Source organism: Pseudomonas sp. GL_103, from assembly GCF_057835175.1.
This window is the reverse complement of sequence record NZ_CM174420.1, coordinates 4,914,266-5,027,856: the sequence shown is the minus strand read 5'-3', so window position 1 is coordinate 5,027,856 and position 113,591 is coordinate 4,914,266. Positions and strand designations below refer to the sequence as shown.

The 113,591-nt window shown below is 60.1% G+C and carries 108 protein-coding genes, 1 tRNA gene and 2 pseudogenes (1 of these 111 cut by a window edge); 65 read left to right on the top strand and 46 right to left on the bottom strand.

The genetic code is table 11. The features are described 5' to 3' along the window. Positions 1–27 precede the first annotated feature (27 nt). Together purU and AC3IP0_RS22575 are read left to right on the top strand one after the other, a co-directional pair. On the top strand, positions 28–876 hold the full coding sequence (gene purU / locus AC3IP0_RS22580) for a formyltetrahydrofolate deformylase (RefSeq protein ID WP_007993692.1): 849 nt from the start codon (positions 28–30) through the stop codon (positions 874–876). Positions 877–962: 86 nt separating this feature from the next. Then, positions 963–1,139, top strand: a complete 177-nt coding sequence (locus AC3IP0_RS22575; RefSeq protein ID WP_489317050.1) for a hypothetical protein — start codon at positions 963–965, stop codon at positions 1,137–1,139. On the opposite strand, the gene gpgF is transcribed toward AC3IP0_RS22575, so the two are convergent. The 5 genes and pseudogenes from gpgF to AC3IP0_RS22550 all read right to left on the bottom strand — a co-directional run. Further along, complete coding sequence (gpgF, locus tag AC3IP0_RS22570) at positions 1,126–2,121, bottom strand: glucosaminyl phosphatidylglycerol flippase (RefSeq protein WP_489325965.1); 996 nt, start codon at positions 2,119–2,121, stop codon at positions 1,126–1,128. The two genes, AC3IP0_RS22575 and gpgF, sit on opposite strands and share 14 nt — an antisense overlap. Continuing rightward, positions 2,118–2,894: an N-acetylglucosaminyl phosphatidylglycerol deacetylase gene (gene gpgD, locus AC3IP0_RS22565; RefSeq protein WP_489325963.1), complete on the bottom strand. Its 777-nt coding sequence runs from the start codon at positions 2,892–2,894 to the stop codon at positions 2,118–2,120. Before gpgD ends, gpgF begins: the two co-directional genes overlap by 4 nt. Further along, complete coding sequence (gpgS, locus tag AC3IP0_RS22560; RefSeq protein ID WP_489317047.1) at positions 2,887–3,999, bottom strand: N-acetylglucosaminyl phosphatidylglycerol synthase; 1,113 nt, start codon at positions 3,997–3,999, stop codon at positions 2,887–2,889. The genes gpgD and gpgS overlap by 8 nt, the downstream gene beginning before the upstream one ends. A 140-nt stretch (positions 4,000–4,139) precedes the next feature. Further along, the gene (locus AC3IP0_RS22555) at positions 4,140–4,904 is read right to left on the bottom strand and encodes a methyl-accepting chemotaxis protein (protein WP_489319817.1); all 765 of its coding nucleotides are present in this window, start codon (positions 4,902–4,904) and stop codon (positions 4,140–4,142) included. A 93-nt stretch (positions 4,905–4,997) separates the two neighbouring features. Further along, positions 4,998–6,029 (bottom strand): annotated as a pseudogene (locus tag AC3IP0_RS22550) (HAMP domain-containing protein); the annotation flags it as partial. A gap of 188 nt (positions 6,030–6,217) precedes the next feature. Here AC3IP0_RS22550 and AC3IP0_RS22545 point away from each other — a divergent pair. Further along, positions 6,218–7,696 (top strand): helicase HerA-like domain-containing protein, encoded by a 1,479-nt coding sequence (locus tag AC3IP0_RS22545; RefSeq protein ID WP_489317046.1) that lies wholly within the window; start codon positions 6,218–6,220, stop codon positions 7,694–7,696. 119 nt (positions 7,697–7,815) lie between these two features. On the opposite strand, the gene AC3IP0_RS22540 is transcribed toward AC3IP0_RS22545, so the two are convergent. Next, positions 7,816–8,271, bottom strand: coding sequence for a DUF721 domain-containing protein (locus tag AC3IP0_RS22540; RefSeq protein ID WP_008052476.1), 456 nt, complete (start codon positions 8,269–8,271; stop codon positions 7,816–7,818). A gap of 307 nt (positions 8,272–8,578) precedes the next feature. Between AC3IP0_RS22540 and secA the strand changes: the two genes are divergently transcribed. The 4 genes from secA (at position 8,579) to AC3IP0_RS22520 (ending at position 14,405) form a co-directional block, all read left to right on the top strand. Further along, positions 8,579–11,314, top strand: coding sequence for a preprotein translocase subunit SecA (gene secA / locus AC3IP0_RS22535; protein WP_489317045.1), 2,736 nt, complete (start codon positions 8,579–8,581; stop codon positions 11,312–11,314). Positions 11,315–11,434: 120 nt separating this feature from the next. Continuing rightward, a complete protein-coding gene (gene argJ, locus AC3IP0_RS22530; RefSeq protein ID WP_056726069.1) occupies positions 11,435–12,652 on the top strand; it encodes a bifunctional glutamate N-acetyltransferase/amino-acid acetyltransferase ArgJ in 1,218 nt (405 codons plus the stop codon). Between the two features lie 179 nt (positions 12,653–12,831). Further along, positions 12,832–13,464, top strand: a complete 633-nt coding sequence (locus AC3IP0_RS22525) for a glutathione S-transferase family protein (protein WP_489317044.1) — start codon at positions 12,832–12,834, stop codon at positions 13,462–13,464. Then, positions 13,461–14,405 (top strand): Nudix family hydrolase, encoded by a 945-nt coding sequence (locus AC3IP0_RS22520; protein ID WP_489317043.1) that lies wholly within the window; start codon positions 13,461–13,463, stop codon positions 14,403–14,405. The genes AC3IP0_RS22525 and AC3IP0_RS22520 overlap by 4 nt, the downstream gene beginning before the upstream one ends. Before the next feature lie 117 nt (positions 14,406–14,522). Here the strand turns inward: AC3IP0_RS22520 and AC3IP0_RS22515 are convergent, their stop codons facing one another. From AC3IP0_RS22515 to AC3IP0_RS22505, 3 genes are read right to left on the bottom strand one after another with little or no spacing between them, the layout of a single operon-like run. Further along, positions 14,523–15,104 (bottom strand): cob(I)yrinic acid a,c-diamide adenosyltransferase, encoded by a 582-nt coding sequence (locus tag AC3IP0_RS22515; protein ID WP_489317042.1) that lies wholly within the window; start codon positions 15,102–15,104, stop codon positions 14,523–14,525. 2 nt (positions 15,105–15,106) lie between these two features. Continuing rightward, a complete protein-coding gene (locus AC3IP0_RS22510; protein ID WP_489325960.1) occupies positions 15,107–17,143 on the bottom strand; it encodes a sensor histidine kinase in 2,037 nt (678 codons plus the stop codon). Positions 17,144–17,188: 45 nt separating this feature from the next. Next, positions 17,189–18,106 (bottom strand): putative 2-dehydropantoate 2-reductase, encoded by a 918-nt coding sequence (locus tag AC3IP0_RS22505; protein ID WP_489317041.1) that lies wholly within the window; start codon positions 18,104–18,106, stop codon positions 17,189–17,191. 135 nt (positions 18,107–18,241) lie between these two features. Between AC3IP0_RS22505 and AC3IP0_RS22500 the strand changes: the two genes are divergently transcribed. After that, positions 18,242–18,727, top strand: coding sequence for a YajQ family cyclic di-GMP-binding protein (locus AC3IP0_RS22500; RefSeq protein ID WP_007977344.1), 486 nt, complete (start codon positions 18,242–18,244; stop codon positions 18,725–18,727). Between the two features lie 137 nt (positions 18,728–18,864). Continuing rightward, complete coding sequence (locus tag AC3IP0_RS22495) at positions 18,865–19,704, top strand: mechanosensitive ion channel family protein (RefSeq protein ID WP_489317040.1); 840 nt, start codon at positions 18,865–18,867, stop codon at positions 19,702–19,704. Positions 19,705–19,848: 144 nt separating this feature from the next. Here the strand turns inward: AC3IP0_RS22495 and AC3IP0_RS22490 are convergent, their stop codons facing one another. Beyond that, the gene (locus tag AC3IP0_RS22490) at positions 19,849–21,177 is read right to left on the bottom strand and encodes an OprD family porin (protein ID WP_007977342.1); all 1,329 of its coding nucleotides are present in this window, start codon (positions 21,175–21,177) and stop codon (positions 19,849–19,851) included. 907 nt (positions 21,178–22,084) lie between these two features. Here AC3IP0_RS22490 and AC3IP0_RS22485 point away from each other — a divergent pair. After that, the gene (locus AC3IP0_RS22485; RefSeq protein ID WP_489317039.1) at positions 22,085–22,510 is read left to right on the top strand and encodes an HIT domain-containing protein; all 426 of its coding nucleotides are present in this window, start codon (positions 22,085–22,087) and stop codon (positions 22,508–22,510) included. 3 nt (positions 22,511–22,513) lie between these two features. Beyond that, positions 22,514–22,720 (top strand): SlyX family protein, encoded by a 207-nt coding sequence (locus tag AC3IP0_RS22480; RefSeq protein ID WP_008052459.1) that lies wholly within the window; start codon positions 22,514–22,516, stop codon positions 22,718–22,720. Between the two features lie 64 nt (positions 22,721–22,784). Here AC3IP0_RS22480 and AC3IP0_RS22475 read toward each other — a convergent pair whose 3' ends face one another. Then, on the bottom strand, positions 22,785–23,387 hold the full coding sequence (locus AC3IP0_RS22475; protein WP_008052457.1) for a cold-shock protein: 603 nt from the start codon (positions 23,385–23,387) through the stop codon (positions 22,785–22,787). Between the two features lie 415 nt (positions 23,388–23,802). On the opposite strand from AC3IP0_RS22475, the gene AC3IP0_RS22470 reads away from it, so the two are divergent. The 18 genes from AC3IP0_RS22470 to nadA all read left to right on the top strand — a co-directional run bounded on the left by AC3IP0_RS22470 (position 23,803) and on the right by nadA (position 38,238). Further along, positions 23,803–24,138: a ribbon-helix-helix domain-containing protein gene (locus AC3IP0_RS22470; protein WP_489319815.1), complete on the top strand. Its 336-nt coding sequence runs from the start codon at positions 23,803–23,805 to the stop codon at positions 24,136–24,138. 136 nt (positions 24,139–24,274) lie between these two features. Continuing rightward, the gene (locus AC3IP0_RS22465; RefSeq protein ID WP_032829812.1) at positions 24,275–24,496 is read left to right on the top strand and encodes an FmdB family zinc ribbon protein; all 222 of its coding nucleotides are present in this window, start codon (positions 24,275–24,277) and stop codon (positions 24,494–24,496) included. Positions 24,497–24,617: 121 nt separating this feature from the next. Then, a complete protein-coding gene (aspS, locus tag AC3IP0_RS22460; protein WP_007995642.1) occupies positions 24,618–26,393 on the top strand; it encodes an aspartate--tRNA ligase in 1,776 nt (591 codons plus the stop codon). 128 nt (positions 26,394–26,521) lie between these two features. Beyond that, complete coding sequence (locus AC3IP0_RS22455) at positions 26,522–27,268, top strand: YebC/PmpR family DNA-binding transcriptional regulator (RefSeq protein WP_007995641.1); 747 nt, start codon at positions 26,522–26,524, stop codon at positions 27,266–27,268. 158 nt (positions 27,269–27,426) lie between these two features. After that, positions 27,427–27,951 (top strand): crossover junction endodeoxyribonuclease RuvC, encoded by a 525-nt coding sequence (gene ruvC, locus AC3IP0_RS22450; protein WP_008015799.1) that lies wholly within the window; start codon positions 27,427–27,429, stop codon positions 27,949–27,951. Between the two features lie 114 nt (positions 27,952–28,065). After that, complete coding sequence (gene ruvA / locus AC3IP0_RS22445; protein WP_008052450.1) at positions 28,066–28,674, top strand: Holliday junction branch migration protein RuvA; 609 nt, start codon at positions 28,066–28,068, stop codon at positions 28,672–28,674. After that, positions 28,675–29,736 carry a Holliday junction branch migration DNA helicase RuvB gene (ruvB, locus tag AC3IP0_RS22440; RefSeq protein ID WP_008015800.1) on the top strand — a complete coding sequence of 354 codons (1,062 nt, stop codon included), beginning with the start codon at positions 28,675–28,677 and terminating at the stop codon, positions 29,734–29,736. Between the two features lie 127 nt (positions 29,737–29,863). Beyond that, positions 29,864–30,331, top strand: coding sequence for a tol-pal system-associated acyl-CoA thioesterase (gene ybgC, locus AC3IP0_RS22435; RefSeq protein ID WP_111279875.1), 468 nt, complete (start codon positions 29,864–29,866; stop codon positions 30,329–30,331). Beyond that, positions 30,321–31,016, top strand: coding sequence for a protein TolQ (gene tolQ / locus AC3IP0_RS22430; RefSeq protein ID WP_007897030.1), 696 nt, complete (start codon positions 30,321–30,323; stop codon positions 31,014–31,016). The genes ybgC and tolQ overlap by 11 nt, the downstream gene beginning before the upstream one ends. 23 nt (positions 31,017–31,039) lie before the next feature. Beyond that, on the top strand, positions 31,040–31,492 hold the full coding sequence (gene tolR / locus AC3IP0_RS22425; protein WP_162135951.1) for a protein TolR: 453 nt from the start codon (positions 31,040–31,042) through the stop codon (positions 31,490–31,492). After that, a complete protein-coding gene (gene tolA / locus AC3IP0_RS22420) occupies positions 31,492–32,571 on the top strand; it encodes a cell envelope integrity protein TolA (protein WP_150726711.1) in 1,080 nt (359 codons plus the stop codon). The genes tolR and tolA overlap by 1 nt, the downstream gene beginning before the upstream one ends. Positions 32,572–32,588: 17 nt before the next feature. Beyond that, the gene (gene tolB, locus AC3IP0_RS22415; RefSeq protein ID WP_167362903.1) at positions 32,589–33,869 is read left to right on the top strand and encodes a Tol-Pal system beta propeller repeat protein TolB; all 1,281 of its coding nucleotides are present in this window, start codon (positions 32,589–32,591) and stop codon (positions 33,867–33,869) included. Positions 33,870–33,921: 52 nt separating this feature from the next. Continuing rightward, positions 33,922–34,419 (top strand): peptidoglycan-associated lipoprotein Pal, encoded by a 498-nt coding sequence (gene pal / locus AC3IP0_RS22410; protein WP_003178634.1) that lies wholly within the window; start codon positions 33,922–33,924, stop codon positions 34,417–34,419. A 6-nt stretch (positions 34,420–34,425) separates the two neighbouring features. Continuing rightward, positions 34,426–35,262 (top strand): tol-pal system protein YbgF, encoded by an 837-nt coding sequence (gene ybgF / locus AC3IP0_RS22405; protein ID WP_489317037.1) that lies wholly within the window; start codon positions 34,426–34,428, stop codon positions 35,260–35,262. 166 nt (positions 35,263–35,428) lie between these two features. Beyond that, the gene (gene queE / locus AC3IP0_RS22400) at positions 35,429–36,076 is read left to right on the top strand and encodes a 7-carboxy-7-deazaguanine synthase QueE (RefSeq protein ID WP_007995628.1); all 648 of its coding nucleotides are present in this window, start codon (positions 35,429–35,431) and stop codon (positions 36,074–36,076) included. A gap of 1 nt (position 36,077) precedes the next feature. Further along, positions 36,078–36,770, top strand: a complete 693-nt coding sequence (gene queC, locus AC3IP0_RS22395; RefSeq protein ID WP_489317036.1) for a 7-cyano-7-deazaguanine synthase QueC — start codon at positions 36,078–36,080, stop codon at positions 36,768–36,770. A gap of 63 nt (positions 36,771–36,833) precedes the next feature. After that, positions 36,834–36,909, top strand: a tRNA-Lys gene (locus AC3IP0_RS22390). 270 nt (positions 36,910–37,179) lie between these two features. Next, positions 37,180–38,238, top strand: coding sequence for a quinolinate synthase NadA (nadA, locus tag AC3IP0_RS22385; protein WP_007995624.1), 1,059 nt, complete (start codon positions 37,180–37,182; stop codon positions 38,236–38,238). Positions 38,239–38,335: 97 nt separating this feature from the next. Here the strand turns inward: nadA and AC3IP0_RS22380 are convergent, their stop codons facing one another. From AC3IP0_RS22380 to arcD (AC3IP0_RS22325), 12 genes are all read right to left on the bottom strand, one after another. Beyond that, a complete protein-coding gene (locus tag AC3IP0_RS22380) occupies positions 38,336–38,824 on the bottom strand; it encodes an RDD family protein (RefSeq protein WP_489317035.1) in 489 nt (162 codons plus the stop codon). Positions 38,825–38,920: 96 nt separating this feature from the next. Beyond that, positions 38,921–39,133 (bottom strand): cold-shock protein, encoded by a 213-nt coding sequence (locus AC3IP0_RS22375; protein WP_007977299.1) that lies wholly within the window; start codon positions 39,131–39,133, stop codon positions 38,921–38,923. Between the two features lie 402 nt (positions 39,134–39,535). After that, a complete protein-coding gene (gene gcvT, locus AC3IP0_RS22370) occupies positions 39,536–40,660 on the bottom strand; it encodes a glycine cleavage system aminomethyltransferase GcvT (RefSeq protein WP_489317034.1) in 1,125 nt (374 codons plus the stop codon). A gap of 36 nt (positions 40,661–40,696) precedes the next feature. After that, positions 40,697–42,073 (bottom strand): L-serine ammonia-lyase, encoded by a 1,377-nt coding sequence (locus AC3IP0_RS22365; protein ID WP_489317033.1) that lies wholly within the window; start codon positions 42,071–42,073, stop codon positions 40,697–40,699. Positions 42,074–42,261: 188 nt separating this feature from the next. Then, positions 42,262–45,114: an aminomethyl-transferring glycine dehydrogenase gene (gcvP, locus tag AC3IP0_RS22360; RefSeq protein ID WP_489317032.1), complete on the bottom strand. Its 2,853-nt coding sequence runs from the start codon at positions 45,112–45,114 to the stop codon at positions 42,262–42,264. An 11-nt stretch (positions 45,115–45,125) separates the two neighbouring features. Next, entirely contained in the window at positions 45,126–45,509 is a 384-nt protein-coding gene (gene gcvH / locus AC3IP0_RS22355; RefSeq protein ID WP_008047373.1) for a glycine cleavage system protein GcvH, read from the bottom strand. A gap of 456 nt (positions 45,510–45,965) precedes the next feature. Further along, positions 45,966–47,474: a sigma-54-dependent transcriptional regulator gene (locus AC3IP0_RS22350; protein ID WP_489317031.1), complete on the bottom strand. Its 1,509-nt coding sequence runs from the start codon at positions 47,472–47,474 to the stop codon at positions 45,966–45,968. Positions 47,475–47,627: 153 nt separating this feature from the next. Next, positions 47,628–47,990: a DUF5064 family protein gene (locus tag AC3IP0_RS22345; protein WP_108215109.1), complete on the bottom strand. Its 363-nt coding sequence runs from the start codon at positions 47,988–47,990 to the stop codon at positions 47,628–47,630. A 12-nt stretch (positions 47,991–48,002) separates the two neighbouring features. After that, a complete protein-coding gene (arcC, locus tag AC3IP0_RS22340) occupies positions 48,003–48,932 on the bottom strand; it encodes a carbamate kinase (protein ID WP_489325958.1) in 930 nt (309 codons plus the stop codon). A 136-nt stretch (positions 48,933–49,068) separates the two neighbouring features. Next, on the bottom strand, positions 49,069–50,079 hold the full coding sequence (locus AC3IP0_RS22335) for an ornithine carbamoyltransferase (protein ID WP_489317030.1): 1,011 nt from the start codon (positions 50,077–50,079) through the stop codon (positions 49,069–49,071). A gap of 82 nt (positions 50,080–50,161) precedes the next feature. After that, the gene (arcA, locus tag AC3IP0_RS22330) at positions 50,162–51,418 is read right to left on the bottom strand and encodes an arginine deiminase (protein ID WP_150757911.1); all 1,257 of its coding nucleotides are present in this window, start codon (positions 51,416–51,418) and stop codon (positions 50,162–50,164) included. A gap of 51 nt (positions 51,419–51,469) precedes the next feature. Next, positions 51,470–52,897: an arginine-ornithine antiporter gene (gene arcD / locus AC3IP0_RS22325; RefSeq protein WP_489317029.1), complete on the bottom strand. Its 1,428-nt coding sequence runs from the start codon at positions 52,895–52,897 to the stop codon at positions 51,470–51,472. A gap of 441 nt (positions 52,898–53,338) precedes the next feature. On the opposite strand from arcD (AC3IP0_RS22325), the gene arcD (AC3IP0_RS22320) reads away from it, so the two are divergent. Together arcD (AC3IP0_RS22320) and AC3IP0_RS22315 are read left to right on the top strand one after the other, a co-directional pair. Continuing rightward, a complete protein-coding gene (gene arcD / locus AC3IP0_RS22320; protein ID WP_489325956.1) occupies positions 53,339–54,766 on the top strand; it encodes an arginine-ornithine antiporter in 1,428 nt (475 codons plus the stop codon). After that, positions 54,763–55,626, top strand: a complete 864-nt coding sequence (locus AC3IP0_RS22315) for a DNA-3-methyladenine glycosylase family protein (protein WP_489325954.1) — start codon at positions 54,763–54,765, stop codon at positions 55,624–55,626. The genes arcD (AC3IP0_RS22320) and AC3IP0_RS22315 overlap by 4 nt, the downstream gene beginning before the upstream one ends. Positions 55,627–55,755: 129 nt before the next feature. Here AC3IP0_RS22315 and AC3IP0_RS22310 read toward each other — a convergent pair whose 3' ends face one another. The 10 genes and pseudogenes from AC3IP0_RS22310 to gap form a co-directional block, all read right to left on the bottom strand. Further along, positions 55,756–57,105 carry a CoA transferase gene (locus AC3IP0_RS22310; RefSeq protein WP_489317026.1) on the bottom strand — a complete coding sequence of 450 codons (1,350 nt, stop codon included), beginning with the start codon at positions 57,103–57,105 and terminating at the stop codon, positions 55,756–55,758. Between the two features lie 178 nt (positions 57,106–57,283). Then, a complete protein-coding gene (locus AC3IP0_RS22305; protein ID WP_404942368.1) occupies positions 57,284–58,039 on the bottom strand; it encodes a methyl-accepting chemotaxis protein in 756 nt (251 codons plus the stop codon). Between the two features lie 102 nt (positions 58,040–58,141). Then, a pseudogene (locus AC3IP0_RS22300) lies at positions 58,142–59,281 on the bottom strand (methyl-accepting chemotaxis protein); the annotation flags it as partial. A gap of 341 nt (positions 59,282–59,622) precedes the next feature. After that, on the bottom strand, positions 59,623–60,012 hold the full coding sequence (locus AC3IP0_RS22295; protein WP_489317025.1) for a YbaN family protein: 390 nt from the start codon (positions 60,010–60,012) through the stop codon (positions 59,623–59,625). Positions 60,013–60,185: 173 nt separating this feature from the next. Then, positions 60,186–60,794: a biliverdin-producing heme oxygenase gene (locus AC3IP0_RS22290; RefSeq protein WP_489317024.1), complete on the bottom strand. Its 609-nt coding sequence runs from the start codon at positions 60,792–60,794 to the stop codon at positions 60,186–60,188. A 114-nt stretch (positions 60,795–60,908) separates the two neighbouring features. Beyond that, a complete protein-coding gene (locus tag AC3IP0_RS22285) occupies positions 60,909–63,476 on the bottom strand; it encodes a TonB-dependent receptor (protein ID WP_489325952.1) in 2,568 nt (855 codons plus the stop codon). Positions 63,477–63,597: 121 nt separating this feature from the next. Continuing rightward, entirely contained in the window at positions 63,598–64,563 is a 966-nt protein-coding gene (locus tag AC3IP0_RS22280) for a FecR family protein (protein ID WP_489317022.1), read from the bottom strand. A gap of 121 nt (positions 64,564–64,684) precedes the next feature. Beyond that, positions 64,685–65,203 carry an RNA polymerase sigma factor gene (locus AC3IP0_RS22275; RefSeq protein ID WP_489325950.1) on the bottom strand — a complete coding sequence of 173 codons (519 nt, stop codon included), beginning with the start codon at positions 65,201–65,203 and terminating at the stop codon, positions 64,685–64,687. A 77-nt stretch (positions 65,204–65,280) separates the two neighbouring features. Continuing rightward, positions 65,281–65,745: a methylglyoxal synthase gene (locus AC3IP0_RS22270; protein WP_489325948.1), complete on the bottom strand. Its 465-nt coding sequence runs from the start codon at positions 65,743–65,745 to the stop codon at positions 65,281–65,283. A gap of 128 nt (positions 65,746–65,873) precedes the next feature. Beyond that, positions 65,874–66,875 (bottom strand): type I glyceraldehyde-3-phosphate dehydrogenase, encoded by a 1,002-nt coding sequence (gene gap / locus AC3IP0_RS22265; RefSeq protein ID WP_046042246.1) that lies wholly within the window; start codon positions 66,873–66,875, stop codon positions 65,874–65,876. Between the two features lie 220 nt (positions 66,876–67,095). On the opposite strand from gap, the gene edd reads away from it, so the two are divergent. From edd to AC3IP0_RS22210, 11 genes are all read left to right on the top strand, one after another. Further along, positions 67,096–68,922, top strand: coding sequence for a phosphogluconate dehydratase (edd, locus tag AC3IP0_RS22260; protein ID WP_489325946.1), 1,827 nt, complete (start codon positions 67,096–67,098; stop codon positions 68,920–68,922). Further along, positions 68,919–69,878, top strand: a complete 960-nt coding sequence (locus AC3IP0_RS22255; protein WP_489325944.1) for a glucokinase — start codon at positions 68,919–68,921, stop codon at positions 69,876–69,878. Before edd ends, AC3IP0_RS22255 begins: the two co-directional genes overlap by 4 nt. A gap of 178 nt (positions 69,879–70,056) precedes the next feature. After that, a complete protein-coding gene (locus tag AC3IP0_RS22250; protein WP_008050538.1) occupies positions 70,057–70,788 on the top strand; it encodes a response regulator in 732 nt (243 codons plus the stop codon). A gap of 31 nt (positions 70,789–70,819) precedes the next feature. Continuing rightward, on the top strand, positions 70,820–72,247 hold the full coding sequence (locus tag AC3IP0_RS22245) for an ATP-binding protein (protein ID WP_489319814.1): 1,428 nt from the start codon (positions 70,820–70,822) through the stop codon (positions 72,245–72,247). 188 nt (positions 72,248–72,435) lie between these two features. Beyond that, positions 72,436–73,695 (top strand): D-mannose isomerase, encoded by a 1,260-nt coding sequence (locus tag AC3IP0_RS22240; protein ID WP_489325942.1) that lies wholly within the window; start codon positions 72,436–72,438, stop codon positions 73,693–73,695. Positions 73,696–73,812: 117 nt separating this feature from the next. Next, complete coding sequence (locus tag AC3IP0_RS22235; RefSeq protein WP_489317018.1) at positions 73,813–75,111, top strand: ABC transporter substrate-binding protein; 1,299 nt, start codon at positions 73,813–73,815, stop codon at positions 75,109–75,111. Between the two features lie 158 nt (positions 75,112–75,269). Beyond that, positions 75,270–76,178, top strand: coding sequence for a carbohydrate ABC transporter permease (locus tag AC3IP0_RS22230; RefSeq protein WP_008032969.1), 909 nt, complete (start codon positions 75,270–75,272; stop codon positions 76,176–76,178). Next, complete coding sequence (locus AC3IP0_RS22225) at positions 76,171–77,016, top strand: carbohydrate ABC transporter permease (protein WP_007974434.1); 846 nt, start codon at positions 76,171–76,173, stop codon at positions 77,014–77,016. The genes AC3IP0_RS22230 and AC3IP0_RS22225 overlap by 8 nt, the downstream gene beginning before the upstream one ends. A 4-nt stretch (positions 77,017–77,020) precedes the next feature. After that, a complete protein-coding gene (locus AC3IP0_RS22220; RefSeq protein ID WP_160389177.1) occupies positions 77,021–78,181 on the top strand; it encodes an ABC transporter ATP-binding protein in 1,161 nt (386 codons plus the stop codon). A 196-nt stretch (positions 78,182–78,377) separates the two neighbouring features. Beyond that, positions 78,378–79,724: a carbohydrate porin gene (locus AC3IP0_RS22215; RefSeq protein ID WP_489317017.1), complete on the top strand. Its 1,347-nt coding sequence runs from the start codon at positions 78,378–78,380 to the stop codon at positions 79,722–79,724. 113 nt (positions 79,725–79,837) lie between these two features. Further along, complete coding sequence (locus AC3IP0_RS22210) at positions 79,838–80,692, top strand: D-hexose-6-phosphate mutarotase (RefSeq protein ID WP_423502229.1); 855 nt, start codon at positions 79,838–79,840, stop codon at positions 80,690–80,692. 106 nt (positions 80,693–80,798) lie between these two features. Here AC3IP0_RS22210 and AC3IP0_RS22205 read toward each other — a convergent pair whose 3' ends face one another. After that, complete coding sequence (locus AC3IP0_RS22205) at positions 80,799–81,659, bottom strand: MurR/RpiR family transcriptional regulator (RefSeq protein WP_177336938.1); 861 nt, start codon at positions 81,657–81,659, stop codon at positions 80,799–80,801. Positions 81,660–81,885: 226 nt separating this feature from the next. Here AC3IP0_RS22205 and zwf point away from each other — a divergent pair, with 226 nt between their 5' ends. The 4 genes from zwf (at position 81,886) to AC3IP0_RS22185 (ending at position 85,659) form a co-directional block, all read left to right on the top strand. Beyond that, positions 81,886–83,355, top strand: coding sequence for a glucose-6-phosphate dehydrogenase (gene zwf / locus AC3IP0_RS22200; RefSeq protein ID WP_008050559.1), 1,470 nt, complete (start codon positions 81,886–81,888; stop codon positions 83,353–83,355). Next, the gene (pgl, locus tag AC3IP0_RS22195; protein WP_489325939.1) at positions 83,342–84,055 is read left to right on the top strand and encodes a 6-phosphogluconolactonase; all 714 of its coding nucleotides are present in this window, start codon (positions 83,342–83,344) and stop codon (positions 84,053–84,055) included. The genes zwf and pgl overlap by 14 nt, the downstream gene beginning before the upstream one ends. Positions 84,056–84,072: 17 nt before the next feature. Beyond that, positions 84,073–84,738: a bifunctional 4-hydroxy-2-oxoglutarate aldolase/2-dehydro-3-deoxy-phosphogluconate aldolase gene (locus AC3IP0_RS22190; RefSeq protein WP_477778325.1), complete on the top strand. Its 666-nt coding sequence runs from the start codon at positions 84,073–84,075 to the stop codon at positions 84,736–84,738. A gap of 195 nt (positions 84,739–84,933) precedes the next feature. Beyond that, on the top strand, positions 84,934–85,659 hold the full coding sequence (locus AC3IP0_RS22185; protein WP_489325937.1) for an intradiol ring-cleavage dioxygenase: 726 nt from the start codon (positions 84,934–84,936) through the stop codon (positions 85,657–85,659). Positions 85,660–85,661: 2 nt separating this feature from the next. Here the strand turns inward: AC3IP0_RS22185 and AC3IP0_RS22180 are convergent, their stop codons facing one another. Further along, entirely contained in the window at positions 85,662–86,843 is a 1,182-nt protein-coding gene (locus AC3IP0_RS22180) for an aminotransferase class V-fold PLP-dependent enzyme (RefSeq protein WP_489325935.1), read from the bottom strand. 19 nt (positions 86,844–86,862) lie between these two features. Beyond that, complete coding sequence (locus AC3IP0_RS22175; RefSeq protein WP_003227425.1) at positions 86,863–87,099, bottom strand: DUF3820 family protein; 237 nt, start codon at positions 87,097–87,099, stop codon at positions 86,863–86,865. Positions 87,100–87,302: 203 nt separating this feature from the next. Between AC3IP0_RS22175 and AC3IP0_RS22170 the strand changes: the two genes are divergently transcribed. After that, positions 87,303–87,770, top strand: coding sequence for a ferritin-like domain-containing protein (locus AC3IP0_RS22170; RefSeq protein ID WP_489325933.1), 468 nt, complete (start codon positions 87,303–87,305; stop codon positions 87,768–87,770). Positions 87,771–87,897: 127 nt separating this feature from the next. Here AC3IP0_RS22170 and AC3IP0_RS22165 read toward each other — a convergent pair whose 3' ends face one another. Together AC3IP0_RS22165 and AC3IP0_RS22160 are read right to left on the bottom strand one after the other, a co-directional pair. Then, positions 87,898–88,368: a MaoC family dehydratase gene (locus AC3IP0_RS22165; protein ID WP_007974451.1), complete on the bottom strand. Its 471-nt coding sequence runs from the start codon at positions 88,366–88,368 to the stop codon at positions 87,898–87,900. A gap of 42 nt (positions 88,369–88,410) precedes the next feature. After that, positions 88,411–89,355 (bottom strand): alpha/beta hydrolase, encoded by a 945-nt coding sequence (locus tag AC3IP0_RS22160; protein ID WP_489317011.1) that lies wholly within the window; start codon positions 89,353–89,355, stop codon positions 88,411–88,413. Positions 89,356–89,600: 245 nt separating this feature from the next. Here AC3IP0_RS22160 and fadD2 point away from each other — a divergent pair, with 245 nt between their 5' ends. Together fadD2 and fadD1 are read left to right on the top strand one after the other, a co-directional pair. Further along, positions 89,601–91,289: a long-chain-fatty-acid--CoA ligase FadD2 gene (fadD2, locus tag AC3IP0_RS22155; RefSeq protein ID WP_489325931.1), complete on the top strand. Its 1,689-nt coding sequence runs from the start codon at positions 89,601–89,603 to the stop codon at positions 91,287–91,289. A 356-nt stretch (positions 91,290–91,645) separates the two neighbouring features. Further along, positions 91,646–93,346: a long-chain-fatty-acid--CoA ligase FadD1 gene (gene fadD1 / locus AC3IP0_RS22150; protein ID WP_489325929.1), complete on the top strand. Its 1,701-nt coding sequence runs from the start codon at positions 91,646–91,648 to the stop codon at positions 93,344–93,346. Positions 93,347–93,512: 166 nt separating this feature from the next. On the opposite strand, the gene AC3IP0_RS22145 is transcribed toward fadD1, so the two are convergent. Next, complete coding sequence (locus tag AC3IP0_RS22145; protein ID WP_489317008.1) at positions 93,513–93,890, bottom strand: hypothetical protein; 378 nt, start codon at positions 93,888–93,890, stop codon at positions 93,513–93,515. A 354-nt stretch (positions 93,891–94,244) separates the two neighbouring features. Here AC3IP0_RS22145 and AC3IP0_RS22140 point away from each other — a divergent pair, with 354 nt between their 5' ends. Continuing rightward, positions 94,245–95,201, top strand: coding sequence for a YihY/virulence factor BrkB family protein (locus tag AC3IP0_RS22140; RefSeq protein WP_046042267.1), 957 nt, complete (start codon positions 94,245–94,247; stop codon positions 95,199–95,201). A 2-nt stretch (positions 95,202–95,203) separates the two neighbouring features. Next, positions 95,204–95,743: a peptide deformylase gene (gene def, locus AC3IP0_RS22135; RefSeq protein WP_489317007.1), complete on the top strand. Its 540-nt coding sequence runs from the start codon at positions 95,204–95,206 to the stop codon at positions 95,741–95,743. 132 nt (positions 95,744–95,875) lie between these two features. Here the strand turns inward: def and AC3IP0_RS22130 are convergent, their stop codons facing one another. After that, positions 95,876–96,292 carry a GNAT family N-acetyltransferase gene (locus AC3IP0_RS22130; protein WP_489317006.1) on the bottom strand — a complete coding sequence of 139 codons (417 nt, stop codon included), beginning with the start codon at positions 96,290–96,292 and terminating at the stop codon, positions 95,876–95,878. Positions 96,293–96,621: 329 nt separating this feature from the next. Here AC3IP0_RS22130 and AC3IP0_RS22125 point away from each other — a divergent pair, with 329 nt between their 5' ends. The 4 genes from AC3IP0_RS22125 (at position 96,622) to AC3IP0_RS22110 (ending at position 100,196) form a co-directional block, all read left to right on the top strand. Continuing rightward, positions 96,622–97,563 (top strand): fatty acid desaturase, encoded by a 942-nt coding sequence (locus tag AC3IP0_RS22125; protein ID WP_489317005.1) that lies wholly within the window; start codon positions 96,622–96,624, stop codon positions 97,561–97,563. 143 nt (positions 97,564–97,706) lie between these two features. Beyond that, positions 97,707–98,498, top strand: coding sequence for a phosphate/phosphite/phosphonate ABC transporter substrate-binding protein (locus AC3IP0_RS22120; RefSeq protein ID WP_489325926.1), 792 nt, complete (start codon positions 97,707–97,709; stop codon positions 98,496–98,498). Positions 98,499–98,637: 139 nt separating this feature from the next. Beyond that, entirely contained in the window at positions 98,638–99,186 is a 549-nt protein-coding gene (locus AC3IP0_RS22115) for a sigma-70 family RNA polymerase sigma factor (protein WP_489325924.1), read from the top strand. Then, complete coding sequence (locus tag AC3IP0_RS22110) at positions 99,183–100,196, top strand: ABC transporter substrate-binding protein (RefSeq protein ID WP_007974473.1); 1,014 nt, start codon at positions 99,183–99,185, stop codon at positions 100,194–100,196. The genes AC3IP0_RS22115 and AC3IP0_RS22110 overlap by 4 nt, the downstream gene beginning before the upstream one ends. A 142-nt stretch (positions 100,197–100,338) precedes the next feature. Here the strand turns inward: AC3IP0_RS22110 and gstA are convergent, their stop codons facing one another. Then, entirely contained in the window at positions 100,339–100,941 is a 603-nt protein-coding gene (gene gstA / locus AC3IP0_RS22105) for a glutathione transferase GstA (RefSeq protein ID WP_489317001.1), read from the bottom strand. A gap of 99 nt (positions 100,942–101,040) precedes the next feature. On the opposite strand from gstA, the gene AC3IP0_RS22100 reads away from it, so the two are divergent. Then, positions 101,041–101,913 carry a LysR family transcriptional regulator gene (locus AC3IP0_RS22100; RefSeq protein WP_489317000.1) on the top strand — a complete coding sequence of 291 codons (873 nt, stop codon included), beginning with the start codon at positions 101,041–101,043 and terminating at the stop codon, positions 101,911–101,913. 110 nt (positions 101,914–102,023) lie between these two features. Here AC3IP0_RS22100 and AC3IP0_RS22095 read toward each other — a convergent pair whose 3' ends face one another. After that, positions 102,024–102,659 (bottom strand): glutathione S-transferase family protein, encoded by a 636-nt coding sequence (locus AC3IP0_RS22095; RefSeq protein ID WP_151213944.1) that lies wholly within the window; start codon positions 102,657–102,659, stop codon positions 102,024–102,026. A 399-nt stretch (positions 102,660–103,058) separates the two neighbouring features. On the opposite strand from AC3IP0_RS22095, the gene AC3IP0_RS22090 reads away from it, so the two are divergent. Continuing rightward, on the top strand, positions 103,059–103,307 hold the full coding sequence (locus AC3IP0_RS22090) for a DUF6124 family protein (RefSeq protein WP_489325922.1): 249 nt from the start codon (positions 103,059–103,061) through the stop codon (positions 103,305–103,307). 190 nt (positions 103,308–103,497) lie between these two features. Here AC3IP0_RS22090 and gntR read toward each other — a convergent pair whose 3' ends face one another. Next, positions 103,498–104,529: an HTH-type transcriptional regulator GntR gene (gntR, locus tag AC3IP0_RS22085; protein ID WP_057713572.1), complete on the bottom strand. Its 1,032-nt coding sequence runs from the start codon at positions 104,527–104,529 to the stop codon at positions 103,498–103,500. Between the two features lie 215 nt (positions 104,530–104,744). Between gntR and AC3IP0_RS22080 the strand changes: the two genes are divergently transcribed. Further along, positions 104,745–105,278 carry a gluconokinase gene (locus AC3IP0_RS22080; protein ID WP_489325920.1) on the top strand — a complete coding sequence of 178 codons (534 nt, stop codon included), beginning with the start codon at positions 104,745–104,747 and terminating at the stop codon, positions 105,276–105,278. A gap of 81 nt (positions 105,279–105,359) precedes the next feature. Next, positions 105,360–106,712 carry a GntP family permease gene (locus AC3IP0_RS22075; RefSeq protein WP_489325918.1) on the top strand — a complete coding sequence of 451 codons (1,353 nt, stop codon included), beginning with the start codon at positions 105,360–105,362 and terminating at the stop codon, positions 106,710–106,712. A 158-nt stretch (positions 106,713–106,870) separates the two neighbouring features. On the opposite strand, the gene alaC is transcribed toward AC3IP0_RS22075, so the two are convergent. Continuing rightward, complete coding sequence (gene alaC / locus AC3IP0_RS22070; protein WP_056725916.1) at positions 106,871–108,079, bottom strand: alanine transaminase; 1,209 nt, start codon at positions 108,077–108,079, stop codon at positions 106,871–106,873. Between the two features lie 139 nt (positions 108,080–108,218). On the opposite strand from alaC, the gene AC3IP0_RS22065 reads away from it, so the two are divergent. The 3 genes from AC3IP0_RS22065 to AC3IP0_RS22055 all read left to right on the top strand — a co-directional run bounded on the left by AC3IP0_RS22065 (position 108,219) and on the right by AC3IP0_RS22055 (position 110,021). Continuing rightward, the gene (locus tag AC3IP0_RS22065) at positions 108,219–108,881 is read left to right on the top strand and encodes a LysE family translocator (protein ID WP_150726656.1); all 663 of its coding nucleotides are present in this window, start codon (positions 108,219–108,221) and stop codon (positions 108,879–108,881) included. 67 nt (positions 108,882–108,948) lie between these two features. Next, the gene (locus AC3IP0_RS22060) at positions 108,949–109,434 is read left to right on the top strand and encodes a GyrI-like domain-containing protein (protein ID WP_489316998.1); all 486 of its coding nucleotides are present in this window, start codon (positions 108,949–108,951) and stop codon (positions 109,432–109,434) included. 98 nt (positions 109,435–109,532) lie between these two features. Beyond that, a complete protein-coding gene (locus AC3IP0_RS22055; RefSeq protein WP_489316997.1) occupies positions 109,533–110,021 on the top strand; it encodes a GNAT family N-acetyltransferase in 489 nt (162 codons plus the stop codon). Positions 110,022–110,172: 151 nt separating this feature from the next. Here AC3IP0_RS22055 and AC3IP0_RS22050 read toward each other — a convergent pair whose 3' ends face one another. Then, positions 110,173–110,658, bottom strand: coding sequence for a GNAT family N-acetyltransferase (locus AC3IP0_RS22050; RefSeq protein ID WP_489316996.1), 486 nt, complete (start codon positions 110,656–110,658; stop codon positions 110,173–110,175). 141 nt (positions 110,659–110,799) lie between these two features. Between AC3IP0_RS22050 and AC3IP0_RS22045 the strand changes: the two genes are divergently transcribed. The 3 genes from AC3IP0_RS22045 (at position 110,800) to AC3IP0_RS22035 (ending at position 112,885) form a co-directional block, all read left to right on the top strand. Beyond that, positions 110,800–111,225 carry a YybH family protein gene (locus AC3IP0_RS22045; RefSeq protein WP_046042283.1) on the top strand — a complete coding sequence of 142 codons (426 nt, stop codon included), beginning with the start codon at positions 110,800–110,802 and terminating at the stop codon, positions 111,223–111,225. Positions 111,226–111,303: 78 nt separating this feature from the next. Beyond that, on the top strand, positions 111,304–111,648 hold the full coding sequence (locus AC3IP0_RS22040; protein ID WP_057713581.1) for a YciI family protein: 345 nt from the start codon (positions 111,304–111,306) through the stop codon (positions 111,646–111,648). 1 nt (position 111,649) lies between these two features. Further along, entirely contained in the window at positions 111,650–112,885 is a 1,236-nt protein-coding gene (locus tag AC3IP0_RS22035; RefSeq protein WP_489316995.1) for an RNA polymerase sigma factor, read from the top strand. 101 nt (positions 112,886–112,986) lie between these two features. Here the strand turns inward: AC3IP0_RS22035 and AC3IP0_RS22030 are convergent, their stop codons facing one another. Next, a protein-coding gene (locus AC3IP0_RS22030; protein WP_489316994.1) for a LysR family transcriptional regulator crosses the window boundary here: on the bottom strand, positions 112,987–113,591 show its 3' portion. The gene runs 250 nt beyond the window's last position; 605 of the gene's 855 nt are visible here — the last part of the coding sequence; the start codon falls outside the window, past its right edge; the stop codon is at positions 112,987–112,989.

The following is a 113,591-nucleotide window of genomic DNA, read 5'->3' as shown; positions in this document are numbered from 1 at the left end:
TTTGCGAAGTTCTGGAGTTTCCCCCTCATGCGCACTTTTCGTCTGGTGATTTCTTGCCCGGACCGTGTTGGCATCGTTGCCAAAGTCAGTAACTTTCTGGCATCACACAACGGCTGGATCACTGAAGCGAGCCATCACTCGGACAATCTCAGTGGCTGGTTCTTCATGCGTCACGAAATCCGTGCCGACTCCCTGCCATTTGGTATCGAAGCGTTTCGTGAAGCCTTTGCCCCAATCGCCGAAGAGTTCTCGATGGACTGGCGCATCACCGATACCGAGCAAAAGAAACGCGTGGTCCTGATGGCCAGCCGCGAGTCGCACTGCCTGGCCGACTTGCTGCACCGCTGGCACAGCGATGAACTGGACTGCGAAATTTCCTGTGTGATTTCCAACCATGATGACTTGCGCAGCATGGTGGAGTGGCACGGTATTCCGTACTACCACGTTCCGGTCAATCCGCAGGACAAGCAGCCAGCCTTCGCCGAGGTTTCGCGCCTGGTCAAACAGCACGACGCCGAAGTGGTGGTGCTTGCCCGCTACATGCAGATCCTGCCGCCCGAGTTGTGCAGCGAATACGCGCACAAGGTCATCAACATTCACCACAGCTTCCTGCCATCGTTCGTCGGTGCCAAGCCGTACCACCAGGCCTCCCTGCGCGGCGTGAAGCTGATCGGCGCGACTTGCCACTACGTGACCGAAGAGCTGGATGCCGGCCCGATCATCGAGCAGGACGTGGTGCGCGTCAGCCACAGCGACAGCATCGAAGACATGGTGCGTTTCGGCCGCGATGTCGAGAAAATGGTGCTGGCCCGTGGCTTGCGTTATCACCTGGAAGACCGCGTGCTGGTGCACGGCAACAAGACCGTCGTCTTCTGACAGACGTACGTCACAGTTGAAATTCGAAGGGCCTGGGCGTTCAATCGCTTCAGGCCCTTCGCCGTTTCTGCACCGAGGACATGACCATGGCCGATCCACTGGACAAAGCCACCTCCAAGGCTCCCGCCACGCTGGGCGAGGGTTGCCTGAGCCGCTACGACCCGGATGACATGGGGCCTGAAACCGGTACGGAGTTTCCTGACGCCGCGCAGTTGTGGGAACAGTTGCAGCAAGTGCCCCAGGACAAGCCTAAGCCTGCCTGAGTTTCATCAACTTCATCAGCAGCGGCCGACCCAGCATCAGCAAAAACACCGGCCCACCGACCAGTAAATAGAAGTAATAGGTCACCGCCCGCCAAATCAGAATCGCCGCGGCTGCCGTGGACTTCCCGACCATGGGCGCCAGCAGCGCAGCGGACGTCAGCTCGGCCGCCCCGGCTCCGCCCGGCAGCAGGCTGAATTGACCGGCGCTCAGGGCAAGCATCTGGATCAGAAAACTCCAGGCCCATTGCAAATCCGCGCCGAGCCCTCGTAGCGCCAGGTACAGCACGCTGTAGCGCAGGACCCAATGCACACAGGTCAAGGCGAATACCTTGATCAAGGTCTGCACGGGCAACTTCAGCGTGTCGGTAAACCCCGCCAGAAACTGCAGGAGCTTGCGCGCCCAGCGCATTCGAGTGGCCGCTTTGACATTGACTCGGGCGAGCCAGCGGCCGCTCAGGCGAATCAATAAACGGTGATAGCGGGCCACCATGACGCAACTGATCAGGCCGCCGAACAGCGAAACGGCGCTGACCATCAGCATCCATTCCATGCGCTGGCTGAGGTGCTGGAACAGGGCGTAAATCAGAATCCCGCTCAGGGCACAGAGGAAAAACAGCAAGTCGCTCAGTTGATCCATGGCAAACACCGCACTGCCCCTGGCCGGACGCACGCCGCGACGCGCCAGTAAGGCCATGATCGTCAGAGGCCCGCCGCTGCCGCCGGGCGTGGCGCAGTAGGCGAATTCGGCGGCCATCACCACGCCGAGGCTCCTGAACCGGCCGACCTTGTCGCATTGATCCCCCAGCAATAGGCGCAAACGCAGGGTGTTCACCCCCCAGCACAGCAGGATCATGCCGAACATGATCAGTAACCACGGCAGCGGAAAAGCGGTCAGCCGAGACCAGGTTTCGCTGCCGCCCAACAGTAATGGAATCAGCACTGCCGCGAGCAGGCCGACGAGCAACAGCAGTGCGCGACTCATGCGGCACGGTCCAGTCGGTCGTTTTGCAGCGCCAGCCAGTGGGCCTTGGTCATTGGCACCCGTCCGTTGTCGAGCAGGCGCTCAAGGGTTTTTAGCCAGTATCGGCGCGAGAACTCATGGCGCATGTCCACCGGGTGCAGGCCCAGGCGAATCACCGGAGCGTGCTGCCAGCGCTTTTCACACCGGTCGCTGACGAGCTTCGACACACCCCGGCGCAAGGCACTGCGCGCGCTCCAGACCAGCCCGGGCGCCTCGATCGCGGTGAAATCCGGTAGCCGGTATAAATGTTGCGAGTCGCTGGTGTAACTCAGCGGCAATTGGCGCAATGCCTGGCGAGTCCCTTGGCTCATCAGCCAGGCAGGGGCGACGAACCCCTCCAGTGGCCAATCATGCCGGTGGAACATCTCGATACCCGAACGCAGGCGGGCGAGGGCGGCTTCCTGCGACAAACAGTAAAACTCGCCTTCGTGGGTGTAGACCCGACGCATGAACCAGTCGCGGGGATTGATGGTCATCGGCCCGTCGTCGCAATGGAAATAGCCATGCAGTGCCAGTTCGTCGCCCCAGGCGACCCTGGCACTGAGTTGGCGGCAAAACTGCGGATGGGCGTCCAGATTGTTGTGTTTGTGGAAATCCGGGACCACCAGCCAGGTGATCGGCACGTCACCCAAGGCGTCGACGGTTTTGACGAACGGCTGGTAATCGGCCCAGGTGGGCGGTGCCACGTCGTGCAGTACCAGCAGTAAAGCAGGACTGTTCATGGGCTCAACCATTGGCTGTCAGCGGCCATTGGCTGCCGAGCACGGCGTGGTAGTGCCGCAGCAGGCTGTTGACCACCGTATCCCAGGCGTAATGCCGTTCGACATGTAATCGCGCTTGTCGGCCCAGGGCTTCGCTGCCCGATCCGAACAGATCTCGAACGGCGGTGGCCATCGCCGCGGGGTTGTTAGGCGCGCAGAGCCGGCCGCAGTCCTCGGTGACGATTTCTTCGAAAGCCCCGGCCGCCACGGCCACCACTGGAATACCGCTGGCCATGGCTTCGAGTATCACCAGACCGAAGGTTTCCTGATCGCCGGCGTGGAGCAAGGCGTCGGCGCTGGCCATCAGGCGGGCCACCTGCGCCGTCGGGCAGAACTTGTCGATCACCGTCACGTTGGAGGGCACGGCCGTGGGCATCGACGAGCCAACCAGCAGCAGATGATAGCGTCGGCCCAGGCGTTTCATGCAGTCGAGCAGCACTGGCAGGTTTTTTTCCTTGGAACCGCGCCCGGCGAAGATCAAGAGGCGGGTGTTTTCGTCCAGGCCCAGTTCGGCCCGCAGCCCGGGGTCTCTGGCATCGGGATTGAAGGTTTGCAGGTCGACGCCCAACGGCTGCACAAAGACATTCCTGACCCCAAGCCCGGTGAGTTTGTCGGCCATGACCCGGCTGGGCGCCAGGACCCGGTCGAAGTTGCCGTAGAGCTTGCTGACATAAGCCTCGACGTTGTTGGTCACCCAGTTGCCCATGCGGTTGCTGACCAGCAGGGGCAGGTCCGAGTGATAGAAACCGATGACCGGCACATCGAGTTGCCGTCGCGCATCCAGTGCCGCCCATGCGGTGAGATAGGGGTCGCCGACTTCGATCAGATCGGGTTGCAAGTCTTGCAGGACATTGCGCCAGGGTGCGAGACGCAGAGGGAAGCGATAGCCCTTGCCGAAGGGCAGGGCGGGGGCCGGAACGGTGAAGATGCCGTCCTGCTCGCTCAAGGACGATCCGGGGATCAGCAAACTGTGGCGAATGCCCGGCTTGATGCCCAGGCGACGGTGCTTTGCATCCAGATAAGTGCGCACGCCACCGCTGGCAGGGGCGTAGAACATGGTGATGTCCGCGATATGCACGATGAACGATCCTCCGGGCCTGTTACTCCTTTGGTTGACCTATATGAAGGATAGATGTTCGGTTGGGGTTTGTTGCGGGGCGCAGGATGGAGGCTGTTGTGGCGAGGGAGCAAGCTCCCTCGCCACATGGGATTACTGCATCAGATACGGAAACTGCCTACCAACTGCTTCAACCGCGAAGCCTGCTGCTCGAGGTCCGAGCACGCGCGCAATGTCGATTGCAGGTTTTCCACGCCTTCCTGGTTCAGCGTGTTGATCTCGGTGATGTCGACGTTGATCGACTCCACCACGGCGGTCTGTTCCTCGGTCGCGGTAGCCACCGACTGGTTCATGCCGTCGATTTCACCGATACGCAGCGTCACGCTGTTCAGGCGTTCGCCCGCGAGGTTGGCGATTTCCACGCTGTCCTGGCTGTGGCGCTGACTGTCGCTCATGGTGCTGACCGATTCCCGGGCGCCGACTTGCAGCTCCTCGATCATGGTTTGTACCTGTTGCGCCGATTCCTGCGTGCGATGTGCCAGGTTGCGCACTTCGTCCGCCACCACGGCAAATCCACGACCGGCTTCACCGGCGCGGGCGGCTTCAATGGCGGCGTTGAGTGCCAGCAAGTTGGTTTGTTGGGAAATGCTGGTGATCACTTCGAGAATCTGCCCGATGTTCACCGTTTTGCTGTTCAGCGATTCGATGTTGGAGCTCGATGCGCTGAGCATGCTCGACAGTTGATTCATCGCCGCGATGCTGCGGTCCACCACTTGCTGGCCGTCTTCGGCCAGGTTGCGGGCATCGCTGGCCTGGCTCGAAGCCTGAGCGGCGTTACGGGCAATTTCCTGGGCGGCGGCGCCGAGCTGGTTGATCGCGGCCGCGACGCTGCTGGTGCGCGAGGCTTGCTGGTCGGAGTTGAACATCGACGAGTTGGAGGCGGCCACTACGCGCAATGCCACTTCGTTGACTTGCCCGGTGGCCGAGGACACTTCGCGGATCGAGCCGTGAATGCGCTCGACGAAACGGTTGAACGCGGTGCCGAGGGTGCCGAATTCGTCATTGTTCTGGATGGTCAGGCGCTTGGTCAGGTCGCCTTCACCGTCAGCGATGTCGGCCATGGCACGGGTCATGACGTGCAACGGCTGGATCAGGATGCGAATCAGCATGCCGAGCAGGGCGATGATGATGGCCACGGCAATGATGGTCGCAACGACAGCCGAGGTGCGGAACTTGCTGAGCATCGAGTAGGCTTTTTCCTTGTCGACCGACACACCGATGTACCAGTTGACCGACGACAAGCCTTTGATCGGGGTGAAGGTCACGATGCGGGTTTTGCCGTCGACCTGGATTTCGCTCATTGCGCTGCTGATGGCCGGCGTGTCTTGCGGGTAGACATCCTTGAGCATCTTCATCGCCAGCGCTTTGTCGGGATGAACCAGGATCTTGCCGTCAGAGCTGACCAGGAAGGCATAACCCATGCCGTCGAAATCCAGCGTGCCAAGGCTGTCGGCGATCACCTGCAAGCTCAGGTCGCCACCGACCACGCCGATGTTCTGGCCGTCCTTGATAACGCTGTCGACAATGGAAATCACCAGTTGGCCGGAGGCCAGATCAATATACGGCTCGGTCAATGCCGAACCGCTGCTGCCTTGCGCACTCTTGTACCAAGGGCGTGCACGCGGGTCATAGCCATCGGGCATCTTGCTGTCCGGGCGAATGATGAACGAGCCATCCTTGTTGCCGAGGTAGGCGCCCATGAAGGTCGAGGCTACGGCTTTTTGTACAAGCAGGCTGGAAACATTGTCGGCATCGGAGTTGAGCGCGACAGTTTGTGACAGGTTTTCAATCAGCAGGCTGCGCCCGTTCAACCAGGTCTGGATATTGTTGGCGGTCACTGCGCCCATTTCCTGCAGATAATTTTCCAGGTTTTCGCGGATGGCGTTGCGCTGCAAATAGTCGTTGTACAGCGTGAATGAGGCGAAGGCGGCAATCACAATGAGGGCGGCGGCAAGCAGGATTTTATGGCTGAAACGCAGATTTTTGTTCATGACTTGGGGTTCCGCTAAGGTCTTAATGTCCAGCGCGTGCTTTTATAAAGGGACGCACGACGGGCAAGGTTGAAAGCAAGTGAATTTTCCGACTCTCCTTAGGGAAATTTCCGACCAGATCGTGTCTGACTGCTTTGTCGTAATTTCTATCGGCCGTGCAGGACCAAAGATTAATCATGGGTGACCAAATGCCTGACTCATTGCAACTCGTTATCGGCGCGGATTTAGAAGGGCAGCCGATTGCCCAGGCCATGCGCCTGGCGAACCGCCACGGTTTGATCGCGGGCGCGACCGGCACCGGCAAGACCGTCACTTTGCAACGAATGGCCGAAGCCTTCAGCGATGCGGGCGTGGCGGTGTTCGCCGCCGATATCAAGGGTGACCTGTGCGGCCTTGGCGCCGCCGGCAACCCCCAGGGCAAGATCGCCGAGCGGATTGCCGGGATGCCGTGGCTTAACCACAGGCCTCAGGCTTATCCGGTGACGTTGTGGGACATACACGGTCAGTCCGGTCATCCTTTACGCACAACCTTGAGTGAAATGGGGCCGCTGCTGCTGGGCAGCCTGCTGGAACTGACCGACAGTCAGCAGTCGGCGCTGTACGCCGCGTTCAAGGTGGCGGACCGCGAAGGCCTGTTGTTGCTCGATCTCAAGGACCTGAAGGCGTTGCTCAATCACCTGCGGGACAACCCCCAGTTGCTGGGCGACGATGCGGCATTGATGACCACCGGCTCCAGCCAGGCATTGCTGCGACGCCTGGCGACCCTGGAGCAACAGGGCGCCGAAGCGCTGTTTGGCGAGCCGGCGCTGCAACTCGAAGACATCCTCCAACCCACTGCGGATGGCCGTGGGCGCATTCATTTACTCGATGCCAGCCGCCTGGTGCATGAAGCGCCGAAAGTCTACGCGACGTTCCTGCTGTGGCTGCTGGCCGAGCTGTTCGAGCAACTGCCGGAGCGTGGCGATGCCGACAAACCGTTGCTGGCGCTGTTCTTCGACGAGGCTCACTTGTTGTTCAACGGTACGCCCCAGGCATTGCGTGATCGTCTGGAACAAGTCGTGAGGCTGATTCGTTCGAAAGGCGTGGGCGTGTATTTCGTCACCCAGTCGCCGGGTGACCTGCCGGATGATGTGCTGGCGCAGTTGGGCTTGCGCATCCAGCACGGTCTGCGGGCGTTCACCGCCAAGGAGCAGAAGTCCCTGCGCGCGGTGGCCGAAGGTTTCCGGCCGAATCCGGCGTTCGATGCGTTGTCGGTGTTGACCGAGCTCGGGATCGGTGAGGCGCTGGTCGGCACCCTGCAGGAAAAGGGCACGCCGGAAATGGTCCAGCGGGTGCTGGTGGCACCGCCGCAATCGCGGATCGGGCCCTTGAGCGAAACCGAGCGTACGGTGTTGATTGCAGGCTCGCCGTTCAAAGGGCGTTATGACCAACCGATCGATCGTGAATCAGCCTATGAAGTGCTGATGGGACGCAAGGGGCTGGCACCTGAGCCCGAAGCGGAGCAGGGCAAACAGGAACCGAGTTTCACCGAGCAGGCGGGAGAGTTCCTCGGTACAGCGGCAGGCAAGGCACTGAAATCGGCGATGCAACAGGCGGCGAACCAGATTGGCCGACAGTTGGTGCGCGGCTTGATGGGCTCGTTGCTGGGCAGCAAAAAACGCCGGTAGCGAGTGGACACAGTCTAACTGTGGGAGCGGGCTTGCTCGCGAAGAGGGCATGTCAGTCAACGTTATGTTGTTTGACACACCGCCTTCGCGAGCAAGCCCGCTCCCACAAGGTTTCTGTGTCAGGTTTTGGACTTGGCGTGCGCCGCCAACCGCTCCAGCGCGGCCCGCAAATTCGGGTCGCTGATCCCGTCGGCCGTGGCCTGAATGGTCGCTGCCGCGTCGTTGGACAAATCCATGGTATGCCCGGCCGCACCTTGCTGAACGGTCGGCGGCTGAACTTTGAACAGAATCCGGGTCAGATTGGCAAACTCATCGAACATTTGCAGTTGCCGTTGCAGGCGCTTCTGCTGGTAGCGCAGGCGGGTTGCCCAATGACCGTCGGTGACAATCAGCAACAAACTGCCTTCGCGCCAGGAAGCCACATGGCAATGCTCGCGAGCGGCGGGTTGCAATTGGCTTTCGAGCAAACGTTGCAGATGACCCAGGCGTTGAGCGTGGCCGAGAATGGCTTTCAGCGGCTTGGCTTCGCGTAGTAGAACGGCAGGTACTTTGGCCGTAAGTGGGCGAAATGCCATGATCAGACACCTGAAGTAACAGATGCGCCATGGTAGCAGAAAGCGCCGGATGCACCCGCCCATTGCTTTTGTGGGTGCTTTGCCCATTAAATCAACAACTAACTTCTGCCTTGAACGGCTTGAAGTTGAGCAAAACGCCCTTATTTTAAGTGAGCCCCGTCAAAGCGCTGTGCCAGCATCGTGGAATATCGCCACTTTCCTCTCCATCGTTTCCGGGTAGAATGCTCGTTCGCATGCGGCCATGAGGGCTGCACGGGCGACTCACGGGGCCGCCCTCCATCCCTTTAGTGTGGAAGATCCTGCCGATATGTTTGCGCCTTTGTTAAAGAAACTTTTTGGAAGCAAGAACGAGCGTGAAGTCAAACGCATGCTCAAGACGGTGCAACTCGTCAATGCCTTCGAAGAGCAAATGGTGGCCCTTTCGGACGATCAATTGCGTGCCAAGACCAGCGAGTTCAAGGCCCGCATCGCCAAAGGGGAATCCCTCGACAAACTGCTGCCAGAAGCCTTTGCGGTCGCCCGCGAAGCCGGCAAGCGTGTCATGGGCATGCGCCACTTCGATGTCCAGCTGATCGGCGGCATGACCTTGCATGAAGGCATGATCGCGGAAATGCGTACCGGTGAAGGCAAGACCCTGGTGGCAACACTGGGCGTTTACCTCAACGCGCTGTCCGGCAACGGTGTGCACGTTGTGACGGTGAACGACTACCTGGCCCGCCGTGACGCCAACTGGATGCGCCCGCTGTATGAATTCCTCGGCATGACGGTCGGCGTTGTCACGCCGTTCCAGCCGCCGGAAGAGAAGCGCGCTGCCTACGCCGCCGACATCACCTACGGCACCAACAACGAATTCGGTTTCGATTACCTGCGCGACAACATGGCGTTCAGCATGGAAGAAAAATTCCAGCGCGAACTCAATTTTGCCGTGATCGACGAAGTCGACTCCATCCTCATCGACGAAGCCCGTACGCCGCTGATCATCTCCGGTCAGGCCGAGGACAGCTCCAAGCTGTACATCGAGGTCAACAAGCTGATCCCGCAGCTCAAGCTGCACGTTGAAGAAGTCGAAGGCGAAGTGACCCAGGCCGGTCACTACACCGTCGACGAGAAGACCCGTCAGGTCGAACTCAACGAAGCCGGTCACCAGTATGTCGAAGAAACGCTGACCAGCATCGGCCTGCTGGCTGAGGGCGAGAGCCTGTATTCGGCGCACAACCTGAGCCTGCTGACTCACGTCTACGCCGGCCTGCGCGCGCACAAGCTGTTCCATCGCAACGTCGAATACATCGTGCAGGACGGTCAGGTCGTACTGGTCGACGAGCACACCGGCCGTACCATGCCGGGCCGCCGCTTGTCCGAAGGCCTGCACCAGGCCATCGAAGCCAAGGAAAACCTGAACATCCAGGCCGAAAGCCAGACGCTGGCGTCGACCACCTTCCAGAACTACTTCCGTCTGTACAACAAGCTGTCCGGCATGACCGGTACGGCCGACACCGAAGCGTTCGAGTTCCACCAGATCTATGGCCTGCAGGTCATGGTGATTCCACCGAACAAGCCGCTGGCCCGTAAGGACTACAACGACCTGGTGTTCCTGACCGCCGACGAGAAATACGCGGCAATCGTGGCCGACATCAAGGAAAGCATGGCCGCGGGGCGTCCGGTTCTGGTCGGTACCGCCACCATCGAAACCTCCGAGCACATGTCCAGCCTGCTCGTGAAGGAAGGCATCGAACACAAGGTCCTGAACGCCAAGTTCCACGAAAAGGAAGCCGAGATCATTGCCCAGGCCGGTCGCCCGGGCGCGCTGACCATCGCCACCAACATGGCCGGTCGCGGTACCGACATCCTGTTGGGCGGTAACTGGGAAGTGGAAGTGGCTTCCCTGGAAAACCCGACCCCTGAGCAGATTGCCCAGATCAAGGCCGACTGGCAGAAGCGTCACCAGCAAGTGCTCGAGTCGGGCGGTTTGCAGGTGATTGCCTCGGAGCGTCACGAATCGCGCCGTATCGACAACCAGCTGCGGGGTCGTGCCGGTCGTCAGGGCGACGCCGGTTCCAGCCGTTTCTACCTGTCGCTGGAAGACAGCCTGATGCGCATCTTCGCCTCTGACCGGGTGAAGAACTTCATGAAGGCCCTGGGCATGCAGCCTGGCGAAGCGATCGAGCACCGCATGGTGACCAACGCCATCGAAAAGGCCCAGCGCAAGGTTGAAGGCCGCAACTTTGACATTCGCAAGCAACTGCTCGAGTTCGACGACGTCAACAACGAACAGCGTAAAGTGATCTATCACATGCGTAACACGTTGCTGGCCGCCGACAACATCGGTGAGACCATCGCTGACTTCCGTCAGGATGTGCTCGACGCCACCGTCAGCGCGCACATTCCTCCACAATCGCTGCCTGAGCAGTGGGACGTGGCCGGTCTGGAAACCGCGTTGCAGAGCGATTTCGGCGTGACGCTGCCGATCCAGCAATGGCTCGACGAAGACGATCACCTGTACGAAGAAACCCTGCGCGAGAAACTGATGCAGGAGCTGATCGCGGCGTACAACGAGAAAGAAGACCAGGCGGGCGCCGAAGCGCTGCGCACCTTCGAGAAGCAAATCGTTCTGCGCGTGCTGGACGACCTGTGGAAAGACCACCTGTCGACCATGGACCACCTGCGCCACGGTATCCACTTGCGTGGCTATGCCCAGAAGAACCCGAAGCAGGAATACAAGCGCGAGTCGTTCACCCTGTTCTCCGAATTGCTGGATTCGATCAAGCGCGACTCGATCCGTGTGCTGTCCCACGTTCAGGTTCGCCGCGAAGATCCGATCGAAGAAGAGCAGCGCCTGCGTCAGGAAGCCGAGGCATTGGCCGCTCGCATGCAGTTCCTGCATGAAGAGGCGCCAGGCCTTGAGCAGCCGGAAGTGTTGGGCGAAGAGGTCGATGTTGCCCTCGCTGCCGCGCCGGTTCGCAACGAGCAGAAGCTGGGTCGCAATGAGCTGTGCTACTGCGGTTCGGGCAAGAAGTTCAAGCATTGCCACGGGCAGATTCAGTAAAACCCGTTTCAATCGCTGAAATACCCGCGCCGCGACCGGCTTCTGCCGTCGCGGCGTTTTACCATTCGAACCACCGTTCTGCTGAAACGGTGCTGACATCATTTATAAAGGAGCGCATTCATGGCTGTTGGTCTTGGTCCTTTGCCAACGTTGCACCCGGTTGCCGGTTTTGAACTCGGTATCGCCTCGGCCGGCATCAAGCGCCCTGGGCGCAAGGATGTTGTGGTCATGCGCTGTGTTGAAGGCTCCACGGTTGCCGGCGTGTTCACCCTGAACGCCTTTTGCGCCGCGCCGGTGATCCTGGCCAAGCAACGCGTGCAAGGCCCTGTGCGTTACCTGCTGACCAACACCGGCAATGCCAACGCCGGCACCGGCGAACCTGGCCTGGCCGCCGCCGAGCGCACTTGCGCGAAGCTGGCCGAGTTGACCGGTGTCGATGCCAGCCAGGTGCTGCCGTATTCCACCGGTGTGATCGGCGAGCCGCTGCCGGTCGAGAAAATCGAAGGCGCGCTGCAAGCGGCCCTTGACGACCTGTCGATCCACAACTGGGAAGCTGCCGCCACCGGCATCATGACCACCGACACCCTGCCAAAAGGTGCCAGCCGTCAGTTCCAGCACGACGGTGTGACCATCACCGTTACCGGCATCAGCAAAGGCGCCGGCATGATTCGCCCGAACATGGCGACCATGCTCGGCTACATCGCCACCGACGCCAAAGTCTCCCGCGACGTGCTGCAAAACCTGATGCTGGACGGCGCCAACAAGTCGTTCAACCGCATCACCATCGATGGCGATACGTCGACCAACGACTGCTGCATGCTGATCGCTACCGGTCAGGCCGCGTTGCCGGAAATCACCCGTGCCGAAGGCGAGTTGTTCGCCAAGTTGAAGCAAGCGGTGTTCGAAGTGTGCATGGACGTGGCCCAGGCCATCGTTCGCGACGGTGAAGGCGCGACCAAATTCGTCACCGTTGAAGTCAACGGCGGCGGCAATCACCAGGAATGCCTGGACGTCGGTTACACCGTGGCTCACTCGCCGCTGATCAAGACCGCGTTGTTCGCTTCCGATCCGAACTGGGGCCGTATCCTGGCGGCCGTTGGTCGTGCCGGTGTGCCGAACCTGGACGTAAGCAAGATCGACGTATTCCTCGGCGACGTGTGCATCGCCAGCCGTGGCGCGCGCGCGGCGACCTACACCGAAGCCCAGGGCGCAGCGGTGATGCAGCAGGAAGAAATCACCATCCGTATCGAGTTGGGTCGTGGCGATTGCAGCGAAACCATCTGGACCACCGACCTGTCCCACGAATACGTGAAGATCAACGCCGAGTACCGTACTTAATACACGGTTCAAGACCGAGTCGTCCCATTCGCGAGCAAGCCCGCTCCCACAGGAGATCTTCAGTGAACACAAGATGTGCGTACTGCCCGATCAACTGTGGGAGCGGGCTTGCTCGCGAAGGCTGACGACCAGACGCTAGATATTCTGGCTTGTTACCCTGACGAGAAGGCACCCCGAACATGAGCCTGCACCTGATCATCGGCGACAAACTGCATTCCTCCTGGTCCCTGCGTGGCGCTCTGGCCCTCGATCTGGCTGGCGCTTCCTACACCGAAGAACTGATCAAGCTGAACCAGCCGGACACCCGTGAGCGTCTGCTCAAGCATTCGCCGACCTGTAAAGTCCCGCTGCTGAAAACCGAACACGGCACCATCGCCGACTCCCTGGCGATTGCCGAATACCTGGCAGAACAGTTTCCCGACGCGAACCTGTGGCCCAAAGACACTGCCGCCCGTGCCCAGGCGCGTTCGGCGTGCGCGCAGATGCACAGTGGCTTTTTCGCCATGCGCGGCAACATGCCGTTCGACCTGAGCCATGACGCCGCGCTGTCGCCGGTCCCGGCCGATGTCCAGGCGGACATCGAGCGTATGTCAGCGTTGTGGGCCGAGTGTCGTGCCGCTGCAACCGAGAGCGGTCCGTACCTGTTTGGCCGCATCACGTTGGCCGACGCGTTCTTTGCACCCATCGCCGTGCGCCTGCGCACCTATCGGGTGAAACTGTCCGCGGCTGACGAGGCCTATGTTGAAACCCTCTACCAATGGCCAGCGTTCAAAGCCTGGCAGAAGGCTGGACTGGAGGAGTTGCAAAGGTGAAACGAGTCCATGTCGCCGCCGCCGTCATCCGCGATGGCAGTGGCCAAATCCTGATCGCTCGTCGTGCGGATTCACAGCACCAGGGCGGTCTGTGGGAATTTCCCGGGGGCAAGGTCGAGGCCGACGAGTCGGTCGAAACTGCACTGGCCCGCGAACTCCATGAGGAACTGGGAATCGTGGTCGGCGCGGCACGCCCGCTGATCAAGGTCCGGCACGATTACCCGGACAAGCAGGTGTTGCTGGATGTCTGGGAGGTCTCGGCGTTTACCGGCGAGCCCCACGGCGCCGAAGGCCAACCGCTGGCCTGGGTGTCGTCCCGGGATCTGTCGGGTTACGAGTTTCCGGCGGCCAATCAGCCGATCGTCGCGGCCGCGAAATTACCCGCTCAGTACCTGATTACCCCGGAAGATCTGGAAACCCCGGCGTTGCTGCGCGGCATCCAGAAGGCCATTGCCGGCGGCATCAAGCTGATCCAGCTGCGCGCACCGAACGGCTACGATCCGAAGTATCGCGACCTGGCCGTCGATGCGGTGGGTCTGTGTGCCGGCAAGGCGCAATTGATGATCAAGGGGCCGTTCGAATGGCTGGGCGACTTCCCGTCCGCCGGTTGGCACATTACCTCGGCGCAACTGCGCAAATACGCAGCGGCTGGCCGACCGCTACCGGCATCGCGCTGGCTGGCCGCATCGTGCCATAACGCTGAAGAGCTGGCGCTGGCCGAACAGATGGGGGTGGATTTCGTGACCCTGTCGCCGGTGCAGCCTACCCTTACTCACCCTGGTGCCGAGCCGTTGGGTTGGGAGCAGGCGTCGAGCTTGATCGAAGGGTTCAGCAAGCCGGTGTTCCTGCTGGGTGGGGTTGGCCCGGCTGAGGTCGAGAAAGCCTGGGCTGCGGGTGCGCAGGGTGTGGCGGGGATTCGGGCGTTTTGGCCTGAGAGTTGATTCTCTAGTGAGTCTACCGGCCCCTTCGCGGGCAAGCCCGCTCCCACAGGCTTTGTGTGCACCACAAATCCACTGTGGGAGCGGGCTTGCTCGCGAAGGGGCCCTGACAGGCGCCGGCTAAACCTCAGGTTTCGCCGCAGGCTGCCAAAGAATCTCCGCCACTCCCTGACGCTTGGCAATCAGCCGCGCCACCACAAACAGCAAGTCCGACAACCGATTGATGTACGCCAGGCCAACCCCGGCCAACGGCTCAATCGCGTTGAGTTGCTGACACCGTCGCTCTGCGCTGCGCGCCAGGCTGCGGCAGACATGGGCCTGGGCAATCAGCATCGAGCCGCCGGGCAAGATGAAATTTTCCAGCGGCCCCAGCTCTTCATTCCACACATCGATCGCCGCTTCCAGGCGTTCGACTTCCGCTGCATTCAGCGCCTGATACACCGGCATCGCCAGTTCGCCACCCAGATCAAATAACCGATGCTGGCAGGGGGCCAATACCTCGATCACTTCGTTCAAGCCTGGGAACTGGACAGTTTCCGCCGCCAACCCGGCCAGAAGCACCCCAACATGGCTGTTCAGCGTATCGACTTCGCCGATTGCTTCAACGCGCGGGTGATCTTTCGGTACGCGACGACCATCGCCCAGCCCGGTCTCGCCTTTGTCGCCAGTGCGGGTGTAAATCTTCGACAAACGAAAGCCCATGGTTACCTCGATAGCAGATTGAGTTGTTGCGAAACGGGCGGCGTGCTCGCCATGGGCAGACGCAAGGTGAAGCAGGTGCCTTGGCCAAGAGTCGATTGCACTTCCATCTGCCCCTTGTGGTTATTGGTGATGATGAAGTAAGACACCGACAGCCCAAGCCCGGTGCCCTGGCCGATTTCCTTGGTCGTGAAAAACGGCTCGAAGGTGCGTTTGCGCACGTTTTCGCTCATGCCGATGCCGTTGTCCTCGACCTGAATTTCCGCCCATGGCGGATTCAGCCTGGTGCGCAGAATGATCCGCCCTGGCTCGCTGTCGTCCTCGCGCTGATGGATGGCTTGCGCGGCGTTTTTCAACAGATTGAGCAGCACTTGCTCCAGTTCGTTGGCGGTGCCGGGGACCGGTCCCAGCGTGGGGTCGAATTGGCGAATGATGGCCTGGCCCTTGAAGTCGAAGCCGATCGCCAGGTCGAAGTCGTTTCCGGCGATCTCCACCGCCTGGTCGATCAGGGCGGGCAGGTCGCACGGGGCCATCTGGCGGGTGCTGCGACGGCTGAAGCTGAGCATGTGGGTGACGATTTTCGCCGCCCGGGCACCGGCCTGCTGGATGCCGTCGAGCAACTGCGGCACTTCGCGGATTTGCAGGTACTGGTTGACTGTCGCCAGTTCGATGCCGGCCTGTTCGGCCACTTCGAGGTTCTTCGGCAAATCGGGTGACAGGCGTCGGCGAATGTTTTGCACGTTGTGCAGGATCGCGCCCAGCGGGTTGTTGATCTCGTGGGCCATGCCGGCGGCCAGACCACCCACCGAAAGCATTTTCTCCGACTGCACCATCATCTCTTCCAGGGACAGGCGCTGGGTGATGTCGTCGATCCGGATCACCACGCCACGCCCGGCACCGCCCATCAACGGATAGAAAGTCAGGGCGTAGTGGCGGGGGTCGTCGTCCTTGAGCCAGGTGACACGTTCGATCTTGGCCACCGTATGCTGCTCGACCGTTTCCTTGAGTTGCGGCAAAAACGGCTTGAGCGGTTCGAAGGCAAGGAAGATGGGCTGGTTCAGGGCTTCATCGAGGCGCGTGCCGGACAGGGCGCTGGCTTCCTGGTTCCATTGCGTCACGTAGAGCTGTTCGTCGAGGGCGATCAGCGCCGATGGCATGGAGTCGATGATGCTGTTGAGGTAGTTCTGGAAACCGGTGAGCTTTTTCTCGATCTTGCTGCGCACCTGGACTTCGAGCTCCAGTTTGCGGTTGGTATGGCGGGTTTCTTCCGCCAGACCCTGGGCCTGGTCGTAGGCTGCCTGGGAGTCGTCCCGAGCCCGCTTGAGTTGCTGCTCCCTGGCCTCGATCCGCGAGAGCATGGTGTTGAACGCCTCGGCGAGACTACCGATTTCATCGTGGTTTCCACGCGAAGCACGCAGTGCGTAGTTTTCTTCGCGGGTGACCTGCCGGGATAACTCCTCGAGTTGGTGGATCGGCCGGGTAATCAGGCGCTTGATCTGGCGGGCAATGATCAGCCACAGCAATACGCTGAAGATCAGGATTCCCAGGCTGGCCGTCAGGGTCCCGGTGTAGAACGCCACTGGCAATTCACTCGAGGCCACCAACAGCAGGTGCCCTGGTGCCGCACCGGTGCGGGGCAGGGGGATGACTTGGTTGGTACGAAACTCGGTGGCCTGCCAGTCTTCGATATGCCGGAAACGCTTCGGCAGCTCCAGGTTGTCGCCATGCTGCAATTGCGCCAATCGCTCACCCTTTCCGTCATACAGGGCTGCCGCGCGCAACGGCGAATAGCTGTTGAGTTCATTCAGCAGGCGCTCGGCGCTTTGCGGTGACGCCAGGGCTTCGGAGGCCAGGCTCGGGTTGGATACCAGCCGGCCGATGGTCTGCAGGGCCTGGGGCGCCATGCTTTCCTGGGAGATGTAGTAGGCGGCGCTGATAAAGGTCAGGTTGGCAACCAGCAGGACGGTGACCATCAGTACCAGCAGGGCGGCCAGCAGTTTCTGGCCGACGGGCAGGTTTTCAAGGCGCTGGCGCAATGGCATCGGATTAATCGCAGGCAAGGAACAAGTGGCCAGCGTAGCCGCTGCTCAGTCGCTGGGCAATCCAAGGCTTTGCAGGCGAGCGATCAACCTTGCCTCAAGTTGATTGAGGTGAGGCAGGTTCAGTTGATGGCGCCCGGCCACTTTGCAGGCGTATCCCAGCAGGTAGCTGATTTCCGTGCGGCGCTGGCTCGTGACGTCCTGATGCATCGAGGAGTAGTTGGCTGCGGTGGCGTGAATCACCCGTTCGACTTCCTGCTGCAGGTTTTCGGCCGCTGCCGGCTGACCACAACGCTCGAGCAACTCCACCAGTTCACCGCACAAGGTGGCGACCTCACATTGATGTTGCTGCAAACCGCCGTTGCGGCAATCGTGCAGCACCGTCAGCGGATTGATCGCACAGTTGAGGGCGAGTTTTCGCCACAGCCGGGTCAGGATTTCGGTGCTCCACTCATGCGGGATGCCGGCAGCGCTCAGGTCATCGAGCCAGATCGGCGCCACCGGATGGCTCGCGTCCCCCAGCCAGGTGAAGCCATGCCCGGCAAACACCACGCGCCAATCGCCATCGCGAAAGGCGCCTTCGGTGCTCGAGGCATAGATGCAGCGTGCCTGAGGAACCTGTGCGGCCACCGCGTCCTGACTGCCCAGGCCATTTTGCAGCAGGATCAGTTCGGCGCCTGGGGCCAGGCGTGGCGCCAATTGGGCCACCGCACTTTCGGTATCGTAGGCTTTGCACGCTACCAGCAGGCGGTGGATCGGTTGGGGGCTGTCGGCTGTCTCGGCGGGCACGGCATAGTGTCGCGCCTCGCCGTGTTCCACCAGTGTCAATCCACCGGCCGCCTCATAGGCCTGCAGTCTCGCGGTGTCCCGCAGGACCAGCCTGACCGGCACGCCAGCCCGTGCCAGACGTGTCGCCCATAAAGTGCCGAGGCTGCCGGCGCCCAGTACATGCCAGGTGGTGGACATCAGCTTCTTGCTCTGTTTAAGGCGTGCATCGGCAGCTCACAGTGAATGATGGGAAAGACCCGTTATAATCAGCGCGGATTTTAACCGCAAGCCAGGCGTGCTCCATCAGTGCGCCTTTAAATTTGGAGAGATTACATGCCGTCGTTCGACGTGGTATCCGAACTGGACAAACACGAAGTCACCAACGCGGTCGAGAACGCCGTCAAGGAACTCGATCGTCGTTATGACCTGAAAGGCAAAGGCAGCTTCGAGTTCAAGGAAAAAGACCTCACCGTCAACCTGACCGCCGAAGCGGATTTCCAGCTCGAAGCGATGATTGAGATCCTCAAGCTGGCGCTGGTCAAGCGCAAAATCGACGTGCAGTGCCTTGAAGTCAAGGACGCGTTCGCGTCGGGCAAGCTGATGAAGCAGGAAGCCGTCCTCAAGGAAGGCATCGACAAGGAGCTGGCGAAGAAAATCGTCGCTCATGTCAAGGACGCCAAGCTCAAGGTCCAGGCGGCCATTCAGGGCGAGCAGGTTCGCATCACCGGCAAAAAGCGTGATGACCTGCAAGAAGCCATTGCAGTGCTGCGGGCGAAGGAATTCGGTATGCCGCTGCAGTTCAACAACTTCCGCGACTGAGTCTGAAAGCGGGAACCTCTTGGCGTTTGCGACGTCGCAGATCCAAGCAACGGCAGAAACGATTGAGCCCGTCGCGGTTCGATCTTTCTGCCGCTTTTTTTACGCATGCCGGGTAGCCGGAAAACAGGAGAGAGTAGATGGACTTAAATGCCGAGGTAGACAATCTGGTCAAGGTATCCCAAACCTGGATCCCGATGATCATGGAATACGGCAGCCGTGTACTGCTGGCGGTCATCACCCTGGCCATCGGCTGGTGGCTGATCAACAAGGTCACGAAAAAGCTCGGCGGCCTGATTGCATTGCGTAATGCCGACCTGGCGCTGCAAGGCTTTATCAGCAGCCTGGCGAACATCATCCTCAAGATCCTGCTGATCGTCAGCGTGGCCTCGATGATCGGCGTGGAAACCACTTCGTTTGTGGCGGCGATTGGTGCGGCAGGCCTGGCCATTGGCCTGGCCTTGCAGGGCAGCCTGGCGAACTTCGCCGGTGGCGTGCTGATTTTGCTGTTCCGTCCATTTCGCATCGGTGACTGGATCGAGGCTCAGGGGATCGCCGGTACTGTCGACAGCATCCAGATTTTCCATACTGTGCTGCGTACTGGTGACAACAAGACCATCATCGTGCCTAACGGCAATCTGTCGAACGGCATCATCACCAACACAAATCGTCAGCCGACCCGCAAGGTCGTGTTTGATGTCGGTGTGGATTACGAAGCGGATTTGCAGAAGGCCCGTGAAGTTTTACTGGAATTGGCCAAGGACCCGCGGGTATTGGCAGATCCGGAACCACAGGCAGTTGTTTCTACCCTGGGTGACAGTTCGATCACACTTTCGCTTCGTGTCTGGGTAAAGACTGCCGATTACTGGGACGTGATGTTCATGTTCAACGAACTGTCCCGTGATCGTCTGAGAGAGGCCGGCATCGATATTCCATTTCCACAGCGGGTTATTCGTGTGGTTCAGGAATCCGCGGTGTAGTGACGGGGCCTTTGAACAATGTCTGACTCTTTGGTCAGGCATGTTCTGTAAGGGCAGGTCGTTAAAGCAGTCAGGCGACAGCCAACAAAAAAGGCCCATCCGAAGATGGGCCTTTTTTTGTTACCGCAAACTAACTGGATGCGATTACAAAACCGACAGCGGGTAGTCGACGATGAAACGGAACTCTTTCACGTCGCCTTCACCTTCGTCAGCGTTAGCGAAGTGCCATGCTTGACGAATACGGAAGGAAAGATCTTTTGCCGGGCCAGTCTGAACAACGTACTTGGCTTCGAAGTTGGTTTCGTTGTGCTTGCCGTCTTCGCCATACAGGCCAGCGTAAGGGCTGCCTACAGGAGTTTTGGTGCCGTCGATGTCCCAACCTTTAACGTAACGGGTCATGAAGCTCAGACCTGGAACGCCGTACTCAGCCATTTTCAGGTCGTAACGAACCTGGGCCGACTTCTCGCCAGGGGCGTTGAAGTCAGAGTACTGGATGGAGTTGGCGAGGAAGATCGAGTCGCCGCCGCGGTTGTTTTTACCCACGCCGATGTAGTCGAACGGAGTGTCACCGTTAACCTTCTGGAAGGCGAGGGTGATGGTGTGTGCTTTCATGAACGAGAAAGCGGCTGCCAGGGAGTAAGCGGTGTTGCTGATCTCGCCCGCTTTGGCGTCACCGGTATCTTTGGTGTTGTAGATGTTACCGTCCAGGTTCAGCGACTCATCGCCACCCAGCGGAATGGTGTAGTTCAGGTTGGCGTAGTACTGGTTCCAGATGTCTTCCAGCTTGGCGCCATACAGCGATGCCGACAGGTTGTCGGTGATGCCGTATTTACCACCGAAGTAGTCGATGGAGTTGGCTTCTACGCCAGCGTAGGTTGCAAACAGGCCGCCGTCACGGGCGTTGCGGTCCTGGCTGGTCGCCGAGTAGAAGTGACCGGCTTCGAGGTCAAGGTCTTTGACTTCGCTGCTCTGCAGCTGGATGCCGCTGGCAGTTTGAGGAAGGATACGGGAGCCGCCAACTGCAAACACCGGAGCGGTGCTTGGCTGCATGTCGCCGACTTTCAGCTCGGTTTTGGATACGCGGAATTTAACAGCGCCACCGGCTTTGCCCTGGCTGTCGTTGACTTCGCCATCGGCGTCGCGGCTCATGTTGCCGGTGCCGCCGGTGCCATCACCGCCGTCCAGTTTGATTGCCAGGTAACCGAATGCATCAACACCAACACCGATCAGGCCTTGGGTGTAACCGGAGCTGAAATTGCCCCAGATGCCTTGGGTCCAGTCTTTCTGGTCGGTTGCGCCATCTTTCCGGTCACGGTTGAAGTAGTAGTTGCGAACCAGCAAGTTCAAGGAGCTGTCTTCAACAATACCTTTGGCTTCAGCCTGGTCACTTACGAAAGGGGCGGCCGTAGCCAATTGGGTACTGGCTGCTGCTGCAACTGCCAGTGCGATCATGCTCCACTTCATCACGCGCATCGTGATTTGCTCCTTTGGTTTTAGAAGAGTACTGCCGTCCCACCTGTTTTATTATCTGGGCGGCTCTTTCTTTTTGTGTCGGCGCAAACTTATATCACGCCGACAATGTTGGCGATACTTGCGTATCTAACCTTTCGCCTTCTTTACGACCCTGTCGCAAACAGCGTGGTAGATGTCGCAAATTTCCAGCTCCGACGCAACCGGGCGGACAACTTTAATGCTGTTTTTTGCGCCTTGTCGTCGGTAAAAAGAGTCCTGGTGAAACGTTTGAATCTCCATCGGGCTACCTTGCCACTGTTTTTTTTGCCTGAGGGTCTCCGCTTCCAGCGGGTGCCACTCGGGCGATGTTGGGTATGAATGCAACAAGCGTGCACAAAATCGTGTTTTGTTACGCTTTTTTTCTAATTGACTGCCAAGTGCTGTAAAAACCTCATAAAACCGGGGGTTCAAGCGCTTTTAGTTTGGACTTGACGCCTTGCCTGACATCATGTTGCTCCCTTCTCATCAACAGCCTGGCAACCAGAAATGTTACCGGTTCACCCCACCACTGAGTAAATGGCGGATGTCGAAGCACCCAGCGTAGACCCACTGTGCGGTTTTGGTGCAAAAAATTTAAGCCTTGTACTGAATTCATCTCTGTCGGTCGCTTGGCTGAAGCGAACTTTTCCTTGTTGATCAGTCATTTCGGCGTTTTTTGCTTGCCGTTCGGTTCTGTAATAGTGCGCGACAGCGAAAATTGTCCCATCCGGGGGCGGCTGTCAGCTTTTTGCTGGCGCTCGTGGCCTCGATGCAAGGTTCGCCGTGAAGCCTGCGCCGTTCGCAGGTATGCTGCCGTCCGGTCGCTTGGTGCGCTGTCCTTCTTGGTGGGCGCTAAGCTGAAAATGATGACCCGGCGGGAGTACGCGCAGTGTTCGCTTTAGATCCACGACTTCAACAAGACACGTTACCGATCGGGGACTTTCCGCTCTGCCGGTTGCTGCTGTCCAACGATTCGAACTATCCCTGGTTCATCCTGGTACCTCGTCGCGAGGCTATCAGCGAGATATTTCAGTTGGATGTCGCAGAGCAGCATCAGCTTTGGCAGGAAACCACTGCGCTGTCGCAAGTGCTCAAGGATGCGTTCGATGCGGACAAGTTGAATGTGGCGGCGCTGGGCAATGTCGTCAGTCAGTTGCACATGCATGTGATTGTGCGCAAGCGCGAAGATGCTGCCTGGCCAGCGCCGGTTTGGGGTAAGCATCCGGCAAAACCCTACAGTTCGGAGCAGATCGCCGCGATTCGCGAACGTTTGCGCTTGATTTTGACCGATGATTTTACGTTTCTGGAGGGCTGAACCATGAGCCTGGAAGAGCGCGTTACCGAGCTTGAAAGCCGTCTGGCGTTTCAGGATGACACCATCCAGGCGTTGAACGATGTGCTGGTGGCGCAGCAGCGGGTGGTCGAGCGCCTGCAGTTGCAAATGGCTGCGCTGCTCAAGCGGCAGGAGGAAATGGTCGGGCAGTTCGAGTCATTCGAAGAAGAAGCGCCGCCGCCGCACTATTAAGCACGTCGCAGGCATGAAAAAACCGCGGACAGCTCGGCTGTGCGCGGTTTTTTTTAGCCTTGAATCAGCGGCGCGGCAGTGCGGCGATCACATCTTCGGCTTGCAGGCCCTTGTCACGATTCATGACGGAGAACTCCACGCGCTGGCCTTCGACCAGGACACGGTGGCCTTCACCGCGAATGGCCCGGAAGTGGACGAAGATATCGTCGCCGGAGTCGCGGGAGATGAAGCCGAAGCCTTTGGATGTGTTGAACCACTTGACGGTGCCGGTATCGCGGTTGCTCATGTCATAGCTTGGCGAGGCGGCGGCTGGTGACGACTTGTAGAAGCTGATGCCCAGGTGCAGGGCAACGGCGATCAGGGCTGCGACCAGGCTGAACAATACGGCGGGTTGACCGGCGATGACGGGCATCGGTGCGATCAGCGTCAGGGTTTGCAGGACCACGCTCAGCACCAGCAGGGCGCTGACCAGGTTTTGCAGTTGGTGACGCGGGCCTTTGTTCCAGTAAGGGATGACTGGTGCAAGCGTAAGGTTGAGCAGGCCGAAAAAGGCCAGGTACAGTGCGTCGGGTTGTTGCAGGTAAGGTAAGGCTTCGGATTGCAGGCTAGGGATGAAGGACAGCAGCAAGGCCGCTGCGCCTATCAACAGATGGACGATTTTCAACATTTTGATTAACTCACGTTAAGACAGCTCACAAGGAAGAGCTGATGGCGCACGGTTCGCTTCAAGATAATAAAGAGGCGTTGGACACGTACCCGGTATCAGCCTATGCGCCGTGCCCGGAAAAAATGGGCACTGGCGACACGCTGTCTATTTAACAGCAAAGCCGCAGGCTACTCAAATCAGGGCGTCCGGCGGCTCTTTTGGGGGCGAATTGCCGCAGGTTCTGAAGGGAACATCGCTTCGCTGCGTGGGAAAATGTCCGGAGTAGGACGTTCTCCAGGGTCTGCCAAAAGTTGTTGGCTTATCCTACGTCGAGGGTCATAAAGTCGGCTGGAAATTACCTTTGCACCTGCGTTTTTATAAGGCGACAGAACAGTTGCGCTTAAAGAAACCAGGATGGCAAAGGAGTGTCAGCGTTATGGTTTATGAAAGGCAGGAAGAGCGGCGATACGGTTCGCACAAGGATGTAAGGGTTGATCCGTTTGTTCGCGAGTTCGATATGGGACTGGCCCAGCCCTTGTCCCGCTCCGTACGATTGAATGGCTTCGCCACCTGTTTGCGGCTTGAGCAGGTTTATTGGGATATTTTAGGGGAGATGGCCCGGGTCAACGGTTGCTCGGTCAATAACCTGTTATCTCATGTGGATCGCGAAGTTCACTTGCGCCATGGCGGGGTAAGGAACTTCAGCGGATTGGTGCGGGTTGTCTGTGTCGTGCACAGTCTCAAGGAAGGGGGTTGCATCGCCATGTCCTAGTCAGGACGGCGAAAACAGCAGAGTGTCGGTCTGTGCAGTCTTACGGCTGCACAGGCCGCATTTAATGGATATAATCCCGCTCTTTGCCGCAAAACCCTGCGTGTGCGGTAGCAATCTGATCGCCGAGACAACCTCCATGCCGATGTACGATTATCAATGTGCTTCCTGTGGTCATCAGTTGGAAGCCATTCAAAAGATCAGCGATGCACCGCTGGTCGACTGCCCTGCCTGTCAGGCGCCAGAGCTTAAAAAGTTGCTGTCCATGCCGGGCTTCCGCCTCAGCGGCACGGGTTGGTACGAAACCGATTTCAAGACCGGTTCCAAGAAGAACCTGGCCGGCGGCGACAAAGCTGACTAAGGCCCGGCCCCTGAGTTGTGACCTGAGTTGAACGACACGCGTGGGTTCTTGCATCATCCCGTAGCGGATGTGCCCAAGGCCTCCAACCGAATTTCGAATTACGAGAAGTGAAACCACGACCATGATGCGCAGCCATTATTGCGGCCAACTGAACGAAAGCCTGGACGGCCAGGAAATTACCCTTTGCGGATGGGTTCACCGTCGCCGTGACCACGGTGGGGTGATTTTCCTCGATATCCGTGATCGTGATGGTCTGGCCCAGGTCGTGTTCGATCCGGACCGCGCTGAAACCTTCGCCGCTGCCGATCGCGTGCGCAGCGAGTACGTTGTGAAGATCACCGGCAAGGTTCGCTTGCGTCCGGCCGGTGCGACCAACGCCAACATGGCGTCGGGCATGATCGAAGTCCTGGGTTACGAGCTGGAAGTGCTGAACGAATCGGAAACCCCGCCGTTCCCGTTGAACGAGTTCTCCGACGTCGGCGAAGAAACCCGCCTGCGCTATCGCTTCCTCGACCTGCGTCGCCCGGAAATGGCCGAGAAGCTGCGTCTGCGTTCGCGCATGACCACCAGCATCCGCCGCTTCCTGGACGAAAACGGCTTCCTCGACGTCGAGACGCCGATCCTGACCCGTGCTACCCCGGAAGGCGCGCGCGACTACCTGGTGCCGAGCCGTACTCACGCCGGTTCGTTCTTCGCCCTGCCGCAATCGCCGCAGCTGTTCAAGCAACTGCTGATGGTGGCCGGCTTCGACCGTTACTACCAGATCGCCAAGTGCTTCCGTGACGAAGACCTGCGCGCCGACCGCCAGCCGGAATTCACCCAGATCGACATCGAGACCAGCTTCCTCGATGAAAAAGAGATCATGGGTCTGACCGAGCAAATGATCCGCAACCTGTTCAAGGAAGTGCTGGGCCTGGAATTCGGCGAGTTCCCGCACATGACCTTCGAAGAAGCCATGCGCCGCTACGGTTCCGACAAGCCAGACCTGCGTAACCCGCTGGAACTGGTGGACGTGGCCGACCAGCTCAAGGAAGTCGACTTCAAGGTGTTCAGCGGCCCGGCCAACGACCCGAAATGCCGCATCGCCGCCCTGCGCGTGCCTGGCGGCGCGAGCATGCCGCGCAAGCAGATCGACGACTACACCAAGTTTGTCGGCATCTACGGTGCCAAGGGCCTGGCGTACATCAAGGTCAACGAACGCGCCAAGGGCGTTGAAGGCCTGCAGTCGCCAATCGTGAAGAACATCCCTGAAGACAACCTCAATGTGATCCTCGATCGCGTCGGTGCGGTCGACGGCGACATCGTGTTCTTCGGCGCCGACAAGGCGAAGATCGTCAGCGAAGCCCTGGGCGCGCTGCGGATCAAGCTCGGCCACGACCTGGACCTGCTGACCTGCAAGTGGGCGCCAATGTGGGTCGTCGACTTCCCGATGTTCGAAGAAAACGACGACGGCAGCTTCACCGCCTTGCACCACCCGTTCACCGCACCGAAGTGCACCCCGCAAGAGCTGGAAGCCAACCCGGCTGGCGCTCTGTCCCGTGCCTACGACATGGTGTTGAACGGTACCGAACTGGGTGGCGGTTCGATCCGTATCCACCGTAAAGAGATGCAGCAGTCGGTATTCCGTCTGTTGGGTATCAACGAAGCAGAACAGGAAGAGAAATTCGGCTTCCTGCTCGACGCCCTGAAATACGGTGCGCCGCCGCACGGTGGCTTGGCCTTCGGCCTGGACCGTCTGGTGATGCTGATGACCGGCGCCCAGTCGATCCGTGAAGTGATCGCCTTCCCGAAAACCCAGAGCGCGGCAGATGTCATGACTCAGGCACCGGGCCAGGTGGATGCCAAGGCATTGCGCGAGCTGCACATACGTCTGCGCGAAACGCCTAAGGCCGAGTAAGGCTGACCTGAAGGGCGCATCTGTGGATGCGCCCTTTCTTTATAGATAGAGCAGTTCAAGATTTTTGTTTGCCGGCCGGCGCAATACAGCGCAGCGGGCAATGTTTCAAAGAGAATTCGGAGCGAGTTATGGCAGGTCATTCCAAGTGGGCGAACATCAAGCACCGCAAAGAACGTCAGGATGCCAAGAGGGGCAAGATCTTCACCAAGTGGATTCGTGAGCTGACCGTCGCTGCCCGTCAGGGTGGGGGTGATCCAGGCTCCAATCCGCGTCTGCGCCTGGCCCTGGACAAGGCCCTGGGTGCGAACATGAGCCGCGATATCATCGATCGTGCTGTCGCCCGCGGTACCGGCGCTGCCGACACCGACGACGTGGTCGAGCTGACCTACGAAGGTTACGGCCCGGGCGGCGTGGCGGTGATGGTCGAATGCATGACCGACAACCGTAACCGTACCGCGGCCGCTGTTCGCCATGCGTTCAGCAAGTGCGGCGGCAACCTGGGGACTGACGGTTCGGTGGCCTATCTGTTCGAACGCAAGGGGCAGATCTCCTTTGCTGCCGGCGTTGACGAAGACGCGCTGATGGAAGCCGCCATGGAAGCCGACGCCGATGACGTGGTGACCAACGAAGACGGTTCGATCGACGTGTTCACCTCGTTTGCCGGGTTCTATTCCGTGCGTAACGCACTGGAAGCGGCGGGCTTCAAGGGTGACGACGCGGAAATCGTCATGTTGCCGACCACCAGCGCCGAGCTTGATCTGGAGGGCGCCGAGAAAGTCCTCAAGCTGATCGATATGCTCGAAGACCTGGATGACGTGCAGAACGTCTATTCCAATGCGGAAATCCCGGAGTCGGTGGCTGCACAGCTCGGCTAAAGGGCAACAATGTCCCATGTGGGAGCGGGCTTGCTCGCGAACGCGGATTTGCAGGCAACATTGTTGCTGAATATGAAACCGCTTTCGCGAGCAAGCCCGCTCCCACATTTGTTATTCATTGTATTGAATATCGTGCTTTTACTGAGCCTGCAGGCGTTATGACTTTAATTCTTGGTATCGACCCCGGTTCGCGCATCACCGGTTACGGTGTGGTTCGTGATACCGGCCGTGGCTGTGAGTACGTCGCCTCCGGTTGTATCCGCACCGGTGCCGGCGAACTGCATGAGCGACTGCAGATTGTCTATCGCGGGGTGCGGGAGATCATTCAGACGTACCATCCGGTGACCATGGGGATCGAAAAGGTGTTCATGGCCCGTAACGCCGATTCCGCCCTGAAACTGGGGCAGGCCCGTGGCGCTGCGATCGTGGCAGGGGCCGAGGAAAGCCTGGAAATTGCCGAATACACCGCAACCCAGGTCAAGCAGGCGGTCGTCGGCACCGGTGCGGCCAACAAGGAGCAGGTGCAAATGATGGTCATGCACATGCTCAAGCTCACCAGCAAACCGCAGATCGATGCCTCGGACGCCCTGGCCATTGCCATCTGCCATGCTCATACCCGTTCCAGCCTGCTGCCCCATGGGCTGGGAGCTGCACGCAGTCGTGGCGGGCGCCTGCGTCTCTGATAGCATCAGCAATCATTTTTATGGAGTGAGGGCGTTCCGCCTGTGTTGTCGGCGGTAATCCCTCGCTCTATCAGTCGCTGGCCAAGAGCTGGCCAACGCTCAAGGATTTGTAACGTGATTGGACGTTTGCGCGGCACCCTGGCTGAGAAGCAGCCTCCCCATCTGATTCTGGATGTAAATGGCCTGGGCTATGAACTTGAAGTGCCCATGACGACCCTTTACCGCTTGCCGTCGGTCGGTGAGCCGCTAACCTTGCATACCCATTTGGTCGTGCGCGAAGACGCACAGTTACTCTATGGTTTTGTCGGCAAGCGTGAGCGCGACTTTTTTCGTGAATTGATCCGCCTCAACGGCGTCGGGCCGAAACTGGCCCTGGCCTTGATGTCGAGCCTGGAAGTCGACGAACTGGTTCGCTGCGTACAGTCCCAGGACACTTCGGCGCTGACCAAGGTCCCGGGCGTCGGCAAGAAAACCGCCGAGCGCTTGCTGGTGGAACTCAAGGATCGCTTCAAGGCCTGGGAAACCGTACCGGCCATGTTCGCCCTGGTGCCGAACCAGCCGGATGGGCCGGCCCCGGTGAACACTGCCGAGACTGACGCCGTCAGCGCCTTGATTTCCCTGGGCTACAAGCCCCAGGAAGCGAGCAAGGCGGTGTCTGCGATCAAGGAGAAAGATTTGAGCAGTGAAGACATGATCCGCCGCGCCTTGAAGGGAATGATCTAAGTGATTGAAGCTGATCGTCTGATCGCTGCCACGCACAGCCCGCGTGAGCGCGAAGAAGTCCAGGACCGCGCGATTCGCCCGGTCAGCCTGGCTGAATACATTGGCCAGCCGACCGTTCGCGAGCAGATGGAGTTGTTCATTCAGGCCGCTCGCGGTCGTAACGAATCCCTGGATCACACGCTGATCTTCGGCCCCCCCGGCCTGGGCAAGACCACCCTCGCCAACATCATCGCCCAGGAGATGGGCGTGTCGATCAAGAGCACCTCGGGGCCGGTGCTGGAGCGCCCCGGTGACCTGGCGGCGCTGTTGACCAACCTTGAGCCTCACGATGTGCTGTTTATCGACGAAATCCATCGCCTGTCGCCCATCGTTGAAGAGGTGCTGTACCCGGCCATGGAGGATTTCCAGCTCGACATCATGATCGGCGAAGGCCCGGCCGCGCGTTCGATCAAGCTCGATCTGCCGCCGTTCACCCTGGTGGGCGCAACGACGCGGGCGGGGATGCTCACCAACCCGTTGCGTGACCGTTTCGGCATCGTTCAGCGTCTTGAGTTCTACAATAACGCCGACTTGTCGACGATTGTCAGTCGTTCGGCGAGCATCCTCGGTTTGCCGCTGGACCCGGAAGGCGCCTTCGAAATCGCCCGCCGTGCCCGTGGCACCCCACGAATCGCCAACCGTTTGCTGCGCCGGGTGCGCGACTTCGCCGAAGTTCGCGCCAAGGGGCATATCACCAAGCCGATTGCCGACCTGGCGCTGAACCTGCTGGACGTCGACGAGCGTGGCTTCGATCACCAGGACCGGCGTCTGTTGTTGACCATGATCGAGAAATTCGACGGCGGGCCAGTCGGGGTCGACAGCCTGGCCGCCGCCATCAGCGAAGAGCGTCACACCATTGAAGACGTGCTGGAGCCTTATCTGATCCAGCAGGGCTACATCATGCGCACGCCTCGGGGGCGGGTGGTGACGCGGCATGCCTACCTGCATTTCGGTTTAAACATTCCGTCACGATTGGGTGAAATGCCCGTGGTAGACGAGTTCCTCGATGCTGCTGACGATTAATTAACGTTGCGTTCTGATTTTTTCGGGCAATGTAGGGTCCCAGGACCGTACTTTCACGAGAAAGCCGCAGAACAATGAAAAACAGTTGCCATGCCGGATTGGCAACCTGAGGAGTAAGCACTAGAGTATGCGCGCGCAAAACGGGCTTGAGCCTTTCGCACATCGTTGTCGCGTTTATTACGAGGACACCGATGCGGGGGGCATCGTGTATTACGTTAATTACCTCAAGTTTATGGAACGGGCTCGAACCGAGCGGCTACGAGATCTGGGCTTTGCCCAATCCACGCTTGCCGGTGAGGACCTGTTGTTCGTCGTGCATTCCAGCGAAGCGCGCTACCACGCGCCGGCGCGACTGGATGACGAACTGCTGGTAAGCGCTGAAGTAATCGAATTGAACCGTGCCAGCCTTCGCTTCAAGCAGCAGGTCAGGCGGGCAACGGATAATGCACTGCTCTGCGAAGGGCAGTTTCTGGTGGCCTGTGTGCGCACCGACAGTTTGAAACCCCGGGCCATTCCCGAAGCTCTACGAGCGGCCTTTGCCGACGTGAGCGGCGCGGGTACACACTCAAAGCAGGAGATAAAGCGTGGAAGCTAACGTCGTCGACCATTCCTCCATGTGGAGCCTGGTCAGCAATGCCAGTATCGTGGTGCAACTGGTAATGCTGATCCTGGTAGCCGCATCGGTGACCTCGTGGATCATGATCTTTCAGCGCAGCAACCTGCTGCGCGCCGGTCGACGTGCCCTGGAGAGCTTCGAAGAGCGCTTCTGGTCGGGTATCGACCTGTCCAAGCTGTACCGTCAGGCCGGCAGCAATCCGGACCCTGATTCGGGTGTCGAGCAAATCTTCCGTGCCGGTTTCAAGGAGTTCTCCCGTCTGCGCCAGCAGTCAGGCGTTGACCCGGAAGCGGTCATGGAAGGCGTGGCCCGTGCCATGCGCGTCGCCATTTCCCGCGAAGAAGAAAAGCTCGAGCAGAGCCTGCCTTTCCTGGCCACCGTTGGTTCCGTCAGCCCGTACATCGGTCTGTTCGGTACGGTCTGGGGGATCATGAACTCCTTCCGCGGTCTGGCGACCGCCCAGCAAGCGACCCTGGCCACTGTGGCCCCGGGTATCGCCGAAGCACTGATTGCCACCGCGATCGGTCTGTTCGCTGCCATTCCAGCCGTTATCGCTTACAACCGTTTTGCTGCGCGCAGTGAAACCCTGCTGGGCCGCTACTACACCTTCGCCGACGAGTTCCAGGCGATCCTGCACCGCAAAGTGCACACCAGCGAAGAATAAGCAGGTAATTTCCAATGGCTTTAATCGCTCGAGCTCGCAAAAAGCGCAAGCCGGTCGCCGAGATGAACGTGGTGCCTTACATCGACGTGATGTTGGTGCTGCTGGTCATCTTCATGGTGACCGCGCCGATGCTCAATCAGGGCGTGAAAGTTGATCTGCCCAAGGTTTCCAGCGAAGCCTTGCCGCAGGACAACAACACCCAGGTCCTGACCATTTCCATCAAATCCGACAAGACCTACTACTGGAACCTTGGTAGCGAAGTCGACACCGAAAAGCAGCAGGATCGGGCCATGACCCTGCCGCAGATGACTGACGCGGTGACCAAGATCATTCGCGTCGGCAACGAAGGCGGCAAGCGTACCCAGGTCTTCATCCGCGGCGACAAGAGTGTCGATTACGGCTCCGTCATGGGCGCCATGGGCGGGTTGCAGAAAGCCGGGGTCGGTAATGTTGGCTTGATTACCGAGGCGCCCTGATGCAGCAACAGCGAGAGCCGTCCGCCTCGGAAAGCTACTTCTGGCCTAGTGTCTGGGCGATTGGCTTGCACGTGCTGGTGTTCGGCATGCTGTTCGTCAGTTTTGCCTTTACCCCGGAACTGCCGCCGGCCAAGCCGATTGTCCAGGCGACCTTGTACCAGCTGAAATCGAAAAGTCGGGCCACCACCCAGACCAATCAGAAGATTGCCGGTGAGGCGCAGAAATCTGCTGCGCGTCAGACCGAAGTCGAGCAGATGGAACAGAAAAAGGTCGAGCAGGAAGCGGTGAAGGCTGCGGAACAAAAGAAAGAAGAGGCGGCTCAAAAGGCCGAAGAAGCCAAGAAGGCCGACGAGGCGAAGAAAGCGGACGAGGCGAAAAAGGCTGATGAAGCCAAGAAAGCCGACGATGCGAAGAAAACCGCGGAAGCCAAGAAGGCAGAAGAGAAACAATTGGCTGATATAGCCAAGAAGAAAGCTGAAGAAGAAGCCAAGAAGGCTGCTGAAGAAGAGGCCAAGAAAGCGGCCGCTGAAGAAGCCAAGAAAAAGATCGTCGAAGACGCGAAGAAGAAAGCCGCGGAAGACGCCAAGAAGAAAGCTGAAGCTGAAGAGGCGAAGAAGAAAGTCGCCGAGGAAGCGAAGAAGAAAGCTGCTGCCGATGCTGCGAAGAAGAAATCGCAGGACGCGGCACGTAAATCCGCCGAAGACAAAAAGGCCCAGGCCTTGGCAGATTTGCTTTCCGACACGCCGCAGCGTCAGCAGGCGTTGGCCGATGAGCAGGGCGACGAAGTCGCCGGCAGTTTCGATGACCTGATTCGTGCGCGTGCAGCGGAAGGCTGGGCTCGTCCACCTTCGGCACGCAAAGGCATGACGGTCGTATTGCAAATCGGCATGTTGCCGGACGGTACGGTGACTTCGGTCAACGTGTCCAAGTCCAGTGGCGACGGTCCGTTTGACGCCTCGGCTGTTGCAGCGGTGAAGAATATTGGACGTTTGACAGAAATGCAGGGAATGAAGCCGAGTGATTTCGCTCCGTATCGTTCATTCAAGATGACATTCACACCTGAGGATCTAGCCTTGTGAGAAACCTTCTTCGAGGAATGCTGGTCGTTATCTGCTGCATGGCAGGGATGGCGATGGCAGATGAGAAAAACATTCTGGTTACCAGTGGCAGCGATCGGGCGACCCCGATCGCCGTAGTACCGTTCGGCTTCCAGGGCGGTAGCGTGCTGCCGGACGATATGGCGGAAATCATCGGTAACGACCTGCGCAACTCGGGTTACTACTCGCCGCTTCCAAAGCAGAACATGATCAGCCAGCCGAGCCAGGCCAGCGAAATCATCTTCCGCGACTTCAAGGCGCTGGGTGCCCAGTACGTCATGGTCGGCAGCATTGTGCCGGCGGGCGGTCGCCTGCAGGTGCAATACGCACTGTTCAACGTGGCCACCGAGCAGCAAGTGCTGACCGGCAGCGTATCCGGCGGCGTCGATCAGTTGCGCGACATGGCGCACTACATCTCCGACCAGTCGTTCGAAAAGCTCACGGGTATCAAGGGTGCCTTCTCGACTCGCCTGCTGTACGTAACGGCCGAGCGTTTCTCCGAGAACAACACTCGATACACCCTGCAACGTTCGGACTACGACGGTGCTCGCGCCGTGACCCTGCTGCAGTCGCGCGAGCCGATCCTGTCGCCGCGTTTCGCACCGGATGGCAAGCGCATCGCTTATGTCTCCTTCGAGCAGAAGCGTCCACGCATCTTCATGCAGAACATCGACACCGGTCGCCGTGAGCAGATCACCAACTTCGAAGGCCTGAACGGTGCGCCAGCCTGGTCACCGGATGGCAACCGCCTGGCATTCGTACTGTCGAAAGACGGCAACCCGGACATCTATGTGATGAACCTGGGTTCGCGTCAGATCAGCCGCGTTACCAACGGTCCTGGCATCAACACCGAACCGTTCTGGGGCAAGGACGGCTCGACCATCTACTTCACGTCCGACCGTGGCGGCAAACCGCAGATCTACAAGACCAGTGCCGGTGGTGGCGGTGCCGAACGCGTGACTTTCGTCGGTAACTACAACGCCAACCCTAAACTTTCGGCTGATGAAAAGACGCTTGTCATGATTCACCGTCAGGATGGCTTCACCAATTTCAAGGTGGCGGCCCAGGATTTGCAGCGCGGTAGCGTAAAAATCCTCACTGATAGCACTCTGGACGAGTCGCCTACTGTCGCGCCCAACGGCACCATGGTAATCTACGCCACCCGCCAGCAGGGCCGGGGAGTCTTGATGCTCGTGTCCATCAATGGACGCGTAAGGCTCCCGCTTCCTACCGCACAAGGCGAAGTCAGAGAACCTTCCTGGTCCCCTTACCTGAACTGACGCGGCGCTATACGTTGTACTTAACACACTGGGGTTCATTAGGAGTTTCACGATGGAAATGCTGAAGTTTGGTAAATTTGCTGCGCTGGCACTGGCCATGGCTGTAGCTGTAGGTTGCTCGTCCAAAGGCGGCGACAATGCCGGTGAAGGCGCGGTAGATCCAAACGCTGGTTACGGCGCAAACACTGGTGCAGTTGACGGCTCCCTGAGCGAAGAAGCTGCACTGCGCGCTATCACCACTTTCTACTTCGAATACGACAGTTCGGACCTGAAGCCAGAAGCCATGCGCGCTCTGGACGTTCACGCCAAAGACCTGAAAGCAAACGGCGCTCGCGTTGTTCTGGAAGGCAACACCGACGAACGTGGTACTCGTGAGTACAACATGGCACTGGGCGAGCGTCGTGCGAAAGCCGTTCAGCGCTACCTGGTACTGCAAGGTGTTTCCCCAGCTCAGCTGGAACTGGTTTCCTACGGCGAAGAGCGTCCAGTTGCTACCGGCAACGACGAGCAGTCCTGGGCTCAAAACCGTCGCGTCGAACTGCGTAAGTAATTCGTCATGCGAACGTGCCGTCGTGCTGTAACTGTTCTGGCTCTCAGCCTCGCGCCGCTTGCGGTGTGGGCTGCGGTTCCTGTGGTCGATAACGACTCCGGCTATAACAATAGCGGGAGCAGTTATCCGCCTGCAGGTTACGGTACGAACGGCGCCTATGCCGGGGGAGGGGTTTCGGCCCCTGTCTCGGCACAGGGCGAGCTGTTCAACCAACTGCAATCAATGCAGCAACAGATCGAGCGCCAGCAAGGTGCGATCGAAGTTCTGCAAAATGATGTAGCGCGCATGAAGCAGGAAAACCTGGAGCGATACCAGGATCTTGATCGGCGCATAGGAACCGGCGTTGCACCAGCCGCGACTCCTGAGAATTCTTCCACCGGTGGTGATTTGAATGCCGCTGGTGCAGCAGGTGCGGCAGCTGGCGCAGCCGCCGCTCAAGCACCTGCCGCGGGTAGCGAACCGGCGGATCCGGCGAAGGAAAAGCTCTATTACGATGCTGCCTTCGACCTGATCAAGGCCAAGGATTTCGACAAGGCCAGCCAGGCTTTTGCCGCTTTCCTGCGCAAATACCCGAACAGCCAGTACGCGGGCAACGCCCAATACTGGTTGGGCGAAGTGAACCTGGCCAAAGGCGATCTGCAAGGCGCAGGTCAGGCATTTGCCAAGGTTTCGCAGCTGTATCCCAAGCACGCCAAAGTGCCGGACTCGCTGTACAAGCTCGCTGATGTAGAGCGTCGCCTGGGTCATACCGACCGGGTCAAAGGCATTCTGCAGCAGGTGGTGTCCCAATATCCGGGCACTTCCGCCGCTCAGCTGGCCCAGCGCGATCTGCAAAAAATGTAAGCCTGCTTGACCCGTTTCAAAGAAACCCGCGCTTGTCGCGGGTTTTTTCGTTAGAATTCACGCCCTTTTTATGAAACACGCTTTTAGGGGCCTGCGCTTTGCCGGGGTTCCTTCAAGTGCCTGACGGAGGCGGACAGCCTGTTTAGCTGTTACGCCCGTGGCGACTATGCAAGACACATTGAGAATCACCGAAGTTTTCTACTCGTTGCAGGGTGAAACGCGGACTGCCGGCCTGCCCACTGTTTTTGTGCGCCTGACCGGTTGCCCTCTGCGTTGCCAATACTGCGACAGCGCCTACGCGTTCACCGGCGGAACCATTCGCACGCTCGACGACATCCTCGAGCAGGTCGCCGGTTTCCGTCCGCGATACGTCTGCGTCACGGGCGGCGAGCCCTTGGCGCAACCCAACGCCATTCCCTTGCTCAAGCGCTTGTGTGACGCCGGTTACGAAGTGTCACTGGAAACCAGTGGCTCCATCGATATCTCGGCAGTAGATTCCCGGGTCAGTCGCGTTGTCGACCTGAAAACCCCGGGTTCGAAGGAAGCACACCGCAATCGCTACGAAAACATCGAGCTGCTCACGCCCAACGATCAGGTGAAGTTTGTCATCTGCTCGCGAGAGGACTATGACTGGTCCGTTTCCAAACTGATCCAGTACGGTCTTGACCAGCGTGCCGGTGAAGTCCTGTTCTCGCCAAGTCACCATGATCTCAATGCCCGGGATCTGGCGGACTGGGTGGTGGCGGACAACCTGCCAGTGCGTTTGCAATTGCAGCTGCATAAATATCTATGGAATGACGAGCCGGGGCGCTGAAATGACTGAACAACTCAATACTGCTGAAAAACGTGCGGTCATCCTGCTGTCCGGTGGCCTGGACTCGGCGACCGTCGTGGCCATGGCGCGCGCCGAAGGCTACAGCTGCTACACCATGAGCTTCGACTACGGTCAGCGCTCTCACGCCGAACTGTACGCCGCCGAGCGTGTGGCGCGGGACCTGGGTGTGGTCGAGCACAAGGTGATCGGCCTGAACCTGAACGGCATGGGCGGCTCGGCCCTGACCGACAGCAGCATCGATATTCCAGAGGAGCTGGGTGAAGGCATTCCCGTGACGTACGTGCCTGCGCGTAACACGGTGTTCCTGTCCCTGGCCCTGGGCTGGGCAGAGGTACTTGGCGCACGGGACATCTTCATCGGCGTCAATGCGGTGGATTACTCCGGTTACCCGGACTGCCGTCCCGAGTTCATCGAGTCGTTCGAGCGCATGGCCAACCTGGCAACCAAGGCCGGCGTGGAAGGCAATGGTTTCCGCATCCAGGCACCGCTGCAAAACCTCAGCAAGGCGCAGATCGTCCAGGAGGGCGTGAAGCTTGGCGTGAACTACGGACTGACCGTTTCCTGCTATCAGGCCGACGATAACGGTCGTGCGTGCGGCAAGTGCGACAGCTGCCGACTGCGTGCGGAAGGCTTTGCGGCGGCCGGAATCAGCGATCCAACCCCTTATTTTTGATTTATTTCAAAATAGGTGTTGAATAGTCCTTAAAAATCAGTATTATACGCGCCACCACACAGCGGGTCGTTAGCTCAGTTGGTAGAGCAGTTGGCTTTTAACCAATTGGTCGTAGGTTCGAATCCCACACGACCCACCATTTTTGGCGGTTTAGAAAATCCGGAAGGCCCACGCAAGTGAGGATTTCCGGGTTTTTTTTTGCCCGCGATTCAAGTCCGCCGCGCTGCGGGCTGCTGCGTATGACGCAGGTCAGAATCACCTTTTGCATCCGTCGGATATTCTGTAGCCTTGCGCAGCTTCAACGCTGTCCGTGCCTGATCAATACTCACTTTCCCGGCGGTACCCCGAAGGGTCCGGAGCCGGGTGTATACTCGACTTTCGCGCGAATGCGCCTGCAGGTCTTGCGAACATGACGCAAATTTCCGAACGCCTTCTGGTTCAAGCCCACCTCGACGCCAAACAGCCCAAGCCGCTGACCGCCGATGAAGAGGCTTATTACCGTGCTGCCATCGCTGCCGAGCTCAAGGCTCAGGACGCGGTGCTGGTGGCCCACTTCTATTGTGACCCTGTGATTCAGGCGCTGGCCGAAGAGACGGGCGGCTGTGTTTCCGATTCGCTGGAAATGGCCCGTTTCGGCAACGCCCATCCGGCCAAGACCGTGGTCGTCGCCGGCGTGAAGTTCATGGGTGAGACCGCCAAGATCCTCAACCCGGAAAAACGCGTGCTGATGCCGACGCTCGAAGCGACGTGTTCGCTCGACCTGGGTTGCCCGGTGGACGAATTTTCCGCGTTCTGCGATCAACACCCGGAGCGCACGGTGGTGGTGTACGCCAACACTTCAGCTGCGGTAAAGGCCCGAGCGGATTGGGTGGTGACTTCAAGCTGTGCGCTGGAAATCGTCGAAAGCCTGATGGACAACGGCGAGACCATCATCTGGGGCCCGGACAAGCACCTGGGGACCTACATCCAGCGCCAGACCGGTGCCGACATGTTGCTGTGGGACGGTGCCTGCATTGTTCACGAAGAGTTCAAGTCCAAGCAGCTTGAAGACATGAAGGCGCTGTACCCGGATGCGGCGATCCTGGTGCACCCCGAGTCGCCGACGTCGGTGATCGAACTGGCGGACGCCGTGGGGTCCACCAGTCAGTTGATCGCGGCGGCACAGAGCCTGCCGAACAAGACGCTGATCGTTGCGACCGACCGCGGCATCTTCTACAAGATGCAGCAGTTGTGCCCGGACAAGGTCTTTATCGAAGCCCCAACGGCGGGTAACGGCGCGGCGTGCCGCAGTTGTGCGCATTGCCCGTGGATGGCCATGAACACCCTTGAGCGCACGCTCAAGGCGTTGAAGGAAGGGGCGAACGAGATCTTTGTCGACCCGGCACTGATTCCGCAGGCGATTCGCCCGTTGAAGCGGATGCTTGATTTCACTCAGGCTGCGCGGATGAAGCTGGCTGGTAACGCTTAAAGGCCAGAAAGCAAAAGATCGCAGCCTTCGGCAGCTCCTACAGGTGTAAACGAAACCCTGTAGGAGCTGCCGGAGGCTGCGATCTTTTTTGTGGGCGTTACTTGGTCTTCTTCGGAATCCGCACCAGTTCGGTATTGGAGTAGATGTCATGCCAGCTGCGCTTCTGCTTGTCGAACAGCGACCAGAAGAATCCCAGGCCAACGCAAAGCAGCGAGGCAATCGACACCACAAAGCGCAGCAGCGCCTGCCACAGGCTGATGGACGTGCCATCGGCATTCTGCACGCGGATGCACCAGACCTGCATGCCCAGCGTCTGACCGGACCAGGTCCAGAATTTGGCGAAGAAGCCGAACAGTACGAACAGCAGGACTGTGGAAAGCAGGGGATCGCCGTCCAGCGCACCGGCTTCGGTCAGGGTGCGCATCCTTTCTTCGCCGATGATCGCCATCTGGATCATCTTGTAGATGCCGCTGGTGACGATCAGCAGGGCGGTGCACAACAGGAAATCATAGAACATGGCTGCCAGGCGACGACCCAGGCCAGCGGCAGGAAAGTCGCCCTGGGGGGTAAGCAGGTGTTTCGACATGGCAGGCTCTCGGCGAAAAAAAGAAGCCATTTTACGGATTTACGCGCACAAAAAAGCCCCTGATGTCAGCATCAGGGGCTTTTTCGTTACAGAAGATTAGGCTTCTGCTTGTACTTCGTCAGCCTGCATGCCTTTCTGGCCCTGCACGGCGATGAAAGTCACTTTCTGGCCTTCTTTCAGGCTCTTGAAGCCGTTGCCCTGGATGGCGCGGAAATGCACGAACAGATCCGGACCGCTTTCAGGAGTGATAAAACCAAAACCTTTCTCGTCGTTAAACCACTTGACGGTACCGCTCTGACGTTGGGACATTTCTTATTTCCTTTGACGCAAAAATTAATGACAGTCTCCTTCTCATGAAAGAGTACTGGGGCTGGTTGCAGGAGAGTAAGAAGACGTCGAACGGGATGTAGCTAACTTGTAGGCTACTGCCCAGGTCACGATTCCAAGCGACCCATGCAAACACAGTGAACAAACTCTACGCCAACTACGGGAGAAAAAACAAGCCCTGTGAAGGCCCCGTATTTCCTCAGGTTGATGGCAAAGTCAGTCCACTAGCGGGGGCTTATTCCCTGGTCTTGTTCAGTTGTTTTCGATCGTTATAAGCAAAGTTCATAATCGAAGCTTATAGCCAAACGATGCACTGTTATATGGCGGTTGCGTTACACATTAGTGCACCGTTAACGCAACCGCGTTACTTATAGGAACATTCAATCAGCCGCGATAGTAGCGTTGTGGAACAAATGGCATTTTGCTTACAAGCAAAGGCACCTTTTTCCCACGAACAATCGCCCAAACCGGCGTGTCCAGTGCGATGTAAGCGCTGTCGACATAACCCATGGCCAGCGGACCGCCCAAGGTTGGCCCGAAACCGCCGCTGCAGACGCTACCGATGATGTCGCCGGCTTCGTTGACGATCTCGGCGCCTTCACGCACGGGTGTACGTTCCTGCGGTAGCAGACCTACACGTTTGCGGTTCACGCCTGCCTGTTGCTGGGCAAATACGGTTTCGGCGCCAGGGAAGCCGCCGGCCCGTGCGCCATCAGCGCGACGTGGCTTGGAGATCGCCCACAGCAGGCTTGCTTCGATCGGGGTGGTGTCGGTGTTCATGTCGTGGCCGTACAAGCACAGGCCGGCTTCCAGGCGCAAGGAATCGCGAGCGCCAAGGCCGATGGCGGCCACTTCGGCTTCAGCGAGCAGTGCGCGAGCCAAGGCTTCGGCGTTCGCGGCGGGTACGGAAATTTCGAAACCGTCTTCACCGGTGTAACCCGAACGGCTGGCAAAGCAGTCCACGCCCAGCAGTTTCACGCGGGCAAACTGCATGAAGGTCATCTTCGCCACTTCAGGGGCCAGGCGTGCCAGCACGGTCACCGCAGCCGGGCCTTGCAGAGCAAGCAGGGCGCGCTCTTCGAACAGCGGTTCGATCGTGCACTGGTCGCCAATGTGCTTGCGCAGGTGCGCCAGGTCCTGGTCCTTGCAGGCGGCGTTGACCACCAGGAACAGTTCGTCATTACCCAGGTTGGCGACCATCAGGTCATCAAGGATGCCGCCCGTCGCATTGGTGAACATCGCGTAGCGCTGCATGCCCACTGGCAGATCGATGATGTCCACCGGCACCAGGGTTTCCAGAGCCTTGGCGGCATTGGCGCCGGTCAGGCGGATCTGGCCCATGTGCGAGACATCGAACAACCCGGCCTGGTCGCGGGTGTGCTGGTGTTCTTTCATCACGCCCAGCGGGTACTGCACGGGCATGTCGTAGCCGGCGAACGGCACCATGCGCGCGCCGAGTTCGATGTGCAGTGCGTGCAACGGGGTTTGCAACAGTTGTTCGGTGGACATATTCAGCTCCTGAAGAAGGGTGCAGATGAGCGCGCATCAGCACTCGATAATGTTGACCGCCAAACCGCCACGGGCGGTTTCCTTGTATTTGCTTTTCATGTCGGCGCCGGTCTGGCGCATGGTGCGGATGACCTTGTCGAGGGAGACGAAGTGTTGCCCGTCGCCGCGCAGGGCCATGCGCACGGCATTGATGGCCTTGACCGAACCCATGGCGTTGCGCTCGATGCAAGGTACTTGCACCAGCCCGCCAATCGGGTCGCAGGTCAGTCCGAGGTTGTGTTCCATGCCGATTTCCGCGGCGTTCTCCACTTGTTGCACGCTGCCGCCCAGCACTTCGCACAGGGCACCGGCGGCCATCGAGCAGGCGACGCCGACTTCGCCCTGGCAGCCGACTTCGGCGCCGGAGATGGAGGCGTTTTCCTTGTACAGAATGCCGATGGCTGCGGCAGTGAGCAGAAAACGCACCACGCCGTCGTCATTGGAACCCGGGATAAAGCGCATGTAGTAATGCAGCACCGCTGGAATGATCCCGGCCGCGCCGTTGGTGGGGGCGGTGACCACGCGCCCGCCATTGGCGTTTTCTTCATTGACCGCCAGGGCGTACAGGTTGACCCAATCGAGCACCGACAGCGGGTCGCGCAACGACGATTCCGGGTTCTTGCACAACTGCCGATGCAGCGCGGCGGCCCGGCGCTTGACCTTCAGCCCGCCGGGCAGGATGCCTTCATTACGGCATCCGGCGGCGACGCAGTCCTGCATCACTTGCCAGATTTTCAGCAGGCCGGCGCGGGTTTCCGCTTCCGGGCGCCAGGCGCTTTCGTTGGTCAGCATCACCTGGCTGATCGACATCCCGTATTTGACGCAATGACCGAGAAGATCCTTGGCGCTTTTGAACGGAAAGGTCAGGGGCGTGGCGTCTTCGACGATGCGATCGGCGCCGGCGGCGTCCTCATCGACCACAAAACCGCCGCCGACCGAGTAGTACTCGCGGCTGCGGATCTGCAGGCCCGCTGCGTCGAAGGCGCGAAAAATCATGCCGTTGGGGTGATAGGGCAACGGTTTGCGAATCATCGCCAGGTGTTCTTTCTCGTTGAACGCAATGCTGTGTTCGCCGAGCAGGTTCAAGCGGCCGTTGCCGCGAATCTCTTGCAGGCGCGCGGCGACGGTTTCGGTGTCAACAGTGTCCGGGTGTTCACCTTCCAGGCCCAGCAATACAGCCTTGTCACTGCCGTGGCCTTTGCCGGTGGCGCCCAGCGAGCCGTACAGCTCGACCTTGACGCAGGTGGTGGCCGTCAGCAGCCCTTCACGGCGCAGGCCTTCGACGAAACGCGCAGCGGCGCGCATCGGGCCGACGGTGTGGGAGCTGGAGGGGCCGATGCCAATCTTGAACAGGTCGAACACGCTTAACGACATGGTGGTTCTCCGGTTTCTTGTTATAGGCGTATCACGGGAGATGCTTTGCGTAGGAGCTGCCGCAGGCTGCGATCTTTTGATCCTGTTTTTTCAAGATCAAGATCAAAAGATCGCAGCCTGCGGCAGCTCCTACAGGGTATTGCGGTGTTTCTGAAAGTGGGGGCGAGTAAACCCGCCCCCCCATTGGTTTAAGCGTAGCTTTCGATCGACGGGCAGGCGCAGACCAGATTGCGGTCGCCAAACACGTTGTCGACGCGACCGACCGGCGGCCAGTACTTGCCTTCGATCAGCGACGCAACCGGGTAAACCGCTTGCTCACGGCTGTACGGGTGAGGCCACTCGCCCACCAGCTCCTTGGCGGTGTGCGGCGCGTTTTTCAGCGGGTTGTCGTCCTTGTCCAGGGTGCCGTTTTCCACTGCGCGGATTTCTTCGCGGATGCGGATCATGGCGTCGCAGAAGCGGTCCAGTTCTTCCTTGGACTCGCTTTCGGTCGGTTCGATCATCAGCGTGCCGGCCACCGGGAACGACATGGTCGGCGCGTGGAAGCCGAAGTCGATCAGGCGCTTGGCGACGTCATCGACGCTGATGCCGCTGCTGTCTTTCAGCGGACGCAGATCAAGGATGCACTCGTGCGCCACCAGGCCGTTGCTGCCGGTGTACAGAACCGGGTAGTGCTCTTCGAGGCGACGGGAGATGTAGTTGGCATTGAGGATCGCCAGCTGCGAAGCACGCTTGAGGCCCGCGCCACCCATCATACGAATGTACATCCAGGTGATCGGCAGGATGCTCGCGCTGCCGAACGGTGCTGCGCAAACGGCACCTTCCTTGCGCTCCATCTGTGCGTGGCCCGGCAGGAATGGCGCCAGGTGCGATTTCACACCGATCGGGCCGACGCCCGGGCCGCCACCGCCGTGGGGGATGCAGAAGGTTTTGTGCAGGTTCAGGTGCGACACGTCGCCGCCGAACTTGCCCGGGGCGCAGAGGCCGACCATGGCGTTCATGTTGGCGCCGTCGATGTACACCTGGCCGCCGCTGTCATGAACGATGCCACAGATTTCGCGGATGCCTTCTTCGAACACGCCGTGGGTCGACGGGTAGGTGATCATCAGCGCGGCGAGGTGTTCGCGGTGCTCGATGGCCTTGGCGCGCAGGTCTTCGATATCAACGTTGCCACGGGCATCGCAGGCGGTGACGACCACGCGCATGCCGGCCATTTGTGCGGTGGCCGGGTTGGTGCCGTGGGCCGACGACGGGATCAGGCAGATGTCGCGACGGTCTTCGCCACGGCTCTGGTGGTAGGCACGGATCGCCAGCAGACCTGCGTATTCACCCTGGGAGCCGGCGTTCGGTTGCAGCGAAACCGAGTCGTAGCCGGTGGCAGCGCAAAGCATTGCTTCCAGTTCGTCGGTCAGTTGCTGGTAGCCGGCGCTTTGCTCGGCCGGGGCGAACGGGTGCAGGGCGCCGAACTCGGCCCAGGTCACCGGGATCATTTCGCTGGCGGCGTTGAGTTTCATGGTGCACGAACCCAGCGGGATCATGGTGCGGTCCAGCGCCAGGTCCTTGTCCGCCAGTTTGCGCAGGTAGCGCATCAGCTCGGTTTCCGAGTGATAGCGGTTGAACACCGGGTGGCTGAGGATCGGCGACTGACGCACCAGCGTGGCCGGGATGGCGCTGACGACCGAGGCGGCGAGGGCGGCGAAGTCCGGCAGGGCCTTGCCGTCGGACAGCAGGCTCCACAGGGTTTCAACGTCGGCCTGAGTGGTGGTTTCGTCCAGGGACAGGCCAAGGCGCTCGCCATCGACCATGCGCAGGTTGATGCGCTGGGCGTGCGCCTTGTCGTGCAGGGCGGTGGTTTGCGCGCCGGTCTTCACGGTCAGGGTGTCGAAGAAGCTCGCTTGCTCGACGCTCAGGCCCAATGCGCTCAAGCCTTTGGCCAGGATTGCGGTCAGGTGATGCACGCGATTGGCGATCTGCGTCAGGCCTTTCGGACCGTGGTACACGGCGTACATGCTGGCGATGTTGGCCAGCAGTACTTGCGCGGTGCAGATGTTGCTGGTCGCTTTCTCGCGACGGATGTGTTGCTCGCGGGTCTGCATGGCCAGGCGTAGGGCCGGGTTGCCGAAACGGTCTACGGAAACACCGACCAGGCGGCCCGGCATGTCACGCTTGAACGCGTCCTTGGTGGAGAAGTACGCCGCGTGCGGGCCACCGAAGCCCAGCGGCACGCCGAAGCGCTGTGCACTGCCGATGGCCACGTCGGCGCCGAATTCACCCGGCGCGGTCAGTACGGTCAGGGCCAGCAGGTCGGCAGCCACGGCAACAAGGGCGTTGGCGGCGTGGAAGCGCTCGGTCAGCTCGCGGTAATCGAACACGTCACCGTTGCTCGCCGGGTATTGCAGCAGCGCGCCGAAGAACGGCGTCACGTCAGTCAGCTCACGCTCGTCGCCAACCACCACGTCGATGCCCAGAGGCTCGGCACGGGTGCGCAGTACGTCGAGGGTCTGCGGGTGGCAATGCACGGAGGCGAAGAATTGGTGGCTGCCCTTGTTCTTGCTCAGGCGTTTGCAGAAGGTCATGGCTTCGGCGGCGGCGGTGGCTTCGTCCAGCAGCGAGGCGTTGGCGATCGGCAGGCCGGTGAGGTCGCTGATCAGGGTCTGGAAGTTCAGCAGCGCTTCGAGACGGCCCTGGGAAATTTCTGGCTGGTACGGGGTGTAGGCGGTGTACCAGGCCGGGTTTTCCAGCAGGTTGCGCAGGATCGGCGACGGCGTATGGGTGCCGTAGTAACCCTGACCGATGAAAGTCTTGAACAGCTGGTTTTTAGTCGCGATGGACTTGATCAAGGCCAGGGCATCGGCTTCGCTCAAGCCGTCTTCCAGGCCGAGGACGCTGGTGCCCTTGATGCTGTCGGGAATCACGCTGGCGCTCAGGGCTTCCAGGGAGTCGAAACCGAGGCTGTTGAGCATGGCTTGCTCGTCACCGGCGCGCGGGCCGATGTGACGGGCGATGAATTCGTTGGCGGTGGTCAAATTGATCTGGGTCATGTCAGTGCTCCTCAGGCTTCGGCTTGGGCTTTGATCAGACGGTCGTAGGCGTCCTGATCCAGCAGTTGGGCGACAGCGGAGGCGTCGCTTGGCTGGAAGCGGAAGAACCAGCCTTCGCCCAGCGGATCTTCGTTGACCAGTTCAGGGCTGCTGTCCAGCGCCGGGTTCACTTCCAGCACTTCGCCGTCCAGCGGCATGTACACGCCGCTGGCAGCCTTTACCGATTCCACGGTGGCGGCTTCGGCGCCTTTGTCGTAGGACTGCAGCTCAGGCAGTTGAACGAAAACCACGTCGCCCAGGGCGTTCTGTGCGAAAGCGGTGATGCCGACCGTGACGCTGCCGTCAGCTTCGGTGCGCAGCCATTCGTGATCTTCAGTAAAACGCAACTCGCTCATGGAAACTCCTAAGGGGCCAGACTCGTCTGGTGGACGCGATTGAATGCTTGGGCAATGCCCGGGTTATGGAGGAGTACATAGCAAGAACGCGGCCAACGTTGTTTTTATTGTTATTGATCAATGATTTAGGTGGTTTCGACAAACGCTGAAAATCAATCGTTGTAGCGAAATCGATACGGCATATGTCAATGATAAAAGCCGAGGTGGATCAAAGCCTTGCACAGCCGTGATCGGAGAGGGGTGTAGCGATATCGTTCCGCTGTAGCGCTTTCAGTACAGGTGGAGGTCGTTTTTAAACAGGTGAAGAAGTTTTCGAAGTGACAATCCGTTCCGTAGGAGCTGCCGCAGGCTGCGATCTTGTCGCAGGCACCATAAGATCAAAGTCAAAAGATCGCAGCCTGCGGCAGCTCCTACACAGGTTGGTGTACACAGCCCACCATCTGTCGACGCAAGGCTTCAAGTCTTGTTGGGAATCCCGTACTTGCGCAACCGATGGGCAATCGCCGTGTGGGAGGTTTGCAGGCGGGTCGCCAGTTGCCGGGTCGAGGGATAGCTGGCGTAGAGTTTTTCCAGCAGGGTTTTCTCGAACTCGTCCATGGCCTGTTCCAGGCTGTCGACGTCATGGTCGCTCTGGCGGGCTACCGAGGTGCCAGCGATGTCGAGGTCGCCGATGTCCACCAGGCTGCTTTCGCAAATCGCCGCGGCGCGGAAGATCACGTTCTGCAATTGCCGCACGTTGCCCGGCCAGCGGTTGCCCAGCAGCGCCGGGTAAGTGCCCGGCGCCAGGCGGCAGATCGGTCGCTGGATCTGCGCACAGGCCTGCTGCATGAAGTAGCGGGCCAGCAGCAGGATGTCCTGGCCGCGTTCGCGCAGGGGCGGCACTTCGACGTTGAGGACGTTGAGGCGATAGAACAGGTCTTCGCGGAACAGGCCTTCGCTGACCATTTTTTCCAGGTCGCGGTGGGTGGCGCTGAGGATCCGTACGTTGACCTTGACCTCACGGTCACCGCCGACCCGGCGAAAACTGCCGTCGTTGAGGAAACGCAGCAATTTGGCCTGCAAATACGGCGACATCTCGCCGATTTCATCGAGAAACACCGTGCCCTGGTTGGCCAGCTCCATCAGCCCCGGCTTACCACCTCGTTGCGCGCCGGTGAAAGCGCCGGGGGCGTAGCCGAACAGTTCACTTTCGGCGAGGTTCTCCGGCAATGCCGCGCAGTTCAACGCCAGAAAGGGGGAGCTGTGCCGGGCGCTGATGGCGTGGCAGGCGCGGGCCACCAGTTCCTTGCCGGTGCCGGTTTCGCCCTGGATCAGCAGCGGTGCATCGAGGGCCGCCACCCGCTGGGCGCGCGCCTTGAGGGTGCGGATCACCGGGGACTCGCCGAGCAATGCATCGAAACCTTCGGCGTGGTCATGGTGCAGCGCGGAAAGGCGTTCGCCGATGCGGTTCGGTTGGTACAGGGTCAGCAGGGCGCCGGCGTCGGTGATCGGTGTGGCGTCGAGCAACAGGGTCTGGCCGTTGACGGTGATTTCCCGCAACGGCAGGCGAAAGCCGTGTTCGAGCAGGGCGTCGAGCAGGGCCGGGTCGGAAAACAGGTCACCCACGCTTTCACCATCCGGTTCGCGGCCGTACAGGGCGATCAGGGCCGGGTTGGCCAGCAGCACCTTGCCGTCGCTGTCCAGTGCCAGCACCGGGTCGGTCATGGCTGCCAGCAAGGCGTCGAGCTGCAAGTGCCGGCGCTGGCCGGGCAGGATGTCGACCACCGTCACCGCTTGCACGCCACGCACGCTGAACAGGGCATCGCGCAGTTCTTCGAGGACTTGCGGGCTCAGGGTCGGGGCGTCGATATAGACATTGGGCGGGACCATTTCCACCGCATCCAGGTTCAGATTGCGCCCGCCGAGCAGGGCCAGGACTTCCTGGGTGATACCGACGCGGTCGATGAAGCTGACGTGGATACGCATGGGGCGGTCTTGGGGTCTGCAGTGCGGAGGGTGGCAAGTATGCCTTGGGGCGGGCTAATGGTGAAATTTTGCGCGGGATATGCGGGTAACGAAGATCCCTGTGGGAGCGAGCAGGCTCGCTCCCACAGGTACAGCTTCTACTTGGAGGCTGGGTTATTCGAAGTGTTCGGGGTTTACCGGGTCGCCTGATTTCATATTCAACTGCTGCCGGATGTCTTCAAACATCAAATCGTAATGTTTGTGGACCGATCCGATCTGGCTGTGCGTCTTCGGAATCCCGTACTTCTCGGCGATTTTCGTCACGTTGCTGGCGAAGTTGTAGGCCTCCTCCTTGGGCAGGAAGAAGGGCTCTGACATCTCCTTGCCCTGAATGCTGCCATGCATAGTGAACTGGATGCCTTTTTCCCCTTTGGCATTCTTGCTGACTTCATAGTCGAGGTGCACGTTGTAGCTGACATCATCCGGGGTCAGCGCATGTCGTTCGATGTGCAAGTGACCTGGCTCAAACTGTGCCATAGACGTCTCTCCTTACAAGTAGGTAATGCCAGCTGTTGCCGTACTGATGCGCGTGCCGGCCTTGCCCTGGACGATCGCTTCGATGTCCGCGAGCGAACCGATCACTGCGACTTTTCCAGTATGGCGCGCGAATTCGCAGGCTGCCTGCACCTTCGGTCCCATGGAGCCGGCGGCGAAGCCGAGTTTTTCCATTTCGTCGGGGTGGGCCTGGGCGATGGCTTTCTGCGTGGGTTTACCAAAATCGATGAAGGCGGCGTTGACGTCGGTGGCGATCACCAGCAGATCGGCTTCAAGCTGTTCGGCCAGCAGCGCCGAGCACAGGTCCTTGTCGATGACCGCTTCGACGCCCTCGAGTTTACCGGGCGAGGTATACATGGTCGGAATGCCGCCACCGCCGGCGCAGATCACGATGCTGCTTTTTTCCAGCAGCCATTTGATCGGGCGGATTTCGAAGATGCGTTTGGGTTTCGGGCTGGCGACCACGCGACGGTATTTGTCGCCGTCCGGGGCAATGGCCCAGCCTTTCTCGGCGGCCAGTGCTTCGGCCTCATCCTTGGTATAGACAGGGCCGATGGGTTTGGTCGGGTTCTTGAAGGCCGGGTCATTGGCATCGACTTCGACCTGGGTCAGCAAGGTCGCGAAGGGCACTTCGAAGTCCAGCAGGTTGCCCAGTTCCTGTTCGATGATGTAGCCGATCATGCCTTCGGTCTCGGCACCGAGCACGTCCAGCGGATAGGGCGAAACCGAGGTGTAGGCCGCCGCCTGCAATGACAGCAGGCCGACCTGAGGGCCATTGCCGTGGGCGATGACCAGTTGGTTGCCGGGATGGATTTTGGCGATCTGTTCGGTGGCGATCCGGATGTTGGCGCGCTGGTTGTCAGCGGTCATGGGTTCGCCCCGGCGGAGCAGGGCATTACCGCCCAGAGCAACGACGATACGCATGGTGCTAGTCCTTTATGGGTAGGAGCTGCCGAAGGCTGCGATCTTTTGATTTTGCTATTGATCTTCAAGATCAAAAGATCGCAGCCTTCGGCAGCTCCTACGGGTCAGTGAGCGATCAAGAGGACATGATCAGCCGTTAGAGATCAGCCAGCGTCGACACCAGAATCGCCTTGATGGTGTGCATGCGGTTTTCCGCTTGCTCGAAGGCGATGCAGGCCGGCGACTCGAACACGTCATCGGTCACTTCGATGCCGTTGCTCAGGTGCGGGTACTGCTCGGCAATTTGCTTGCCGATCTTGGTGTCGCTGTTGTGGAACGCCGGCAGGCAGTGCATGAACTTGGTGCGCGGGTTGCCGGTGGCTTTCATCAGTTCGGCGTTGACCTGATACGGCAGCAGTTGCTGGATGCGCTCGGCCCAGGCTTCAACCGGCTCACCCATCGACACCCACACATCGGTGTGGATGAAGTCCACGCCCTTGACCGCCGCTTTCGGGTCTTCGGTGAGGGTGATGCGCGCACCACTTTCTTCGCCGTACTGTTTGCAGCGTGCCACCAGGTCGTCCGCCGGCCACAGGGCTTTCGGGGCGCAGATACGCACGTCCATGCCGAGCTTGGCGCCGATCAGCAGCAGCGAGTTGCCCATGTTGTTGCGCGCGTCGCCCAGGTAGGCGTAGCTGATCTCGTGGATCGGCTTGTCGGCGTGCTCACGCATGGTCAGCACGTCGGCGATCATTTGCGTCGGGTGATACTCGTCGGTCAGGCCGTTGAACACCGGTACGCCGGCGAACTTGGCCAGTTCCTCGACGATTTCCTGCTTGAAGCCACGGTACTCGATGGCATCGTACATGCGCCCGAGCACGCGGGCGGTGTCCTTCATGCTTTCCTTGTGGCCGATCTGCGAGGAGTTCGGGTCGATGTAGGTGACGTTGGCGCCCTGGTCATAGGCTGCGACTTCGAATGCGCAGCGGGTGCGGGTCGAGGTCTTTTCGAAGATCAGCGCGATGTTGTTGCCCTTGAGATGCTGCTGTTCGGTGCCGGTGTACTTGGCACGCTTGAGGTCGCGGGACAGGTCGAGCAGGTAGCGCAATTCGCGAGGGGTGTGGTGTTCCAGGCTCAGCAGATTGCGGTTATGGATATTGAACGCCATTTTGGATCTCCTAAGGTGTCGGTTATCCCCTTGGCCTGCGCATGCCCTTGGGTAGAGGGCAGCGCGGGCCAAGGTTCATAGGTTAGTAGTCAATCGGGTCGCGGATGATCGGGCAGGTCATGCAATGGCCGCCGCCCCGTCCCCGGCCGAGTTCGCCGGCGCTGATGGTGATGACTTCCACACCGGCCTTGCGCAGCAGGGTGTTGGTGTAGGTATTGCGGTCGTAGCCGATGACCACGCCTGGCTCCACGGCCACCACATTGTTGCCGTCGTCCCATTGCTCGCGTTCGGCGGCGAAGCTGTTGCCGCCGGTTTCCACCACGCGCAACGCTTTGAGGTTCAGGGCCTGAGCCACGGTGTCGAGGAAGTTGGTTTCTTCGCGGCGGATGTCGATGCCCCCCGCTTTGCTTTCATCGGGACGCAGGGTGAAGGCGACAATCTGGTTCACCACTTCCGGGAAGATCGTGACGAGGTCGCGATCGCAGAAGCTGAACACCGTGTCCAGGTGCATCGCCGCGCGGGATTTCGGCAGGCCGGCGACGATCACTTTCTCGACGGCCTTGTTTTTGAACAGGTTCACCGCCAGTTGGGCAATGGCCTGGCGCGACGAGCGTTCGCCCATGCCGATCAACACCACGCCGTTGCCGATCGGCATCACGTCACCGCCCTCAAGGGTGGAGTTGCCGTGTTCTTTGTCCGGGTCGCCGTACCAGATCTGGAAGTCGGCGTTGGTGAACTCGGGGTGGAATTTGTAGATGGCGGTGGTCAGCAGCGTTTCCTGACGGCGCGCCGGCCAGTACATCGGGTTGAGGGTGACGCCACCGTAGATCCAGCAGGTGGTATCGCGGGTGAACTGGGTATTGGGCAGTGGCGGCAGGATGAAGCTGGAGTTGCCGAGGAAGTCGCGGAACATCTCGATGGCCTTGCCACCGAAACTGGTCGGCAAATCATCGCCCGATACGCCGCCGATCAGGAACTCGGCAATCTTGCGTGGCTCCAGGCTACGCAGCCACGAGGCGGTTTCGTTGATCAGGCCCAGGCCCACTGAGTTGGCGGTGATCTTGCGTTCCAGAATCCAGTCCAGGGCTTCGGGAATTGCGACGATGTCGGTCAGCAGGTTGTGCATTTCCAGCACATCGATGTTGCGTTCGCGCATCTTGGTGACGAAGTCGAAGTGGTCGCGCTTGGCCTGGGCCACCCACAGCACATCATCGAACAGCAGTTCATCGCAGTTGTTCGGGGTCAGCCGCTGATGGGCCAGGCCTGGGGAGCAAACCATGACTTTGCGCAGTTTGCCGGCTTCGGAATGGACGCCGAACTTAACTTTTTCCTTGGTCATTACAGTGATCCTCCAGATGACAAAACAGGGTTGTGCTTCTAGAAACAGGAGCTAAAGGGTCAGGAAACCGTCGTAGAGACCGTAGGCCGCCACCACGGCGCCGACGACCACCGCAGCGAAAATCAGCTTCTCGACGTTGGTGAAAACCGGTTTGTTGATTTCCAGCTTGGCCTTGGCGAACAGGATCACGCCGGGGGCGTAGAGCAGGGCGGACAGCAGCAGGTACTTGATGCCGCCGGCGTACAGCAGCCAGATCGCGTAGATCAGGGCCACGGCGCCGATGATCAGATCCTTCTGCCGCTCGCCCGCCGCGCCTTCGTAGCTTTCGCCACGCACCGCCAACAGCAACGCATAGGCCGCCGACCACAGGTAAGGCACCAGGATCATCGAGGTGGCGAGGTAGATCAGCGACAGATATGTGCTGGCGGAGAACAGCGTGATGACCAGGAAAACCTGGACCATGGCATTGGTCAGCCACAGGGCGTTGACCGGTACATGGTTGGCGTTTTCCTTGCGCAAAAACGCCGGCATGGTGTGGTCCTTGGCGGCGGCGAACATGATCTCCGCGCACAGCAGCACCCACGACAGCAACGCCCCCAGCAACGAGATGATCAAGCCCACGCTGATCAGCACCGCGCCCCAGTGACCGACCACGTGTTCCAGCACGGCGGCCATTGACGGGTTCTGCAGTTTGGCCAGTTCCGGCTGGGTCATGATCCCCAGCGACAGCACGTTGACCAGGACCAAAAACAGCAGCACGGTGACAAAGCCGATCACGGTGGCCTTGCCCACATCGCTGCGTTTTTCCGCCCGGGCCGAAAAGATGCTCGCGCCTTCGATGCCGATGAACACCCACACGGTGACCAGCATCATCTTGCGCACCTGGTCCATCACACTGCCCAGGTCCGGGTTCTTCAGGCCCCAGATATCGGCGGTGAAGATGTCCAGTTTGAAAGCGAACAACGCGATCAACATGAACAGCAGCAGCGGCACGATCTTGGCGACGGTGGTCACCAGGTTGATGAACGCTGCTTCCTTTATTCCTCGCAGTACGAGGAAATGTACGGCCCAGAGCAGCACCGAGGCGCCGATCACGGCAGCAGGGGTATTCCCCTCCCCAAATAGCGGAAAGAAGTAGCCGAGCGTGCTGAACAGCAAGACGAAGTAGCCAACGTTGCCCAGCCAGGCACTGATCCAGTACCCCCAGGCGGACGAGAAGCCCATGTAGTCGCCGAACCCGGCCTTGGCGTAGGCGTAAACCCCGCCATCAAGATCGGGTTTGCGGTTGGCCAGGGTCTGGAACACGAACGCCAGGGTTAGCATGCCGACGGCGGTGATCGCCCAACCGATCAGAATGGCGCCGACATCCGCGCTGGCCGCCATGTTTTGTGGCAAGGAAAATATCCCGCCACCAATCATCGAACCCACGACTAACGCAACCAGCGCGCCGAGTTTCAGTTTTCCGGGAGCTTCAGACATTGCATGACTCCAATGCAGGAGAAGAGAGGCAACAGACTAATTCCGTTGGCTATCCAATCAGCTGACTTAGATCACTAAATGAGAACCTTCCCAGGTTGTTGGCGGAGTGCCATCATTTGCGGGGTTACTGCCTGTAATGCTTGTTCTAGAGCCTTTTGTAGATTATTTCAGTACTTTTAGAATTTGTTTCGAATTATGACGCTAGTTGGATTTTCAGAATCTGCAAATTTTCCTGATGAGTTTCTTGTACAAAATTGATGTATTAAAAAAACGTATACAACAAATGATTATATCGGCGCCTCTAATAGCCGTTTTATGCAAGTAAAAAGACGATTGTTGGCGTTATCCAATAAACGTTATTACTCTTCAACAGTTTAGTTGATGCCCGTTATGTGACGATCTCGCGGCAGTTGTCGCCCCACAGAAAAATGGAGATGCACGATGGCGCAATCACCGAACAAGCTTCGCCTGAGCGCATTGATCGCGTTGGTGGTGGGTTCGATGATCGGTGGCGGGATCTTTTCCCTGCCGCAAAACATGGCGGCCAGGGCCGATGCCGGGGCGATCCTGATCGGTTGGGCAATCACTGCCGTCGGCATGCTGACCCTGGCGTTCGTGTTCCAGACCCTGGCCAATCGCAAGCCGGAACTGGACTCCGGGGTGTATGCCTACGCCAAGGCCGGGTTCGGCGACTACATGGGCTTTTCGTCCGCCTGGGGCTATTGGATCAGCGCCTGGCTGGGCAACGTCGGCTACTTCGTGCTGCTGTTCAGCACCCTCGGTTATTTCGTTCCGGTCTTTGGCGAAGGCAACACGCCGATCGCCATCGTCTGCGCTTCGGTGCTGCTCTGGACCGTGCATTTTGTGGTGATGCGCGGGATCAAGGAGGCGGCGTTCATCAACCAGGTAACCACAGTGGCCAAGATCGTGCCGCTGATCATGTTCATCGTGATCGCTGCCGTGGCGTTCAAGGCGGACATCTTTACCCTCGATATCTGGGGGCGCAACAACCCGGAATTCGGCAGCGTGATGGATCAGGTCCGGCACATGATGCTGGTCACCGTGTTCGTGTTCATCGGTATCGAGGGCGCCAGTGTCTATTCGGCCCGGGCAGAGAAACGCTCCGACGTGGGCCGCGCGACGGTGATCGGGTTCATTGGGGTATTGGCACTGCTGGTGCTGGTGAACGTGCTGTCGCTTGGGATCATGACCCAACCGCAACTGGCGAAATTGCAGAACCCCTCGCTGGCGGCGGTGCTTGAACATATCGTCGGCCCCTGGGGCGCGTTGCTGATCAGTATCGGCCTGGCGATCTCGCTGTTGGGGGCCTTGTTGTCCTGGGCGCTGCTGTGCGCCGAAATCCTGTTCGCCACGGCGAAAGACAAGACCATGCCGGCATTCCTGACCAAGGAAAACGCCAACCATGTGCCGGTCAATGCGATGTGGCTGACCAACTCGATGATCCAGTTGTTCCTGCTGATCACCCTGTTTTCCGCCGGCACCTACACCAGCCTGATTTATCTGGCGTCCTCAATGATTCTGGTGCCGTACCTGTGGTCGGCGGCCTATGCGGTGTTGTTGTGCGCACGGGGTGAAACCTACCAACAGGCACCCGCCGAACGGTTCAAGGACCTGCTGATCGGTGGCATCGCCCTGGGCTACGCGGTGTGGTTGCTGTATGCCGGCGGCCTGAAGTATTTGCTGCTGTCGGCCTTGCTGTATGCGCCGGGTGTGATCCTGTTTGCCAAGGCTCGTAATGAGCAGGGCAAGCCACTGTTCACGGTGGTCGAGAAAGGCATTTTCACCTGTGTCATCGGTGGTGCGGGGCTGGCGGCTTATGGGTTGTACAGCGGCTTGCTCAGTCTGTGAAGGCGTTGCTGGCATATCAACCACCCTATGACTGGCCGGCGATGCTGGGGTTCTTGTCGGCGCGAGCGATTGCTGGCCTGGAAACGGTGGTCGAAGGTGTCTACTCGCGCAGCATCGACGTGCATGGCGTTCACGGTACGTTTTCGATCCAGCCTGCTGCATCCGATGCACTTGAGCTGACCCTGGACTTTCCGGAGGCTGCTGCCGTGCCCGAGATCGTTGCGCGAGTGCGGCGAATGTTCGACCTGGATGCCGACCTGTCCACGATTCACCGGCACCTGGCGGTTGATCCGCTGATGGCGCGGTTGATTGCCGAGCGCCCCGGGTTGCGTGTACCGGGGGCGTGGGATGGGCTGGAACTGGCGATCCGCGCGGTACTGGGACAGCAGATTACGGTGGCGGCGGCGATTCGGTTGGCGGGCAAGCTGGTGGCGCAACACGGTGTGCCATTGAGTTCACCGCAGTCGGGATTGAGCCATGTGTTTCCCACGGCTGACGTGCTGGCGAGGGCGGATCTGGCGACGCTGGGCATGCCGAAAAGCCGAGGCCGGACCTTGTCGGGGGTGGCTCAGGCACTGCTCGATGATCCGCGATTGTTTGAGCCCGGTCGGGAGGGGGGCGTAGCGCGGTTGCTGGCGTTGCACGGGGTTGGTGACTGGACGGCGCAATACATTGCCTTGCGGCAATTGCGGGAGATGGATGGGTTTCCTAATGGTGACGTGGGGCTGATCAATGCGCTGGTGGCGCTGGAGGGTGGGCCGGTGACAGCGAAGCAGCTGTTATTGCGGGCTGAGGGGTGGCGGCCTTATCGAGGGTATGCGGCGCAGGTGCTATGGACTGCTTTGAGTCGGGTGGACTGAACTGATCCGGAATTTGTACTGACAGTCCTGACGCCTTCGCGAGCAAGCCCGCTCCCACATTTGATCGCGATAGTCAGGAAAAACGCAGTCCCTGTGGGAGCGAGCTTGCTCGCGATGGCTACCTGAAAGTCACCACCACTGCGCGGGATGTGAACCCAGTTCCGTCGCGGGCAATGTCCACTGTAACGGCGTCCCGATGATCTTCAGCGGCGCCTGCAACCGATGCGCCGCCCCCCACGGCGTCTGCTCCACCACCATTCCCTGATCCTCTTGATCCTCTGCCCGCAACGGCTCATCGGACCCGGCCCCAGCCTCGATCAACAACCTCGCCGTACGCGCCAACGACAACCGGGCCGAGCCACCCATCCCGCTGCTCAAGCACCCTGCCAACAACCGGATCGCACTGGCCGCCATCAAATACCCGGTGGCGTGATCGAGGGCCTGTACCGGCAATGGCGTCGGCTTGTCCGCCTGCTTCCAGCGCATGCCCGCTTCGGCAATGCCACTGCTCATCTGCACCAGGCTGTCGAAGCCCCGTCGGTTTTGCCAGGGGCCGCTCCAGCCATAGGCGTTGAGGCAAACATCGATCAGGCCAGGGTTCAGTTGCCGGCGCTCATTCATGCCCAGGCCAAGTTGCTCCAGCGCATCGGCGCGATAGCCGTGGAGCAGAATGTCGGCGTCCTTGAGCAGGCGTTCGAATACGCCGCGGTCGGACCTGTCGTTCAGATCAAGACGCGCGCAACGTTTTCCCAAGGTGACTTCCGGCACCACCCCAGGCTCGTTCCAGGTCGGTGGATCGATGCGCAAGACATCGGCACCGAGGCCTGCCAGAAAACGACTGGCGATGGGGCCTGCCAGTACTCGGGTCAAGTCCAGCACCTTGATGCCGGCCAGTGGTCGAGCAACTGAACCTGTCCACGGTTTGCGGCTCTGACCTGGGTGATTGGCGAACAGAATCAAGGGTTCGGCATTCACTGCCCGGCCTTGAGGATGGACCTGCCATTGTTCCCAGGTGCGCATTTCGGCGGCGCAACCACCGGCATCGACCACTGCCTGCTCCAGCTCGCTTTTCGCCCATCGGACCACTTGGCCGGCCATCGCTGCGCGGTCGATACAGACACCGAGCACGCTTTCGGCAGCGGCGCGGTGATGGGGCGCGTTGGTGTGCAGGCGAATCCAGCCATCGCGGGTGGCGTAGTCGCCGGCCACCGGGTCCCACAACGGCGGAACGTTCCAGCCAAGCGGACGAATCGAGGTTGCGAACCAGAATGATGCGAGGCGCCGGTCAACTTCAAGGTCGGGCAAGCGCCCGGTTTGCTGGTGCAGCAGTTCGCTGGCGGCCTGGCCAGCGGCAGCGATGCTGGCGCAGGCCAGATCCGTGACGGCAAACGCCGAGGGCAGGGCGCCGCTGGACGTGAATGGAATCGGGGTGTGAGGCAAACCGAGTGCGGCTTGAATGGGCGTGAGCAGATCAGTCATCGATGGGCCCTCCGGAGCGAGAGCCAGATCTTAGATCAAAAAACTGAGGCCAGATGAAATCCCCTTGTGGGAGCGGGCTTGCTCGCGAAGGCGGAGTGTCAGTCGACATCAATACTGCCCGATACACCGCTTTCGCGAGCAAGCCCGCTCCCACAGGGGATCTTCTGTGGTCACAAAATTATACCCGGAACTGATCCATCAACTTCATCTGGTGGGTGGTCAGGGAGTTGAGCTGGCTGCTGATCTGCGCCGATTCGGTGGCCTGGCCGGTCAGGGTTTCGGTGACGGTGCGGATCGCCGAGACGTTGCGGTTGACCTCTTCGGCGACGGCGCTTTGCTGTTCGGCGGCGCTGGCGATCTGCAGGTTCATGTCGCTGATCACGGTGACCGCGTCGCTGATTTTGCCCAAGGCCTGGACCGCCTGCTGGATCTGTCCGGCATTGCTGTGGGCCTGGGTCTGGCTTGAATGCATGGTGGCGACCACGCCGCGGGTGCCGGACTGGATGCGTTCGATCACCAGGCGAATTTCTTCCACCGAATCCTGGGTGCGCTTGGCCAGGTTACGTACTTCATCGGCGACCACCGCGAAGCCACGACCACTTTCACCGGCACGGGCGGCTTCTATGGCGGCGTTGAGCGCCAGCAGGTTGGTTTGTTCGGCGATGCTGCGAATCACCTCCAGCACCGAACCGATCTGCTCGCTGTTGACCGCGAGGGCTTCGACTTCGGTCACGGCCTTGCTGACTTCTTCGGCCAGTTGATTGATGTCGCGGGTGCTGCGCTCGATGATCGACATGCCGTCGCGGGCCGACTGGTCGGCACCTTTCGCCGCATTGGCCGCGTTCGAGGCGCTGTTGGCGACATCGTGGGCGGTGGCGCTCATTTCGTTGGACGCGGTGGCGACCTGGTCGATTTCGCGGAACTGCACCTGCATGCCTTCACTGGTCTGGCGGGCGATTTCCGAAGACTGGTCGGCGGTGCCACGGGCATCGGTGATGCTTTGCTTGATCTGCGCGATGGTCGGTTGCAGCTTGTCGAGGAAGCGGTTGAACCAGCTCACCAGTTCGCCCAGCTCGTCCTTCTTGCTGTAGTGCAGACGCTGGGTCAGGTCGCCGTCACCACTGGCAATCGCCTTGAGCATGTCGGCCACGCTGTTGATCGGGCGGGTCACGCCGGACGCGGTGAGCCACATCAGCAACAGCCCGAGCAGGCCGGCAATCACCGCCACCGACAGCGCCTTGAGCGTGCCGCTTTGCTGGGCATCGTCGAGTACCGCTTGCAGCTTCACCGAGTCGGCCAGCAGCACTTGCCTGGGCAGGTCGATCACCACGGCCCAGGCCTTGGCATCGGCAATCGGGCTGACCGGGTACACCGCGCGGATCAGGTCGCCTTGCTGGAGAATTTTCGGTGCGCCATTCGCGAGCAACTGCAGGATGTCCTTGCCATCGGCGCCCAGGGTGTCGCCGATGTTCTTGCCGACTTTACCGGCATCGACACTGTAGGCGGCCAGCACGCCAGTGCCAGAAACGATGAGCATGTGCCCGGCACTGTTGAACAGGTCGCGCTGGGAGTTGACCGCCGCCGCTTGCAGGGCGTCGAGGGCGATGTCGATGCCGACCACGCCGATGGATTTGCCATCCACCAGCAACGGTACGGAAATGGTGGTCATCAACATTTCCTTGTTGCCGACCGTATCGGCATAGGGGTCGAGCAGGCAGATGCGCTTGCTGTCCCGAGGGCAGGTGTACCAGACGTTGTACGGCGTGCCGCTGAGGTTCAGGGTGGTTTTGGTCATGTCCTCTTCGACCATGATCGTGTTCAGCGTTTCACCACCGGCACGGCTGAAGTAGGTGGCGAAACGACCGATCTCGTTGGATTGACGGGCGGCGTCGTTGGCGAACTCGTTGTCCTTGCCGTCCAGGCCGTTGGGTTCGAACGCCAGCCAGATCCCCAGCACCTTGCTGTTGCGCTCGAAGGCGGTTTTCAGGCTCTGGTTCAACTCTTCACGCAGGGCGCCGGGCTCAAGGGAGCGCTTGGCGGCCAGGTTGCGCAAGTCCTGGATCTGGTCCGCGAGGGCGCTCACCACCGTTAGGGTTTCACCGAAGGTCTTCTGCACCCGCACCGCTTGCTCGGCGGCCTTGGCCTGGAGCAGGTCCTGCACACTGGCGGTGAGCATTCTGCTGCTGGAGTCGCTGACCAGGTCATCGTTCTGATTGGTCTGGTAGATGTTCATGCCCACTATCAAGGCGACTACGCCCAGCAGGCACAGACCGGACAGCAGGACGATTTTCAGGCGGATGGACAGTGAGTCGAACATAGGGCGAGCTCGCGAATGGATGAAGTGTGGGCTGTGGGCCGTTGCGGCTCACTCGCTAAATCCATTTAGCGCCGATCAATGCACATCGGCGTGGCGCTGAGGTTACATGAGGGGCAACCCGACGAGCGGTAATGGTTGAACGTTTGCGCAGAAAAATGTGCCGAAAAGCGCTTTAAAACGAAGAAAAGTCGCGGAGTTGTTCAGGAGAGTTCCGGCAGTGATTCCGGTCGTGACCAGATCCACAGATTGCCCAGCCCCATCCCGGCAATCGCCAGGTAAATCGGCCAGCCGTGATCGAGCATCACTAACATGAGACCTGCACATAACAGCATGCTGACCGTGGCGCTGACTTTTGCCCGACGCGCGATGATCTTGCCGTTGCGCCAGTTATGGAGGATGGGGCCGAACAGCCGGTGGTTTTCCAGCCAGGCACTCAGGCGCGGCGAACTGCGGGTCGCGGCCCAGGCGGCCAGCAGGATGAACTCGGTGGTTGGCAGGCCGGGTATGACGATGGCGATCAGGCCGATGCCCAGGCTGACATAGGCCAGCAGGCCGAAGAGGAGGCGGGAGAGTTTTGAAGAGGCAGGCATGGGCTCAAGGCAACAGGTGAGGCGAATCGAAATCCTACAGACTTGCTTCGTCCAATGTGGGAGCGGCGGTGCGGCGATCCGACTTGCTCGCGAAGGCGGTCTGACATTCAAAAAACATGTCGACTGATACTCCGCTTTCGCGAGCAAGCCCGCTCCCACAGGGATTATGCGTCTCAGGCCGGCTCGGCGGTTGTCGAATAAGCCTGCTCCAGCAACACGGTAAACCGGTTGAACGCGTCGATGGCGCCTTTTTCCACTTCGGCTTCTTCCTGGGCGCTGAAGGCCAGGCCGTCCAGTGTCTTGACGAAGCTCTTCCAGCCTTCAGCGCGGCCACCGGCCGGTTCGCCGAGGTGGCGGGCACCGAAGGTTTCGCTCAGGCCAAGGCCCACGGCACGCTTGATCAGGAACGCCGCGCCGAGCTTCGAGCCTTCCGAAACAAAGATCCAGCCCAGGGCTTCAGCCTTGGTCGGGTTCTTCAGTGCGCCGGCCACAGGTGCTGGCACGTCGGTGTCCAGGTCCGCGAGGTCGGCTTTGGCTGCATCGGCACGGCAGCGGGCCGGCAGGTCCGGGACGATGGCGGTCAGTTCGGCATCGTTGTACAGCGACACCAGTTCCGACTGGAACAGGTACTGCGCCACCACGAAACGGGCGAAATTGGCCGGGGTTTCAAACGGGGCATGGGCCTTGACCAGGGCATCGAGCTTGCTGTGCGGCTCGTTGGTGATCTGGTTCAAACGCTGCGAACGCAGGTTGGGGCGTTGTTCGGTGGCCTGGGTAGTCATGGCATTTCCTTGGAGAAAGAAGAGGCGCTTGGTAACGAGACGAACAGGAAGGCGCCTGACAGTAAAAAATCCCCACCGGGCGGTTTGATGTAACCGCCCGGCGAGATGAGCGGATCAGATATCCCAGATCAGGTTGACCGCAAAGTTGCGACCCGGCTGGGTCAGGCGGTCGAGGTTGGCCGGTTGGGTCACCGAGGCTTCGCCGACGCTGTCGTAGCCGCGCACGTCATCCCACAGCCAGTATTTCTTGTCGGTGAGGTTGTAGACGCCGCCGCTGACGGTTACGTCGTCGGTCACTTTGTAGAACGCACTCAGGTCCAGAATGCCGAAACCGGGGGTCTTGAACTGAGTGCTGGTGCCGTCCGGGGTTTTGAAGCTGGTGCTGTCGACGCGGTCCTTCTTCTTCACCAGGGTCCAGCTGAGCAAGCCGCCGTAGGTGTCCTGGTCGTAGCCCAGGCCGAATACGCCGGTCAGCGGGTTGACGCTGTTGAGCGGCTCGCCGTTGTCGTCGTTGCGACCATAGGCATAGGCCACCGAGCCTTGGGTGTAGAGGCCTTGCGGTGCGCCGAAGGCGTCGAGGTTCAGGCGGCCCTTGACCTCGGCACCCTTGATGGTGGCGTGCTTGATGTTGTTGCTCTGGAACGTGGTCTCGGTGTAGCCAGGAGTGATGGCGTTCTCGTTAATGAAGTCGCGGTATTTGTTGTAGAACACGGCGACGTCAAATGAGCCCTGCTCGAAGTTGCCGCGCAAACCTGTCTCGTAGCTTTTGCTCTTTTCCGGTTCGAGGTCCGGATTAGGCGCGACCTTATAGCCGCCAGCGATGTTTTCGAAACGACCGTACAACGCCTTGGCGGTCGGGGTGCGGAAGCCTTCGGCGTACTGGCCGTACCAGGTGTAGTGGTCGTTGAAGCTGTAGGTGGTGCCGAACTTCGGCGACAGGCGATGCCAGGTCTTGGTCTCGTCGCTCACCACGCCGTTGCCGCTCTGGTCGGCGGTGGCCAGGAACTCGTCGGTGATGTGTGGTTTGAGCTGGGTGTAGTCGTAGCGTGCACCGGGCAGGAAGGTCCAGTTGCCCCAGCTGATCTGATCCTGGGCGAACAGGGCGTAGCTGTTGATGGTCGGGTCCGGGAAGTCACTGGCGGGTGTCAGCGTGTCGGTGGCGCTAGGGGCGCCAATGACCCGGCAGGCACCGGCCACGGTCAGGCAGGTGCCGGCACCGGTACGCAGGCCGGTAACTTTGTCCTGCTTGATGGTGGTGCCATAGGTGACGAGGTGTTCGGTGTCGGCGATGGCAAACGACTTGTCAGCCTGGGCATCGAATACCCATTGGCGATCCTTGTAGGTGGTATCGCGGTTACGCAGCACGGTTCGTGACGGCGGCGCGTAGATTTCCTCGGTGGTCTGGTCGGTCTTGGCGATCTGGTAGTTCAGCGTCCACTTGATGTTGTCAGCCAGTGCGCTGTCCAGACCGAAGCTGTGTTCCAGGCCAAAGCGTTCGCGGGTGATCGTGTCGTTACCAGTACGGGACTTGTAGTAGCCGAAACCGCGTCCGGCATTGAACGGGCCGCCCACTGCGCTCAATTGATTGGTGTCGCGGTCGTCCTTGTAATGCTCGTAGGTCAGGCCCAGGCGCGCGTCGTCGGCGTAATTCCAGCCCAGTTTTGCCAGCACGCTGGTGGTGCGCGCGTCCTGGGGGTTGGCTTCAGTACGGTTCAGGCCAGTGCCGCCGGTTTCGCCATAGGACTCTGTTTCATGACCGTTGCGTTGACTGAGATGCAGCAGGCCATCGAACTCGCCGGTACGGCCGGCGACGGTGCCGGAAGTCAGCCAGCTGTCGTCGGCGGAGCTGTAGCCGGTTTTCAGACGTGCGCCGACGTCCTTGCCCGGTTTGATGATGTCGTCCGGGTCCAGCGTGTAGTAACTGACCGCACCGCCAATGGCGCTGCTGCCATACAGCACCGACGCCGGGCCCCGGAGGATTTCCACGCGCTTGACGATTTCCGGGTCGACATAGTTGCGGTTGGTCTGGGCATAGGGGCCATTGAAGAAACCGTCGGGCACCTGCACGCCATCGACCTGGGTCAGTACGCGGTCGCCATCGATGCCGCGAATGTTGTAGCCGGTGATACCCGCCCGCTGGCCGGCGCCGCCTACCGATACACCGGGTTCGTAGCGCACCAGTTCCTTGATGGTATTGACGTTGTTGCGGTCCAGATCTTCGCGAGTGTAGACAGAGACCGTGCTCGGTACGCTGTTCACATCCTGCTCGTTACGGGTGGCGCTGATGGTCACCTGATCCAGATTCAGGGCGCTGCTACCACTGCGCTTTTCCAGCACGATGCTGTTGTTGCCCAGTTTGCGATAGCCCAGGTTGGTCCCCACCAACAGGCGATCCAGGGCTTTCTCCGGCGACAGCGAGCCGCGTACTCCCGGCGAGGCCACACCCTGTGCCAGCTCCGACGACACGCCGACCTGCCAGCCCGTCACGGCGGTAAAGGCATTGAGTGCCGACACCAGTGATTGCTGGGGAATGGCGAACGAGTAGTCGCCCATTTTGCGGGTCGATTGCTCGGTGGCGGTGGCGGCCATGAGCGGTGCGGTACCGGCCATCAGGATGGCGGCGGTCAGCAGCGACAGCACGCGGGAAGGTGTAGGGGCTTGGCGGGTAAGGCGAGGGGACATCGATAGCGCTCCGTGTCGCACGAATCTTTATAGGTGCTGATCGGCATGGTGAGATGCGAATCAATTGCATTGGCTATAACGAGACGTACGGGTTTGGCTATCGAGTAAAAATAATTCTCATTCAGTTCAAGATGACCAGCGCCGGGAATTCCTGGAGCCGTGCCGAAGTGATGTGAGCCAGGGAGCGAACCACGTCCAGCGGCTGATCGAGGCGGTAGTTGCCCGTTACGGTGACATCGGCCAACTGTTCGTTGTTGTTGATGATCCAGCCCGGGTAGTAGCGGCGAAGTTCTGCCAGCACCTGGTTCAACGGGCAGTTTTCGAATACCAGCCGTCCCTGGACCCACGCCAGGTCGGTGGCGGCATCCAGCTTGGCCGGGCGGTCGAATCCGTTGGGGCCGATGCGAATGCTTTCCCCGGCAGACAAGCGCACCCGCGCGTCATCCCGGGTGGCGCGCAAGTCGACATCCCCGCGTTGCACCCGTACCTGCGCCACGCCGTCGAGGTAACGCACGGCAAATGCGGTATCGCGAACGCTGGCCGTGACCGGGCCGGCGTCGATTTCCAGTGGTTGGCCGCGATTGGCCTGCACTTCGAAAAACGCTTCGCCCTGATACAGACGGGCAACACGTAGCTGGTCGTTGATGGTGCTTGAGAACGCCGAATTGGTATTGAGCAGGACCCTGGAACCGTCCTCCAGTTGCAGGCGCTGGCGCTCGCCGACCACCGTCAGGTGATCGGCCTGCAGGCGCATCGGCAAACTGCTGAAACTGAACAGCCCGAGCAGCAGCACGGCGGCGGTGGCCAGTGGTTTCCAGTGCGGGCGTAGTCGGGCGAGGACAGTGACTTTCGCCGGACGGGCGGCCAGGCTTTGCGCGCACTGCGTCACTTGCGGGCCGTCCCAGATCGCCTGGGCCTTGGCGAACGCCTGGGCATTCAACGGATCGGCGTCGAGCCATGCATGGAACTGGCGGGTCTGCTCCTCGTCGGGACTGCCGAGCACGATCAGCCAGTCCAGGGCCTGGTCCATCGCGCTTGCGGGGTCCTGCGCCGATGAAGGCGCAGGGGAGCGGTGGTTGTCCGTCACGGTGTTTCCTCGGCAGTGTCTGTGCACGGCTGTTTTTTTAGTGAAGCGTAAAAAGTGGGCCAAGGGTAGCAAAGCCCGAGGATCAGCGCAGTCGGTCCCGGTAAGCGCAGGGCCTTGGCGCTCAGTTGGCGTTCAAGCGATCGGCAACCCCGATGCAAATCGACATGATCAGTTTGAGTTCTTTCTGCACGGTACTGAGGGACACGTTCAGCTCCTCGGCGATTTCCTGGTAGCTGTGCCCGTGCAGGCGGCTGAGGATGAAAATCCGCTGCTGGCGGGCGCTGAGTTGACCGAGGCTCACGTTCAGGCGCTCCAGCAATTGTTCGGCGTGGGCGGCGTCTTCGGCGCTGCTGGTGGGGGCGGCGATGCTGTACACCACCTCCTGCGGCACGTCGTCGACCATGGTGCGCGAATGGATGCGCCGCGCGCGCAAATGGTCCAGCGCCAGGTTGCGCGCCGTCTGGAAGACAAAGGGCTCAAGATGATCGATGGCCCGTTCGCTCAATGCACGGGTCACCCGCAGGTAGGTTTCCTGCAAGAGGTCTTCAGCAGTGCTGTGATTGTTGACCATCCGTTCCAGCGTGCGCAGCAGGGAGGTGCGCTGGGCGAGGAAAACGTGATTGAAGCGCGACTGACTCACGGGAGAACCTGATCCATTTCGAGTAGATGATAATGCTTATCATCTACTCGAGTGGTCAAGTACTGATTTGTGAAGCTTTATGCGCGGCCCTGCAAATAGGTGGCGTAATCGGGAATCCGATGGGGGTGCGCCTGATCCATCAGCGGGCTGCTGAGCAGGTAGTCGGCGCTGCATTCGTTGCACGCCACCGGGATGTTCCACACCGCCGCGACCCGCAGCAACGCTTTGATGTCCGGGTCGTGGGGCTGAGGTTCGAACGGGTCCCAGAAAAACACCAGCATGTCGACCCGCTGCTCGGCGATTTGCGCACCAAGCTGCTGGTCGCCGCCCAGCGGCCCGCTGATCATGCTTTGCACCGGCAGGTCGAGGCGTTGTTGCAACAACAACCCCGTGGTGCCGGTGGCGACCAGATCATGCTGGGCCAGCCTGTCTTTTTGCCGTTCGGCCCAGTCCAGCAAGAACACCTTGCAGTGGTCATGGGCGACCAGGGCGATACGCTTGCGCGCCGCCATGGTCTTTTGCGTAAAGCTGATGCCGATCATCGATAACTGTTTCCTGGCGTAATGCGTTGTGTAGGAGCTGCCGAAGGCTGCGATCTTTTGATCTTGTTCTTAAAAAGCAAAATCAAAAGATCGCAGCCTTCGGCAGCTCCTACAGTCGTAAGCTTCGCTTACTCGGCGTTGCACAGCGCCAGGCAGTTATCGAGCATGCGGTTGGAGAAGCCCCATTCGTTGTCATACCACGCCAGTACCTTGAGCAGCTTGCCGCTGGACTTGGTGTGGTTGGCGTCGAAGATCGACGACAGCGGGTTGTGGTTGAAGTCACTGGAGACCAGCGGCAGGGTGTTGTACCCAAGGATCTTCGAGTGCTGGCTGGCTTCTTTCATCAGCGCATTGACTTCCTCTGCGCTGGCTTCTTTTTTCAGATGCACCGTCAGGTCCACCAGCGACACATTGATCACCGGTACGCGTACCGACATGCCGGTCAGTTTGCCCGCCAGTTCCGGCAGCACCAGGCCCACCGCTTCAGCAGCACCGGTCTTGCTCGGGATCATGTTCTGGGTGGCCGAACGGGCGCGGTACGGATCGACGTGATAGACGTCGGTCAGGTGCTGATCGTTGGTGTAGGCGTGAATGGTGGTCATCAGACCGCTTTCGATTCCCAGCTCGCGATGCAGCACCTGGGCCACCGGGGCCAGGCAGTTGGTGGTGCACGACGCGTTGGAAATGATCTGGTGCGATTGGCGCAGAATGTCATGGTTCACCCCGTAAACGACGGTGGCATCGGCGCCTTTGGCCGGGGCCGAGATGATCACTTTGCGCGCGCCGGCCGTAATATGCGCGGCGGCCTTGGCCCGGTCGGTGAACAGACCGGTGCATTCGAACACCACATCAATCTTTTCCGCGGCCCAGGGCAGGTCGGCCGGGTTGCGGATGGCGCTGACCGAAATGCGGTCGCCGTTGACCGTCAGGCTCTCCTGGTCGTGCTGGACATCGGCATCGAACGTGCCGTGAACGGTGTCGTACTTGAGCAGATGAGCGTTGATCGCGCTGTCTCCCAGGTCGTTGATGGCGACGATCTGCAGATCCTGACGGTAGCCCTGGGTATAGAGTGCGCGCAGGACATTACGGCCGATGCGGCCAAAACCATTGATTGCGATTCGAAGAGTCATAGTGCGGCGCTACCGTCGTTTTGTTGTTGGAATTACAAGATTATTCGTAAAAAAATAGAAAACAAGCCTTTTTGATGGCAATATTTTGTTCGATCTACAACGAGTGACCTGAATCAACTGGTCCAACCGATCAAGAAAACCGTCTGTCATCCCATCGACACCGGCCTTTGATCAGCATAGACAATCAGGTCGCCACATCCGTTAGCCTGGAGTTCTACACATGCATCCCCGCGTCCTTGAGGTCACCGAACGGCTTATCGCCCGCAGCCGCGCCACGCGTGAGGCTTACCTTGCATTGATTCGCGGTGCGGCCAGCGACGGTCCGATGCGCGGCAAGCTGCAATGCGCCAACTTCGCCCATGGCGTGGCCGGTTGCGGCAGCGACGACAAGCACAGCCTGCGGATGATGAACTCCGCCAACATCGCAATAGTTTCGTCATATAACGACATGCTCTCGGCGCACCAGCCGTACGAAGTCTTCCCCGAACTGATCAAGAAAGCCCTGCGCGAAATCGGCTCCGTCGGCCAGTTCGCCGGTGGCACCCCGGCGATGTGCGATGGCGTGACCCAGGGTGAGCCGGGCATGGAACTGAGCCTGCCGAGCCGCGAAGTGATCGCGTTGTCCACGGCCGTGGCGCTGTCCCACAACATGTTCGACGGCGCGCTGCTGCTCGGCATCTGCGACAAGATAGTGCCGGGCCTGATGATGGGCGCGCTGCGCTTCGGTCATCTGCCAATGATCTTCGTGCCGGGCGGGCCGATGGTGTCGGGCATTTCCAACAAGCAGAAAGCCGATGTGCGCCAGAAGTACGCCGAAGGCAAGGCGACCCGCGAAGAGCTGCTGGAATCGGAAATGAAGTCCTACCACAGCCCTGGCACTTGCACCTTCTACGGCACCGCCAACACCAACCAGTTGCTGATGGAAGTCATGGGCCTGCACCTGCCGGGCGCGTCCTTCGTCAACCCGAACACGCCGTTGCGCGATGCCTTGACCCGCGAAGCGGCGCACCAGGTCACGCGCCTGACCAAGCAGAACGGTGACTACATCCCGATCGGCGAAATCGTCGACGAGCGTTCGCTGGTCAACTCGATTGTCGCGCTGCACGCCACGGGCGGCTCGACCAACCACACCCTGCACATGCCGGCCATCGCCATGGCGGCGGGCATTCAATTGACCTGGCAGGACATGGCCGACCTCTCCGAAGTCGTGCCGACCCTGAGCCACGTCTACCCGAACGGCAAAGCCGACATCAACCACTTCCAGGCCGCGGGCGGCATGTCGTTCCTGATCCGCGAGCTGCTGGAAGCCGGGCTGCTCCACGAAAACGTCAACACCGTGATGGGCCACGGTCTGAGCCGCTACACCCAGGAGCCGTTCCTCGACAATGGCCAACTGGTCTGGCGCGAAGGTGTGACTGACAGCCTCGATGAAAGCATCCTGCGTCCGGTCGCCCGCGCGTTCTCGGCGGAAGGTGGCCTGCGGGTGATGGAAGGCAATCTCGGTCGTGGCGTGATGAAAGTCTCCGCCGTGGCCGTGGAAAACCAGATCGTCGAAGCGCCGGCCATGGTGTTCCAGGATCAGCAGGACCTGGCCGATGCGTTCAAGGCCGGTTTGCTGGAAAAGGATTTTGTCGCGGTGATGCGCTTCCAGGGCCCGCGCTCCAACGGCATGCCGGAGCTGCACAAGATGACGCCGTTCCTCGGCGTGTTGCAGGATCGCGGCTTCAAGGTGGCGCTGGTGACCGACGGGCGCATGTCCGGCGCGTCGGGGAAAATCCCGGCGGCCATTCATGTCAGCCCCGAAGCTTATGTCGGTGGCGCTTTGGCGCGGGTGCAAGAGGGCGATATCATCCGCGTCGATGGCGTCAAAGGCACCCTGGAGCTTAAGGTGGACGCCGAAGAATTCGCAGCGCGCATACCGGCCAAAGGCCTGTTGGGCAACAACATCGGCACCGGTCGCGAGCTGTTCGGTTTCATGCGCATGGCCTTCAGCTCGGCGGAGCAGGGCGCCAGCGCCTTTACTTCTGCCCTGGAGACGCTTAATTGAAACTGGCTTTGGTCGGTGACATCGGTGGGACCAACGCACGTTTCGCGTTGTGGAAAAACCAGCAACTGGAATCGGTCCAGGTGCTGGCAACGGCAGATTTCCCCAGCCCGGTAGAGGCAATCAGCCTGTACCTCAATGGCCTGGGGCTGGCGCCGGGTGCGATCGGCTCGGTGTGTCTGTCGGTGGCAGGCCCCGTGAGTGGTGATGAATTCAAGTTCACCAACAATCACTGGCGCCTGAGCCGCAAGGGCTTTTGCCAGACCTTGCAGGTGGACCAGTTGTTGTTGGTCAATGACTTCTCGGCCATGGCTTTGGGCATGACCCGTTTGCAGCCCGGCGAATTCCGCGTGGTCTGCGAAGGCACGCCGGAGCCGCTGCGCCCGGCGGTGGTGATTGGCCCGGGCACGGGCCTGGGCGTCGGCACCTTGCTCGATTTGGGCGAGGGCCGATTTGCCGCGTTGCCGGGGGAGGGCGGTCACGTCGATCTGCCATTGAGCAGTCCGCGTGAAACCCAACTCTGGCAGCACATCTTCAACGAAATCGGCCATGTCAGTGCAGAAACAGCCCTGAGCGGCGGCGGCTTGCCCCGCGTCTATCGGGCGATCTGTGCGGTGGACGGGCACACGCCGGTGCTCGACACGCCGGAAGCGATTACTGCTGCCGGGCTGGCGGGCGACCCGATTGCCGTGGAAGTGCTTGAGCAGTTCTGCTGCTGGCTCGGTCGCGTGGCCGGCAACAACGTGCTGACCACCGGTGGTCGCGGTGGCGTGTACATCGTGGGCGGGGTGATTCCGCGGTTTGCCGATTTCTTCCTCGAAAGCGGTTTCGCCCGGTGCTTTGCCGACAAGGGTTGCATGAGCGATTACTTCAAGGGGATTCCGGTGTGGCTGGTGACGGCGCCGTATTCGGGATTGATGGGGGCGGGTGTGGCTTTGGAGCAATCTCTCCCAGCCTGAAATACGATCAAAATGTGGGAGCGGGCTTGCTCGCGAAAGCAGTGTGTCAGTCAACCAATATGTTGAATGTTACGACGCCTTCGCGAGCAAGCCCGCTCCCACAGTTGTTTCTGTGGTGTTTGTAGAATCAGCGCTTAAGGCATAATCCGCCCAATTCAAACAACAAGGACGCCGCCCCGTGAGCTCAGTCAACAAGTCGATTTTGTTGGTCGATGACGATCAAGAGATACGCGAGTTGCTGGATACCTACCTGACCCGCGCCGGTTTCCAGGTACGTACCACGCCCGACGGTGCCGGCTTTCGCCAGGCGCTGAACGAGGCGCCGAGTGATCTGGTGATCCTTGATGTGATGTTGCCCGACGAAGACGGCTTCAGCCTGTGCCGCTGGATTCGCCAGCATCCGCGCCAGGCGCAGGTGCCGATCATCATGCTCACCGCCAGTTCCGACGAAGCCGACCGCGTCATCGGCCTGGAACTGGGCGCCGACGATTACCTCGGCAAGCCCTTCAGCCCACGGGAATTGCAGGCACGGATCAAGGCGTTGCTGCGCCGCGCGCAGTTCGGTCAGGAGCGCAGTGGCGGTGAGGTGCTGGCCTTCGATGACTGGCGGCTGGACATGGTCAGCCATCGGCTGTTTCACATCGACGGCGAAGAGGTGATTCTCTCGGGCGCCGACTTTGCGCTGCTGAAGCTGTTCCTCGATCACCCGCAGGAAATCCTCGACCGCGACACCATCGGCAACGCCACCCGCGGCCGTGAACTGATGCCCCTGGATCGCATCGTCGACATGGCGGTCAGCCGGTTGCGCCAGCGCCTGCGCGATACGGAGAAACCGCCACGGTTGATCCGCACCGTGCGTGGCAGCGGCTACCAACTGGCAGCCAACGTGGTTGCCAGCAATGGTCACTGAGACTTTGCGCAAGCTCGCCGCCAAGGTGCCGATGCCGCGTTCGCTGCTCGGGCGGATGTTGCTATTGACCCTGCTGGCGGTGTTGTTCGCCCAGGCGTTGTCGAGCGTGATCTGGGTGTCGCAACTGCGCGCCACGCAGCTCGAGGGTCTGGTCACCAGCGCCCGCAGCCTGGCCCATTCAATGACCGCCAGCGTCAGTTATTTCCGTTCGTTGCCAGTGGCGTTTCGACCCTTGGTCCTCGACCAATTGCGCAGCATGGGCGGCACCCGGTTCGTGGTGACGCTCAACGACAAACCCCTGGGCATGGAAGTATTGCCCATCACCCCGCGCAAAGAGGCGGTGCTCAAAGCGGTGGACGAGGTGTTGCGCCAGTCCCTCGGCCAGGACACGGACATCTCGGTGACCTTCGTCAGCCCGGAGGACCTGCGCATCTTCAATGGCGGCCTGAAGCTCGATGAGTTGCCACGCTCCTGGGCGCACTACGCGCTGACCCTGGAGCCGGTGAATCCGCCGGTGCTGGTTACGCAGATCCAGATGGCGCCGGGCGAATGGCTGTACATCGCCTCGCTGTTGCCCGAGCCCTACACCAGTCTTGAAGAGCAGGGCCTGCCGGCGCAGCAGGTGTGGTTCATCGTCCTGACCAGTAGCTTCTTGCTGTTGTTCATCGGCCTGCTGGTGCACTGGCAGAGTCGTCCGCTCAAGCGCCTGGCGCGGGCGGCGCGGGACCTGTCGCTGGGGGCCGACGTGGAGCCGGTGGCCGAGGGCGGCGGCAGCGAAGTGGTCGAGGTCGGGCGCGCCTTCAACACCATGCGCGAGCGCATCAGCCGTTACCTGACCGAGCGCAGCCAGTTGTTCAGCGCCATTTCCCACGACCTGCGCACACCGATCACCCGCTTGCGCCTGCGGGTTGAATTGCTCGAAGACGAAACGCTGCAAGCCAAGTTCGGGCGTGATCTGGACGAGCTCGAATTGCTGGTCAAGGGCGCGCTGCAATGTGTGAAAGACACCGACATCCACGAGAACATCGAACCGGTGGATCTCAATCATGTGCTCGATTGTCTGGTGGAGCCGTACCTTGCCCCCAATGGCAACGGCCGCGTGACCCAGCAAGGGCGGGCACTGGCGGCGTACCCGGGCAAACCGCTGGCGCTCAAACGCTGCATCGGCAACCTGATCGACAATGCGTTGAAGTACGGGCAGAACGCGCACCTGCACATCGATGACGATGAAAGCGCGTTCATCCTGCATGTCGATGATGAAGGGCCGGGCGTGCCGGAGCAGCGGCTGGAGCAGGTGTTCGAACCGCACTTCCGCCTGGCCGGGCAACAGCAGGGTTATGGCTTGGGGCTGGGGATTGCCCGCAACATTGCCCATAGCCATGGTGGTGAGGTCAGCTTGCAGAATTTGCGTGAGGGCGGGTTGCGGGTGACGTTGCAGTTGCCCCGCTCGATAGATTGAAAGTCAAAAGATCGCAGCCTTCGGCAGCTCCTACACCGATTCCCGTAGGAGCTGCCGAAGGCTGCGATCTTTTGATCTTGCTTTGCAATTGTCACAGCTTGGTGACATAACCCACCCCCTTCGTTACATGCCCGCCTTCGTCCGTTGTTTATGCTGCCCCACAGTCATAACAACAAAAAAGGTACGCCATGGACACCTTCCAACCAGCCTTCAGCAGTTGGCTGAACGCACCTGCCCATCAGCAATGGCTCGTCACCGAAGGCTTGCGCCTGCTGGCCTTCGCCAAGGCTTCGAAGCTGCCTGAAGGCTTCGGCAACCTCGATGAAAAAGGCCGCCTCGCACCTGATGCGCAAGCCCAGACCATGAACACCGCGCGCATGACCCACAGCTTCGCCATGGCCCACATTCAGGGCTTGCCGGGTTTTGCCGAACTGGTCGATCACGGCGTTGCCGCCCTGCGCGGGCCGTTGCGCGACGTGCTGCATGGTGGCTGGTTTGCGACCGCCGAACATCGCGACGGCAATACCGGCAAGAATGCCTATCTGCACGCTTTCATCGCGCTGGCCGCCAGTTCTGCGGTGGTCGCGCAGCGTCCCGGTGCACAAGCCTTGCTCGATGATGCCATCGATATCATCGACACCTGTTTCTGGAGCGAAGAAGAAGGCGCGATGCGCGAGTCTTTCAATCGCGACTGGAGCGAAGAGGAGGCGTACCGGGGTGCCAACAGCAACATGCACGCCACCGAAGCCTTCCTCGCCCTGGCCGATGTAACTGATGACAACCGTTGGCTGAGCCGTGCCCAACGGATTGTCGAACGGGTAATCCATGCTCACGCCGCCGCCAACGATTACCTGGTGATCGAGCATTTCGACCGCGCCTGGCAACCGCTGCGCGAGTACAACCGCGACAATCCGGCCGACGGCTTCCGCCCCTACGGCACCACCCCGGGCCATGGTTTCGAGTGGGCGCGGCTGTTGCTGCACCTCGAGGCGTCGCGGGTGAAGGCCGGGATGCTCACGCCGGGCTGGCTGGTCACCGACGCGCAAAAACTGTTCGAGCACAATTGCCTCCACGGCTGGGACGTCGATGGCGCGCCGGGCATTGTCTACACCCTGGACTGGGACAACAAAGCGGTGGTCCGCCATCGCCTGCACTGGACCCATTGCGAAGCCAGCGCTGCCGCAAGTGCCTTGCTCAAGCGCACTGGCGATGGGCAATACGAACACTGGTACCGACTGTTCTGGGAATTCTGTGACAGTCATTTCATCGACCGCGAAGGCGGCAGCTGGCATCACGAACTCGACCCGCTGAACCGCCCGAGTGCCGATATCTGGCCCGGCAAACCTGACCTTTACCACGCCTGGCAAGCCGTGCTGATTCCGCGCCTGGCGCTGGCGCCGAGCATGGCCACGGCGCTGGCGCAGTTGTCCCAGAGCGGTTCTATGTAACCATGCGGTGACATTCGCGCATCCCTTCGTTACCTGCGAGGGGATATCCCCTGTTTAGAATCTTATGCAGCGCAAGCAACAGACTTGCATGCATAACAACAAGAAAGGTGCTCCTAGATGAATGCGATTTCTCGCCTCGCTACTGTCATTTCTCTCGCTTCCCTGTCTGCACTCCCTCTCAGTGTCCTGGCCGCCGAATCCAAAGGTTCCGTTGAAGTCGTTCACTGGTGGACTTCCGGTGGTGAAAAAGCAGCGGTCGATGTCCTGAAGGCTCAAGTCGAAAAAGACGGCTTCACCTGGAAGGACGGCGCAGTCGCCGGCGGTGGCGGTTCCACAGCCATGACCGTACTCAAGAGTCGCGCCGTAGCCGGCAACCCGCCGGGCGTTGCACAGATCAAGGGTCCGGACATCCAGGAGTGGGGCAGCACCGGCCTGCTCAGCACCGATGCATTGAAAGACGTTTCCAAGGCGGAAAACTGGGATGGCCTGCTGTCGAAGAAAGTCTCCGACACCGTGAAGTACGAAGGTGACTACGTCGCCGTGCCGGTGAACATCCACCGCGTCAACTGGCTGTGGATCAACCCGGAAGTGTTCAAGAAAGCCGGGATCGAAAAAGCCCCGACTACCCTGGAAGAATTCTATGCCGCCGGCGACAAGCTCAAGGCGGCCGGCTTCATCGCGCTCGCCCACGGCGGTCAGCCTTGGCAGGACAGCACCGTGTTCGAAGACGTGGTGCTCTCGGTCATGGGCGCTGACGGTTACAAGAAAGCCCTGGTCGACCTGGACCAGAAAACCCTGTCCGGCCCGGAGATGACCAAGTCGTTCGCCGAGCTGAAAAAGATCACCGGCTACATGGACCCGAACCGCGCCGGTCGTGACTGGAACATCGCCGCCGCCGAAGTCATCAATGGCAAGGCCGGCATGCAGATGATGGGCGACTGGGCGAAAAGCGAGTGGACGGCGGCGAAGAAAGTCGCGGGCAAGGACTACCAGTGCGTAGCGTTCCCGGGCACTGAAAAAGCCTTCACCTACAACATCGATTCCCTGGCGGTGTTCAAGCTCAAGGCCGATCGCAAGGGCGACATCGCTGCCCAGCAAGACCTGGCCAAGGTCGCATTGGGTACCGACTTCCAGAAAGTCTTCAGCATGAACAAGGGTTCGATCCCGGTGCGTAACGACATGCTGAACGAAATGGACAAGCTCGGCTTCGACGAGTGCGCCCAGAAGTCGGCGAAGGACTTCATCGCGGACGACAAGACCGGCGGTCTGCAACCGAGCATGGCGCACAACATGGCCACCTCCCTGGCCGTGCAAGGCGCGATCTTCGACGTGGTCACCAACTTCATGAATGACAAGGATGCTGACCCGGCCAAGGCCAGCGCCCAACTGGCCTCGGCTGTCAAAGCGGCCCAGTAACTCCTGACACAGCCTGACCCCAATGTGGGAGCGGGCTTGCTCGCGAATGCGGACTGACATTCAACATTGATGTCGACTGACACACCGCTTTCGCGAGCAAGCCCGCTCCCACAAGGGATCACCGTGTCGATTCATTTCTCTAAACCAGGATTATCCCGATGAGCTCTGTGGCGGTTTTCAGCAAAGCCTCACCGTTCGATGCGCTGCAACGCTGGCTACCCAAGTTGGTACTGGCGCCGAGCATGCTGATCGTGTTGGTTGGTTTCTACGGTTACATCATCTGGACGTTCATTCTGTCCTTCACCAACTCCAGCTTCATGCCGAGCTACAAGTGGGTCGGCCTGCAGCAATACATGCGCCTGATGGACAACGACCGCTGGTGGGTCGCGAGCAAGAACCTTGCGCTGTTCGGCGGCATGTTCATCGGCATCAGCCTGGTGCTGGGCGTGTTCCTCGCTGTGCTGCTGGATCAGCGCATTCGCAAGGAAGGCTTCATCCGCACCGTCTACCTGTACCCGATGGCGCTGTCGATGATCGTCACCGGTACCGCGTGGAAATGGCTGCTCAACCCAGGCCTGGGCCTGGACAAGATGCTGCGTGACTGGGGCTGGGAAGGCTTCCGTCTCGACTGGCTGGTGGATCAGGATCGCGTGGTGTACTGCCTGGTGATCGCCGCCGTGTGGCAAGCCTCCGGCTTTGTCATGGCGATGTTCCTGGCCGGTCTGCGCGGTGTCGATCAGTCGATCATCCGTGCCGCGCAAGTCGATGGCGCGAGCCTGCCGACCATCTACCTGAAGATCGTCCTGCCGAGCCTGCGCCCGGTGTTCTTCAGCGCGTTCATGATCCTGGCGCACATCGCGATCAAGAGCTTCGACCTGGTCGCGGCGATGACTGCGGGCGGTCCGGGTTACTCCTCCGACCTGCCGGCGATGTTCATGTATTCCTTCACCTTCAGCCGTGGCCAGATGGGCATCGGTTCGGCCAGCGCCATGCTGATGCTCGGCGCCGTACTGACCATCCTCGTGCCGTACCTGTACTCCGAGCTGCGAGGCAAACGCCATGACTAATCAACTCGGAAAATCGGGTATCAGTTTCAGCCGCATCGCGATCTACGCCACCTTGCTGTTGGCAGCGGCGGTGTACCTGATCCCGTTGGTGGTGATGCTGCTGACCAGTTTCAAATCCCCGGAAGACATCCGTACCGGCAACCTGTTGAGCTGGCCGACCGTGATCGACGGCATCGGCTGGATCAAGGCCTGGGACGTGGTCGGCGGCTACTTCTGGAACTCGGTGAAGATCACCGTGCCGGCGGTGCTGATTTCCACGTTTATTGGTGCGATGAACGGCTACGTGCTGTCGATGTGGCGCTTCCGTGGTTCACAGCTGTTCTTCGGCCTGTTGCTGTTTGGCTGCTTCCTGCCGTTCCAGACCGTGCTGTTGCCAGCCTCGTTCACCCTCGGCAAGTTCGGCCTGGCCAACACCACCACCGGCCTGGTGCTGGTGCACGTGGTCTACGGCCTGGCGTTCACCACGCTGTTCTTCCGCAACTACTACGTGAGCATTCCGGATGCGCTGGTCAAGGCTGCAAGGCTCGATGGCGCGGGCTTCTTCACGATCTTCCTGAAGATCCTGCTGCCGATGTCGATCCCGATCGTGATGGTCTGCCTGATCTGGCAGTTCACCCAGATCTGGAACGACTTCCTGTTCGGCGTGGTGTTCGCCAGTGGCGACGCCCAGCCAATTACCGTGGCCCTGAACAACCTGGTCAACACCAGCACCGGGGCCAAGGAATACAACGTTGATATGGCCGCCGCGATGATCGCCGGGCTGCCGACACTGCTGGTCTACATATTCGCTGGCAAGTATTTCCTGCGTGGGCTGACGTCCGGCGCGGTCAAGGGGTAGAAACATGGCAACTCTCGAATTACGCAACGTCAACAAGACCTACGGCCCCGGCTTGCCGGACACCCTGAAAAACATCGAACTGAAGATCGATGACGGTGAGTTCCTGATCCTGGTCGGCCCGTCGGGCTGCGGCAAGTCGACCTTGATGAACTGCATCGCCGGCCTGGAAACCATCAGCGGCGGCGCGATCCTGGTGGACGACGCCGACATCAGCGGCATGAGCCCCAAGGATCGCGACATCGCCATGGTGTTCCAGTCCTACGCGCTGTATCCGACCATGAGCGTGCGCGACAACATCGCCTTCGGCCTGAAGATCCGCAAAATGCCGACCGCCGAAATCGACGAAGAAGTCGCTCGGGTTTCCAAGCTGTTGCAGATCGAACACCTACTCAGCCGCAAGCCCGGACAGCTCTCCGGTGGCCAGCAACAGCGTGTGGCGATGGGCCGTGCACTGGCGCGGCGGCCGAAGATTTATCTGTTCGACGAGCCGCTGTCCAACCTCGACGCCAAGCTGCGGGTCGAGATGCGCACCGAAATGAAACTGATGCACCAGCGACTGAAAACCACCACGGTCTACGTGACCCACGACCAGATCGAAGCCATGACCCTGGGCGACAAGGTGGCGGTGATGAAGGACGGGATCATCCAGCAGTTCGGCACGCCGAAGGACATCTACAACAACCCGGCCAACCTGTTCGTGGCGAGCTTCATCGGTTCGCCGCCGATGAACTTCATCCCGCTGCGCCTGCAGCGCAAGGACGGTCGCCTGCTGGCGTTGCTCGACAGCGGCCAGGCCCGTTGCGAGTTGCCGCTGGGCATGCAGGATGCCGGTCTTGAAGACCGCGAAGTGATCCTCGGCATGCGCCCTGAGCAGATCATCCTGGCCAACGGCGAAGCGAACGGCTTGCCGACCATTCGTGCCGAAGTCCAGGTCACCGAACCGACCGGGCCCGACACCCTGGTCTTCGTCAACCTCAACGACACCAAGGTCTGCTGCCGCCTGGCACCGGACGTGGCGCCGGCGGTGGGCGAGACCCTGACCCTGCAATTCGACCCGGCGAAAGTGCTGCTGTTCGATGCGAAAACAGGTGAGCGACTGGGCGTCGCTGGCGTAGCGAAAACCGAATCGCACGCTGCCAACGTCGCACAGTTCAAAGGCCGCTGAAGATCAAGAAATGTGGGAGCGGGCTTGCTCGCGAAAGCGGTGGATCAGTCGACATCTGCGTTGAATGGCACACCGCCTTCGCGAGCAAGCCCGCTCCCACAGGGGGATTCGCGCTGCGCGGCCTGTCGCGCATTGCACCGGATGTAACCGCGTTAAAAAAAAGAAAAGTTAATAACAATAAAACGAGGAAGTAGGGATGAAGATGAAGAACAAGGCCCGGTTGATCTGCCAGGTTTCAGCAGCGGCAGCACTGGTTCTGGCCGGCAATGCGATGGCCGATGAAGCGTTCAGCTCCGACTCCAAGTGGATGACGGGCGACTGGGGTGGCGAGCGTACCAGGCTGATCGAGCAAGGCATCGACATCAAGATGGACTACGTCGGTGAAGTCGGTGGCAACCTCAATGGCGGTTTCAACGATGACAAGACCGCGCGCTACGCCGACCAGTTTGGCCTGGGCGCGGCGCTGGACCTGGAGAAACTGTTCGGCTGGGATAATACCCAGGCCAAGATCCAGCTCACCAACCGTAACGGTGAGAACATCTCCAACGACCGTATCGGCGATCCACGTGCCGGCACCTTGAGTTCCTCCCAGGAAGTCTATGGTCGTGGTCACATGGTCCGACTGACCCAGCTGTGGATTCAGCACCAGTTCTTCGACAACAAGCTGGACGTCAAAGCCGGTTATTTCGGTGAAGGTGAAGACTTCAACACCTTCCCGTGCGAATTCCAGAACCTGGCGTTCTGCGGATCCCAGGTCGGTAACTGGGCGACCAACATCTGGTACAACTGGCCGGTCAGCCAGGCGGCGATCCGCGTGAAGTACAACATCAATGACGAGCTCTACGCACAGATCGGCGCGTACAACCAGAACACGTCGCAACTGGAGCACGGTAACGGCTTCAAGCTCAGCGGCAGTGGCACCAATGGCACCGTCCTGCCGGTCGAGTTGGTCTGGTCGCCGAAGGTCAACAACCTGCCGGGTGAATACCGTGTCGGTTACTACAAAAGTACCTCCGATGCCGACGACGTTCTCAAGGACGACAACGGCCAGGACGCAGCGACCACTGGCAACCCTTATCGCGTCCACGATAGCAAGCACGGCTACTGGTTCGTCGCGCAGCAGCAGCTCACCAGCCACAACGGTGACGCTTCTCGCGGTCTGAACATCGCGGCCAACGCCACTTTCCACGACAAGGACACCAACTTCATCGACAACTACCAGTCGCTGATGTTCGTGTACAAGGGCCCGTTCGACGCGCGTCCGAAGGATGACGTGGGCATCGGTTTCGCCCGTATCCATGTCAACGATGACGTGAAGAAAAACGCCGAGCTGACCAACGCGGCCAACGGTGTTTCGGAATACGAAAATCCGCTGTTCTCGCCCATTCGTGAAACCGAATACAACTACGAGATCAACTACGGCTTCCACGTGACCAACTGGCTGACCGTACGTCCCAACCTGCAATACGTCACTCACCCGGGTGGTGTGGATGAAGTCGACAACGCGCTGGTGGCCGGCCTGAAAATTCAGTCGGTGTTCTAACGCGTCTGCGATAAGCTTCTCTCCATGTGCGCATATTTGCGGACAGCCATGGCTGTCCGCTTTTTTTTGCGGGCCGCGCACCCCGGTGACAGTTGATTTCAGGACCGTGGCACATGCTTGAGCATCCGCTACAACGCTTCTTCAAATCCTTGCGCGAACGTCCGGTGTTCGCGTGGGAGCGCTATCAGACGCGCGATGTACTGGTGATCGATCATCCGCTGTGTCAGGCGGTGTTCAGCCGTCAGGGCGCGCAGCTGTTGCACTTCCAGCCCAAGGGCCAGAAACCCTGGCTGTGGTGCGCGGCAAAGTGGCCGCAGGTCGGCGCCATTCGTGGCGGCGTGCCGGTGTGTTGGCCTTGGTATGGCCGGCATCCGAGCGAAAACGCCTGGCCGTCCCATGGCTGGGCGCGGTTGCTCGACTGGAAGCTGCTCGACAGCAACAGTGACGACGATGGCGTGCGATTGCACTGGCAACTGAAGTTGTGCGACTGGCAGGTGGACCTGCATGCGCACCTGGGTGAACGCATGGAACTGCGCCTGAGCACCGAGCATCAGGACGACATGCCGTGCCAGTTGAGCCAGGCTTTGCATGCTTACTGGCGTATTGGCGATGTCAGTGAGATAGCGCTGTCTGGGCTCGAGGGGGCGCAGGGTTACGACCAGTTGAGCCGGCAGGTTTGTCAGCAGGAAGGCGAGTTACGCGTTGATGGTGGGTGTCAGCGAGTGTTCCAGCATGACGGCGAATTGCAGCTCAACGACCATGCTTGGGACCGGGCGTTGTGCATTGATACCGGGGATACCGCAGACACGGTGGTGTGGCATCCCGGTTCACGTCCGTTGCTCGGTGTGACCTGGAACGAGATATCCGAATTTGTCTGTGTGGAAGCGGCGAGCGGCGGTACCGACAGCCTGTGCCTTGCGCCTGGGGAGCGGGCGCATTTGAGTTTGCAGGCGCGGGTGGGGGGGTAGAGGAAGATCAAAGAGATCGCAGCCTTCGGCAGCTCCTACAAGGGGGCGTGTACACCTGTAGGAGCTGTCGAGTGAAACGAGGCTGCGATCTTTTGCGCGAAGCGTCCTAATTGAACTCATCACCCACCGGATACCGGCTGGCATTCAAGCTCTCCTTGATCTTGCGCAAATGCGGCTGGAAGTCCACGCCCCGGCGCAAGGTCATCCCGGTGGCGAGTACGTCCAGCACGGTCAGCTGGATGATTCGCGACGTCATCGGCATGTAGATGTCGGTGTCCTCCGGCAGCGGGATGTTCAGGCTCAGGGTGCTGGCCTTGGCCAGTGGCGAGTTCTCGGCGGTCAGGCCAAGCACCGAGGCGCCGTTTTCCCGGGCGATGCGCGCCACTTCCACCAGTTCGCGGGTGCGGCCGGTGTAGGAAATGATCACGAACAACTCGCCGGTATGGGCCACCGAGGCAATCATGCGCTGCATCAGCACATCCGCGTGGGCCGTGACGGCGAGGTTGAAGCGGAAGAACTTGTGCTGCGCATCCAGTGCCACCGGGGCCGAGGCGCCGAGGCCGAAGAAGTGGATCTGCCGTGCCTGGATCAGCAGGTCGACGGCGCGGCTGATCAGGTTCGGGTCCAGTGCCTGGCAGGCGCTGTCCAGGGAGGCGATGGCGCTGCCGAAGATCTTCCGGGTGTAGGCCTCCGGATTGTCATCGGCTTCCACCGCACGGCTGACATAGGCGGCGCCACTGGCCAGGCTCTGGGCCAGTTGCAGTTTGAGCTCGGGGTAGCCGCTGACGCCGAACGAACGGCAGAAACGGTTGACCGTCGGTTCGCTGACCGAAGCGGCCTGGGCGAGGGCGGCGATGCTGAAGCGGGTGGCCTGCTGCGGGTTGAGCAGGATCACCTCGGCGACTTTGCGTTCGGCCTTGTTCAGCTCTTCAAGGCGATTCTGGATTTGCTCCAGTAAATTTCGCACGCGGTCCATATAAGTATCCTTTACACCTGCGCCAACAAGCGCGCGGCTAATGCAAAAAGGGCCTTTGGTGAGGCCCGTAACGGTGGCCTATCCTACTGATGGCTCTGACCGACCACCACTCGGAATCTGTATTTTGCGAAAATGTTGTGGTTATTACTACATTTTCCCTTGAGTGATGCCTTGAAAAAAGGTATTTGTAGCTTAACTTGATAAAAGAACAAACATCATGCTCTCGATTACGGTTGAACCGTGCACCTTTGCCTTGTTCGGCGCCCTTGGCGATCTGGCCTTGCGCAAGCTGTTTCCTGCCCTTTATCAACTCGACGGCGCCGGCCTGTTGCACGAGGACACGCGAATCATCGCGCTGGCCCGTGAACCGGGCAGCGAGCAGGAACACCTGGCCTTCATCACCTCCGAGCTGCGCCGCTATGTGGGTGCCAAAGAGCTGGACGAAGCCGTGGTCGAGCGTTTTCTGGCGCGCCTGAGCTACCTGCACGTCGACTTCCTCAACCCCGAAGATTATGTGGCCCTGGCCGAATCCGCCGGCAGTTCGCAGCGGGTCATCGCCTACTTTGCGACCCCGGCCGCCGTGTATGGCGCGATTTGCGAGAACCTGGCCAAGGTCGGCCTGGCGCAAAACACCCGTGTGGTGCTGGAAAAGCCCATCGGTTCGGACCTGGAGTCCTCGCGCAAGGTCAACGACGCCGTGGCGCAGTTCTTCCCGGAGAACCGCACCTATCGCATCGACCACTATCTGGGCAAGGAAACCGTCCAGAACCTGATCGCCCTGCGCTTTGCCAACAGCCTGTTCGAAACCCAATGGAACCAGAACTACATCTCCCACGTGGAAATCACCGTGGCCGAGAAGGTCGGTATCGAAGGCCGCTGGGGTTACTTCGACAAGGCCGGCCAACTGCGGGACATGATCCAGAACCACCTGCTGCAACTGCTCTGCCTGATCGCCATGGACCCGCCGGCCGACCTGTCCGCCGACAGCATCCGCGACGAGAAGGTCAAAGTGCTCAAGGCCCTGGCGCCGATCAGCCCGGAAGGCCTGACCACTCAAGTGGTGCGCGGCCAGTACATCGCCGGCTACAGCGAAGGCAAAGCGGTACCGGGGTACCTGGAAGAACCCAATTCCAACACCCAGAGCGACACCGAAACCTTTGTCGCCCTGCGTGCCGATATCCGCAACTGGCGCTGGGCCGGCGTGCCGTTTTACCTGCGTACCGGCAAGCGCATGCCGCAGAAGCTGTCGCAGATCGTCATCCACTTCAAGGAACCGTCGCACTACATCTTCGCTCCCGAGCAGCGCCTGCAAATCAGCAACAAGCTGATTATCCGCCTGCAACCGGACGAAGGCATTTCCTTGCGTGTCATGACCAAAGACCAAGGCCTGGACAAGGGCATGCAGCTGCGCAGCGGTCCGTTGCAGCTGAATTTTTCCGACACCTGGAGCAGCGCACGGATTCCCGATGCCTACGAGCGGTTGTTGCTGGAAGTGATGCGCGGCAATCAGAACCTGTTTGTCCGTAAAGATGAAATCGAAGCCGCGTGGAAGTGGTGTGACCAGTTGATCGCCGGGTGGAAAAAATCCGGTGATGCGCCCAAGCCGTACGCGGCCGGGTCCTGGGGGCCGATGAGCTCCATTGCTCTGATCACGCGGGACGGGAGGTCGTGGTATGGCGATATCTGATTTGAAACTGCCGCAGGGCGTCAGCGCCCATGCATACAAGAGCCCGGTGCTGCTGGCTGAAAGCCTGGCACTGAACGTGGCGAAACAACTGAGCGACGCGATCGACGCCCAGGGCACTGCGACCCTGGTGGTTTCCGGTGGCCGCAGTCCGGTGGCGTTTTTCCAGCACCTGGCCAAGCAGACGCTGGACTGGTCGAGCGTGGTGGTCAGCCTGGCCGACGAGCGCTGGGTGCCGGTGGAGCACGCCGACAGCAACGCGGGTCTGATCAAGCGTTACCTGCTGCAAGGCCCGGCGGCCAAGGCGCAGTTCCTGAGCCTGTACAGCGCCAGTGCCAACCTGGAACAGGCGGCCGAGCAGGCCGACCGTTTGCTGTCGGAGTTGCCGGTGATCGACGTGCTGATCCTCGGCATGGGCGATGACGGCCACACCGCGTCGCTGTTCCCCAACAGCCCGAACCTTGCCGAGGCATTGCAAGTCGATGGTGTCCGTCGTTGCTGGCCGATGCTGGCGCCGACCGTGCCGCATCAGCGCCTGACCATGAGTCGCGCGCTGCTGGCCTCGGCCAAGCATAAAGTTCTGTCGATTTCCGGTCAGTCCAAACTGACCACCCTGAGTTTCGCGCTGGCCGGTGACGATGTCGCCGAAATGCCGGTGCGCGCATTTCTGCAACCCACGTTAGAGATTTACTGGTGCCCATGAGCCAAGGAACAGCCGCTATGACAAGCCCATCCCCGACCGTTTCCATGGCGGATAAAGTTGCCCTGATTGACAGCATTTGCGCGAAAGCGCGGATTCTGCCAGTGATCACCATCGCCCGCGAGCAAGACGTTCTGCCGCTGGCCGACGCCCTCGCGGCCGGTGGCCTGACGGCCCTGGAAGTGACCCTGCGTTCGCAATTCGGCCTCAAGGCCATCCAGATTCTGCGCGAGCAGCGTCCAGAGCTGGTGACCGGTGCCGGCACCGTGCTGGATCGCCACATGCTGGCGGCGGCGGAAGCGGCCGGCTCGCAATTCATCGTCACGCCGGGTATCACCCGCGACCTGCTGGAAGCCAGCGTCGCCAGCCCGATTCCACTGTTGCCGGGCATCAGCAACGCCTCGGGCATCATGGAAGGCTACGGCCTGGGTTATCGCCGCTTCAAGCTGTTCCCGGCCGAAGTCAGCGGCGGCGTCGCGGCCATCAAGGCTTTGGGCGGTCCGTTCGGCGAAGTGAAATTCTGCCCGACCGGTGGCGTGGGACCTGCCAACATCAAGAGCTACATGGCATTGAAAAACGTCATGTGCGTGGGCGGTAGCTGGATGCTTGATCCGGAGTGGATCAAGAACGGCGACTGGGCCCGCATTCAGGAATGCACCGCCGAGGCTTTGGCGCTGCTGGACTGATCGCTTCACCCTACACCTCGTTGTGTGTTCTACGGCTTTACGGTGCGCTTGGTCGGTGCACCGTTTTTTTTTGCCCGGAACAAACAGGTACGACTCGAAACCTGTGGGACCAAGGACATCATGCGATACATAGTTACCGCATACCTGAAATCGGCCAGTGCTAGCCTGCGTCCATCTTATGGAAGAGAGAACGTCATGGACGCTACCACCTCAGTTGCACCCCCAGCACCGGTTTACCTGCTGTCCCCCGAACAGATTGCCGGCCCGTATTTCCGCAACCCCAAACTGATCCGCAGAAACATCAGCGAAGGCGCCGAAGGCGTTCCGTTGGTGTTGCGGCTGACCATTGTCGATGCCATGACCGGTGAGCCGGTCCCCGATGCGTTGGTGGACATCTGGCACTGCAATGCCCGCGGTGCCTATTCGGGCTGGAGCAAGATCAACCCGGACGTCGAGGTCGATACCGGTGACATCGGCGCCGTCCCGCGAACCGATGACGATACCTACCTGCGCGGCGGGCAGTTCACCGACAAGTCGGGCATCGTGCGCTTCACCACGATCTACCCGGGTTTTTACGCCGGCCGCGCCTTGCACATTCACGTCGCCGTGCGCATCACGGCCGGCAACAACTACCTGCAAGAACGGCATGTCGCCTGGGTCGGGCAGCTTTACCTGCCTGAGGTGGCCTCGCGCTCGGTACTCGGCAGCCGACCGTACAGCGGTCGAGCCGTGCCGGTACTGACCAACGATCAGGACTTTTTTTATACAACCATGGGCGGTGAAGAATCGACCTTGAGCGTGCACACCCTGGGGCGGGATTCGGCTGAAGACGGCTACTTCGGGCAGATGACCATCGGCATCGACACGTTCGCCGTGTCGACACAGATCAAGCCCGAGGACTTTGACAAATACACCGTCTGACGTCAGCCCAGTTCGGTCAGTGCCCTGGCCAGCACATCCATGTCGGCCGCGGTGGTGGTAAGCCCCGGTGTAATGCGGATGCACGGACCGCATGCCGCGCCGCTGCGGGTCACGGTGAACAGGTTGTATTCATTGAGCAGGCGCTGGACCATGGTTTGCTGGTCGGCATGCCGGGTAAAACGCATCGAAGTGATGCCGCAATACAGGCGCGGGTCATCCGGGGTCAGGACTTCGACGCCCGGCAACCGCCGCGCCGCACCGACCCAGCGGTTGCGCAGATAATTGAGCCGCGCACCCTTGGCCGCGGCACCCCCCATCGCCCAATGTTCTTCGAGCACCAGCGGCAGGGTCAGCAGCGCCGGGATGTTGGGGGTGCTGTAAGAGGTTCTGGCACGAATGTCGGTGGGCGGAAAATGCATCTCGTCCATGTCCGGGTCGATGTCGGCCAGGCGTTCGGGAGCAATGTAGATAAAGCCTAGCGTCAGCGGTGCGCCGATCCACTTGTGCAGATTGAAGCCGGCGAAGGCGATACCGAGTTCGGTCAGGTCGAACTCAAGCTGGCCGAGGGCATGGGCGCCGTCGAGGATGACGTCGATGCCATGCTCCTTCGCAGCCGCTGCAATCGCCTGCACCGGCATCACCAGGCCCGTGCGATGGGTGACGTGGGTCAGGGCCATCAGCTTCAGCCGCGGATACCGCGCGAAGGCTTCCCGATAGGTATTGAGCAGGCTGTCGAAGGTTGCCGGGTGTGCGTGTTCGATCTCAATCACTTCAACGCCGCGATTACGTGCCAGCCAGCGCATGGCGCCTTTGACCGTGTCGTATTCCAGATCGCAAACCAGTACCTGATCGCCGGGCTGCAGCCGGTTGTAGTTGCGGATCAGCGACTGCAAACCTTCCGAGGCGTTACGGGTCAGGGCGATGCTGTCGGCGGGTACGCCAATCAACCTGGCCAGTTGCGCGCGGATCTTCAGGCTGTCGCCCTGTTCGAAACGCTGGCGCACGTACACCGAATTGCTGCGGTTGATCAGCTCGATGTTGCGCTGGTATTCCTCGACCACCGTGCGCGACATGCGTGCGAAGTAACCGTTCTCCAGGTTGAGCGGGCCGGGTTCGACATCGTAGCGGTCGGCAAAGGTTTGCCAGAAGGCTTCATCACGGGCGCGGCGGGTGTTGTCGGGCATGGGGTACTCGGTAGGTGATTCAGTGGCGCGGGGCAGGTTTGCCGTGTTTGGCGCGCAGCGGTTCGAGCAAGTCCGACAAACCGTTGTGGTCGATCTCCTGCATCAGGGCCAGCAGGCCGCCCAACTCGCCATGGGGGAAACCTTCCCGGGCGAACCAGTTCAGGTAAGGGCCGGGCAGGTCGGCAATGATTCGACCCTTGTACTTGCCGAAGGGCATTTCGCGGGTGATCAGCAGTTCGAGCTTTTCAGGGTTCATCAATCGGTCGTCTTGATTCAGTCAGTCTGGAAAATACAGGCATTCTGCATGCAGGCCAAATGACAGATCATGCAAATAAAACGGATACAGATTTACTGATAATAGATAGCTACTTGAAAAATAAGGAATAAACAAACAGTTCCAGGCTGGCATGCAGGGTGCACGACTCATTGCATCTTTCATCAACCGCGAGGAACTGAAAAATGACCGACATGAAAAAACAAGCGATTTCTGTACTCAACGACCTGATTGAAACCAGCAAGGACGGTCAGGCCGGGTTCAAGACTTGCGCTGAAGGCATCAAGCACCCTGAACTCAAAACCCTGTTCATCAAGCGTTCGACCGATTGTGGGGCGGCCGCTGCGGAATTGCAGTCTGCCGTGCGTTCGATGGGGGGCGATCCTGAAACCTCCACCAGCGTCAGTGGCGACCTGCACCGTCGTTGGGTCGATGTGAAGTCGATGTTCACCGGCAAGGGCGAGGAGGCCGTACTCAATGAAGCCGAGCGCGGTGAAGACCATGCGCTGAAGGCTTACCGGGACGCCATGGAGAAAATCAACAAGCACAACCTGGTGGGCATTCGCGACCTGGTTGAGCGTCAGTACCACGGCGTGCAGCGCAATCACGATCAGGTCAAGGCCCTGCGTAACCAGGCGCGTGCACGCTCGTAACGCTTACTAAAAACGCCAGCAAGGCTGGCGTTTTTTTTCAAGATCAAAAAATCGCAGCCTTCGGCAGCTCCTACGGGATTTTGTGTTCACCTGTAGGAGCTGCCGCAGGCTGCGATCTTTTTAGCGATCAGCCGATGCTGATGGCTGGCAGCTCCGTCAACGTCACGCTCTGTTGCTTGCGTGGCGCGAGGATTTCCGCCTCGCCATCCACCACCAGCTCATCGCGCTGGTTGAACACACGAGTGGCAATGCGCACGCGAAATTTCGGCAGTTTTTCCAGGATTTCCAGGCGCACGGTCAGGGTGTCGCCGATCTTCACCGGTTTCTGAAAGCTCATTTGCTGGCCGATGTAGATGGTCCCCGGGCCAGGCAATTCGCAGGCGACCGCTGCGCTGATCAACGCGCCGCTGAACATGCCGTGGGCGATGCGCTCCTTGAACATGGTGCTGGCGGCGTATTCGGCATCCAGGTGTACCGGGTTGTGATCGCCGGACATCGCAGCGAACAGCTGGATGTCGCGCTCTTCGACCGTCTTGCTGAAACTGGCGGTCTGGCCGACTTCAAGGGCTTCGTAAGGGGTGTTGGTAACCTGGGTCATCTGTCTCAATTCCTGTGACGAATTAAAAAATTCACAAAAAAACTATTCGGACCGGTGCGGCCGAGGAGCGCTCAAGGCCTGTGCGATCCAGTTCAGCACATCGGCGATGATTTCATCGCGGTTGCTCTCATTGAACAGTTCGTGCCGCGCCTGCGGGTAAACGGTCAGTTGCAGGTGCTTGCTGCCAGCCGCCCGCAACGCGTCGGCCAGATCCTTGAGACGTTTGCCTTCGCTCACCGGATCACATTCGCCGCCAATCACCAACAGCGGCAGGCCCGGGTCGATCTGGGCGAGATTGGACGCTTTGCTGATTTGCTGCAAGCCACCGAGCAAGTCGATCCACAGTTGATTGGTGCAACGGAAACCGCAGAGCGGGTCGTTGACGTACAGATCGACCTGCGCCGGATCACGGCTGAGCCAGTCGAACGGTGTGCGTGCCGGTTTGAATTTGTTGTTGAACGAGCCGAACGACAGCCATTCGATCAATGCGCTGCGTCCTTTGCGGCCCAGGCGCAGGCGTTCGATACGGGCGATTTGCCGTGCCGCACGATAAAGCGCCACGGGCTGGAAGTTCGAGCCACTGAGGATTGCCCCGTGCAGGCTGGCACTGTGGTGCAGCAGATAGGCCTGGGCGATGTAACTGCCCATGCTGTGACCGAGCAGCACGATCGCAACGCCTGGGTGCTGCTGGCCGATGTGCTGGTTGAGGCTGGCCAGGTCGCTCACGACCTTGCACCAGCCATCGTCATCGGCGAAATGCCCGAGTGTCCCGTTTTCGGCAGTTTTGCCATGTCCGCGCAGGTCCGGCGCGCACACGCCATAGCCCTGGTCACAGAGCTTTTGCGCAAGGGGGCCATAGCGGCCGCTGTGTTCGGCCATGCCGTGGGCCAGCAGAATCATTGCCTTGAGGCTGCCGTCGGGAAGCCACTGGTTGACGAAGAGGCGGCTGTGGTCGCTCGTGGTCAGCCAGAAAGTGTCATGGATCATGGCGGTTCCTTTGCATGAGGCTGCTTGGTCTGAAACAGCTCGTTGCAGTTTATAGCGCATCCTTGGCCGGGCGTCTGATCAGCCTACGCCACGGCGAGTAGATTCATACGGTCAATGACGGCCGTGGGCATATTTGCCTGCTACGTCATAACTGCTAGTGTCCGTGAAGCTCCGCTTTTTGCATTTTTTTTGAAAAGTGACAGAAAAGTGGCCCCGGATAGATTCAGGTAAAGAGGACAACAACAATGCAACCTGATTTCTGGAATGACAAACGCCCGGCCGGCGTACCCCTGGACATCGATCTGGGAACCTACAAGTCGGTAATCGAGGTGTTCGAGCGTTCCTGCAAGAAGTTTGCTGACCGCCCTGCGTTCAGCAACATGGGCGTGACCCTGACCTACGCCGAACTGGAACGCCAGAGCGCCGCCTTCGCCGGCTATCTGCAAGCCCACACCGACCTGGTGCCGGGTGACCGCATCGCGGTGCAGATGCCCAACGTCCTGCATTACCCGATTGCCGTGTTCGGTGCCTTGCGCGCCGGGTTGATCGTGGTCAACACCAACCCGCTGTACACCGCGCGGGAAATGCGCCACCAGTTCAAGGATTCCGGTGCCCGGGCGCTGGTGTACCTGAACATGTTCGGCCAGAAAGTCCAGGAAGTGCTGCCCGACACCGATATCCAGTACCTGATCGAAGCGAAGATGGGCGACCTGATGCCCACCGCCAAGGGGTGGCTGGTCAACACTGTGGTGAGCAAGGTCAAGAAGATGGTCCCGGACTATTCCTTGCCCCAGGCCGTTTCCTTCAGGAGCGCGCTGCGCATGGGCCGTGGCCTGGGTATCAAGCCACTGAAGGTCGGCCTCGACGACATCGCCGTGCTGCAATACACCGGCGGCACCACCGGCCTGGCCAAGGGTGCGATGCTGACCCACGGCAACCTGGTGGCGAACATGCAACAGGCACGGGCCTGCCTCAGCCAGTCGGCCAGCGACGGTCAGCCGCTGCTGCGCGAAGGCCAGGAGGTGATGATCGCTCCGCTGCCGCTGTACCACATCTATGCCTTTACCGCGAACTGCATGTGCATGATGGTGACCGGCAACCACAACGTGCTGATCACCAATCCACGGGACATCGCCGGCTTCATCAAGGAGCTGAAGAACTGGCGGTTCTCGGCGTTGCTGGGGCTCAACACGCTGTTCGTCGCGCTGATGGATCACCCGGACTTCAAGACCCTGGACTTCTCCAGCCTCAAGCTCACCAACTCCGGCGGCACTGCGCTGGTCAAGGCCACCGCCGAGCGTTGGGAACAACTGACCGGATGTCGCATCACCGAAGGTTACGGCCTCACCGAAACTTCGCCGGTGGCCTGCACCAACCCCTATGGCGACCAGTCGCGGATCGGCACGGTCGGCATGCCGGTGCCGGGCACCACGCTGAAAGTCATCAATGATGACGGTGTTGAGCAACCTTTGGGCGAACGCGGCGAGTTGTGCATCAAGGGCCCGCAGATCATGAAGGGTTACTGGCAGAAACCCGATGCCACGGCCGAAGTGCTGGATGCCGAGGGCTGGTTCAAGTCCGGTGACATTGCGGTGATCGACCCGGACGGTTTCGTGCGCATCGTTGACCGCAAGAAGGACATGATCATTGTCTCGGGTTTCAACGTGTACCCGAACGAAATCGAAGACGTCGTGATGGCTCACCCGAACGTTGCCAACTGTGCGGTTATCGGTGTGCCCGACGAGCGGTCGGGGGAGGCGGTGAAGCTGTTCGTGGTGGCCCGTGAAGCAGGGGTCAGCCTTGAAGAGTTGAAGGCTTACTGCAAGGAGAACTTCACGGCGTACAAAGTACCGAAGCACATCGTGCTGCGTGAGTCGTTGCCGATGACGCCGGTGGGCAAGATTTTGCGGCGGGAGTTGCGTGATATTGCATAGCAGGCCGTAGAGACCGGTGCGACTCCAAAAGATCGCAGCCTTCGGCAGCTCCTACAGGGATCGCATTTCTTTGTAGGAGTTGCCGAAGGCTGCGATCTTTTGCTTTGAGTCCCGGTTTTCGCGGGCTACAGGGCTTTATAGGTTTTTTGCTCTAAAATGACTGCTTGCGAGTCTTGAGTCGCAATTGTGACCGTAGAGGCTGTTTTTGGCTCTAGTCGACCCTTGGCAAAGCTGCTACTCTCGGCGCGCTTTGTGACTTCTCGGCCTTCTATCAGCCAGATTTACCAATGGCCAAACACCAATAATAATCGCATCAAATGCGGTGCTGAATTCGCGTTGCTGAGGAGTGGGCTTCCATGATCGAAGACTTTTGGAAGGATAAGTACCCAGCTGGGATTGCTGTCGACATCAATCCAGACGAGTATCCGAATATTCAGGCAGTGTTGAAGCAATCCTGCCAACGCTTCGCCAACAAGCCGGCATTCAGCAACCTGGGCAAGACACTCACCTACGGTGAACTGTACGAATTGTCCGGTGCGTTTGCCGCTTACCTGCAACAGCATACCGATTTGCAGCCTGGCGATCGAATCGCCGTGCAACTGCCCAACGTGTTGCAGTACCCGGTAGCCGTCTTCGGTGCCATCCGCGCCGGGCTGATCGTGGTCAACACCAACCCGCTATACACTGCGCGGGAAATGGAACACCAGTTCAACGACTCCGGTGCCAAGGCCCTGGTCTGCCTGGCCAACATGGCGCACCTGGCGGAAACCGTGGTGCCGAAAACCGGCGTCAAGCACGTGATCGTCACCGAAGTCGCCGACCTGCTGCCGCCGCTCAAGCGTCTGCTGATCAACAGCGTCATCAAGTACGTGAAGAAGATGGTGCCGGCCTATCACTTGCCAAAAGCCGTCAAGTTCAACGATGTGCTGAGCAAAGGCCTGGGCCAGCCAGTGGCGGAAGCCAACCCGGCCAGTGGCGATGTCGCGGTGCTGCAATACACCGGCGGCACCACCGGCGTGGCCAAGGGCGCGATGCTGACCCACCGCAACCTTGTGGCGAACATGCTGCAGTGCAAGGCGCTGATGGGTTCCAACCTCAATGAAGGTTGCGAGATCCTGATCACCCCGCTGCCGCTGTACCACATCTATGCCTTCACCTTTCATTGCATGGCGATGATGCTGATCGGCAACCACAACATCCTGATCAGCAACCCGCGCGACCTGCCGGCGATGGTCAAGGAACTGTCGAAGTGGAAGTTCAGCGGCTTCGTCGGCCTGAACACGCTGTTCGTGGCCCTGTGCAACAACGAAGGCTTCCGCAAGCTGGATTTTTCCGCGCTGAAAGTCACCTTGTCGGGCGGCATGGCCCTGCAACTGGCCGCGGCCGAACGCTGGAAAGCGGTGACCGGTTGCGCCATCTGCGAAGGCTACGGCATGACCGAAACCAGCCCGGTGGCGACGGTCAACCCGATCCAGAACATCCAGATCGGCACCATCGGCATTCCGGTGCCGTCGACCCTGTGCAAAGTCATCAACGATGCCGGTGTCGAGCAGCCGCTGGGCGAAATCGGCGAGTTGTGCGTGAAGGGTCCGCAAGTCATGAAGGGTTACTGGCAGCGCCAGGAAGCCACGGATGAAATCCTCGACAGCGAAGGCTGGTTGAAGACCGGTGACATCGCGCTGATCCAGCCCGATGGCTACATGCGCATTGTCGATCGCAAGAAAGACATGATCCTGGTGTCCGGTTTCAACGTTTATCCGAACGAACTCGAAGACGTGCTGGCCACTCTGCCGGGCGTGCTGCAATGCGCGGCCATCGGTGTACCGGACGAGAAGTCGGGCGAGGCAATCAAGATTTTCATCGTTGCCAAGCCGGGCGTGAACCTGACCAAGGAACAGGTGATGGAGCACATGCGCGCCAACGTCACCGGCTATAAGGTCCCGCGCTCCGTGGAGTTCCGCGATGCACTGCCGACCACCAACGTCGGCAAGATCCTGCGTCGTGAATTGCGCGATGAAGAGCTGAAGAAGATCAACGCGAAGAAAGCCACCGCGTAATCAACAAAAAGCCCCGCAGATGCGGGGCTTTTTTTGGATGCCTGATAAGTCATTGGTGCCTGTCAGGCCGTCTTCGCGAGCAAGCCCGCTCCCACATTCGACCGCATTCTTGCTGGAGGAACTCGGTTAAATGTGGGAGCGGGCTTGCTCGCGAAGCTTTTGTTTTTTATTGGCGGAACGGCGCAAAGTTGACGTTGGTGCCCGCCGGGCGCATGTCCTGCAGGAAGGAGTCCTTGTCGGCGCTCAGTTCCAGGCTCAATGCCGCCTTGCGCTTGCCTTCATTGCGCACCACCAGGCCTTCGAGCTTCTCGCGCAGGAACACCGTCGGCACTTTCAGGTGCAGCAGTTCGTCGGTGGCCGGCGTGTGCATCAGCAGGTGAATCCACTCGTACTGACCCACGGCCAGGCGCGTCACCGGGAGGTCGAACCACCAGATGTTGCGGTTACGGTTCAGTTCGGCGAAGTGGCAGTTGTTGACGCCAAGCACAGCACCGCCGAGTTCCTGGTTTCTGCGGGCAATGGCCTGCTTTTTATCGAGTTTCATAACGTTCCTACGGGATTGGATCTTCAGCGCCAAGGCCTGAATGTGATGCGCATTCTCAGGGGTTGGCCCGCAAACATAAAGCGCAACCTGCACTGAACGATGAAATGTCGTGGTGAAAATAAATGAAACTCCCTGCAAAAGCCCCCGGTCAACCTTGTTTAACGACTTTCCTGCATTGAAATGTCTTTAATGAAAAGAAGACGCGGCCATCTTCAGATGGCCGTTTTTGTGTCAGCCTGAACTTGCACGCCGAATTTGTTTCAAAGTCGCCAACTGGGCTACCTTGATGAAAGAAAACAGCCCCTGAGTCGCCACGACTTCAACCCAATCCGTATGCGGCGAATGGAGACGCGAATGATTTTCCCGGACATGAGAGGCTTGCCCCTGCACCGTGTGATGATGCGCACGGTCACCGAGTTCATCGCCGACGAGATGTCGACCTATGCCTCGGCGCTGGCCTATCAAATGCTCTTTTCGCTGTTTCCGTTCATTCTGTTCCTGATTGCCCTGATCGGCTTCCTGCATCTGCCCGACTTCTTCTCCTGGCTGCGCCTGCAATCGGAACTCGTATTGCCGCCCCAGGCGCTGGAGCAGGTCAACCCGGTGATCGACCAGTTGCAGCAATCCAAGGGCGGCTTGCTGTCAGTGGGTATCGTGATAGCGCTGTATACCGCCTCCGCCGGCGTGCGGCTGATGATGAGCGCGATGAACGCCGCCTACGACGTGGTAGAAGGGCGCCCGCTGTGGAAACGCTTTCCGTTGTCGATCATCTACACCGTCGGCATTGCCGGCATGCTGCTGATCGCCGCGGCACTGATGGTGCTCGGGCCGCAGGTGATGAGCTGGATCGCTGCGCAGGTCGGCCTTGAGTACTTCATCGTCACCCTCTGGACCATCGCGCGCTGGCCGGTGATCGTGATCCTGCTGATGGTCGCGGTGGCGTTGATCTACTACGTCATGCCCGACGTCAAACAGGAGTTCCGCTTCATCACCCCAGGCTCAGTGCTGGCGGTGGTGGTATGGATCATCGCGTCCCTGGGCTTCGGTTTGTACGTCAAGGAGTTCGCCAACTACAACGCCATGTATGGCAGTATCGGTGCGATCATCGTGCTGTTGCTGTACTTCTACATTTCCGCTGCGGTGCTGCTGCTGGGCGCGGAGATGAATGCCGTGATCGAGCACATGTCGCGAGAGGGCAAGGACCCTGGCGAAAAAGTGGCTGGCGAGCATGGTCCCGTCCATGAGGAAAAGCACCACGTGTCGGGGTTGGGCCGCGATCACTCCCACAAACCGACCATTGATGAAACCTGATCATGATTCGTGAAATTCTGAAAATGGGCGATGAGCGCCTGCTGCGCATTGCCCAGCCAGTACCTACCGAGATGTTCGACAGCCCCGAGCTGTGGCAACTGATCGATGACATGTTCCAGACCATGGAAAGCGTGGGCGGCGTTGGCCTTGCCGCTCCGCAGATCGGCGTCGACCTGCAACTGGTGATCTTCGGTTTCGAGCACAGCGAGCGTTATCCGGATGCCGAGGCCGTGCCGCAGACGATCCTGATCAACCCGTTGATCACACCGCTGAGCCCGATTCTGGAGGAGGGCTTCGAAGGCTGTTTGTCCGTGCCTGGCCTGCGTGGCGCGGTGCAGCGCTACCAGCAGATTCGCTACGAAGGCGTCGACCCCAAGGGTGAGCCCATCGTGCGTTTTGCCTCGGGGTTTCATGCACGGGTGGTGCAGCATGAGTGTGATCACCTGATCGGCCGCCTGTACCCGTCGCGCATTACCGACTTCAGCAAGTTTGGCTTCACCGAGGTGATGTTCCCGGACCTGGATCCCAACGCGGACGACTAGATTCACAGTAAAACCCTGTGGGAGCGAGCTTGCTCGCGATGAGGCCAGGTCAGTCAACATTGTTGGCGACTGATACGCCGCCATCGCGAGCAAGCTCGCTCCCACATTGGATCTCCATCAGGTTTTAGTGTGTCACTGGCCTGGCGCCAACCCCATCGCAATCATCGGCTTACTGCGCGCATAGCGGCTCAACCGTTCTACCATCGCGTAAGGCATCGGCGGATCGAAAGTAAACCCGCGTCGCTCATAAAACCCCCGCAAATCCGGATGACAGAACAACCATACCGGCAGTTCGCACTCCTTCACCGCGACCGCAATCAACCCGGCGGCAAGCCCCTGTTCGCGACACCCCGGATCGACAAATAACCCGGTCAGCCAATGCCCGCCGGACACCGGGCGCAAACACAGCACGGCAACAATCTGCTCACGCCGGGCCACCCACAGCTGTGCGTCGCGCACGGCTTTCATCGACGATTGGTGAGCGCGATAGAACTTGTTCATCAATGGCCATAACGGCTCGTCGAGCAGGGCGTATTGGGTGTCGGGCATGGTCTCGGACTGTCAGTGTGCAAAGCGGGCGATTATAAAAGAACGCGCGCGGCGGGATAGGTGTATACCTGATCTCACATCCCCATGAGTGGAGTACGCATCATGTCCAAAGGTATGGATTCAAAGAAAGCGGCGAAAAAGAAACCAGTGAAAACCGCCATTGAAAAGCGCGCGGACAAGAAAGCCAAGAAGGTCGGTGTGTTCGGTCACTGATCCCGCATTGATTGATCGCTCCCATGCAATATGGGAGCGATCCTCCTGAAAATAATCTGCAAGATTTCCCAAGGCCAATGCACAGAAGGGGACTGGTCCCCGATCTGAGCAACGCCATGCCCCATTATTTTGATAGCGCCCACCAAGAGGAAATCGAAACCCTGCGTCGACGATTCACCGCGCGCACCGAATGGCCGACCTGGTTGCTGTTGATCGGTGTGTATGGCGCCTGGTTTGGCATCGTGTTGAACAGCCATCGATTGGGTTTGTGGTGGAGCACGCTGTTGCTGATTCCATTGCTGGTGCTGTGGTTATCCGTGCAACACGAGTTGCTGCACGGCCATCCCACGCGCTGGCCAACCCTGAACAAAATCCTGGGCTACGCGCCGTTTGCCGTCTGGTATCCGTACACCTTGTACCGTGATAGCCATTTGCTGCATCACCGCGACGAGGACCTGACGATCCCCGGTCGCGATCCGGAAAGCCGTTACCTGAGTGCCGGGCAGTGGCAGGGCAGTTCACTGTTGGTGCGCAGCCTGCACTGGCTGAACAAAACCGTGCTCGGCCGCTTTGCCCTGGGTGCACCGCTGGCCTTGCTGGTGCTGGCCCGTGAAGAGCTGCAACGCCTGAGAGCGGGCGAGCGACAGGCCTGGCTGATGTGGTTGAGTCACGGCTTGATGACCGGGTTGATGCTGCTGTTCATCGCGAACGTCAGCCTGTTGCCGGTTTGGCATTACCTGTTTTTGATCAGTGTGCCGGCGCTGTCGATCGCCATGATTCGTTCCTACTATGAACATCGGCCGCATGCGGCGCCGGAGCAACGCACGGTGCTCAATGAAGCGGCCTGGCCGTGGCGCTGGCTGTTCCTCAACCTCAATTTTCATCTGGTGCACCACGAGTTGCCGGGGTTGCCCTGGTACGACTTGCCCCGCGCATACCGGGCCCGTCGCGAGCAATGGCTGGCGCGCAGTGGCGGGTTTCTGGTGCAGGGTTATGGGCAGTTGTGGCGTGAACATGGAGTCAAAGCCATCGACAGCCCGAGGCATCCGTTTCACTGATTTTTTGAATCGCCACTGACCTAGTGTGGGAGCGAGCTTGCTCGCGATAGCGGTGTGACATATTGCATGGACGTCGACTGACACAACGCCATCGCGAGCAAGCTCGCTCCCACAGGGGATTTTCGTTGCATGGGACTATATCGATGACCCAACACATCGCCGAACTGCTGATGTACACCGCCCCCGAACCCATCCGCCAGGCCAACGAACGCTGGCTGGCGCGAATCCTCGAGCACCTGGGTGGCACTCGCCGTGACGTCGAAGGCCTGTCCCTGATGCAGATGTGCCTGTCGCCGCACTTGCTGCTGACACAAACCTGCGGCTACCCGCTGATGATGGCATTGCGCGGCAGGGTCCGGGTGCTGGGGCGGCCTCGTTATGAGCTGCCGGACAGCGGCGGCGGCAATCATTGCAGCCTGATTCTGGGACGCCTTGATGATGCACGGCCAACCCTGGCGGATTTTCGCGGCAGCCGAGGCGTGATCAATGGCCTGGATTCCAACAGCGGCATGAACCTGCTGCGCCAGCGGTTGGCGCCGTTGCAGCGTGACGGGCGGTTTTTTGCCCGGGTCGGAATCAGCGGTAGTCATCGTGAAAGCCTGCGCTGGTTACGCGAAGACCTTGCCGATCTGGCGGCCATCGACAGCGTGACCTTTGCCTATCTGGCACGCCATGCCGCAGAGGAAGTGTCCGGTTTGCGGGTGATTGCCCGCAGTGCGCCCAGTCCTGCCTTACCGTTCATTACCGCCGCTACAGTCAACGATGAGCAGGCTGAAGAGCTGCTAAGGGTGATGAACCTGGCGTTGCGCGAACTGCCGGAGGTTGCCGAAACCCTCGGATTGCCAGAGGTACTGCCCGCCAACGAAAGTGACTATCAGGTTGTGCTCGACTATCAGCGTGAGGCCGAAGTGCTGGGGTATGGGGATTTGCGATAGAGGCCTGTCAGGTATTCTTTGTAATTCCATAAATGAATATAAAAATAAGTTTTAAATATTATTAATGAATAAGGCTCCTTGCTAGGATTCGCCTCACCGGACCACCGGACATTCAGCGACCCCTAACCCAGGAGCCCCTATGTCCGGCGCCGATATTCTTCATCGCAAACAGGTGGACGGATTGTTCCGCGCCCACTACCACTGGCTCTGCACGCGCCTGCGTCAGTCCCTGAACGATGCCGCCGCTGTCGAAGACATTGCCGGCGAAACCTTCGTGCAACTGCTCCAGGCCCCAGGCCTGACGGCAATCCGCGAACCCCGTGCCTTGCTCACCACCATCGCCCGGCGCCTGCTCTATCAGCGTTGGCGTCGAGGTGACCTGGAGCGCCAGTACCTTCAGCAGCTGCAACAGGCCGAGCCGATCCACGCCGAATCGCCGGAGGAACTGGCTCAGTTGTCCCAGACCCTGACCCGTGTGGATCGCAGTCTTCAGCGGCTGCCCGGCAAAGTCCGCTCGACCTTCCTGCTGTCGCGGATCGACGGCCTGACCTATCCGCAAATTGCCGCTGCGCTGGGCATCTCCCTGCGTTCAGTCAGCGACTACATGACCCGTTCCCAGGCCCTGTGCGACCGGCACAGCGCCAACCAATCCCTGAACCGTCCCCTCCAGAACAAGAGGTCCGCATGAGATCGATCAAAACCCTGCTCGGCAGTTCGTTGCTGGCCCTGAGCCTGTTGTCCCACCCGGCATCGGCCACGGAAAAAGCGGCACCTATCCACTTTGGCGACATCACTTGGGAAAGCGGCAGCCTCATCACCGAAATCCTGCGCCTGATCGTTGAAAAAGGTTACGGCTACCCAACCGATACGCTGCCGGGCAGTACCGTCAGCCTTGAAGCGGCGCTGGCGAAAAACGATATCCAGGTCATCGGTGAAGAATGGGCCGGACGCAGTCCCGCCTGGGTCAAGGCAGCGGCGGAGGGTAAGGTGTTCGGCCTCGGCGATACGGTCAAAGGCGCCACTGAAGGTTGGTGGGTGCCGGAGTACGTGATCAAGGGCGATCCCGAGCGCGGCATCAAGCCCTTGGCCCCGGAGTTGAAATCCGTTGCGGACCTGGCGAAATACAAGGACGTGTTCCGCGACCCCGAAGACCCGAGCCGCGGACGCTTCCTCAACAGCCCGACCGGCTGGACCTCGGAAATCGTCAACAGCCAGAAACTCAAGGCCTATGACCTGACCGCCAGCTACGTCAACTTCCGCACGGGGTCCGGTGCCGCCCTCGATGCCGAGGTGGCGTCGTCGATTCGCCGGGGCAAACCGGTGCTGTTCTACTACTGGTCGCCGACACCGCTGCTGGGGCGTTTCAAACTGGTGAAGCTCGACGAACCGCCGTTCGACGCCGAAGCCTGGAAAACCCTGGCCGACGCCAACAACCCGAATCCCAAAGGCACGCGCTCGATGCCGGCCAGCCTGGCCATCGGCGTATCGGCACCGTTCAAGGCGCAGTATCCCGACCTGGTGACGTTCTTTGAAAAGGTCGATTTGCCGATTGATCTGTTGAACCAGACCTTGGGCCAGATGAGTGAAAAGCGGCAGAAGCCCCGTGAAGTCGCCGAAGCGTTTTTGCGTGAGCAGCCACAGGTGTGGAAGGGCTGGGTGCCGGGGGAGGTGGCTAGCAAGGTGAGTGCAAGCTTGTAGAGTTTTCTGACGTTTCTGCGGTGCTCGAACTGCCGCCTTCGCGAGCAGGCTCGCTCCCACATTGGGTCGGTTGTGCCCACACATCCCGTGGTCAACAAAGATCCCCTGTAGGAGCGAGCCTGCTCGCGATTGATCTAACGTCCTATGCCAATTCGGCGGCCAACGCCGCTTTCACCGCCGGCCGCTGATCCACCCTGGCTTGAAACCTTGCCAACGCCGGCCACTCATTCAATTCAATATCGAACAACCGAGCCCAACGCAGCACCGTAAACAAATACACATCAGCAATGCTGAACCCACCCGCCATCAAGTAATCCTGCCGCTCCAACGTCTGGTTCAACACGGCCAAACGCTTGAACAGTTTCGCCTTGATCAGCGCTTTCACCTCTTCGGGAAATCGAGCGTTGAACAGCCAGCCGAGCCCGCCGTGAATCTCCGTCGAGATGAAGTTCAGGCATTCCTGCAACCGTACCCGCTCGAATGTCCCCTGCACTGCGGCCAGTTTCGCTTGCGGCCGCAGATCAGCCAGGAATTGCAGAATTGCCGGCCCTTCGGTCAGCACTTCGCCGTTATCCAGTTGCAAGACAGCGACGTACCCCTTGGGGTTGATGACGAGAAAGTCGTCGCCGTCGGCCGTGGTTTTGCTGATGTTGTCGACGCGGATCAAATGGAAAGGCAGTTCCAGTTCACGCAGCACGATATGCGGCGCCAGCGAGCAGGCTTGGGGGGCGTAATACAGCTTCATGGGGCGGGCTCTGGTTGTGGATTTACGCCAGTGTCATAGTGCGCGGCGCCACCGGTAAAATTAATCCTTCAGAAAATTGCCATAAGGAAAGCTACTGCCATGATGAACCTGATGCACTGGCGAATGGTGGTGGCCGTGGCGGATACCGGCAACATCACCCGAGCCGCCGAACGGGTCGGCATGACCCAGTCAGGCGCCAGCCAGGCCCTGGCATTGATCGAGGAAAACCTCGGTGTTCAATTGTTCACCCGGGAAAACCGCCAAACCTTGCCGACGGCCATCGGCCTGCCGGTCATCGAGCAGGCGCGGACCATGCTCGGTGCGCTGCAAGCCATTCGCAGCACCGTCGAGGCCGCAAAAGGTGTTGAACGCGGGACGATTCGCCTGGCCAGTTTTCCCATGGTACTGGCGACCTTTCTGCCGCCGTTGCTGCGTCAGTTCAACCGGCTTTACCCCGGCATTGAGGTGGTCGCCCTGGAAGTCAGCGATGACGAAGTGGAAACCCTGCTCGGCGCGGGGTTGGTGGATGTCGGCGTGGTGCTCAATCCGTCTGCCGAGCGCAAGGCCAGTCCTTTGGGACGCGATGCCTGGATGGCGGTATTGCCCGGGGGGCATCCGCTGGCGCGGCGTTCCCATGAAGAAGGCGTCTGCCTCGAAGAGTTGGTGACGCAACCTTTTGTACTGGCCACGGGCGGTTGTTCGACCAATGCGCGAAGCCTGGCTGCCGATGCGGGGCTGCAACTGCAGGATGTGCGCGTCGAGGTCCGTGAGTGGAGCAGTGCGTTCACCCTGGTGCGGGAAAACATCGGCGTGAGCCTGGTGCCAGAGATGACGCTGCCGGGCAATCGGCAAGGTTTGCGCGTGGTGCCGGTGCTGCCGCGGATCGACCGTGAGTTTGCTTTGGTGGTCGCGACAAACAAACCACCGTCGGCGGCGGTGCAGGCGCTGCTGGACATGCTCGACGGACGGTAACCCTCGACAAGCCGCTGAACCGATTTTGTCCTCAATGCTGGCCGACTAGTGGCCTTGCAAGCCCAAGGTTGCCTTGCTGTGTGGCGATCCGGGCGACAACCTGCGGCCATTCAAGGCAAGCCGTTGCAGCAATGCTTCAGGAAACCGGGGTGTTGCGCCAGGCGTTTGAAATATTCATCGACGGCGGGGTAGTCAGGACGGTCGATCGGCGTCATCAGCCAGCGATTGACCGACAAACCGATGACAACGTCGGCCAAAGTAAACTGTGGTCCGGCGACATAGGCCTTGGTGGTTGCGAGTTGATGTTCGAGGATGCCCATCTTCTGGTTCCAGCCGCGGATGCCGACTTCGAGGCGATGCGCGTCCTGGAACTCCGGGTCCTTGCGCACCAGCGCCATGAACGCATAACTCCACGACGGATTGAGCTCGGTGGCTTGCCAGTCCATCCACTGTTCCACCCGGGCGCGTGCCGCCGGTTCGCCAGGCAGCAGCTCGTGGTGGTGTTGGTGTTTGCCGGCCAGATAGCGGCAGATGGTATTGGATTCCCACAACACGCCGGCTTCATCGATGATCACCGGCACCTGAGCGTTGGGATTGAAGCGCAGGAACTCGGGGCTGTGGGTGGACGCGAAGCCACTGCCCCAGTCCTCGCGTTCGTAGGCAATACCCAATTCTTCGCAGGTCCACAGGACTTTTCGGACGTTGATGGACGAGGCTTTGCCGAGAATCTTCAGTGTGTGTTCCATTTGAGCTACTCCATCGCGAAAGGCGTAGGTGTAATTGTAGGAGTGGTCTGTAGGAAAGGCGTTTCGGCAGGTTTCCGCTGCCTACGATTTATTGCGCCATTGCCTACAACTACGCCAGAATCCGCCGGCTTGTGCGCCTGGTATCCGGACTCTATCGTTCCGCGTCGCTGCAAATTCAGCGATCGGGTCTAGCAGCCTGGATACTTTAGGCGCATAGAGTCCACCACTCGTGAACAGGTGTTTTTTATGCCTGTCAGTTCATGTTATGGCGGCTGTGCGTGGGAAGATCTTCGGGTCTACCGGGTTCTAGAGTCCTGGTCTGCTAGCCCGCGCACGGCTGCCACCTTATTTTCGTCTAGCAGCGAATCGTGGCAGCTCCATCACTCTAGGAGCATCACCATGTTCAAACCCACGCCGAACCCCTCACGCAATCCCAGCCCAATGTTCTCCATCTCACCCGGCATCAATAACGAAACTCTGTTGGCGCACGCCTGCGAATCGTTGGCCTCGGCGAGCGTCATGACCAATGACTTTGCTGCTTTTCTGGAAGGTAGCCAGCGCAATACGGCATTGGCGATTGCACAGATCATCATGCTGGCCGAGTTGGCGGTGAATCGGGTGCTGGATAACCTCGATCCGCAGGACTGAACACTGAGCGGGGGCGAGAGGCTTTCCCTGTGGCGAGGGGGCTTGCCCCCGTTGGGTTGCGAAGCGACCCCAAAACAGACACTGCGGTCATACAGTTAAACCAAGTGAACTGGATTACGACTGCTCCGCAGCCGAACGGGGCGGTTCGGCGTTCCGACAAGCCCCCTCGCCACAGTGGTTTGTGTCGCGCCTACGTGCTTTCGCGCACCTTCAACTCAAACCCCATGTCCTGCACCGGCTTGGCCACGGTGTTGCCGGCCATCAGCGTCAGCATCTGCTCCGCTGCGCGGCGGCCGATGGCTTCGCGTGGGGTGTTGATGCTGCTCAGGCGCGGGACCATGTGTTCGGACATGGGCAAGTCGTTGAAGCCGAGGATCGCCACTTGCTCGGGGATCTTGATCCCATTGCGCATGGCTTCGAGCAAGGCGCCCTGGGCCAGGTCGTCGTTGCCGAAGAAGATCGCGTCGACATCCGGATGACTGGCCAGCAGTTGCAGGAACAGCTCGCCGCCGAGGCCGACGGAGGAGGAGCGGGGCGTCAGTACTTCCAGGTCCGGGTCATACCGACCGGCCTTTTGCAGGGCTTTGCGGAAGCCTTCGCCGCGCAGCAAGGTGCGCTGGTCCAGCTGCGCGCCGATGTAGGCCAGGCGCTTGCGGCCGCGGGACAGCAAGTGTTCGGCAGCCGTTTCACCGGCCGCCAGTTGCGAGAAACCGACGCAATTGAGCCCGGCGGCGCTGTCCAGTTCCATCATGTACACGCAGGGAATGTTGCTGGCTTCGATCATCCGCCGCGAACTTTCGGTGCGATCGAAACCGGTCAGTAACAAGCCGCGCGGCTGATAGGCCATGTAGTTGCGCAGCAGGTTTTCTTCTTCATCGCGCGAATAATGGAAGTTGCCGATCAGCACTTCGAAGCCCTTGGGGCGCAAAACCCGATGAATGGCTTCCAGGGTATCGATGAACAGCAAATTGGATAGTGAAGGCACCAACACCACCACCGATTGGCTCTGGGCCGAGGCCAGGGCGCGGGCGGCAGGGTTGACCACATAGTTGAGTTCCAGCGCCGCTTTCTGCACCTTTTCCACCAGTTCGGTGGCCACGGTGCTGACGCCACGCAAGGCGCGGGAGGCGGTGATCGGGCTGACTCCGGCCAGTCGGGCAACTTCGTTCAGGGTAGGGCGGCCAGTGGTGCGGGTATTTTTATCGTTCTTGGTTGTGTTCATCGACGGCTTGCCAAACAAAATTCAAGGCACTAAGGTAGCGCTGTCTCGATGCAGCTGCAAATGCGTTAGCGAGGGTTCGCCTGATCCTTGCTTTTTGGTGTCGGGACCTAACCTGCTGCAACCCATAAAATGACAAGAAAGGCGTCGGCAACTTCTGCTTTTGATCTAGTGTCATAACTGGCAAAGGTAGCGCTGTCTGCGCGCTGAGGTGTTACATGAATCATCCCATCACCGCCCTGGTCATCATGGGCGTTGCCGGTTGCGGCAAGACGTGCGTCAGCGAGGCCCTGTGCCATTTGAGCGGCGCCACTGCCATTGAAGGCGACTCTTTTCACCCTGCCGCCAATATCGAAAAGATGAGCGCGGGTATTCCCCTGAACGATGAAGACCGTGCCGGCTGGCTCGACAGCCTGTGCGATGAACTGCGCCGTGTCGACGCCATGGGCCAGCGCCCGGTGCTGACCTGTTCGGCGCTCAAGCACGTCTATCGCGAACGTCTGCGCAGTGCCTTGCCGGGCCTGGGCTTCGTGTTCCTTGAGTTGACCCCCGAAGTCGCCGCCGACCGTGTCTCCCATCGGCCAGGCCACTTCATGCCGTCGACCCTGATCGACAGCCAGTTCGCCACCCTCGAATCGCCCGTCGGCGAGCCGTTGACCCTGGCGTTGGATGCTTCGACCCATAGCGTCGAGCAACTGGCGGCGCAGGCTCATGTCTGGTGGCAGGCGCACGGCCTGAAACAGGCGGTATGACTGTGTTGGCAAAGACAGCGCTGTCCTCACAATTTCTGATCAACCCGCTTTAATAACAACAACAACCAGGAGACACCCCTAATGTTTGGCATGTCCCACGAGACGTTCCTGCTGCTCGATGCAGTGGTCACGGTGATCGGACTTATCGTCCTGATCACCAAGTTCAAGTTTCACCCCTTCATCGCCCTGATCATCGCCGCAGCTTTTCTCGGGCTGACCTCCGGCATGCCGATCGGCACCATCATCAAAGCGTTCCAGGACGGCTTTGGTGGGGTGCTCGGTTTCGTCGGGATCATCCTGGCGCTGGGCACCATGCTCGGCAAAATGATGGCCGAGTCGGGCGGGGCGGACCAGATCGCCCAGACCCTGATTCGCGCGTTCGGCAAGGACAAGGTGCAGTGGGCCATGATGTTCGCAGCCTTCCTGGTCGGTATCCCGCTGTTCTTCGAAATCGGCTTCGTGCTGCTGATTCCGCTGGTGTTCATTGTCGCCCGTCGTACCGACGTGTCGATCATCAAGATCGGGATCCCGCTGCTGGCCGGTCTGTCCGCCGTGCACGGCCTGGTTCCGCCGCACCCGGGCCCGTTGCTGGCGATCGGCGTGTTCGGTGCCGACATCGGTAAAACCATTCTTTACGGTCTGATCGTTGCGCTGCCAACGGCCATTATTGCCGGCCCGATCTTCGGTACGTTCATTGCCAAGCACATTCCTGGTCATCCGAATCAGGAACTGGTGGATCAACTGGTGCGCGATGAGGATGCAGGCGATCTGCCTAGCTTCGGCATCACCCTGATCACTGTGCTGTCGCCAGTGTTCCTGATGCTGCTCAAGACCTTTGCCGATGTGGCGCTGCCGGACGGCAACTTCTTCCGCACCTTCATGGACTTGATCGGTCACCCGATCTCGGCGCTGCTGCTGGCGTTGCTGCTGTCGCTGTACACCTTCGGCTACAAGCAGGGCATCGGGTCGCAACAGATGCTCAAGTGGCTGGACGCGAGCCTTGCGCCGACCGCTGCGATCATCCTGATCATCGGTGCCGGTGGCGGCTTCAAGCAGATGCTGGTGACCAGCGGTGTGGGTAACGTGATCGGCAACATGGCGGTGGCTGCACAGATCTCGCCGATTTTGCTGGCCTGGCTGGTGGCGGCGGTGATCCGTATCGCGACCGGTTCGGCGACCGTGGCGACCATTACTGGCGCGGGCATTGTGGTGCCGGTAGTGGGGATGATTCCGGGTGTGAACCGTGAACTGCTGGTGCTGGCCACCGGTGCTGGCTCCCTGATCCTGTCCCACGTCAACGACGCCGGTTTCTGGTTGGTCAAGCAGTACTTCAACATGACCGTGGCCGAAACCTTCAAGACCTGGACCGCGATGGAAACCATCCTCTCCGTGGTTGGCCTGGGCTTTATTCTGTTGTTGTCGCTGTTTGTCTAAGCGATTCGGCAGGCACAAAAAAACCGCAGCGATGCGGTTTTTTTGTGGGTGAACAACCGATGTAGGAGCTGCCGAAGGCTGCGATCTTTTGATCTTGTCTCTAAAAAAACAAAAGATCGCAGCCTCGTTTCACTCGACAGCTCCTACAGGCAATCGTGTTACTTAGTCACCAACCCATCCGCCCGGAACATCCCGCGAATCCCGCGCACGGCCTGACGAATCCGGTCCTGGTTTTCGATCAGGGCAAAACGCACGTGATCATCGCCGTATTCACCAAACCCGACGCCCGGCGAGACACACACCTTGGCTTCGGCCAGCAGCTTCTTGGCGAACTCCAGCGAGCCCAGGTGCGCATAGGCCTCGGGAATCTTCGCCCAGACGTACATCGAGGCTTTCGGGTTTTCCACCATCCAGCCCAGTTCATGCAGGCCCTTGACCAGCACGTTGCGCCGCTGCCGATACTGCTCGGCGATGTCGCGCACGCATTGCTGGTCGCCTTCAAGCGCAGCGATGGCCGCTACCTGCAGCGGGGTGAAGGTGCCGTAGTCGTGGTAGCTCTTGATCCGCGCCAGGGCGTTGACCAGTTCCGGGTTGCCGACCATGAAGCCAATGCGCCAGCCGGCCATGTTGTAGCTCTTGGACAGGGTGAAAAACTCCACCGCAATGTCCTTGGCACCGGGCACCTGCATGATCGACGGGGCTTTCCAGCCGTCGTAGACGATGTCGGCGTAGGCCAGGTCGTGCACCACCAGCACGTCGTACTGCTTGGCGAGGGCAATGACGCGCTCGAAGAAATCCAGCTCCACGCACTGGGCGGTGGGGTTGGACGGGAAACCGAGGATCATCATCTTCGGCTTGGGGATCGAACCGCGAATCGCCCGCTCCAGTTCAGCGAAGAAATCCACGCCCGGCACCAGCGGCACCGACCGCACCTGGGCGCCGGCAATCACCGCGCCGTAGATGTGAATCGGGTAGCTCGGGTTCGGCACCAGCACGGTGTCGCCCTGGTCGAGAGTGGCCAGCATCAGGTGCGCCAGGCCTTCCTTGGAACCGATGGTGACGATGGCTTCGCTTTCCGGGTCGATGTCGACCTCGTAGCGGTCCTTGTACCAGTTGGAAATCGCCCGGCGCAGGCGCGGAATGCCCTTGGAGGTGGAGTAACCGTGGGTGTCTTCGCGCTGAGCGACCTGCACAAGTTTTTCGACGATGTGCGGCGGCGTGGCGCCGTCGGGGTTGCCCATGCTCAAGTCGATGATGTCTTCGCCACGACGACGGGCGGCCATCTTCAGCTCGGCGGTGATGTTGAAAACGTAAGGGGGGAGTCGATCTATGCGCGCAAAGCGGCGCGGCGAACCTTGTTCGGCCATTGTTGCCTCGGATAACGTAAGCGCCCGGAACCGTCCGAGCGACGCTGGTCACTGCGGTGACCTGTGGCGGAATGTAAGGGTAGCTGTGGCAGACTGTCCAGCCTCAATGTAAACAAATTTGTCCGAGGGAAAGGGTTCAATGGAATTTACCAGCGGCTTCTTGCTGAGCCTCTCGCTGTGCCTGGATATCGGCGTGGCCAACATCGCGATGATCACCCTGGCCATGCAGCGCGGCTATTTCCAGGGCTTTGCCCTGGGGCTGGGGACCTGTGTCGGCGACCTGATCTACGCGGTACTGGCACTGGCCGGCATGACCGTGTTGCTGCAATACGAAAGCGTGCGCTGGGTGTTGTGGATCGGTGGCTCGGCGCTGCTGGTGTACTTCGCGGCGAAGATGATCTATTCGGCGATTCACCACGAGGCGCTGCTGGCCGAGACGGCGGAGGTCGGGAACAACTCCCACCGCAAGGAATTCTTGCGCGGGATCTTTCTCGCCATGTCTTCGCCTAGCGCCATTCTGTGGTTCGCCGCGGTGGGCGGCACCCTGATCGCCCGTTCCGGTGGCGGTGGCCCGCTCAGTTCGGCACTGTTTCTCGGCGGTTTCCTCTGTGCCGGGCTGCTCTGGTCGGCAGGCCTGTGCTTCGCCGCGAGCCATGGCGGCAAGTTGCTGGGCGACAAGCTGCTGCGTTATTCCTATATGGCATCGGCGGCGATCTTCTGCTATTTCGCGGTCTACGTGATCCTATCGGGTTACAACGAGTTCGTTGGCGTCGCTGCCGTCGAGCAATTGCACGCACTGTAATTGGGCGAATCGAGTTTGGCTTCTATACTTCCAGCCGAACCCATTTTTATGCGTCAGGAGTCGAGTCATGGATGAGTTAGCACGCGTCGAACTGACGCAACCGCGCTTCGAACACGGGCACTTCCTGCTGATTGCAGGGCTGGGCGGACAATTTACCCAGCAAACCACCCAAGGCATTCCCAAGCTCTGGGAAAAACTCGAGCCCCACATTGGGAACATTCCGGGCCAAAAAGGCGAAGTCACCTATGGTGTCTGCTGCAATTTCGACGGCAAGGGCGGCTTCGATTACATCGCTGGCGTCGAGATCAGCAAGCTCGACGACTTGCCGGAAACCTACCGTTGGGTAGAGGTTCAGCCTCAGCTGTACGCGGTGTTCGAGCACAAGGGTCCGCTGGATACTTTGCCGCAACTGTTTCAGTACATTTTCGGCACCTGGCAGCCGCAGTCGGGGCATGAGGTGTTGGATGCGCCGGAGCTGGAACGCTACAGCGAAGACTTCAACCCGAAGCTCAACACCGGCAAGCTGGAGATCTGGATTCCGATCAAAGCGTGAGAGGTGTGTCGGGAGGCGGATCAGCCGATTCGTCTCTCGATGTCCCATCGCGGCTGATTTATCATCCCCAGCCTTTCCCACGCTGATTCCGAGCTGCCATGAACACCGTCATCCGCAACGTCACCCCCGCCGATCTGGACCGCTGCTTTGCCATCGAAACCCTTGCCTATGAAGGTGACGAAGCCGCGACCCGCGAGAAGATCGCCACTCGCATCGCCACTTGGCCTGAGGGTTTTATCGTCGCGCAAATGGACGGGGTTGTAGCCGGATTCATCAATTCCGGTGCGGCGTTCCAGGTGGAAATGTCGGACGAGGCGTTCAAGGAACTGATCGGCCACGACCCGGCCGGACCGCACGTGGTGATCATGTCGGTGGTGGTGCACCCGGATTATCAGAGGCAAGGCCTGGCCAAGCGCCTGATGGGCGAGTTCATCGAGCGCATGCGTGCAATGGGCAAGGTCACTATCAACCTGATGTGCAAGGAGCGGCATATTCCGTTGTATGCCGGATTCGGCTTTGCCTATATCAAGCCTTCGGCGTCCGACCATGGCGGCATGGCGTGGCATGAGATGATTTTGGAGCTGTAAGACTGTTGGAGATCCCCTGTGGGAGCGGGCTTGCTCGCGAAGAGGCCGGTACATTCGACATCTCTATTGACTGATACACCGCTTTCGCGAGCAAGCCCGCTCCCACAGGGGCGCAGTTGTGTCAGCAATATCTGTAGCGACTATTGAGCAGTCAGAACACCAACCCCATCCGCCGCTCATACCCGATCCGGCCCTTGTACGCCTCGCCGCTGTCGACAAAGCCAAACCTGGCGTACAGGGCGATGGCGGCTTCGTTGTCGGCATCCACCGACAACTCCAGCCCCCTGATTTCCGGCCAGGCCAGGCACGCCGCCTCGGGCAGCGCCTGCAGGCAGGCCTTGCCGTAACCCTTGCCCTGGGCGCGTTGGTCGACTTGCAGGGCATGCAGCGTGGCGCTGTGCTCATCGGCCCAGGCCGGCAACACCGGCGGGCGCTTGAGCAGCAGGAAAGCGACAGGCACATCTTCGACCAGCAGGGCGAACCCCTTGACGCCGGGGCCGGGCCTGGACAACAAAGTGTGCAATGCGCCGTGGATGTCACCCGAGAACTTGATTTGCTCCGGATGCACTTCGATGGCCTCGACCTGTTGGCGCTGTAGCGTGTTCAGGCTTTCATAAGGCACGAGTCGGGCTGTCACTGGAGTGTCCTTTTTCCAACTGAAAATGAGTCTCGGATTCTAGCGAGTCTGGCGTTATGGATTATTTTTATTTCTTCTGTCGATTCACCGGATCGCCAGACGACTAAGGGTGTCTTCCAATAAAAACCACGGAGAACCACCATGAATGCGCAAACCCAGATCCAGAACCTGATCGAAACCTATCGTCAGGCCATGATGGCCAAGGACGTAGATAAAATCATGACCCTATATGCCGACGACATCGTCTCCTTCGACGCGGTCAAGGCCCTGCAATTCAAGGGCAAGGAGGCGTACCGCGCGCATTGGGAAGATTGCATGAAAATGTGCCCCGGCCCGCACATTTTCGAATTCCAGGACATCCGAATCGAGGCGTCCCAAGAGATCGCCTTCGCCCATTGGCTGGCCCATTGCGGCGGCACCAACGACAAGGGCGAAACCCAGGCCTGCTGGATGCGCGGCAGTGCGTGCTATCGCCAGGAAGACGGGTTGTGGCAGATCGTCCATGAGCACTGGTCGGCGCCGTTCGACATGATGAGCGGCACCGTCCTGTTCGATCTGAAACCCTGATCGATGTTTTTTGTCGGGATGCCGCGCCAAATGGTCAATCCACGGCCATAGTTGATCCGTTCGAATCAGGAGACGTTCATGAAGTATTTATGCCTGGTCTACAGCGATGAGCGGTTGCTGCATTCGCTGCCGGAAAGCCCGAAGGACGAAGAGTGCATGGCCTATGCCGAGTCGATCCAGGGCAGCGGCCGAATGGTCGCCGCCGAAGCACTGGAGTCGGTACAGACCGCCACCACGGTGCGCATGCGCAACGGCAAGATGTCGATCACCGACGGGCCATTCGCTGAAACCAAGGAGCAGTTGGCCGGCTTTTATCTGATCGATGCCAAGGACCTCAACGAAGCCATCCAGGTCGCCGGGAACATTCCGGCGGCCCGGGTCGGCAGTGTCGAAGTGCGCCCCGTTCGGCAGTTGAATCCTTAAGATGCCAGGGCTGCCGGTTCAGGCGCAGGTCGAGCGGGTCTATCGCGAAGAGTCGCGGCGCATTCTTGCGACCCTGATTCGCTTGCTGGGGGATTTCGACCTCGCCGAAGAGGCCTTGCACGAGGCGTTTTTCATCGCGGTCGAACGCTGGCAGCGTGACGGCGTGCCGGACAATCCGCGGGCCTGGCTGGTGTCCACCGGGCGCTTCAAGGCCATCGATGCCTTGCGCCGGCGCGCACGTTTTGCCGCGTCGCAGCCCTTGTTGATCGCGCAACTGGAGGCGCTGGAACAGGCCGACTGGAGTGATGAAGACGTGGAAGACGATCGCCTGCGGCTGATCTTCACTTGCTGCCACCCGGCCCTGGCGGCGGACGCGCAAGTGCCGCTGACATTGCGGGAAGTCTGCGACCTGACCACGGAAGAAATCGCCCGGGCCTTTCTCTCGGCCCCGGCCACCATCGCCCAGCGCATCGTACGTGCCAAGGCGAAAATCCGCGATGCGAAAATCCCTTATCAAGTGCCGACACGCGCTGAGTTGCCCGAGCGCCTGGACAGCGTATTGCGGGTGATTTACCTGGTGTTCAACGAGGGCTACTCGGCGTCCATCGGGACAGAATTGATCCGCGAGGATTTGACCCGCGAAGCGATCCGTCTCGGCCGGTTGCTGGTGGAGCTGCTGCCGGAGCCAGAGGTGATGGGCTTGCTGGCGCTGATGCTGCTGCACGAGTCGCGCCGCCCGGCCAGGACCTCGGCGAGCGGCGAGCTGATTGTGCTGGACGAACAGGACCGTTCGCTGTGGGACGCCGGGTTGATCAGCGAAGGCTGCACGCTGGTCGAGCGGGCGCTGACCATGGGACGATTCGGACCCTATTGCCTGCAAGCGGCGATCGCGGCGGTGCACGCCGAAGCCCCGACGGCGGGGGAAACCGATTGGCCGCAGATTGTCGGTCTGTATGACGTCCTGCTGCGGGCGGTGCCGTCGCCGGTGATCGAGTTGAATCGTGCGGCGGCGATTTCGCAACGGGATGGACCGCTGGCGGGGCTGACGTTGGTCGACGCGATTCTGGAGCGGGGAGAACTGCTCGACTACCACCTGGCGTATTCGGCGCGGGCGGAGTTCTGTCGGCAACTGGGCCGCAAACAAGAGGCGCGTGTGGCGTGGGAACGGGCGCTGGCGTTGACCCGGCAAGAGCCGGAGCGGCGGTTTATTGAAGAGCGGCTCAGGGCGTTGGAGTGATGCGGCCGGTCTGGCCTCATCGCGAGCAAGCTCGCTCCCACAGGGATTGATGGCGTACTCGAAACTGTGCGAGCTTGCTCGCGATAAGGGCCGAAGGACCTTCACTCCAGCATCTTGCCCAGCAACCAGCTCCCCGCCGGCCCCGGCGGATTCAAGCGCGACCACAACGCATCCACCGACACCGTTTTCGGCCAGCCGCGCACTACCAGTTCCCGCAACGTGTCGGGCCCGAACCGCTCGACCAGCCAACGGGGCAACGGCGCCCAGCCGAATCCGCCCTGGGCCATTTCCAGCAGCATCAGATAACTCGGCGCCGACCAGACGCGGCCCTTCGCCCGACTTTCATAGGGATTGATGATGGTGGCCAGACGCAGCTCGCGGTGTTGCTGCAGTACGTCCCGGTCGACGTGGTCCAGCGTCGCCAACGGGTGTGTCGGGGACACGAACAAGGCGATTTCCGTGCGCTCGTCCACCGTCGAGCTGACCAGGTCCGGCGGGTAACTGTCCTGCATTTCGGCGAAGGCAATCTGCGCCCGGCCGCTTTGCACCAGGGACATCAGGTCATCGCATTCGGCGATCAGGCATTCGAGTTCCAGGTCCGGGTAACGCTGCTCGAAGGCACTGAGGGCGGCTTCGAAGCGGTCCGACTGATAGGTATCGGACAGCGCCACCGTCAACTTCGCTTCCACCCCTTGGGACAGTTGGC

Coding starts and splice junctions, on each gene's coding strand:
- purU (WP_007993692.1), top strand. CDS start 28: ATGCGCACTTTTCGTCTGGTGATTTCTTGCCCGGACCGTGTTGGCATC.
- AC3IP0_RS22575 (WP_489317050.1), top strand. CDS start 963: ATGGCCGATCCACTGGACAAAGCCACCTCCAAGGCTCCCGCCACGCTG.
- gpgF (WP_489325965.1), bottom strand. CDS start 2,121: ATGAGTCGCGCACTGCTGTTGCTCGTCGGCCTGCTCGCGGCAGTGCTG.
- gpgD (WP_489325963.1), bottom strand. CDS start 2,894: ATGGTTGAGCCCATGAACAGTCCTGCTTTACTGCTGGTACTGCACGAC.
- AC3IP0_RS22555 (WP_489319817.1), bottom strand. CDS start 4,904: ATGTTCAACTCCGACCAGCAAGCCTCGCGCACCAGCAGCGTCGCGGCC.
- AC3IP0_RS22545 (WP_489317046.1), top strand. CDS start 6,218: ATGCCTGACTCATTGCAACTCGTTATCGGCGCGGATTTAGAAGGGCAG.
- AC3IP0_RS22540 (WP_008052476.1), bottom strand. CDS start 8,271: ATGGCATTTCGCCCACTTACGGCCAAAGTACCTGCCGTTCTACTACGC.
- secA (WP_489317045.1), top strand. CDS start 8,579: ATGTTTGCGCCTTTGTTAAAGAAACTTTTTGGAAGCAAGAACGAGCGT.
- argJ (WP_056726069.1), top strand. CDS start 11,435: ATGGCTGTTGGTCTTGGTCCTTTGCCAACGTTGCACCCGGTTGCCGGT.
- AC3IP0_RS22525 (WP_489317044.1), top strand. CDS start 12,832: ATGAGCCTGCACCTGATCATCGGCGACAAACTGCATTCCTCCTGGTCC.
- AC3IP0_RS22515 (WP_489317042.1), bottom strand. CDS start 15,104: ATGGGCTTTCGTTTGTCGAAGATTTACACCCGCACTGGCGACAAAGGC.
- AC3IP0_RS22510 (WP_489325960.1), bottom strand. CDS start 17,143: ATGCCATTGCGCCAGCGCCTTGAAAACCTGCCCGTCGGCCAGAAACTG.
- AC3IP0_RS22505 (WP_489317041.1), bottom strand. CDS start 18,106: ATGTCCACCACCTGGCATGTACTGGGCGCCGGCAGCCTCGGCACTTTA.
- AC3IP0_RS22500 (WP_007977344.1), top strand. CDS start 18,242: ATGCCGTCGTTCGACGTGGTATCCGAACTGGACAAACACGAAGTCACC.
- AC3IP0_RS22495 (WP_489317040.1), top strand. CDS start 18,865: ATGGACTTAAATGCCGAGGTAGACAATCTGGTCAAGGTATCCCAAACC.
- AC3IP0_RS22490 (WP_007977342.1), bottom strand. CDS start 21,177: ATGCGCGTGATGAAGTGGAGCATGATCGCACTGGCAGTTGCAGCAGCA.
- AC3IP0_RS22480 (WP_008052459.1), top strand. CDS start 22,514: ATGAGCCTGGAAGAGCGCGTTACCGAGCTTGAAAGCCGTCTGGCGTTT.
- AC3IP0_RS22475 (WP_008052457.1), bottom strand. CDS start 23,387: ATGTTGAAAATCGTCCATCTGTTGATAGGCGCAGCGGCCTTGCTGCTG.
- AC3IP0_RS22470 (WP_489319815.1), top strand. CDS start 23,803: ATGGTTTATGAAAGGCAGGAAGAGCGGCGATACGGTTCGCACAAGGAT.
- AC3IP0_RS22465 (WP_032829812.1), top strand. CDS start 24,275: ATGCCGATGTACGATTATCAATGTGCTTCCTGTGGTCATCAGTTGGAA.
- aspS (WP_007995642.1), top strand. CDS start 24,618: ATGATGCGCAGCCATTATTGCGGCCAACTGAACGAAAGCCTGGACGGC.
- AC3IP0_RS22455 (WP_007995641.1), top strand. CDS start 26,522: ATGGCAGGTCATTCCAAGTGGGCGAACATCAAGCACCGCAAAGAACGT.
- ruvC (WP_008015799.1), top strand. CDS start 27,427: ATGACTTTAATTCTTGGTATCGACCCCGGTTCGCGCATCACCGGTTAC.
- ybgC (WP_111279875.1), top strand. CDS start 29,864: ATGCGCGCGCAAAACGGGCTTGAGCCTTTCGCACATCGTTGTCGCGTT.
- tolA (WP_150726711.1), top strand. CDS start 31,492: ATGCAGCAACAGCGAGAGCCGTCCGCCTCGGAAAGCTACTTCTGGCCT.
- tolB (WP_167362903.1), top strand. CDS start 32,589: ATGCTGGTCGTTATCTGCTGCATGGCAGGGATGGCGATGGCAGATGAG.
- pal (WP_003178634.1), top strand. CDS start 33,922: ATGGAAATGCTGAAGTTTGGTAAATTTGCTGCGCTGGCACTGGCCATG.
- ybgF (WP_489317037.1), top strand. CDS start 34,426: ATGCGAACGTGCCGTCGTGCTGTAACTGTTCTGGCTCTCAGCCTCGCG.
- queE (WP_007995628.1), top strand. CDS start 35,429: ATGCAAGACACATTGAGAATCACCGAAGTTTTCTACTCGTTGCAGGGT.
- queC (WP_489317036.1), top strand. CDS start 36,078: ATGACTGAACAACTCAATACTGCTGAAAAACGTGCGGTCATCCTGCTG.
- nadA (WP_007995624.1), top strand. CDS start 37,180: ATGACGCAAATTTCCGAACGCCTTCTGGTTCAAGCCCACCTCGACGCC.
- AC3IP0_RS22380 (WP_489317035.1), bottom strand. CDS start 38,824: ATGTCGAAACACCTGCTTACCCCCCAGGGCGACTTTCCTGCCGCTGGC.
- AC3IP0_RS22375 (WP_007977299.1), bottom strand. CDS start 39,133: ATGTCCCAACGTCAGAGCGGTACCGTCAAGTGGTTTAACGACGAGAAA.
- gcvT (WP_489317034.1), bottom strand. CDS start 40,660: ATGTCCACCGAACAACTGTTGCAAACCCCGTTGCACGCACTGCACATC.
- AC3IP0_RS22365 (WP_489317033.1), bottom strand. CDS start 42,073: ATGTCGTTAAGCGTGTTCGACCTGTTCAAGATTGGCATCGGCCCCTCC.
- gcvP (WP_489317032.1), bottom strand. CDS start 45,114: ATGACCCAGATCAATTTGACCACCGCCAACGAATTCATCGCCCGTCAC.
- gcvH (WP_008047373.1), bottom strand. CDS start 45,509: ATGAGCGAGTTGCGTTTTACTGAAGATCACGAATGGCTGCGCACCGAA.
- AC3IP0_RS22350 (WP_489317031.1), bottom strand. CDS start 47,474: ATGCGTATCCACGTCAGCTTCATCGACCGCGTCGGTATCACCCAGGAA.
- AC3IP0_RS22345 (WP_108215109.1), bottom strand. CDS start 47,990: ATGGCACAGTTTGAGCCAGGTCACTTGCACATCGAACGACATGCGCTG.
- arcC (WP_489325958.1), bottom strand. CDS start 48,932: ATGCGTATCGTCGTTGCTCTGGGCGGTAATGCCCTGCTCCGCCGGGGC.
- AC3IP0_RS22335 (WP_489317030.1), bottom strand. CDS start 50,079: ATGGCGTTCAATATCCATAACCGCAATCTGCTGAGCCTGGAACACCAC.
- arcA (WP_150757911.1), bottom strand. CDS start 51,418: ATGACCAAGGAAAAAGTTAAGTTCGGCGTCCATTCCGAAGCCGGCAAA.
- arcD (WP_489317029.1), bottom strand. CDS start 52,897: ATGTCTGAAGCTCCCGGAAAACTGAAACTCGGCGCGCTGGTTGCGTTA.
- arcD (WP_489325956.1), top strand. CDS start 53,339: ATGGCGCAATCACCGAACAAGCTTCGCCTGAGCGCATTGATCGCGTTG.
- AC3IP0_RS22310 (WP_489317026.1), bottom strand. CDS start 57,105: ATGACTGATCTGCTCACGCCCATTCAAGCCGCACTCGGTTTGCCTCAC.
- AC3IP0_RS22305 (WP_404942368.1), bottom strand. CDS start 58,039: ATGCAGGTGCAGTTCCGCGAAATCGACCAGGTCGCCACCGCGTCCAAC.
- AC3IP0_RS22295 (WP_489317025.1), bottom strand. CDS start 60,012: ATGCCTGCCTCTTCAAAACTCTCCCGCCTCCTCTTCGGCCTGCTGGCC.
- AC3IP0_RS22290 (WP_489317024.1), bottom strand. CDS start 60,794: ATGACTACCCAGGCCACCGAACAACGCCCCAACCTGCGTTCGCAGCGT.
- AC3IP0_RS22285 (WP_489325952.1), bottom strand. CDS start 63,476: ATGTCCCCTCGCCTTACCCGCCAAGCCCCTACACCTTCCCGCGTGCTG.
- AC3IP0_RS22270 (WP_489325948.1), bottom strand. CDS start 65,745: ATGATCGGCATCAGCTTTACGCAAAAGACCATGGCGGCGCGCAAGCGT.
- gap (WP_046042246.1), bottom strand. CDS start 66,875: ATGACTCTTCGAATCGCAATCAATGGTTTTGGCCGCATCGGCCGTAAT.
- edd (WP_489325946.1), top strand. CDS start 67,096: ATGCATCCCCGCGTCCTTGAGGTCACCGAACGGCTTATCGCCCGCAGC.
- AC3IP0_RS22245 (WP_489319814.1), top strand. CDS start 70,820: ATGCCGCGTTCGCTGCTCGGGCGGATGTTGCTATTGACCCTGCTGGCG.
- AC3IP0_RS22240 (WP_489325942.1), top strand. CDS start 72,436: ATGGACACCTTCCAACCAGCCTTCAGCAGTTGGCTGAACGCACCTGCC.
- AC3IP0_RS22235 (WP_489317018.1), top strand. CDS start 73,813: ATGAATGCGATTTCTCGCCTCGCTACTGTCATTTCTCTCGCTTCCCTG.
- AC3IP0_RS22230 (WP_008032969.1), top strand. CDS start 75,270: ATGAGCTCTGTGGCGGTTTTCAGCAAAGCCTCACCGTTCGATGCGCTG.
- AC3IP0_RS22225 (WP_007974434.1), top strand. CDS start 76,171: ATGACTAATCAACTCGGAAAATCGGGTATCAGTTTCAGCCGCATCGCG.
- AC3IP0_RS22220 (WP_160389177.1), top strand. CDS start 77,021: ATGGCAACTCTCGAATTACGCAACGTCAACAAGACCTACGGCCCCGGC.
- AC3IP0_RS22215 (WP_489317017.1), top strand. CDS start 78,378: ATGAAGATGAAGAACAAGGCCCGGTTGATCTGCCAGGTTTCAGCAGCG.
- AC3IP0_RS22210 (WP_423502229.1), top strand. CDS start 79,838: ATGCTTGAGCATCCGCTACAACGCTTCTTCAAATCCTTGCGCGAACGT.
- zwf (WP_008050559.1), top strand. CDS start 81,886: ATGCTCTCGATTACGGTTGAACCGTGCACCTTTGCCTTGTTCGGCGCC.
- pgl (WP_489325939.1), top strand. CDS start 83,342: ATGGCGATATCTGATTTGAAACTGCCGCAGGGCGTCAGCGCCCATGCA.
- AC3IP0_RS22190 (WP_477778325.1), top strand. CDS start 84,073: ATGACAAGCCCATCCCCGACCGTTTCCATGGCGGATAAAGTTGCCCTG.
- AC3IP0_RS22185 (WP_489325937.1), top strand. CDS start 84,934: ATGGACGCTACCACCTCAGTTGCACCCCCAGCACCGGTTTACCTGCTG.
- AC3IP0_RS22180 (WP_489325935.1), bottom strand. CDS start 86,843: ATGCCCGACAACACCCGCCGCGCCCGTGATGAAGCCTTCTGGCAAACC.
- AC3IP0_RS22175 (WP_003227425.1), bottom strand. CDS start 87,099: ATGAACCCTGAAAAGCTCGAACTGCTGATCACCCGCGAAATGCCCTTC.
- AC3IP0_RS22170 (WP_489325933.1), top strand. CDS start 87,303: ATGACCGACATGAAAAAACAAGCGATTTCTGTACTCAACGACCTGATT.
- AC3IP0_RS22165 (WP_007974451.1), bottom strand. CDS start 88,368: ATGACCCAGGTTACCAACACCCCTTACGAAGCCCTTGAAGTCGGCCAG.
- AC3IP0_RS22160 (WP_489317011.1), bottom strand. CDS start 89,355: ATGATCCATGACACTTTCTGGCTGACCACGAGCGACCACAGCCGCCTC.
- fadD2 (WP_489325931.1), top strand. CDS start 89,601: ATGCAACCTGATTTCTGGAATGACAAACGCCCGGCCGGCGTACCCCTG.
- fadD1 (WP_489325929.1), top strand. CDS start 91,646: ATGATCGAAGACTTTTGGAAGGATAAGTACCCAGCTGGGATTGCTGTC.
- AC3IP0_RS22145 (WP_489317008.1), bottom strand. CDS start 93,890: ATGAAACTCGATAAAAAGCAGGCCATTGCCCGCAGAAACCAGGAACTC.
- AC3IP0_RS22140 (WP_046042267.1), top strand. CDS start 94,245: ATGATTTTCCCGGACATGAGAGGCTTGCCCCTGCACCGTGTGATGATG.
- def (WP_489317007.1), top strand. CDS start 95,204: ATGATTCGTGAAATTCTGAAAATGGGCGATGAGCGCCTGCTGCGCATT.
- AC3IP0_RS22130 (WP_489317006.1), bottom strand. CDS start 96,292: ATGCCCGACACCCAATACGCCCTGCTCGACGAGCCGTTATGGCCATTG.
- AC3IP0_RS22125 (WP_489317005.1), top strand. CDS start 96,622: ATGCCCCATTATTTTGATAGCGCCCACCAAGAGGAAATCGAAACCCTG.
- AC3IP0_RS22120 (WP_489325926.1), top strand. CDS start 97,707: ATGACCCAACACATCGCCGAACTGCTGATGTACACCGCCCCCGAACCC.
- AC3IP0_RS22115 (WP_489325924.1), top strand. CDS start 98,638: ATGTCCGGCGCCGATATTCTTCATCGCAAACAGGTGGACGGATTGTTC.
- AC3IP0_RS22110 (WP_007974473.1), top strand. CDS start 99,183: ATGAGATCGATCAAAACCCTGCTCGGCAGTTCGTTGCTGGCCCTGAGC.
- gstA (WP_489317001.1), bottom strand. CDS start 100,941: ATGAAGCTGTATTACGCCCCCCAAGCCTGCTCGCTGGCGCCGCATATC.
- AC3IP0_RS22100 (WP_489317000.1), top strand. CDS start 101,041: ATGATGAACCTGATGCACTGGCGAATGGTGGTGGCCGTGGCGGATACC.
- AC3IP0_RS22095 (WP_151213944.1), bottom strand. CDS start 102,659: ATGGAACACACACTGAAGATTCTCGGCAAAGCCTCGTCCATCAACGTC.
- AC3IP0_RS22090 (WP_489325922.1), top strand. CDS start 103,059: ATGTTCAAACCCACGCCGAACCCCTCACGCAATCCCAGCCCAATGTTC.
- gntR (WP_057713572.1), bottom strand. CDS start 104,529: ATGAACACAACCAAGAACGATAAAAATACCCGCACCACTGGCCGCCCT.
- AC3IP0_RS22080 (WP_489325920.1), top strand. CDS start 104,745: ATGAATCATCCCATCACCGCCCTGGTCATCATGGGCGTTGCCGGTTGC.
- AC3IP0_RS22075 (WP_489325918.1), top strand. CDS start 105,360: ATGTTTGGCATGTCCCACGAGACGTTCCTGCTGCTCGATGCAGTGGTC.
- alaC (WP_056725916.1), bottom strand. CDS start 108,079: ATGGCCGAACAAGGTTCGCCGCGCCGCTTTGCGCGCATAGATCGACTC.
- AC3IP0_RS22065 (WP_150726656.1), top strand. CDS start 108,219: ATGGAATTTACCAGCGGCTTCTTGCTGAGCCTCTCGCTGTGCCTGGAT.
- AC3IP0_RS22060 (WP_489316998.1), top strand. CDS start 108,949: ATGGATGAGTTAGCACGCGTCGAACTGACGCAACCGCGCTTCGAACAC.
- AC3IP0_RS22055 (WP_489316997.1), top strand. CDS start 109,533: ATGAACACCGTCATCCGCAACGTCACCCCCGCCGATCTGGACCGCTGC.
- AC3IP0_RS22045 (WP_046042283.1), top strand. CDS start 110,800: ATGAATGCGCAAACCCAGATCCAGAACCTGATCGAAACCTATCGTCAG.
- AC3IP0_RS22040 (WP_057713581.1), top strand. CDS start 111,304: ATGAAGTATTTATGCCTGGTCTACAGCGATGAGCGGTTGCTGCATTCG.
- AC3IP0_RS22035 (WP_489316995.1), top strand. CDS start 111,650: ATGCCAGGGCTGCCGGTTCAGGCGCAGGTCGAGCGGGTCTATCGCGAA.